Here is a 115343-nt window from a genome sequence, read left to right on the forward strand (position 1 = left end):
TTTGTAAAAGGCTGGGTATTGAAGAAAGCATTGATGTAACGCCACTGCTTAACCCTCTAAAAATAATCAAAGACCCTTGGGAAATAGACTGTATCAGGGGAGCGGCGGCCTTAGTCGACAGGGGAGTGGAACGTACTATAGAAGCCCTTGATCAGGGACTTTCCGAAGCGGAAGCCTGTACAGAAGGCCAGTATAGCATGAGGAAACTTTGGAGCAGTAAATATTCCGACAGAGAAGTTTCAGGTTTTGGCACCTCCGAAGGAGGGATGATAGACAGTCTTTTTGCTTGGTCCCTCACTAATGAACATATTGCATATGGCACGGATTGTCCCAGAAAAATAGTTCCTGAATCAGGCGATATTTCATTATCCATGGCTTGGGCAAGTCTGGGCGGATATCATGCTGAAAATGAACGCAGTTTACAAGTCGGAATTCTGATAGAAACAAGAGAGAACGCTTACGAAGCTATGCTTGCGGCCAGAAAGTCAATATTTGACAGATTGAAACCCGGCGTAATTTTTGAGGACCTCTATGCAGCGGCAATAGAGGAATTCAAATCACGGGGGTTTGAAGATATAATTCCGGGACGTGTAGGCCATGGGGTAGGGCTTTCCGCTCATGAATTCCCTTCAGTAGCTCCCGGAAACAAATTGGCGCTGGAAAAGAACATGATATTCACGGTCGAACCGGGTATAATGGATTTAAAATGGGGAGGCGCACGACATTCCGACACCGTACTTATCACCGATGACGGCTATGAATCTCTTACGCAGTTACCAAATGGAAAAATTTCAATAAAAGCCGGGTAATGAATTACTTGTTGTCCGTATACTTATATCATTGGTTTGCGCTTTTTTTTGATTCCTTTCCGGAATGGCTGAAAACAGTCAAACCCCAGGGAATCTTGGGAGATCTCGTCCGCCACATCGAAGGGACGGATGAGGCAGCCCTCCGCTTGGAATATGATGCCCTTTTTAAGGGAACTAATGCCCATATAAGGATTCCCCTTTGGGCTTCGGCAATCCAGGGACAGACACTCATGGATAAGACCACTGCCGGTCTTATTGCGCGGTACCGCCAAAACGGGTATACCTCGGTTGCCATGGACGGAAACCCGCCGGACTATATCGGCCAGCAGCTTCGGTTTATGGAATACCTTTCGGCCTGCGCAATCACTGATCCGGAGGCGACTGGGGCTGAAGCGGAACAGATCCGCTCCGTCTACCTTGCCGGGACTGTTCGGGCGGTGCGGGAGGGTGTTGAGACCTATGCCCGGCATGCGCTTTTTCCGGCGGTACTACAGGCCCTTGATACGTTTGTCACATCGCCCCAGGTTTTTGAGGATATTGAAATCCAGGGTCTGGAAGAACAGCTCTCTCGGCTTTGGTGCTACGGGAATATTCAAACCGGAAAGAATGTGTCCCTACCCCCGGAACCGTCCCGGATTATTCTTACTGCGGGGATCAACAACTGCGGCGGGAAGTGCGTGATCCGTGCGGAAACCCAATATGGTTGTATTCTGCGGATCATGGGCAGTTTCGATCCCCAGGACCCCCAACTCCGCCCCTGTGTACGTATCCGGGGCTACCAGGGAACCTTCCTCCACCGTGAACGACTGCGCTATCCTCTTAGACGGGTCGGCAAGCGCGGGGAGGGAAAATTCCGGCGGATAAGTTGGCAAGAAGCGGTGGAAGAGATTTCCCGGGAATGGGTCCGTATCCGAGATACCTACGGCGCCGCTTCACGGTATGTTAATTATTCTGTCGGGGTTGCTTCTGTCATGCGCCCCGACAAGCTTGCTATGCGGCTCTTAAATGCCGATGGCGGTTTTTTATCCTATTACAATTCTTATAGTAGCGCCTGTACCCGGTGGATAACACCGTACATCTACGGGGATAACTTGAGTGGCAACAGCCTGGATGATGTCCTCAATGCCAAACTTATCATCCTCTGGGGGCACAATCCAGTGGAAACCATCTTTGGAAACCATCGCAATTATTACCTTGCCCAGGCCAAAGCCCAAGGCATCAAAATCATAGTTATCGATCCCCGGTTCAGCGATTCCGCAGCCCACTATGCCGACCAATGGATAGGTATCCGCCCCTCCACGGACAGCGCCCTTGCGGATGGTATGGCCTTTGAAATATGGAGCCTGGGCTTGCAGGATCAGGCCTTTATGGACCAGCGCTGCCTGGGCTTTGATGAGGCCCACATGCCTGACGATGTCCCCAAAAATGAATGTTATCGGGCCTATCTTTTTGGAGAAAAGGACGGCATCCCCAAAACCCCGGAATGGGCGGAATCAATTACCGCAGTTCCTGCGGACACCATCCGCACCCTGGCCCAGGAATATGTCGCCGCTAAACCCGCCTGTCTGCTTCCCGGATTTGGTATCCAGCGCACCGGGAACGGCGAACAGACGGTACGCAGCCTGGCCTTGCTTGCCTGTCTGACAGGAAATGTGGGGATATCCGGAGGCGGGGCGGCCGGAACAGGGGACATCGCCAAACACCAGAACCCGGCGCTTCCCCTGTTGGATTTTCCTTACCAAGGAAAAATACCCTGCTTTCTTTGGACCCAGGCGGTAGAGAGGGGCCCTTCCATGGGAGCGGAAGATGGGGTCCTTGGGGTGGACCGGCTTCACACAAATATTAAAATGATCCTGAACCTAGCGGGAAATACCCTGGTTAACCAACATTCGGATATTAACGCTACCAAAAAAATTCTTGAGGATGAAACCAAGTGTGAGTTCATCCTTTGCTCAGATCTCTTCATGACCTCCAGCGCCATGTTTGCAGATATTCTGCTTCCCGGGGCTAGCGTTTTTGAGACTGACAATATTACTGCTCCTTGGGGAGGATTTGGGGATTATCTTTTAAGGAACAACCAAGTGATAGACCCCCTCTTTGAAGGCCGGTTTGAATATGAATGGCTTCGGGAGGTGGCGGAGAAAATTGGCTGCCGGGAAGCTTTTGATGGGGGGTATCGTTCTATGGGGGAATGGCTCCAGGGGCTCTACGAAGATACCAGAAAAACCGAACCGGAATTGCCGAATTTTGAAACCTTTAAAAAAACAGGTATCTATCGCTATAAAAATAACCCGGTTTATATTGCCTATGCAAAACAGCGAGCAGACCCGGCTACGGCGCTATTTGAGACCCCTTCGGGGAGGATCGAAATTTTCTCCCCCCGGCTCTACGGTCTGCATAAAAAAGACGTTCCAGGGATACCGGCCTATGTGCCCTGCCCTGAAGGTCCCGGGGATCCCCTGCGGGAACAGTACCCGCTTCAACTTATCGGGTGGCACACCAAGCGGCGCACCCATACGATCCATGATAATAATGAAGGCATGGAAGGTATGGAGCCCCAGCGTCTCTGGATACATCCCCAGGATGCGGACGTTCGGGGCCTTTCCGAAGGCGATCTGGCGGATATTTTTAATGCCCGGGGGAAGATCTGTATCCCGGTCCATGTCACCGATAGGATCATGGCCGGGGTTATTGCTCTCTCCCAGGGCGCCTGGTACCAGCCCGACTCGGAGGGCGTTGACCGCCGAGGCAGCATTAACGTCCTCACCTCAGCGGACCATCCCACTCCCTTGGCAAAGGGAAACCCCCAACACACAAACCTGGTGGAAGTGGTTAAATCCCAGGCTTAAATCCGATAAGGACCCCTTATGTTCCTTTTCCTTTTTTTATATCCCGATCAACAACCTCGCCCTAAAGGGACGAGGTATGTTGTTCTTCGACACCTACGTTATTACCAATGAAGTATACGAACATATCGTGTATACGCCGCGGAAGAAGCTGCTAAGAAGACAACCGGGACACCGCCTCCTTGTCGCAAATAACGGTAAAGTTGGGATGTAGTTTCAAAATACTAGCGGGAAACGCCGTATCTACCGGGCTCTCAAAAAAATGCTTTACTGTTTCTGCCTTATTTAGTCCGTTTACAATCATCACTAACTGGCGAACCTTCATAAGACTTGCCGCCCCCATGGTTACAAACCATTCAGGGACCGGATCATTTCCGCACAATGCGGTTAACGAGCTATACCAGGAATATTCCCGGGTTATGGGGATACGGTAGATCTTCTCCTCAAATTTGACCGCATAGGGCATATTCCCGCAAAAATGACCATCGGCGCCCAGGCCGATAAGCATGAAATCAAGTCCGCCGGCGTCATCAATGGCCTGATCCTGGGTAGTATAATTTTCACAGGTCAGGGGATGAATTTGACTTTCGGCTATCCCGGCGGGTTGAAAATACAACTGGTCTAATTCCCGCAGTGTATACCCCTTGGACTCGCCGGCAATGGGGACTTCATCAAAATTATAATAATGGACGTTGCGGTAATTATCCGGGGCCGCGTTGATGTGCCGGGTAACGATGCTATAGGTTTCCCTGGGGGAATTCCCTGCGGTAATCGCTATGTTTACCCGCCGGTCCCGGGCCATGGCCGCCAAAAGCAAAGCTGCCGCCCGTTGGGATAATGCTTCATAGGAATTTTCAAAGTACAGTTTCATTGTTTATTTCCTTAATCGGTCAAATTTCGGCCCTGGGTGGCGATAACATTCTGATACCAGTAAAAGGAATCCTTTTTCTTCCGTTCCAGTGTGCCGGTTCCGTCATCCTGTTTGTCCACATAGATAAACCCGTAGCGCTTACGGTATTCCCCGGTGGAAGCGCTTACCAGATCGATACATCCCCAACTGGTATAGCCGATTAAATCGACCCCATCGTCCAGTGCATCCCGGGCGGCGGCAAGGTGATCCCGCAAATAGGCGATCCGGTAGTCATCGTGGATGCTGCCATCGCCGACTACGGTATCCTGGGCGCCCAGGCCGTTTTCTACGATAAATAGGGGAACACGGTAGCGGTCATAGAGGCGGTTCAGGAGTATCCGCAGACCCAGGGGATCAATTTCCCAGCCCCACTCGCTGTGGGCAAGATGGGGGTTTTTTACCCCGCCGATGATATTACCCGTGACGGCTGATACATCTCCCTGATCCGCCTTTTCGGTCCGGGACATGTAATAACTAAAACTAAGATAATCTACGGGATACTTTGCCATGGTTTCCAGATCGGCGCTTTCGGTTTTCGGTTCCACCCCACGTTCCGCCATGTAGCGGAGTCCATAAGAAGGGTAGGCGCCCCGGACCTGGACATCGGCGCAGAAATAATTCATAAGCCGTTCCTCCTGGTGGGCTTTCCACACATCCTGGGGATCGCAGGAATAGGGGTATACCGGGGCGCAGAGGATCATGCAGCCCACTTGGGAACCGGGGATAATTTCGTGGCAGCGTTTAACTGCCCGGCTGCTGGCTACAAATTGGTGATGCAGCCCTTGGAAAAGAACCTTGTCCCGGTCTTCGGGAGTGGGGATAAAACAACCCAGGCTCATATAGGGAATCATAAAGGCGCTGTTAATTTCATTAAAAGTGATCCAGTATTTAACTTGCTTCCGGTAACGATGGAAAAGCACTTCACAGTATCTGCCAAAAAAATCAATCAATTGCCGGTTTTTCCAGCCCCCGTATTCTTTAGCCAGATGCAGGGGCATTTCATAATGAGAAATGGTGAGTACAGGTTCAATGTGATATTCCAGTAAAGTCTCAATTACCTTATCGTAGAAGGCCAGGCCCGCTTCGTTGGGTTCGATTTCGTCTCCCCGGGGAAATATCCGGCTCCAGTTTACGGAAAAACGCAGGCACTTAAAGCCCATTTCGGCAAAGAGCTTGATATCCTCCGGGTAGCGGTGATAAAAATCAATACCCTCATGGTTGGGATACCGATACTTTTCGGTATCGATTTCCGGGATACCCTTTCCCTTGGTCAACAATTCCAGGCGGTCCTTGCCCGATGGCAGGACATCGGCAATCGAAAGACCCTTGCCCCCTTCTTGATAAGCCCCTTCGCATTGGTTCGCCGCAATGGCGCCCCCCCAAAGAAAATTTTCCGGAAATTCTTTCTTCATTTTGTTCCTTCGTTTTATGTTTCTCTTATACGATATATTTGGCTTGGAGCGCTGACAAGTCCTGAGGACTTACCTGAAGATACGTTTGCAGATATTCCTGGGGATTCTTTGCCACCCTGTCCATTTCGGCAAAGGCGGCGTCGATGTAGACTTCCCGTACATCCATAAGGCTGTAAAGATATTCCAGCACCAGGGGGTGATCCGTATATTGACGGTACTCATCCATACGGCGCTGATTCCGCTCCCGGTTCATTTCCCGGGTCAAAAGGTAATCGGACCTGGCGCATTCCCGGCTGAACCCCAGGGCCAGCAGAAACAATACCGCAGCCCAGCCGGTCCGGTCCTTGCCCCCTTGGCAGTGGAAAAGCAGGGGCAGCGGGGCCTCCAGGAGGCGGCGGAAAAAAAGGCCGTAGGCGGTTAATGCGCTCTGGCCGGTAACCAGAAGCCGCATTTGATCCGCCATGGCATTTGCGTTTTTCTTGAAAAATTCCCGGCCTTCAGGTGTTTCAGTCAGCGCAAGAAGTTTCTTTATCTTCTCTTCATCATTGTCCCGGACTGCGCTGGCCGCCTGCGCCAAATTTGCATGGGGGTTCAGGATTTCATGGGATGCCCCCGCAGGTAGGATGTCCTTCTGTTTTTCCGCCTCCCCGGGACTGCGGAAGTCGATAACGGTCCGCAGCCCCAGGCTTTCAAAGTATTGCTTATCACGGGGGCTTAGGCGGTGGAGGGCATCGGAGCGGAAGATCCGGCCCCAGGCAATGCTTCGGGAATCCTCCCGTACATAGCCCCCCATATCCCGGCAGTTGAAGCACCCATCAAGGGGGAGACGGCGTTCCTGCCGTCCCCCGCACGGTATATCCGCCATTTCAGGCAGCCGCCGCGCCCTGTTTCTCTGCGGCTAAATCATCGTGATCAACCTTTCGCAGGAAAGGAATATACATAAGAATTATCACCACTAACTGGATAATCTGTATCAGTGCGCCACGCCAGCCGGCGACCATAAAGCCCTGGACAACCGGGGGAATCATGCGGGAAACGTTCAGGCTGATAATGGGCAGGAAGCCGATAAGGGTGGCAAAGTACGCAATAAGAATGGAGACCACCGCGGAAAAGGTCATGGGGATAAGGAGCCAGGGATTCATCACCATGGGTATCCCGAACTTCATGGGTTCGGTGATGCCGAAGAAACTGGGGAATATGGCGATCTTTCCGATAGTCTTAAGGCGGCCGCTCCGGCAAGAGAACAGGAGGAGTAGCGCCAGGGCCAGGGCACGGGGTCCCTTAAAAGAATCCATGAAGAACTGGTTCAGAATGAATTCCGGCTTAAGCCCGGCGGCAACAGCTTCCATATTGGCGTAAGCCTGGGTGGCGAACAGGGCGGTCAGGATGCTGGAGGTAACCAGGCTTCCGTGGATACCAAAGAACCAGAGCAATTCTGCCAGCATCATCAGAAGTACCGCCGACCAGATGGAACTGCCCAGGCTTTGTAAAGGCCGTTGAAGGAAGGTATAGACAATGTCGTGCATATTCCCGTAGGGGGTCAGCTTGAACAGGACATTGAGGACCAGGGCAGTAACCAGCAGAATAAAGGCTGGCACAATATCCTCAAAGGATTTGGCGACTGCACGGGGGACCGCTTCGGGCATACGGAAAAAGATCCGCTTTTCTATTAAAAAGGCATAGAGCCGGGCGGAAAACATGGCGACGATGATCCCGACGAACATACCTTTGGAACCAAGATAAGAAACCTCAATGGCCTGAATTTTTTCAAAGGAACGAATCGGGGTAAGAATAAAGAAACAGGCCATGGCCATGATCACCGAGGTAATCACGTCCTGTTTACATTCCTTTGCCATTACCGCCGCCAGGGCGATAACGGTATACACCGTTATCAGGTTACTGGCGATCTGGGTACCCAGAAGGCAGACCGCGCGGACCGATGCCGGAACAAAGGGAAGGCCGGCGAAAATCGTCGCAAAACTACCCACCAAACTGATGGGCATAATGGCCATCATCCCATAACAAATAACCTTGACATACCGGTTTTCAGAAAATTTACCGACACCCATGGTCAGTTTCGGCAGTACTGAATCCTTAAAACCCATAATCGTTCCTCCTCTAAAATGAATTATTTTATGGCCTGAAGAACATCCTTCAGTACCTTTTCTCCGTTCATCATGCCGTAATCCTGCATATTGATAACATTCACATAAATAGCGGGATATGCTGCGGCAACCTTGTCTTTCATGTAACTAACCTGGGGGCCCAGCAGAATCGCGCTGCACCCTTCGCTATGGGAACCGAGTTCACTTACCGGATGGGCGGCGATTTCAATGTCCATGGACTGAACCGCAGCGGCCTTCTTCATCCGTTCCACCAGCATACTGGTGGACATACCCACCGCGCAGGCTAAAATTATTTTCATACCCTTCCTCCTAAACCCTGTTTATGGATAAGCGCATAGAGATCACAAAATTCCCGTGCCATATCCAGAATCGTAACCGCCGCCATTAAATGATCCTGAGCGTGGACCATGATCATCCCCATGCCCTGATCCGGATCGTCCAGGGTCATCTGGAGTATTTCGGTTTGGTGCCTGTGGGCAATGGTCATGGCCTCATCACTTTCCTGTAACTCCTGTTGAGCCTGATCCGGCTTCCCTTCCTTTGCCCGGGATATGGCAGTCATGGCATGGCTTTTTGCGTTACCCGCATTGACAATGAGTTGCATTGCTTCTTCTTCAAAACCCATATCACCGTACCTCCTACCCTATCTATAAGCAAAATGTGTGCCAAAACACACCCCATTTTAGTCGAAAATTCCCCTATATGTGTTTTATTTTTGGTAGAATCTTTAAAACACATAATCTTAAAATAAAACAGTTTCCCTTGACAACCGAGGAATCCAGTTTTATGCTAAACCAACTATGAAACGAAAGGATACGGTTCTCCAGGCTCTACGCTCCCTGGGGGAAGGTGAAACCATAACTGCCTCGAAGCTGGGGGAACAGCTGGGGCTTTCCCGGGCCAATGTTTCAAGCGATCTCAACCGGCTCTGCGATGTAGCCTTGGCAATGAAGCGGGGCAGGAAGCCGGTGGAATATATGGCCGCCACAGTACCGGTGGCGGGGGGACCTGGGGCGGCGGCGAAAAATCCCGCAGCCCTGGACCATGATTTTGACGCCTTTGTCCGGGAAAATCCCAGCCTGTCCCCTTCTGTGGAACTGGCAAAGGCTGCGGTACTCTATCCCCCTGCGGGGATGCACATACTTCTTTTTGGCGAAACCGGGGTGGGGAAAAGCATGTTCGCCTCGCATATCTACCATTTTGCCCTTAGCCAACGCCGCATTGCCGAATCTGCTTCCTTTGTAACCTTTAATTGCGCCGACTACGCAAACAATGCCCAGCTCCTGATAAGCCAACTCTTTGGGGCCAGTAAGGGCGCCTATACCGGAGCGGACCGGGATCGGCTGGGGCTTATTGAACAAGCCGATGGGGGCATTTTGTTCCTGGATGAAATCCACCGGCTACCCCCGGAGGGGCAGGAAATGCTCTTTACCTATATCGACCGGGGGGTATTCCGTCGCCTGGGAGAGACCGCCGGGGAGCGGAAAGTATCGGTACTCCTGATCTGCGCCACCTCGGAAAACCCTCAGTCCACCCTGCTGCGGACCTTTGTGCGGCGTATCCCTATGTTCATCCAAATCCCCAACCTTTTTGACCGTTCCCTGGACGAACGGGCCGCCCTGATCGACCTGTTCTTCGCCGGGGAGTCCTGCCGTTTTGGCCAAAAAATCCGGGTATCGGTAAACAGCATGAGGGCCCTCCTGGGTTATACCTGTCCGGGCAATGTGGGGCAGTTGAAAAGCGATATCCAGCTTCTCTGCGCCATGGCTTATGCCCAGTATATTTCCCGGGAGAAGGATTTTATCGGTATTAACAGCTTTTCCCTGCCTCCCCATATCCGGAACGGATTTTTTACCGAGCATAACCGGAAGGAAATCTGGAACCGGGTTCTGGGTATCGGCGGCCGGTACCTTGAATTCACTCCCCAGGGACAGGACAAGCCCCGGGAGGGGGCGGAGGAACCCTCGGATATCTACCGGATGCTGGAACAGCAGACCCTGGATATGCGGCGGGTCGGGATGGCCGAGGAGGATATCCGGGCGGGACAAAATACCGTGGTAGACCGGTACTATACCAATCTTAAGGATTCCGCCGCGGACCTGGTTACCCTGAATGAAATTGAGCGGCTTATCGGCCCGGAAATACTTGCCACGGTGGATAGGATGCTCCGCCTGGGGGTGGATTTATTCGGCGCCCCCTTTGGAGCGAATATCCGCTGGGCCCTGGGTATGCACCTGCACAATGCAATTAAGCGGGTCCAGGCGCATCAGGATATTATCAATCCCCGTCTTGAGGATATCCAACAGAATTATCCCCAACAATTCGCCATCGCCCGTGCCTGTTTGGATATTATCTACCAGGACTTCGGCATAAGCTTCCCTGAAGACGAAGCGGGTTTTATCGCCCTCTTTTTTGATCCCCACCAGGAGGAGGCGCAGAAGAAGTCTTCTCTCCAGATTATCGTGACCGCCCATGGAACGGGAACTGCTACCGGCATGGCCCAAACGGCGAACCAGCTTATTGGGACCGATCTGGCGGTGGGCTTTGATATGTCCCTCCAGGAAAATCCCAATACCACCTACCAGAAAATCAAGGAATTTTTGATCCGCAAACCGGAGATTCGGGAGCTGTTTCTACTGGTTGATATGGGTTCCCCCACAGATTTTGCCCGGCAGCTTGCCAAGGAGTTGGGGCTGAGGGCCGAGCATTGTGTCCTGGCAAGTACCATGCATGTTATGGAAGCCTGCCGTAAAGCCCTGCTGGGTTATCCCCTCCACCGGGTGGCGGAAGATACCCGAAAAATTACCCGGCTTGCCCTGGCGGAGGGCGAACACCCTATCATTGTACCGGCGGTAATCCCCTCGGCCCTGCCGCCGGATGCGGAGCAGCTCTTTTTTATTACCGCCTGTACCACCGGTACGGGAAACGCTGCCATGCTTAAACAGATTTTAGATTCCCGGCTGGATTTAAAAGAAGGAACCTGCAAAATCATCTCCCTGCCCATCACCCATCGGGACCGTTTTACCGCAGCCATCCGGGAACTTGCGGACCAGGGCCGGATTATCGGCGCCGCCAGCGTGCTGGATACAGGGCTGCGGATACCCCATTTTCCCCTGGAGGGAATACTGGACGGTTCCGCTTTGGGAGATATCCAGGCCCTTATCAATATTGAATCCCTCTTTGCCCATATGATCCCCACAATTATCCCCATGCTGGACCATATTGACGGGGCCGTTGTAAGCGCCGATATCCGTACCGCCCTGGAACAGATGAGCGCTGAATTACAGATGCTTTTTAATGGGGAAACCCTGGTGGGGACCTTCTGCCATATTGCCTTTATGATGAACCGGCTCAAAAAAGAGGAATCCGTTGCGCCCTTCCCGGGGAAGGAGGGATTCCTGAAAAAATTCCCCCAGGTGATTTCCGCAGTGGGAAGGGAATGCCGGTTTCTGGGAACAAAGTACGGGGTAACCATTCCCCTGGATGAAATATGCTATATTGCCGCTTTTTTTACCAAGGAAGATATTTTTTCCCCGGCGGCCCCGGGGGTATAGCGTGTTTTGGCATGAATTTTGCATAGTATTAGAGAGAACAAAACACTCGAGGAGGCTTTTTGATGGTAAGCGCAGATATAGAGGTTACCAATCGTATCGGGTTCCATGCCCGTCCGGTATCCCTACTTATTGATACGGCGCGGAAATTTTCCAGTACCGTAAAAGTAAGCAAGGGAGACAAAACGGCGGGGACAGACTCCATGGTAGCCATGCTCAAACTCCAGGTTAAACAGGGAGATATGATAAGCATTTCTGCGGAGGGGGACGATGAAGAAGCGGCCCTTGAGAGTCTTTCGGAATTAGTAAAATCAAAGTTTGGTGAAGATTAAATTGATACTAACGGGTATTGGGGTAACAGAAAAAATTATCATAGGGACCGCCTGTGTACTCAGGGAGATTCCTAAAACCGCCGCTGTTCCTGTTTTGGGGATAGAGGAATTCCGGACCGCCCTGGAAACAAGCAGAAAACAAATAGAGGCCCTGATCAGCTCCGTCCCGGCGGATCAGGGGGCTATCTTTGCAAGCCACCTGAATTTTCTTGAGGACCCCGAATTTACCCAGGAGATGGCAAAGCTTATTGAACAGGAGGGCTGGGATGCAGTCCGGGCGGTGGAAAAGGTAAGCGGGGATTTACAGCAAAGCTTTCGGGAATTTGAGGAACCCTACCTTCAGGAACGGGCTGCGGATGTTCGGGATCTGGGGGAGCGGATTTTACGGAACCTATTGGGCAAAGAAGAGACGGATTTATCCCGTCTACAAGAACAGACGATTCTGGTGGCTGCGGATTTGAGTCCCAGCCAGACCGCCCGGATAGACGGCGCCCATGTGACAGGGCTGGTAACCGAGCAGGGGGGAAGTACCAGCCATACGGTAATCCTGGCAAAAGCCCGGGATCTTGCGGCAGTGGTGGGATGCACGAATATTCTTGCCTCTGTGCAAACCGGAGATTCCCTGATTGTGGACGCTTTAAGTGGTACGGTCATTATCAATGCGGATCCTGAGCAGATACAGATATACCGGGATAAGATACAGAAGCTGGAAGCGGAACAGGAAAGCCGACAGAATATGATCCCGGTACAGCTCTTCCGGACCGATGGACGACAGGTTGTGGTAGCCGCCAATATCGGCAGCGAGGAAGACGCCCGGCAGGCCCTGGAAAAGGGCGCCAATGGGGTGGGGCTTTTTCGCACCGAGTTCCTCTTTTTGGACCGGGATCGTATGCCCAGTGAAGAAGAACAATACCAGGTATACCGGCGGGTAACGGAACTGTTTGCCGGTAAAAGCGTGGTGATCCGTACTCTGGATATCGGCGGGGATAAACAGATTCCCTATCTTCTTATGCCTGCAGAGGAAAATCCCTTTCTTGGGGTACGGGCCATACGGCTCTGCCTTAAGCATGAGGAATTGTTCTGTACCCAGCTTAAAGCCCTGCTCCGCGCGGCTCTGGCGGGGGATCTTAAAATTATGTTTCCCATGATAGGTTCACTGGGGGAACTGCACCAGGCCCAGGAACTGCTCCGGCGCTGCAAGGCTGAACTTTCCGGGGCAGGTATCCCCTTTAGGGAAAACCTTGAAATCGGCATGATGATTGAAATTCCTGCAGCGGCGATCCAGGCGGATGAATTTGCCCGGGAAGTGGATTTTTTCAGTATCGGTACCAACGATCTTACCCAGTATACCTTGGCGGTGGATCGGGGCAACCCGGAATTGAACCGGCTCTACGATTTTATGCACCCCGCAGTTACCACCCTCATCAAGCATACCATCGAAGCAGCTCACCGGCAGGGGATTCCTTGCTTTATGTGCGGGGAGATGGCGTCCTCCCCGGAGGCCATTCCCCTCCTAGCCGGATACGGACTTGATGAATTTTCCGTGAATCTGTCCGATATTTCCCGAACCAAGATGATCCTTCTAAAACAGGAAGGCATTCGCCATTTCAGGTAAAAAGCCCTTACAACGTAAGTTTTATGGTAGAAGGAAATATCATGCTTTAGGGACCCCCGCATTAGGGGTTATCCCTGTTCCGTAATGCAAATTGTAAGACAATATGCTATATTATAACCATGAGATTCTTATGGAATCTTTAAATTATTTAATATCGGAATTATCAGATCTTTCCATTTTTCATATCCAGCTTCGATTAAATGGATACCATCGCCTGAAACATAGTCTTCATTTAATTCACCGCTGCTTGATAATACTTTATTTATATCTACAAATATCAAATTATTCTCTTCAGAAAATTTAATTAAATACTCATTTAATTTATCAATTTCATTATTTATTTTTTTCCAGTCATTGTGATTTTTTGATATTTTTAATGTAGATTGAATTATCACTTTTATATCGTGATCTTCAAGATTTTTTACAATGGTTTTATAATTTTCTAATATTGTTTCAACATCTATTCCACCAAATATATCATTAGTTCCGCCCATAATAAAACACAATTTTGGTTTTAGTAAATATATATCGTCCAACCGAGATAGAAATCTTTTTGTTACATCCCCTGGAATTCCTAAATTTACTACATCATTTCTATTGAGTAATTTATTCCATTCACCACCATATGTATGAGAGTCCCCGAACATTACTATATGATATTCCTCAGGCTGCCGGACCAATGTTTTTATATTTATATTACTATAACCAGGGGACCATGGCTCATAAGGTTTTTCCATATTATGAATTTTAACCAATCCTATTTTTATTAATAATCTTTCAGGGATTTTATAATATATTGAAATAATTATAATAAATGCTAAGGATATTATGTTTGTAATAATAAGTTTGGTGTTTGGTGTTTGGTGTTTGGTGTTTGGTGTTTGGTGTTTGGTGTTTGGTGTTTGGTGTTTGGTGTTTGGTGTTTGGTGTTTCATTCTATCAGAAAATATCCTTCTTGTCAAGTATACAAATATAAAGTAGTTCTCCTTTTATTTATAATAATCAGAAAACCACAGCCTAAGTTCCGCCTTCATATAAGAATTAGCCTACGCGCTTTATCATTCAGCCAAATCCTTCCCCTTCCGGTAGTATTTCTGCATTTCCGCCGGGGGAACCATGCCGCCCCCGGTCGCCCACACCAGATGGGTTGCCTGCCCCGGACCGGCGGATTTGCCGAACTGCTCCCTGAGCCAGGCCTGGCCATTTTTGCTGCCGTAGAGATCCGTGGGGCCCATAAACCCTGCGGTTGCTGAAGGCTCCAGCCAAAGGTCCTCCAACTCCGCGAGCCGGTATACCAGGTAGTACATCTGTTCGTCGCTGACCGTACATTCGCCGCTCAGCAGGGTGTCCATCACGGTTCCCACAAAGCTGGAGGGGCGGCCCACGGCCAGGCCGTCGGCGCAGGTTTTGTTGTCAATGCCGAAGTCGCCGACACTGACCTTGTCCTGGAGGCCCGTGACCAGGCCCAGGAGCATACAGGGCGCATGGGTCGGCTCCGCGAAAAAGCAGTGGGCTGCAGCGCCGAATACCCGCTTGATGCCGTAGGCTACGCCGCCGGGGCCGCCGCCTACGCCGCAGGGCAGGTATACAAAGAGGGGGTGATCCGGGTCAACCGGGATGCCCTGTTCATCAAGCTGTTTTTTCAGGCGCAGGGCTGCTACAGAATATCCCAGAAAAAGGGTCTTTGAATTTTCGTCGTCCACAAAATGACAGTTCGGCCCGGCCAGTTTGCGGCCTTCTTCCACAGCTTTACTGTAGTCTGCCTGGTACTCCACCACGGCAACACCTTTGCTGCGGAGCAGGTCTTTCTTCCATTGACGGGCATCGGCGGACATGTGCACGGTGGTCTTGAAACCCAGCCGGGCGCCCATGATGCCGATGGAAAGCCCCAGGTTGCCCGTGGATCCTACCGCCAGTTCGCGGGTGCCGAAATAGTCCCGGAAACGGTCTTCCAGAAGTATGTCATAGGAATCGGTTTCCTTGAGCATTCCCTTTTCCAGGGCCAGTTTTTCTGCGTGGGCCAGCACTTCGTAGATGCCGCCCCGGGCTTTGATGGACCCCGATATGGGCAGTTGGCTGTCGCACTTTAAAAACAGCTTGCCGCCTATTTTTACCTTGCTCTCTTTTTTGATGAAGTCCAGCATTTTGGGGATTTTCCGCAGGGGGGATTCGATAATGCCGCCATCCTTTGCGGTTTCAGAGAAGGCCTTGGCGATAAAGGGGGCGAACCGGGTAAGCCGATCCGAGGCGTCGTCCATGTCTGCGGGGCTTACACCCCAGCCGCTTAAGCCGGCATCTTTTTTGTAGCGGGGGTTGATCCAGAACACTTGCTCCAGGTCTGACGCCATCCGGAGGACCGGGAATTCTTTTTTCCACTGGTCAACAGTTTTATTGCCGATTAATTTTCTGCCCATGATCAACAAACCTTATTTGCAGTGTTAATTCTTCTTTAAAGTTTATACCGCCCCTTCTTTGGTCCGCCGCAGCCTGACATTTTCAATATCATAGCTGAACAATTCCCGCAGATCGTTGAGCCCCAGGGCCATCAGGGCCATGCGGTCTATGCCTATGCCCCAGGCGGCTACGGGCACATCCACCCCAAGGCTGGCAGTTACTTCGGGCCGGAAGATGCCGGAACCGCCCAGCTCAAACCAGCCCAGGACCGGATGCTTGATGTGCACCTCCACGGAAGGCTCGGTAAAGGGGAAATAGCCGGGGACGTATTTCACTTCCTTGGCGCCGGCTACTTCACGGGCAAACATGTCCAGCATGCCCAGCAGGGTTTTCAGGTTCACATCCTCGCCCAGGACTATGCCTTCGGTCTGGTAGAAGTCCGAAAGGTGGGTGGCGTCCACCTGGTCGTAACGGAAGCAGCGCACTATACCAAAGTACTTGCCAGGAATCTTGGCCTTGGGCAGGGTTTTGGCGGAAAGCACCGTACCCTGGCTGCGGAGTATAAGCCGCTTGGTAAACTCCCGATCAAAGTTATAGCTCCAGCCCCGGCTGCCCGTGGCGCCGCCGTTTTCATGGGCCGCAGCAACATTGGAAAGCCAGGGCTCCTCAATGGACTTGGTATGGGCGAAGCCTTCGGGGCTTGCGGGCCTTGAGGGGTCCGGGGTTTCTGCAACATGGTAGACATCGTGGATGTCCCGGGCGGAGTGGAACTGGGGCATGAACAGGGCGTCGGAATTCCAGAATTCGGTTTCCACCAGGGGGCCGTCGAATTCCTCAAAGCCCAGGGAGGAAAGTTTATCCTTCACATCTTCCAAAAATTTTGCGTAGGGATTGGTCCGCCCGGGGATGAGCCGGGTGGGAGGAACCTTCACGTTGTAGGAACGAAAAGCCTTGCCCTTCCATGAACCGGTTTCCAGCATCTCCGGGGTAAGGGTCCCGATTTCGTCCCCCGTGATCCCCGTCGCTTTCAGGGCCGCTGCAAGCTGCTCCGCCGCCACGGCGCCATCAGTATCCGTGGCAAAGCCGTAGATCACGGTTTCCCGGTCCGCCTGGCGGAAGGGCGCATCCGCAGCGCCCCGCTTTTTGGCGATACCCCCCATGGCGGCTTTTTCGGCGGGGGACAGATCAGCCTCCGCCAGGAGGCCGCCTTCGGCGGAGGCGGCTTTGTTCAGCAGGCCCCGGACAAGGGCGAAGTGCCCGGCAATGCCTTCAGTGGGCTGATCCCCTGAGGCCGCGCCGTGGGAGTGCGCCGTGCCGGGCTGCGGGGCGTTGCCGGCGGGCCGGCCATTGACCAACTGGTCCGGGGGCAAGGCGACTATCACCCGCTTTTCGCCATCCAGGGCTAGAACCCCCAGCTTGGACAGCGCCCCAAAGGCGCTCCCCACGTCCTTATTGTCAAGCCCCAGGGTTTGGGCAATCTCAGGCAGCCGCAGCCCCTGTTTAATCCGAATCAGCTCAATGATCCGCTCTTCCGGGGTCCCCTTTTCCTTCCACTGGCGGCCCAAATCGGTTAATTCATAAAAAATACTGGTTTCCCGGCGGATTTCGCTGACAATGCCCTTGCCCGTAAGCCAGGACAGTGCCTGATTGCCGTTTCCGGGCTTAAAATCCAGGTCCTTTTCAACCTTTTCCACTGAAAGTTCATCGCCCTTCTTATAAAAGAGGATGATCCGCACTTCCAGGGGGTGCAAATTCTTTACCGTACTCTGAATATCGATACCCATAAAAACTCCAGCGCGGGATAATTATAGCGATAACGCCGGAATCAGAATAACAAGTTCAGGGGGGTTTGAGAAGGGTTTGCGAGGCTTGTTTTATATTCCGGACCTTACCGTGGAAAATTGGGTTTAAGGGGCAGTGCGCTAATACGCCGCGAAGGGAATGACCTCTTCGACCTTTACCCGGAACCTGCCCGAGGCGGCCCACTGACCGGCGTCCCTCCAAAAAACAGGGAACTCCGCCAGGCTGATGAAGCCCTCAGCGGCTTTTGGGCGCTGCCGTTCGCTGCCCCGGAGCATGGTGCGGATAGCGGCCCGGGCGGCGTCTTCCAGGGCGGCCTGCTTGATGGTGACCCAGTCGGCTAACAGTACCGGGCCGCCCAGGGGGCCGTGGCCTACAGCCTGGGCACTCCGGTACATGCCCGAGGTCCAGGTGCTTAATCGACGGCGCTGGGCGGCGCTGGGACGGAAGTCGGCCCACATATAGAGCCGGTTATCCCGGACTTCGGTATCGGTAGCGAAAAGCCCCGGGTCTCCCCATGGGATGACTCCCTGGGGTTCCAATTCCAACTGCTCTGGGATGTTCCGGGCCTGTTCGCCTATGTCATAATGAAAAGCCCAGCCGTATACCATGGCGGAAAAAAACAGGGACGCCTCCTCCAGGGCCCGGCGGCGCAGGGCTTCCGCATCAGGAGGGGCGGGATCCTCAATAAATTGTCCGGGCATGGGCTCCAGTTCAACCCAGACCTGCCCCCGGAGTACTTCCTGGGCGGGAAGTACAAAGAGGGGGATACTAAAAAGCAGCAGGCCCAGAGCGCAGAACCGTAACATATCCCCATTATCGGAACAGGGGGGAATAAATTAAGCCGGCTATTGACAATGTATCATAAATATGATACATATAGATCATGGATAAGGATAACTGTACAATATATATAGAGCCCTTTTATTCCATTGAGTGGTATTATGATCAAAAAGGTAATAGTCAGGCTTATGATTATTTTTTATCAACTACACAAGAGCAAAAAAGAAAGTTTTTAATTTTGGTAAAAAAAATTGGGGATTTTGGAAAAATATATAACAAAACAAAATTTACCTATGAAGGAGATAAAATATATGCCTTTAAACCACAGCCAGATAGATATTTATCCTTTTTTACAACGGAAAAGAAAATAATTGTTACAAACGCCTTTTGGAAAAAAACTCAAAAAATGCCAACGAATGAAAAAAATTTGGCTATAAAATATTTGAATGAATATAATTCAAGAAACCCTGGAGGTAAATAATTATGGAAACAACCTTTGATAAATTTATTAACAAGGATCCCAAGGAAAAGGAAATATTTGAAAAAGAATATAATGATTTTTTGGTATCAGAATTTGTATTACAAAAAATGGAAGAAGAAAATATTTCTGTAAGAACGCTCGCCAAAAGAGCGGGTGTGTCTCCAACAATAATACAAAAGATGAGAAGCAAAGAGTCTGAAAAAATAAATTATAGGACGTTTTCCAATGTATTACATTCATTGGGATACAAAATCAGTATAGAAAAAATGTAAAATGGAAATTATAAACAAGAGCCTCGGAGCGGGGTTCTTCTAGGAAGGCCTGAAAAAAAGGCGCCCGCTTCCGAAACCGATCCGGAAACAGGCGCCCCCTCTTTTCTAACTCCTCACTTATTCTGCGGTATATCCGGCAAACTTGCAAAACCCTTCGCCAGATCCTCGTCAGTGGGGATCGAGTCGGTCATGGTTTTGGCGTTGTAGGACATATAGGCGGTCATGTCAAAGTAGCCGGTCCCGGTAAGGCCGAAGAGGATCACCTTCTTTTCACCGGTCCGCTTACATTCCAGGGCTTCGTCGATGGCAGCCTTAATGGCGTGGGAGGATTCCGGCGCGGGAAGTATGCCTTCGATTTTGGCGAACTGCACGGCGGCATCGAAAACATCGGTCTGCACCTGGGAACGGGCTTCCAGGTATCCGTCCTGGTAGAGCTTTGACAGGATGGGGTTCATGCCGTGGTAGCGCAGGCCCCCGGCGTGGTTGGAGGAGGGGATGAAGCCGTTCCCCAGGGTACACATCCGTAAAAGCGGGGTGGTCTTGGCAGTGTCCCCAAAGTCGTAGGCATAGCGGCCCCGGGTAAAGGAGGGACAGGAAGCGGGCTCCACGGCTATGAACCGGGTATCGGACTTGCCATTGATCTTATCCGCCATGAAGGGGGCAATGAGGCCCCCCAGGTTGGAGCCGCCGCCTGCGCAGCCGATGATGATGTCCGGCTTAATGCCGTATTTGTCCAGGGCGGCCTTGGCCTCCTGGCCGATGATGGACTGGTGAAGCAGCACATGGTTCATGACACTCCCCAGCACATAGCGGCACTTATCGGTTTTTATCGCAGTCTCCACGGCTTCGGAAATAGCGCAGCCCAGGGAGCCGCCGGTGTTGGGGTTCCTTGCCAAGATGCCCCTGCCCGCTTCGGTGGTGTTTGACGGTGAGGGAATCAGCTCGGCGCCGTAGGTCTCGATCAGGGCTTTTCGGTAGGGTTTCTGCTCGGAACTGACCTTCACCATATAAACCGTGAGCTTAATATCGTAATAAGCGCAGGCCATGGCCATGGCGCTTCCCCATTGGCCCGCCCCGGTTTCGGTGGTCAGGGATGTGAGCCCCTCTTCCTTGGCGTAATAGGTCTGGGCGGCGGCGGAATTCAGCTTGTGGGAGCCGGAAGTGTTGGTGCCCTCGTGCTTGTAATAGATCTCCGCCGGGGTTCCCAGGGCCTTTTCCAGAAAGTAGGCCCGGATCAACGGGGCGGGACGGTAGGCCTGGTAAAATTCCCGAAGCCCCTCGGGGATGGGAATAAGCCGGGTGGTTTCGTCCAATTCCTGCTTTACTGACTCCTTGCAAAACACCGCTTCCAAATCTGCCGCTGTGGCGGGCTGCAGGGTCCCGGGGTGCAGGATGGGGTCCGGTTTATCCTTCATATCCGCCCGGAGGTTGTACCAGTTCCTGGGGATCTCGTCCTCAGAAAGGTACAAGCGGGTAGGGATTCTCTTTGCCATAATAGGTCTCCTTAAAAATAAGTTGTTTCTACGTATAGAAACATAGCATATTAAAAATCTTCTGTCAAGAAAAAGCCCGAAATTTTATTTATTTTTTTGGGTCAGATACTTCCAGGGGTTAGCGTTAAAGCGGACAAGAAAATACAGCCACCCAAAGGCAAAGCCCGCCAAATGGGTCAGATGGGCCACCCCGCTGCGGAAGCCGAATACCGAGGAGAAAAGTTCCAAGGCGGTAAAGCCCAGGACCATAACCGGCGCCCGGAGGGGCAGTATGCCCCAGAGGTAGACCATTGAATCGGGGAAAAAGGTCGCATAGGCCAGCTGCACTGCAAAAAGAGCCCCGGAAGCGCCCATGAGCTGGACCATGTAAGCCCCGGTAAACCAGTAGATGCAAAAGGACAGCACCCCGGCCAGAACACCAGTTACAAGATAATAGAGAAGGAATTCTTTGCTCCCCATTCGCCGCTCCACCTGGGCGCCGAAAAAAAACAGGGCCAGCATGTTAAAGAGGATGTGGGTTATGCTCCCGTGGGCAAACATGTAGGTTAAAAACTGCCAGTAAAATCCGTTCCGGATTAGAATGGGATTCAGGGCCAGATAATAGGTAATCCGGGGATTTATCATCTGCATGACAAAAATCAAAACATTGATGCCGACTATAAAGAGCATGGTATTATCATAACGGTAACGGAAGGGCCGTTGTATCAAATTCATAAAAACTCACTTTTAGGATAAGGTAATTCTGTTTCTGCCGTTTTGCTTTGACTGGTATAGGGCCTGATCCGCCCGCTCGATCATGGCTTCGCCGGAAACATCCCGGTCTTTATCATAGCAGGCAATGCCGCAGGAGATGGTTACCCCCAGGATGACATCTTTATATTTAAATTTGGTTGTTTCAATGGTCTTCCGGATACGCTCGGCTATTTTCAGGGCCATACTTTTCCCCGGATGGGAGATGAGGACCACAAATTCTTCCCCACCGTACCGGGCTGCAACATCCGAGCTCCGGGTATTGTCTATGATGATCTGGGCAACGTTCCTGAGTACATCATCACCGCAGGAATGGCCGTAGGTATCGTTGACCTTTTTGAAAAAATCAATATCAAACATGAGCAGGCTAAAACATTCTCCGGTCTTCGCATTGTCCAGCCATTCGTTCAGTACAGAAAAGAGATAGTGTTTCAACTTGAGTTTGGTCATCATATCCGTGGTAGCCATCTCAAATAGCACAGCATTATTGATGGCGATGGAAGCCAGGGTCGCCACATTGAGGATATACTTCTTTTCGTAGCTGTCAAAATCACCCTCGTCTATACGCTCCCCCATCATGATAATGCCGTTTATCCGGCCCTGGGCCTGCAGGGGGATCAATAGAGAAGGGTTAAGTTCCAGAATAGGATCTAGCCCTTCCAGGGAAACCCCGTTGTCCCGAATCTCATCTATGGTGTAGCAGCCATACTGCTTATTGAAGAACCGTATCAGATCATGCTTTTCCGGTATTGTGTAGGCAAGGGTATGGTCGATCTCAAAGCCCGTATAATTCCGGTGAAGGCTGAATTCCTCCGAATCCAGGTGTTTGCGGACCAGGAGACCCACCTTGAGTACCTTGAGCTGGGCCATGCAAATAAGCAACAGGGAATCAATGAGAATGGTAAAATCCAGGGTTGAATTCAAACTTTTCGATATCTCAAAGAGTTCCTTCAGATCGAAAACCTGCTTTTCAAGCTGTTCGATAGCTGAGAATTCCTGTGTCCCGGATTTGATTAAAAGCGCATCGTCTCCCATCGTACCTTTCCGTAAAAGAATTAGGTAAGTATACCCCTTTAGGCGGTGCTTCGCAAGCTGTCATTTATAAACCCAGAATTGCCCGGTATTCTTCAATAGTACCGGCGTGTACCAGCCGATTCCGCAGGGCGGAGCCACCACTGATTCCCCTGGTATAGGCGCAGAACTGTTTCCGCATTTCCATACAGGCCGATCCTTCTCCCCTATCCCGGCTTAATAGCCGCAACTGCCTGAGGGCGGTTTCCAGCCTTTCCCGGGGTTCCGGGGGCTGCCAGGAACCTGTGGTAAGGAGGGAACGGGCGGCGGCAAAAACAAAGGGGTTCCCCAGGGCGCCCCGGGCAAACATCACCGCAGCGCAGCCCGTTTCCCGCAGCATCCTCTCAGCATCCTCCGCCGTAAAAAGGTCCCCGGAACCGGCCACAGGAACCGGTAGGCAGGCGGCCAAGTCGGCGATAAGGGACCAGTCGCTTTGACCGGAATAGCCCTGGGCCCGGGTCCTGGGATGGAGCCCCACCAGAGCCGCCCCGGCCTCCACGGCTATCCGGGCGCATTCCCGGTAATTGAGGGAAGCCCCGTCCCAGCCGGCGCGGAGCTTCACCGTTACCGGGACCCCTCCCAGGGCTTCCCGAGAAGCCCGGACCACCGCCTCCACAATACGGCCCAGGATATCCGGGTTCTTCATCAGGGCGGAACCGGAGCCGGTTTTTATTATCTTTGGAACCGGGCAGCCGCAGTTGATGTCCACCGCCTCGGGACGCCAGGGCGCCAACAGCAGAGCCGCCGAGTACATCACATCCGGGTTGGCGCCGAAAAGCTGTATGGCATAACGGGTCTCATTTTCCGCCCTGGGCAAAAGCAACTCAGTCCGCACCCCGTCCCGGGTCAGAGCCTCTGAGGAAACCATTTCGGTGCAGGTAAAATCGGCGCCTTGCTCGATACACACCGACCGGAAGGCCCGATCCGAGTATCCCGCCACAGGCGCGAGAAAGAGATTGCCCGGAACTATCAGCTTGCCAATGGCAAGGGGATGATAGAGGCTCACCTATTCAGTGGGCAGCCCAAAGAACCGGTTGGAGTTTTCCCAGAGCGCGGCGGAAAGTTCTTCATCCCCGATTTCCAGCATATCCGCCAGGAAACGGGCAGTCAGGGGCAGGTACTTGGGCATATTCCGCTTGCCCCGGAAATCCGCGGGAACCATGAAGGGACTCTCGGACTCAATGAGGATCCGATCCAGGGGCAGAACCCCGATAGTATCATGGAGGTTCCGGGCATTACGGTAGGTCAAATTCCCCGCAAAGGAGAAATAAAGGTTCAGGTCCAGGGCCCGTTTGGCGTATTCCGCGTCCTCGGAGTAGCAGTGGAGTACCCCACCCTTAGGGGGCAGCCGATCCCGGAGTATGTCCAGCACATCCTTACCAGCATCCCGGTTATGAATGATCACCGGCAGGTTGAGCTTTGCCGCCATATCCAATTGGGTGATAAAAAGCTCAATCTGAGACTTTTTATCACCGAATTTGCGGTAATAGTCCAGACCGATCTCCCCTATCGCCACAACCCTGGGAAGCTGGACGCTCTGCTCAATTATTTGAGCCCAGTCCTTACCGGGGTTCTGCACCTCCGAAGGGGAGACCCCAACGGCATGAAAAACATTTGAGGCGGATTTAAGGTTATCATAGATCTTCACAAAATCGTGAAGGCTGTTGCAGATTGAAACAAGCCGGGTCACAGAGGCCTGGCGGGCTTCCTGAATAACAATGAGCTGCTCGATAGGGTCATCACAAATGAGCCCTACGTGGGCGTGAGTTTCAAAATACTGCATGGCTTTGTCCAAAGAAATGAAATCGGAACTTTCCAAACTGGATATAACTGAGTATAACACACAATCCCCGTATGGTCAATGAAATGTAGCATTTTCTTAAGGTACCCATCCAATGGTTAACCAGCCATCTTATGGCGCATGATCCCCATAATTTTCTAAATTTTTTTCTTGCGGTATATAACTAAAATACTCATAATATAACCATGTGGCTACTCTATAAAAGGCAGAAATACTACCATGATAAGAATCGTTATTATCGATGGCCAGGATTCAGACAGGAGTAAGGTAGAATTTATTTTATCGGAACACCAAGACTTTAGGGTCGTCGGGGTGGGGAAAAACGGCTATGATGCCCTCAGTTTGCCCAATCATTGCAGACCGGATGTCGTTTTATTGGATATCAATTTATCCGATATAGACGGGGTACGGGCGATCTCCATCCTGAAATGCCGTTCCCCCAAGATCGGCATCATCATCTTCACCTCAATAGAGGATGATGAAAGTGTTTTTAAAGCCATTTGCAATGGCGCTTCGGGGTATCTCCTGAAAAACACGGACCCGGAAGAATTAGTCGAAGGGATACGGATGGTCAACTCAGGGGGCTGCTTCATGGCGCCCCAGCTGACCCCGGGTGTTTTCCGCATGGTTTCTAGACTTGCCCGGAACCCTTCCGGTGCGGTTTCCAAAACCAATAGCCCGACTCCGGACGCGGCGGCCTTTCCCCCCAATCTGTCCAGGACCGACTTACAGATCATCCATTATGTCGGACAGGGACTGGAAAACCGGGAAATCGCAGCGAATCTCCGCCTCTGTATTGGCACGGTACGAAACCGTATGTCCGTGATACTGCAAAAAATATCCCTCAGGGACCGGACCCAGTTGGCAATATTTGCCCGGCAGTACGGCCTTTAGGAGGTTTTCAGTTTACCTGATCTGCACCAGCTCCATCTCAAAAACCAGGAAGGAGTTGCCGGGAATAGCCCCGTTCCCGGCGCCCCGTTCACCATAGGCCAGTTCCGGAGGAATGACCACCAACCGCTTTTCCCCGAGCTTCATGTCCAGCAGGGTCTCATCCCAGCCCTGGATAACCCGGCCCGCCCCAACAGGAAACTGCAAGGGTTCGCCGCGGAGCTCCGAATTGTCAAAAACCTCGCCGTTCAGGAACATCCCCTTGTAGTTTACCGAGACGGTCTTACCCTTTTCAGGTTTGGCCCCGGTTCCCGCTTTCTGGATAATATAGTAGATACCCGAGGGCGTTACATTCGCGTCCGGGTACCTGGTCTTAATCTGGGCAATGTCCGCGTCCCGGCCGGCCCGAGCCTTGGCGGCTTCCGCGGCAGCGGAGTTCTGCCTGAGGGTATCAAAGGCGGCCTGATCGGCCTTGAAGTCATTGGCAGCCTGGCCGTTGCGGATGATGGTTACTGATTCTATCTTGTCGCCTTGCTTAATGGCGTTCACCACATCCTGGCCTTGCACCACCCGGCCGAAAATCGTGTGCTTTCCGTCCAGCCAAGGGGTCGCCACATGGGTAATGAAGAACTGGCTCCCATTGGTGCCCGGCCCGGCGTTTGCCATGGAAAGAACCCCCGGTCCGTCATGCTTCAGGGACGAATCAAACTCATCGGGGAACCGGTAGCCCGGACCGCCTGACCCGTTCCCCACCGGGTCGCCACCCTGGATCATAAAGTCCGCAATAACCCGGTGAAAGGTAAGGCCGTCATAAAAGGGCTTACCCCCGGCGGCGTTCATCTTTCCTTCCGCCAGGGCAACAAAATTACAGACCGTCATGGGAGTCTTCTGATACTCCAGGCGGAGAACTATATCCCCCCTGCCGGTATGGATCCGGGCGAAAAGCCCGTCACCCAAAGCAGCATTAGCGGAATTCCGCGGAGCAGCCGGGCTGGTTGAAGAGGAGCCCCCTGGGGCACAGGAAGCGGTACCGGCCATCAGCGCCAAAAGGACGCTGCCGATACTTAGTTTTGTTAATATACGCATAAGTAATTATAGCATAAGGGGAAGATGCGGGGCAACTGTGGAGGACCGGACTCCTACAACTTCACCCGGCCTCGGAAGCTCCGGGAAAGGGTGAGCCGGTCGGCGTATTCCAGGTCCCCCCCCACGGGAAGCCCGGACGCCAAGCGGGTTACATCGGCGCCTGAATCCTTCAGGAGTTTCTGCAGATAGAGGGCCGTAGTGTCCCCTTCCAGGGTGGGGTTCATGGCCAGGATAAGCTCCCTGGTCCCTTCGGCCCGGACCCGGCTGAGGAGCTTGCCTATGGAAAGGTCCTCCGGGCCCACCCCTTCCAGGGGCGCGATAAGCCCCCCCAGGACATGGAAGCGCCCGTGAAATTCCCGGGATTCCTCAATGACCCGCACATCCTGGGCCCGCTCCACCACACAGATAATGGAACCGTCCCTGCCGGTATCGGAACAAATGGGGCAAGGGTCACTCTCGGTAAAGCCCCCGCACACCGAACAATGCCGGATAGCCTGGTGCAACCCTGCCAGTTCCTCAGCCAAATCCTTGGCATAGCCGGGGCTGGTATCCAGGATATGGTAGGCCATGCGGCCGGCGCTTTTTTTGCCCACCCCGGGGAGCTTTGAGAGCAGGGCTACCAGCCGATCCAGGGCATTCAGGTCGCCGGAACGGTCCTGGTTCACGAGGCCCCCGGAGCCCCGAAGCCGGGAAACCCGCCCGGAAAGCCCGGCGGCATACCCTGTAAACCGTTCATCCCCATCAGGGAACCCATTTCCCGGTTCAGGGCCTCCTTCATCTTGTCCGTGGCGCTCACAAAGGCCGCCGCCACCAGGTCCTGGAGCATTTCCATGTCACCCTGCCCTTCAACAGCCTCCGGGCGTATACGCACCCCCAGGACCTCCATGCGACCGTTCATGTCAATCTCCACCATACCGCCCCCGGCGGACCCGGTAACCGTGATGTCTCCCAGTTTTCCCTGGATAGACCCCATCTGCTCCTGGATCTTTTGGGCATTCTTCAGTATGTCAAAGGGATTAATGTCCATCGTTTTTCTCCATTCCGTTTGTTTTAACCACCGTACCCCGAAACATACGGCGGACCATTTCCGCCTGGGGGCTCAAGGGCTTCTCCGGCTCCACTCCGCCCGGGGCCCCGGCCGGGACTTGAACCGCTTCGGGCAACACGGGCTTCCCCCACAATTTTCCCAGCAACTGCCTGATAAGGGCAGAATCCTTCTTTATCAGCTCTGCCGTCAGGGGATCCTGTACCGGGATACGGAGCTTTCCTTCGCCGGGGGAATCGCCGGAACCGTTCGTTTCAACAGTGTTAGCGCCGTTGCCATCGTCGCCGATGCTGTTAGCGCCCGCCCACTCCCAGGGCAGGGACTTATCCAGCCCTGAAGCAAGAAGCCCCCGATCCTGCCGCAGGCTCTTGATAAGGGCCTCCCTCAGTTCCGGCAGATCCTTACAGGGCACAGCCGCTTCTACGGGGGACTCTCCGGGGAGAGCACCGGCTTCAGCCGAAACGCCGGGACCAGAGCCGGACAATCCGGCCCCCGCCGCCAGTCCCGCACCCGGGGCCGACGGTTCCCCCATCTGAGACACAGCCGCCCGATCCGACGCCACTTGCAACGCAGTTCCCCGCGCAACAAGCTCCGCCTGAGCCGCCGCATCGGCAGCTTCCCGGGCAGCCAGAACCCGCTTAAAACCTTCGACAAAGGCCCCGGGCCGGCTAAGGTCGGTCTTGTCCTGAACCGCCGGGGCTACCGACCCCGGCCCGGCTAAAGGGCCGGCTATCCCTCCCCCATCACCCTTGTCCAGAATGTTCCGGGCCCCCGCAATAGCCGCCCGTAGTTCCAAGGGGGACACCCAGCGGTCCAGCCAGCAGAGTTTAGAAACCGCCGTCTCCAGCTCAAACCGGGGGGACACCGAGTACCGTATATCCCGGTAAAGGTCCAGCAGCAGGGACAAAGCCTGTTCAAGCCGGGGCGAATCCAGCTTTTCCTGGACCAGGGCAGAGAAGCGGTCCGGCCCGAACCCCAGGAGGGACTCCCTGGTCACCCCGTTTTTCAAAAGCAGCAGACTCCGGTAATACCCCGCCAGGTCAATGACGAATTGTTCTATCGCAATCCCCGCGTCCAGGATCTCGTCAATCTGGGCGAACGCCCCGGCAGTATCGTTGGCCGCGCAGCTTTCCGCCAGGGCGTTGAGCTTATCCAGTCCCACCAGTCCCAGCTTGTCCCGGATAAGCTGGGACCGGATATGCCCCTCGGAAAAAGAAGCCACCTGGTCAAACAGGGTATAGGCATCCCGCAGGCTGCCCGTAGACTCCTTGGCAATCCAGAACAGGGCCTCGTCCTCAGCCTCTATCCCCATCTCCGCGCAGGTATCCTTCAAAATACCCTGAATCGTTTCGATAGGGATAAGCCTAAAGTTGAACTGCTGGCAACGGCTCCTGATAGTAGCCGGCACCTTATGCACTTCCGTGGTGGCAAAAATAAAGACGATATACTCAGGCGGCTCCTCAATGGTCTTGAGGAGGGCGTTAAAGGCGCTTTGGGAGAGCATGTGGACTTCATCGATAATATAGATCTTCTTCCGCCCACCCTGGGGTGGGAAGATGACCTCATCCTTAATCTGACGCACATCGTTGACCGAGTTATTGGAAGCCCCGTCAATTTCGATGATATCCAGACTGGCCCCCCGGGTAATTTCCCGGCAACTGGGACATTCCCCGCAGGGCGTCACCGTGGGCCCCTTTTCGCAGTTCAGGGACCGGGCCAAAATCCGGGCGGCGCTGGTCTTGCCGCAGCCCCTGGGGCCGGAAAACAGGTAGGCATGGGCAATACGTCCGGTTTCTATGGAGCTTTTCAGGGTGGCAGCCACAAAATCCTGGCCCGCCAATTCATCAAAAGTCTTGGGACGCCGCTTGGTAGCGGTTACTTCATAAGCCATGCTGCCAGTATAGCCGGAAAAGCGGCAGAAAAAAAGGGGGCCCAACCCCGGTAACACTTATAACTTAATTAGAAGCCCCCGCCCAACAACAGCCCGCGAACCAGTGAGCGGGTCGTTTTCTACCAGGCAACACGGCGTGGGGGCCATCTCCGGTAACACTTAGTAAAAAGTAAAAAGCCCCCGCCCAACAACAGCCCGCGAACCAGTGAGCGGGTCGTTTTCTACCAGGCAACACGGCGTGGGGGCCATCTCCGGTAACACTTAGTAAAAAGTAAAAAGCCCCCGCCCAACAACAGCCCGCGAACCAGTGAGCGGGTCGTTTTCTACCAGGCAACACGGCGTGGGGGCCATCTCCGGTAACACTTAGTAAAAAGTAAAAAGCCCCCGCCCAACAACAGCCCGCGAACCAGTGAGCGGGTCGTTTTCTACCAGGCAACACGGCGTGGGGGCCATCTACGGTAACACTTAGTAAAAAGTAAAAAGCCCCCGCCCAACAACAGCCCGCGAACCAGTGAGCGGGTCGTTTTATACCAGGCAACACGGCGTGGGGGCCATCTACGGTAACACTTAGTAAAAAGTAAAAAGCCCCCGCCAGGATTGACCACGGCGCAACAAACATCCGCTTGCCGTTGCTTCCTTCCGGACCTGGCGGGGTTGGGCGGCGTTCATTCGCATGGGTCCTGGCTAAGGGGCAGTTCTAAGGTACTAAATGGAGACGCTTAAGTCAAGGAATACAGCCCCTGTTTCAGGGGCCGATCATTTTAACCTCATGGTTTACCGCGATCCTTTTAGGGGGACCACGGCAAGCTATGGGGTTTATATTTAAAGCGCTATCTAGTACCCATGAGTTCCTGCAACTTCGAATCGTTAAAAGGAACAAAGCGGCTGTTCGCATCAAAGATCATGGTGCCGGTTCTGGCGATAGGATCGTAGGGCTTCCAGTCCAGGCCGGGCTGGCTCGGGTTGCCGTTGGTGGCAAAGTTGACCCAAGCCTGGGCCATAATATCCTGCATCTTATAAACATCAGCCGTTCCACCAGTAGCTTTGGTAATTTCCCTGAGCCCCACATTGTGGAACACATAGATTAGTTCCGAACAATGGAAGGCGGTTATGCCGCCGTTTGCAGGAGCTTCAAATACGAACAAGTAGGTGTATACCGGAGCGGTCGCGGTCTTTGCCTTATCCGCCAAGTGATCCTGAGAGGGACGCCGGAAGCGGCCAATATCGTAGAAAAAAACATCCTGGGGTTTCTTCTCGGGGAAGAGCTTGGTAAATTCATCCTTTATTGCTGCGGCATCGGAGCCAAAGCGCTTGGTAAGATAGCTGTCTGTTTCCGCAGTAGTCCAATCATTCTTGTAAATACCCTGATCAATCAAGGGTAGATTGTGGTTGGTGATTTCGCTGAACACGGAGCCTTGCATAAAGGGCATTGTATTAGCCCAGTCGGGATAATTGTCCTGAACCACATTGTTATCGGCTACCGCACGCCACGAGAGGCTTACATTTAGTTCTTTACCTGCATCAGCAAGGGCCGCTACGCCGGCGGCCAGAAGGGTGTTATAGTCAATGGTCTTAATTTGGTCAATGGTGGCCTGAGTAAGACCGAGCTTCTGTACCGTAAGCTGACCAACCCGGTCAGCTTGTTGTTTGGTCAAGATGGTATAGGCGCCGCTGTGTCCAATTGCCCTAACAAAGAGACCCTTTGCCGCGGGCATATGCATCAAAACCTGCACCTTCTGGGAGCCGCCGGACTGCCCAAAGATGGTCACGTTATTGGGGTTCCCACCGAACTGGGCAATATTATCCTTAACCCACTGGAGGGCCGCCACCAAGTCCAACTGACCGAGGTTGGCGGTTTCCTTATAGGCATCGCCAAAACCGGAAAGATCCAGATACCCCAGGACGTTGAGCCGATGATTTACGGTCACTACAACCACATCGCCGAACTTGCTCAGGTTTCCACCTTCATAGGCTACCGCTTCAATAGCAGAACCATTGTTGAATCCGCCACCATGGATAAAGACCATGACCGGTTTATCCGCGCTGGAAGAAAGAGATTGGGTCCATATATTGAGATACTGACAGTCTTCACTCTCAATATAATACCGATGGGGCCAAGCAAATTCATCGCCGCCTACAGCGGTCTGTACCGGAATCTTAGCATTAGGTCCGTACACCTGTGCAGGTTTAATCCCCTGCCAAGCCGGTACGGGCTGGGGTTTGCCAAAGCGCTCGGCCACCGCATACCGGATACCGGTGAAGGCCAAAGTCCCGTCCCCTTCAACAAATCCCTTGAGTTGTCCGCCCGCTACCTTGACGATAGGCATCTCAGGGGCCGCTGTGGGGATACTTTTCCCCTGCTCTGCACTGCCCTTGGCGAACACAAAAGAGCCCACAGTGACAAGAATTACACACGCTGTTAACAATTTCTTTTTCATCACATTCCTCCAAAATAAAATAATGTACTATAAAAGTAACAATATATTATAAATCCTATATTCCTACCTGTCAACAAATTTTTTTGACAGATAAATGTACAACAACCGCGTAAATTTTACGCGTTTCATCAATAATGTTACCTGATTTCTCCGGAACTTCCAGCGAAGCTTCCCCCGGAAACAATCTCCAGAACCTTCCGCTTATTGCCATTCTGCACCTCAAAGAGATATACCGGCTTATTCCGGGGATAGCCCCGGGAATTGCTCCAGGTATACTGGATGCCCTCAAAATTCTGAATCTCGTTGCAGTAATCCCGAATAAGTATCCGTTCCTCCGCCAGCTTTTTCGGATCCCCGGTGATCCCTGTCGCCTCAATCGCCCGTTTGATCATGTAGACCGCATCATAGTAGTTGGGTGAAAGGCTGAAAGGCTCAGCGCCGTTGTAGTCTGCCTTAAAGGCATCCCGGAACGCGTCCCAGCGGGGGTTGCTCAGGCCGGGGTCCGCGAAGTTGTAAATCATAACGCCGTTAATGTTACTGCCCCCCACGGTGTATAGGGACGCATCATCCCCGGAAGAGAAGACCAGGAGCCGGTTCATATCGGTCCAGCCCCGGGACTTGAGTTCAGCAATAATGCCTGGGATCTTTTGGGCATTGCAGGCAAAGATGATAGAGTCAGGATTCTGCGACAGGGCATTAACCACCAGGGGGCCGAAGCTCACCGCATCGCCCGGGACATCCACCTGGTTAAGCAGGACGGCGCCTGCATCGGCAATGCCCTTTTCGTGGGCCTGGGCCATCCCGGCCCATACGCTGTAGTTCTCCACAAACTGGACCACCCGTTTCCCCCTGGTATGGGTAAGCCATGCGGCAACAATGGGAGGCAGCGGTTCCTGAGTGGGGGGGAACCAGCTGATAGCCCAGGGGTAGAAATCCGCCACATATTCCCAGGAGGTAGTTGCCGTAAAAGAATAAATCCCCTCCTCGGCGGCAAGAGGCACCGCAGCCAGAATTACCGGCTCGGGAACCGGACCCATGACGGTCAAGGCGGTATCCAGAAGCTTGGACATTTCGGTAATGCCCGTGGCAGGCTCCATACCGGTATCGATCCGAAGTATACGCACAGGCTTCCCCGCAATGCCCCCTGCGGCGTTTATCTCAGCGGCGGCCCGGTCAGCCCCCCACTGGAGGTAAGCGCCTATGCTGGCAATAGGGCCTGTAAGCACATTGAGAAAAGGAATCTCCCATTCCTCCGCTGCGGCAACAGATTTTTTTGCGCCCTTCGATCCGGAACATCCGGCAAGTACCAGGGCAAGCAATACAATCCAGGCAGCACGGAATTTCCTGTTCATCTTTTCCTCCAAACACTAGTACTAATCCAAGGCAAAATTTTCCGCAAAGCCGGACGGGTTATTACCCCCTCGGGCCTTACCATCAATATAACAATAAGAATAAGCGCGTAAAAAACATTCTTCCAGCCCTGGAGCGCCTCGGGCATGATTAGGGGGATACCCCACAGTATTGGTGTTACCAAAAGTATGCCCCACTGGGTAGTATAGCCCCCCACAAAGAGCATGGTCACAAAAAGCCCCAGGTTCTGAAAGGTAATAAAGGCCGGCGAAATGGACCGGGTCACATAAAGGTACAGCACCCCCGCCAGCCCCCCCATTGCGCTGGATGCGGTCTGGAGCAGCATCCCCATGGTTTTGATGTTTATCCCCAGGGAAAGCGCCATGTCCCGATCCGCGAAAATACAGGAAGCCGCCCTGCCCAAAGGGGAGCGGTCAAACCGGTAAACAAGAAACCCGACCAGCAGCAGGATAAGGTAGATCAGGATCACCAGAAAAAGCCGGTTCCCCTGGGTTGAATCGATGATCCGGGGAACCCCGTACATACCCAGGGTCCTGCCCAGGAAGGGGGTGTTTTCGGCAATAGTCCTGACCAGAAACATAAAGGTTAACCCAACGATCGCCACGGAGAAACAAGGGGCGTCTCCAATGCAGAGGGAAACTAGGAAGCCGATAAGGGCGCTCAGTATTACTGCGCCAAGGAGCACCGCGAAAAACGGCCAATGGGCCGCGCCCTGGGCGCCTGAGACAGCGGCCCCGGACACCAAGGCGCCGAAATAGGCGGAGATAACCATATTGGGGATCACCAGAAAGTGAAGCTGCCCCATGCGGTAGGGCAGGTACAAGGCCCAGGATGCGAGAATAAAAATAGCGGTAAAGCTCAGGAAAAAAAACACCGGACCGGACACGAACCCCCCTACAGCTTTGTTCCAAAGACGCCCTTGGGCTTTGCCAGGACAACAACCAGCATAATAACAAACACCGCCGCATTAGACCAGGACCCGGAAAAGTAGCCCTGGATAAGCGCCTCTACTATACCCAGAAGCAGGGCAAAAACCAGCCCCCCCGCAAGGTTCCCCAGCCCGGCGATGATGGAAATCCCCAGGACCTTATGCCCCAGCTGATCCCCCAGGTCCGCCGAAGCGAAACCCAGCAGCATAGCCATCAGCGCCGCAGTGATCCCCCCCAAAAGGCCCGTAAGAAAATAACTCTGGAGCCCGGTCCTGAAAACCGGAATCCCCGCCAGCTTTGCCCCGCCGGGATTTTCGGCCATGGCCCTGAAAGCCCGGCCCACTCTGGTCCGGTAGATGATGCGGAACAGCACCGCTACTGCGATAATCCCCACCGCCAAGCTCAGCGCCTGTCCGTAACTAACACTGATAAGGCCGTGCTGCCAGAGGGGCTCCCGGGTCAGAGCTATCCACCCGGAAGGGTCGGCATCTTCGGTGAGAAAGGAAACCGGGAAACCCTTATTGATACTGTGGGAACAGAATTCGGTGATGATCACCCCCATTCCCATGGAGATAACCATGGTAGCGTTAATATCAACCGTCCCCCGTTTGCGCGACTTGCAACGAAGTTCCCCGCGCATAATATGCTGAAACACCGGGGCTGAAACCATGTTAAGGATAATCGCAGAAACAATGCTTGCGCCAATACCCGCAATAATACTGCCCGTTGCCTGCAAGGCAAACCAGGCCATATACATTGAAAACACGATGATTGCCGGGAAAGAAAAGTGAATGACCCTGGCAACCAGGAGGAGCAGATTAAAGGCCGTTACCAGGAGCACATAAATACTCCCCAGGGACAAGCCGTTGATAATCTGGGCTATCAGTATTTCCATGTTACGCCCCAAGGTAAGCCTCGCGGATCGCCGGATCATTCAAAAGATCCTCCGCCCTGCCCTGGGCAACAACCCTGCCGGCTTCCAGCACATAAGCCCGGTGGGCGCATTTCAGGGCCTTATACACATTCTGCTCCGCCAGAAAAATTGCGTACCCTTCTTTATTTAGATTAACCAGTATCTTAAAAATAGTGTTGACCACCATGGGCGCCAATCCCATAGAAGGCTCATCCACCATAATTATCCGTGGGGTAGACATGAGAGCCCGGGCAATGGACAGCATCTGCCGTTCCCCACCGGACAGAGTTCCTGCGTTCTGGTTTTTCCGCTCCCCCAGAACCGGAAAGGCATCAAAAACAAATCCAAGCTTTTTGTCCGCGCCCTTAGTCTCATGGTGAGCCCCCAAGAGAAGGTTGTCCAGAACCGACATGGAGGCAAAGACCCCCCGGCCTTCAGGCGCCAGGGTCATGCCATTGCGCACATTTTTATCCACCGGAAGGCCGGTACAATCCCTGCCTTCAAAAACAACCGACCCCGTATCGGGGGTATTAACCCCCAGAACAGTTTCCATAACCGTGGTCTTCCCCGCGCCGTTGGGGCCAATGAGCGCCACTATTTCCCCCCGGCGCAGCTCCAGGCTTACCCCCTGGAGTGCCTTGATAGAGCCGTAGGAAACAGAAAGATCCCGGACCGACAGAATCGGCTCATTCCTCTGTTCCAAGATAAGCCTCCATCACCAGGGGATCGCGGCGGATCTGATCCGGCCTTCCCTCCGCAATTTTTTCGCCAAAGTTCAGCACCGTAACCCAGTCCGCAGTATCCATGAGCATCCTGATATCGTGGCTTACCATTACCACGCTTATACCCATGACCTTGATCTTCCGTATCAGGTCCGTCACCAATGCTGTTTCTTTAGCGGACATCCCGGAAACCGGTTCGTCCAGCAGGAGCAGCTTAGGCTTGCCGAGCAGGGCCCGAACAATCTGCACCAGTTGCCGTTCCGCCCAGACCAGGTCCGCCCCCCAGCGGTCCCGGGCGTCCCCCATGCCCACCGAGTCCAGCAGTTCCAGGGCTTCCTGTTCCAGAACCTTTTGCTTTTTGGGCGCCGTAAAAAAGAGGGAGCCGGAAACCCCGCAGAGTACATTTTCCAAGACCGTCAGGGAAGGCGCCAGATTGCCCGCCTGAAAGGTCCGGCCAATGCCGAGCCGGGCGATAGCATCCGCCCCCAGGCCGGAGATTTCGGTTTCGCCGAAACAGATCCTCCCCGAATTCAAGGGGAGCAGGCCGGAGATGCAGTTGAAAAGAGTGGTCTTACCCGAACCATTGGGGCCGATGATCCCGTGGATCCGGCCTTCCTCAATGGTAAAACTGAGATCCCTCAGCGCCTGAAGGCCCCCAAAGGATTTGCTTACCCCCGCAATTTCCAGCATTGTCCCGCTTCCATGGGCCTAGTATAGCAGAAAAGGGGGAGCTTGATTATACCCCCTATCGAAAAAGCACCTGACATCTTTTGACCCAAAAATACCGGCTTACTGTTTTTAATAACAATATTGTATATTTAATTTTTTACATATTTTAGCTAAATCGCCATCATTAGTTACTACTATACCATCGTTTCTGCGGGCTATTACCGCATAGAACATATCATAAACCGGATGTTTATTTTTCACACTTTCCCCAAATGCCTCTTTCCAAATGTCCTTTGAATCAATGTATTCATCAATATAATTTAGCCCATCGTCAATAAACTGGGAACATTCTTCTGTTGTGTATAGTCCTTTGATACAATATTTCCACAAAGTATTGGATAACTCCGATACATATAAATCAGGAGCCAGGACCGACGTTGCTTCCTGCAAAAGGGTTTCAAATTTTTCTTTTTTTGATGTCTGAAATAATATTTGAGCAACACCACTTACATCAACAACAGCTATCATCTTTCCCGGTCCTCTCTAACGAGTTTAGCAACATTCAGTAATTTTACTTCATCGGGTATGATTCTTGCGTTGCATTTTTTTACAAGTTGTCTCCGCCGTTCTTTGTTGGATTCTTCCAGCCCAAGGCTTTTTTTTAATAACACAATTGTTTGTTGGGCAATAGTCCTATGCTCTTTTTCCGCTACTATACTAATTTTCCGATAAATATCTTCCGGAAAATCTCTCACTTGTAATAAGGGCATATTATCACCTCCGTCTGCATACATTTTACATATATTTTTATATTTTGTCAAGTATTTTCAGAAGTTGAACACGGCCTCAGCCTAGGCCGATACTTGACATACAAATCCCCTAAATAATACTCACACAAATCGTACAATATCTTCAAAGGCCTTGCGCTTTTTAGAGCGAATAGTATCATTTGCAGAATATCCCAGGGCAATTACAGACCCGAATTGTTTTTCCACAGGAATATTCAACAATTCGCAAATCTTCTTACGATCGTAAAGACCAGTAATGCAGCTCCCGAGTCCCTGTGAAGCGGCTTCCAAACAGACGTATGCGGCGGCGGCGCCCAAATCGCCTTTTGCATAGTATTGGCTGTCAAGAAAGCAACTGATAATGGGGCTTAAAACTGCGTGTTCTTCCAGGATAATGATAAATGCCTTTGCGGTACCCAACCAAACGTTTTGCTTTAGCTGTTGGCCGCACAGTGCAATTTGACTAACCATGTCTTCGCTTTCTACAACAACAAAACTCCAGGGCTGGGCATTACAGCCGGAGTGGGTTAAGCGGCCTGCTTCAACGCATTGTACCAGCTTGTCATGCTCCACAGCTTGTTCTGAAAAGCCCCGGCAGCTTTGGCGTTTTTTACAAAGATCCAGAAAATCGCTCATTTGATACATCCCCCATATCTGAGGAATCATACTATAATACATTTTTTCAGGCAATGACGCATACTGTGAAAGGGCAATAGGTATTTCGGCTACATTGTTACAATAATCCTACCCGCCCAGATACGCCTTCTTCACATCCGGGTTTGCCATCAGCTCTGCTGAAGTGCCGCTGGCGATGATCTCCCCGGTTTTAAGAACATAGCCCCGGCTCGCAAATTCCAGGGCAACCTTGGCATTCTGTTCCACCACCAGAATAGTGATGTGTTTCACAAAGTTAAGCTGCTTCAGAGCACGGAACATTTCATACATCAGTTTCGGGGCAAGCCCCATAGAAGGCTCATCCAGCATGATGAACTCACTGCCGGTCATCAGGGCCCGGCCTACCGCCAGCATCTGCTGTTCACCCCCGGAGAGCAGTTCCCCCCGCTGTTTCCGCCGCTCATAGAGCCGGGGGAACAGGCCGTATACCTGGTCCAGGATTTCCCCGGTTATAATAGCTCGGTTAATATCCTTACGATGGGGGTAGGTAGCGATTTGAAGATTTTCTTGCACCGAGAGGTTACCGAAAATATGCCGCCCTTCCGGAACCAAGGCCAGCATTTTTTTCTGGATCAGGATGTGGGGTTCTGTTTTAAGGAGACTCTGCCCGTCGTACAGTATGTCCCCCCCGGTAACTACCGGGGCCTCGGGCCGGGGCAGCCGGGCAAGGCTCATAAGAGTTGATGTCTTTCCTGCACCATTAGCGCCGATGAGGGTAAGTATCTCCCCCTTATCAATAGAAAAAGAAATACCGTGCAGGGCTTCGATATTCCCGTAGGAAACTTTCAGGTTCTTTACTTCTAACAGCATGATAACTCCGTTTTTGGTGTCTCCGTTAAATTGCGTCGTCCCCAAGATAGGCTTTAATAACCTCGGGGTTCCTCTGAATCTCCTCCGGAACACCCTGGGCAATCTCCTTTCCAAAGTCAATCACTGAAATTTGATCGCAGAGGGTCATGATGACTTCCATCTGGTGTTCGATCATCCAGATAGTAAGGTTGAACTTTTCGTGTATCCAGCGGATGTACTCAATAAGGCTTGCAACATCTGCGGTGCTCAGCCCTGCGGCAGGTTCGTCCAGCATGAGCAAATCCGGCTGCAAAGACAGTGCTCGGGCTATTTCTACCCGGCGCTGTACTCCGTAGGGAAGGTTTTTCGGGTACTCCTCCGCAAGGTCAGAGAGGTTAAATATCTCCAGCAATTCCCGTGCCCGTTCAACGATATCCGCCTCCCGTTCCCGGTAGCGCCGGGTAGAAAACAAGGCGTCCGCAGCATTGTACCCCAGCCGGTAGTGCTGGGCGATGCGGATATTGTCCAGCACGGTCATCTCACTCCAGAGCCGTATGTTCTGAAAGGTGCGGCCTATTTTCATGGACGCAATCTCGTGGGGTTTCTTGGCATTGATCCTGACCCCGCCTACCACAATGTCCCCTTCGGTGGGAACATAAAACCCGCTCACCAGATTGAACACTGTGGTCTTGCCCGCGCCGTTGGGCCCGATAAGGCCGGCAATTTCCCCTTTCTTCAAATTGATATTGACATTCGTCAAAGCCTGGAGCCCGCCGAAACGGTGGGTCAGGTTCTTAATTTCCAGATGATATTCCATTACCCTTGCCTCCTCTGAAAGACAGTTTCAGTTTTGCCCATACTTCTGGCAGTTCCCGGTTACCCATAAGCCCCTCGGGCCGGAACTGCATGAGCAGAATCAGTAACAGTGGAATAAACACCCACTTGAGGATCTGAAGGGGCCGCAGCAGTTCCAGTAGGAAGGTGAAGAGCACTGCCGAAAGCACGGAGCCCGAAAGGGAACCCATGCCGCCCAGGTACACCATGACCATCCCTTCAGTGGACTTCATGATGTTGAAGGAACTAGGATTAACAAAGCCCAGCATGTGGGCAAAGAGCCCCCCGGCCACTCCTGCCAGTCCCGATGAAAACATAAAAGCCAAAAGCTTCATCTGGTTGGTATTGACGCTCATAATCTCTGCGGAAATCTCATCGTACCGTATGGCGGAGATACCTTTCCCCAATACAGAACCCATGAGCCGCTTAATAGCGACCACGCAGACCACCACAAACACCATGATCCAGATCAGCATCCAGGGCAGGGGGATCAGGTCCGACATGGCAAAAACTGTGCCCTTCATCCCCATGAGCCCCCGGCTGGCCCCTACAGCAGGGATGTTATTAATGGCGGTCATAATGATGTAGTTGGCAGCAATGGTAATGATCGCCAGATAATCGTCCCGGGTTTTGAAAGACGGAATTGCCACCAGGAGGCCCGCCAAGGCCGCCGCAAAGCCGCCTATGATGATAACCACCGGGAAGAGGAATAATGCGGTTTGGGGCGGCAGCAGGGGATGACCGATAAACTTATTCTCGGTAAATAGAAGCAGGGACAGTACCGATGAGACATAGGCCCCCACGGCCATAAACCCCCCGTGTCCGCAGGAAAATTCGCCCATATAGCCGTTTACAATATTGAGGCTTGATGCAAAAATAATATTGATGCCGATGGACATGATCACTGTTTGAATGTACTGGTTGAGAACACCAATTGCGGCCAGGAATACTACCACCGCCATGCCTATGACGATAGCCAGGATGATCTGCAGTTGAGTTTTTTGCTTGGTTTTTATATCCGGTGACAGCGCCATGGTATACTCCTAAATCTTTGTGCTTCGGGCCACACCGAAGAACCCTGTGGGTTTAAGCACCAGGATGATCAGCAATATGACAAAGGAAATAAGGTCTTTAAAACTGGAGGGGAAAACTGCGGTGATGAATATTTCGATGAACCCCAGGATAAAGCCGCCGATAAAGGCGCCCTTAATGTCCCCGATACCGCCGACCACTGCGGCGATAAAAGCCTTCCAGCCGATGATCATCCCCATATAGGGGTCCAGCACCGGATAGGACATACCGAAAAGAATTCCCGCCACTGCGGCGAGCCCTGAGCCCAGGGCGAAAGTAAACGTAATAACCCTGTTCACCGGAATCCCCATCAGGGGAATAGCGAACTTATCGTAGGATATGGCCCGCATGGACATACCCAGCACGGTTTTTTGCACAATAAATTGGAGCAGCCCGAACACTGCAAAGGCCGCCAGGATAACCAGGACCTTCAGGTTGGTAAGAACCACCGGGCCGAACTGCCAGATATGTTTTTCGATAACGTCCGGGAAGCGCCGGGCACTGGCGCCCAAAAACGCAAGGTTTCCGTTTTCAAGAATAAAGCCCACCATCAGGGCGGTGATAACCACATAAAGCCGATTCACCCCCTTCATCCGCAAGGGCCGGTAGGCAATCCGCTCAATGGTAATGCCCACCAGCGCAGTTGCCCCCATGGTCAGCAGCAGGGTAAGGGCAAACACAAACACGCCCCCGCCGGAAAAAGCCCCCAACAAAGCGGTGGCAATAAAAAAAGCGATGTAACAGGCGGTCATAAAAATATCGCCGTGGGCAAAGTTAATCAGCCGGAGCACCCCATATACCAGACAGTATCCCAGGGCAATCATGGAATAGAAACTGCCCCACTGCAGGGCGTTGAAGACATTCTGTAAAAATGTAGTCAGCACAGGCATCTCCTTTAATAAGGAGGAATGAGAAGTGAGGAATTAGGAATGAAAGATAAGCATGGTGTTGCTATCCCTCATTCTTCATTATTCCTCACTACTCCTTCCTCATTCCTCATTCTTTTACGGTTGCAAGCTCGTTACGTAGACAAATTCTCCGGCTTCACTGATCCGGACCACTACGGCGTCTTTTTCAGGATCCCCCTGGACATTAAAGTTCATCTTACCGGTAATACCATCGTAGTTCCTCAGGGCAGCCATTGCGTCTTTTATGGCGTTCCGGTCTTTCTGGAGATCCCCGGAAAGGCCGGCGTTCTGGATCGCCTGAAGAACAATATTGACCGCGTCATAGGTCAGGGCCGCCACATCGTCGGGAATATAGCCGTAGCTGGCGTTGTATTCGTCGATAAATTCTTTGGTCTTGCCAACCGCGCCGGCGGCGGCATAGTGGGTGGTAAAGTAGTACCCCGCCACGGAACCCTTGCTCAGGGGTACCAAGTCTGCGGAACCCCAGGCATCGGCGCCCATGATGGGCTTATTCCAGCCCAGGTCCTTGGCTTGGGGAACGATCAGGGCGACAAAGTTGTAATACACCGGGAGGTACAGCATTTCTGCGCCGGAATTGACGATCCGGGTAAGCTGGGCAGAAAAATCCTGGTCCCGCTGGCCAAAGCTGTCAAAGACTACCACCGAGCCGGGACCGTTGGCCGCTTGCCAGCTATCCCGGTACAGCTCCGCCAAGGTCTTGGAATAGTCGTCTTCCAAATTGTAGAGGATAGCGGTCTTAGTTACATTAAACTGCTCCTTGGCAAACTTCGCCGCCACCGGGGCCTGGAAGGGGTCCAGGAAACAGGCGCGGAAAACGTAGGGCCGGTTCAGGGTGGTGTCCGGGTTGGTGGACCAGGCGGAAATCATGGGAGTGCGGTTGTCGTTGTTGACCTGTCCTGCGGGAATAGCCCGGCCGGAACCCTGGGGGCCCACCACTGCCAGGACCTTGTCCTGCTCAATTAAGCGCAGGGCTGCCTGAACCGCAGATTCCGCTTTAAGCTCGTTATCAACATAGATAAATTCCACCGGATACTTCTGACCTTTGACAGTAAGGCCGCCCTGGGCTTTAAGCGCTTTCAGCACAATATCCCCGGCATTTTTTGAACCTTCCCCAACCATGGGATTATCCCCAGTCAATGGAATGTTAAAACCGATTTTGATGGTCTGCTCCTTCTTGGAACAGCCGATGAACAGCGCCGTCGCTGCCAGGGCGATTAACAGAGCCCCTAAGAAACCTTTTCTTCTCATTTTTTCCTCCATTTCTGCAACATTCACGTTTTATTCGTACTTGCAAGTAACTATATTCATGTATGGGAAAATGATCAAGTATTTTTATGCATCACTTGGCCAAAAAGCCATATTTTATGCATTTTTTTGCCAAATATCCAAAAAAGCTACATAAATGTATTAAATATTTTGCTTTTTCTTTGAAATTTGACTATTTAGACCTTGCATATAATCAGACTTTATATGTAAACTTTATTGAAATTGAATATATATACATATAAGGTCTATATCCTTGAATAAAATTCCATCTATACAATAGGGGAGGAAAAGTATGGAACAGGGACAAACCCCGTTTTGGCAGCTGGATGATCCGATTGAAATCTCTTTCAAAAACATCGGAATGACCTACCATGCCGCCGGGGGGCTGGATGTAAACGCCCTGGAGAGCTTTTCCCTTAAAATTAAAAAGGGGGAATTTGTATCCCTCCTGGGGCCCAGCGGCTGCGGAAAAACCACCCTCCTCAGAATTATCGCCGACCTGATCAAGCCTACGGTTGGAACGATCTATGTGGGGGGAGAACTGCCGGCGGATGCCCGGCTCAAGCAGAAGTACGGCATCATATTTCAAAACGCAGTGCTCTACGATTGGCGTACGGTCCGGAAAAACGTCAGGCTGCCCCTGGAAATTTTACGGGTCCCCAAAAAGGAACGGGAAGAGCGGGTGGACGAAATGCTGGACCTGGTGGGACTTTCCGATTTCAGAAACCACTACCCCCACCAGCTTTCTGGGGGAATGCAGCAGCGGGTGTCCATAGCCCGGGCCTTCGCGGTAAACCCGGAGATTCTGTTAATGGATGAACCTTTTTCAGCCCTGGACGAATTTACCCGGGAAAAACTCCACGAGGACCTCCTTTCTATATGGAGGAAAACCAATAAAACCGTGGTTTTCGTTACCCACAATATCGCAGAATCGGTGTTCCTCTCTGACCGGGTATGCGTGTTAAGCCCCCACCCGGGACGGCTCAGCGCGGTGATAGACATCGACCTTCCCCGGCCCCGGACAGCGGTGCTGCGGAACAGCCCGGGATTTAACAAGCTGATGGTAAAAATCAGAAACAGTTTCGAGGGCATATAAATGAAGGATAAGCTGTCGAAGTTTTTTGTAACCCTTACCTGGGTGATACTCATCTTTTTTGTCTGGGAATTTGCAGCCTTTATCCTTGATGAGATACTCCACGACCGGATGGCCTCCCGCATCCTGCCTTATCCTGACAAAATCGTTTCCCAGATATTTGAGCGTTCAGCCCTGCTCACCCAGCACGCCTCCCTGACCCTTTCCCGGGCCTTCCTGGGCTTTATCATCGGCGCCGCAGTGGGGTTCTGTCTTGCCCTGATCATGAGCCTGGCAGGGCTGGTGGAACGGATGCTCTTCCCCTATCTCCTGGTCTCCCAGATGATCCCCATCCTGGGACTCGCCCCCATCCTGATCGGCATCATCGGCGATATCAGCAATACCCGGATTTTTATCGCCGCCTTTATCACCTTCTTCCCCGTGGCAACCAATACCCTGGCGGGATTTAAAACCCCGGACCGTGAAAAAACAGATCTGATGTTTTCCTATGCGGCAAATAAATTTACCCTCTACACAAAACTGATGATCCCCGCCGCGATCCCCTACTTTTTTTCCGGGCTAAAGATCGCCGCGCCCATGGCTATTACCGCAGCAATACTGGTGGATACCCTGGGCGGCGCCACCGGGCTTGGCTACCTCATCACCTATTCCCTTTACGGCGGGTTCCCCATCATGGTGTTCTGGTCCAGCGTATTGGTAAGCGCCGCCCTGGGGATACTCAGCTACTACGCCATTGTATTAATAGAAAAGATATGTATGCCCTATAAGTACCTGGAAAGCGCAGGGGCCCTGGGGCTTCTAAAGCAGATACAAAAAATCTTCCGGCCCGTAGGGCAAGGGGGATATACCGCAAAATGAAACTGATCATGCCGGAAAACAAACTGTCGTTCCGTTTTGTACATTCCGTATTGCCCCCGGTTTTGTTCGGGGCCCTTATCATCATCCTGGGGGAGACCAGAATTTTACACGCCCTGCTTTCGGTGACCGAAGTGCAGCTTCCCAAAACGAGCAGCATACTGCGGGTTATCTTCGAAAACGGCCCTAAAATTGTCCACGACTCCTGGGTAACCCTCCAAGTGTTTCTGGCGGGCATCGTCATTGGCTGTTTCGCAGGATTTCTGGTGGCCCTCTTCGCCGCCTTTTTCCCCAAATGGGGGGTCGGGGGGCTCACGGTGATTTCCGCGTTCAACGCTATTCCCATTGTCGCCCTTTCGCCAATCATGCGGCTCTGGTTTTCCAATTCCCCCTTTGCCGCAAAAACTGCGGTAGTAGCGATTGTGAGCATGGTAGCCATGAGCGTAAACGCCTACCGGGGCCTTACGGACCTCAAGCCCTTTTCCCTGGATCTTATGGAATCCTACGCCGCTTCCAAAGCGGTCATCTTTTTTAAGCTGCGGCTACCCAACTGCGTCCCCTACATTTTTATCGCCCTGAAAATCAATGTCGCCGCCGCCATGATCGGGGTCATTATCAGCGAATATTTTGCCGCCTCCGTGGAGGGGCTTGGTTTTGTTATCAGGAACAGCCTGCGGACCACCCAGCTTACTACCGGCTGGGCCTATATTTTAGTCGCTTCTATTATAGGAATTTTGTTTTTTACGCTCATAAGTTTTCTGGAAAAGAAACTTATGAGAAATAGGTAACGGGAAAATACTACAGATTTCCCAAAAGGAAGCTGTGTATAAATATTTTCAAAGAGGAGAAAAAGAGATGAACATTGGCATGAAAAAAACAGGAGGGATACTGTTTGCGGCAGTATTTCTATTTACACTAGCTGGGACAAACGCCGCCGCCGGCGGACAGCAGGCTAAGGATTCGGGGACAAAACTCGACGAAATCACCATCCAGCTAAAATGGCTGCCCCAGGCCCAGTTCATGGGCTACTATGTGGCGGCCGCCAAGGGCTACTACGAAGCGGAGGGGCTCAAGGTCAACATAGTCCCCGGAGGCGGGGACATTACCGAAACCGCCGCAGTCTACTCCGGCCAGGTTGACGTGGGGGTTACCTGGGTCGCCAACCTCATCGTAGCCCGGGCCAACGGCCTGGACCTGATCGATGTGGCCCAGACCTACCAGCGTTCAGGCCTGGTACTAGTGGCAAAAAAGGAATCCGGCGTCGCTTCGGGCAAGGATATTACCAACGCCACCAAGGTGGGCAACTGGATGGGGGGCAATGAATACGAAATTAAAGCCCTCTTCAGCGTCCTCCCCGGCGTTGATGACAACAAATCCCTGATTCAGCAGGGCTTTGACATGAACGACTTTGACAACGGCAACATTACTGCGGCTTCCGCCATGACCTACAACGAACTGGGCCTGGTGGTTAATTCTTACGAGGGCGCCCTGGGTTACGGCGACAAGGTTAATGTCATCGACATGAACACCGAAGGTGTGGCCATGCTGGAAGACTGTATGTTCGTCAAGGAATCCTGGGCAAAAGCCAACAAGGACAAGCTGGTCCGGTTTATCCGGGCTTCCCTCAAGGGCTGGAAGGACGCCTGCGCCAATACAAACGAGGCGGCGGAGATTGTCTTCCGGGCGGGGTCCAGCGTATCCCAGCCCCACCAGCAGTACATGGCCCAAGAAGTAGCAAAACTGGTTACCATCGACACCAAGGGCGCCACGGTTCCCCTGACCAACCTGGGGGGCTTTGACGTGAGCGCCTTAGAAAGCACCCTTACCAAAACCAAGTCCTATGCGGGTCTTACGGACAGCAGCAAGAACACGGTATTGCAGGGGCTTACGGTAAATCAAATTTACGACCCGTCGTATTGGGAAGAAGCGGTTAAATAAGGACCCCCACGGGTCTTGCCGCCGGGAGCGCCCCAGTGTGCGTTCCCGGCGCTTAATAAGGAGAACGCCATGGATTTAATCATTAAAAACGGAACAGTGGTAACTGCTTCGGGAATATTCGCTGCCGACATAGGGGTTGAGCAGGGGAAGATAAAAACTATTGCGGAAAAAATCGAAGGTGCCGCTGCCAAGGTGGTGGATGCCAAGGGTCTTTATGTACTTCCCGGCGCCGTTGACGTGCATACCCACTTGCAGATGCCCTTTGGCGGCACTGTTTCTGCAGATGGTTACCAGTCAGGCACCAGGGCGGCGGTCTGTGGCGGAGTTACCACGGTGTTCGACTACGCGATCCAGCGCAAGGGCAAGGGTATCCTGGAAACCGTCAAAGAACGGCAGGCCCTGGCCGAAGGCGGGGCTTGCAGCGACTACGCATTCCACTGCGCCATCACCAACCTGGGGGAGAACGCAGAATTACTGGACGAATTTCCCGCAGCCGCCGACTACGGGGTCAGCAGCTTCAAGTGTTTTATGGTTTACCGGAAAGAAGGGATGATGATCGACGATGGCCAGCTCATGCGTATTCTGGAAAAGGCCAAAGATGTGGGGATACTCACCAATGTACACGCCGAAAACCCCGATGTGATCGACGCCAGAATCGCTGCTTTTCTCAAAGAGGGCAAGACAAGCGCCTGGTACCACTACCAAAGCCGCCCGGAATTTGTGGAAGCCGAGGCGGTGAAGCGGGCCATCCATTGGGCGGTATCGGCAAACGCTCCTTTGTACATTGTACACCTTGCCTGCAAAGAAGGCCTTGAGGCGGTGGCTGAAGCCCGGTCCCAGGGCTATCCCATCTTTGCCGAAACCTGTCCCCAGTACCTGGAATTCACCTCCGATGTGTACAAGCGGGAGGACGGCAGAAACTTTGTCTGCTCTCCCCCCATGAAAGGGCCGGAAAGCCAGGCCGCCCTCTGGAAAGGGATTCAGCTCGGGGTTATCGACACGGTAGCCACCGACCACTGCCCCTTCAAGCAGGCGGAAAAGGACTGGGGCAAGGATAACTTTACCAAAATTCCCAACGGCTGTGCGGGTATAGAGAACCTCTACCCCTATATGCTTTCTGCGGCCAATTCCGGCAAAATCAGTTTTTCCCGGGCAGTGGAGCTCTGCGCTGAAACCCCGGCGGCCCTCTTCGGCTGTACTGCTAAAGGCAGTATTACTGTGGGAAAAGACGCGGATTTGGTACTCTACGATCCCAAGAAAAATTTTGAGATCAGCGTCAAAAATATGCACTCCGATTATGACAACACCATCTGGGAAGGGAAAAAACTCAAGGGCTACCCGGTCCAAACCTATCTCCGGGGAACCCTGGTCTACGACAACGGAAGCTATGTGGGCGTACCGGGCAGCGGACGGTACATAAAACGCGGAGCATCCGGAAGGAAATAAGATGGCAGCAAAACTGCGCTTCCTTAACCCCCTGGAGGAAAGCTCCCGGTGTATGATGTGCCATGACGCCCCCTGCACCGCAGCCTGCGGCGGGAAAAGCGATCCCGCAGCCTTCATCCGCAACGTGCGTTTCGGCATGGGGGAAGAAGCCCTGTCCGCCATGGCGGCTTGTACTTCCTGTACGGAAAAGCGCTGCGAACGGGCCTGTATCCACTACGATTTTCCCATCCGCATCAGCCAGATTAGGGCTGCCGTCACCCCATCGGCAGTCTCCACAAGATCACCGCTCAAACCGGATCTGTCCATCGATTTTTGCGGGATACCCTGCGAGAATCCCTTCTTTTTATCCTCCTCCATAGTGGCGGGAAACTACGAAATGTGCGCCCGTGCCCTGGACAGGGGCTGGGGAGGGATTGTGTATAAAACCATAGGGATGGGCACGATCCGGGAACTTTCCCCCCGCTTCGATGTGCTGAACAAGGAACGCACCTCCTTTGTGGGGTTCAGAAACCTGGAACAGATCTCCGACCGGCCCCTGAAGGACAACTTAGCGGACCTGAAGCGGCTCAAAGAGAACTATCCCTCCAAGGTCATCGTGGCCTCCATTATGGGAGAGAACGAGGATGAGTGGACCAGCCTAGCAGCGGACTGTGAGAAAGCGGGAGTTGATATTATTGAATGTAACTTCTCCTGCCCCCACATGAGCGCCAACGGCCTGGGTTCCGATGTGGGACAAAACCCCGATCTGGTGGCCGCTTTTACCGCTGCGGTAAGACGGGGAACCCGCCTACCGATTCTGGCGAAGATGACCCCGAACCTGGGCTCCATGGTTCCCCCCGCAAAAGCGGCCCTGCAAAACGGCGCAGACGGCATCGCGGCGATCAACACGGTCAAAAGTTTCACCGGCTTCAACCACCAAACCCTCAAAGCCCTGCTGGACGTGACGGGGAAGTCTGCGGTTTCAGGCTATTCCGGAAAAGCCATAAAGCCCATTGCCCTGCGTTTCATCTCGGAATTAAAAACCTACCCTTCCACCGCCGCAGCTCCCCTCAGCGGCATGGGGGGCATAGAAAACTGGCAAGATGCTTTGGACTTCCTCCTCATGGGATGCGGCAATCTCCAGATCACCACCGCAGTTATGCAGTACGGGTACCGGATCATCGATCCCCTCAAGGCAGGACTCGCGGCGTTCATGAACCGGAATGGATTTAAAAAAGTAAGCGAAATTGTGGGCCGGGGAATCGGGGTATTTGCCCCCGCCGGGGAATTGGACCGGGAGACCACGGTCCGCCCCAAAATAGACGGGGAACGGTGTGTCTCCTGCGGCAGGTGCTTTGTGTCCTGCAATGACGGGGGACATCAGGCGGTTTTATGGGACACCAAAAAGAGGATGCCCAAAATCGACACATCAAAATGTGTGGGCTGCCACCTCTGTCTCTACGTATGCCCCTCGTCAGCCATATCCGCAGGCGAGCGGGTCCAAAAGGTAACTGACAAAGTATAGGAGAAATGATATGTTTACATGTGGAAAAGATCGGGTAAAGGATAAGATAGAAAGTTTTGCCAAATTCGGCGACACCGGGAAGGGGGGGATAACCCGTTTTTCTCTGTCCCCGGAGGCCATAGCGGCGCGAAAGGAGTTTATCAAACGGATGGAAGCCCTGGGGATACAAACCGTCACCGACGATATGGCCAATATGTACGCCACTGCGCCAGGCACCGACAGCAGCCTGCCCCGGATCGTCCTGGCATCCCACCTGGACTCGGTGCGGAACGGCGGCAACTACGACGGCATTCTGGGGGTCATCACCGCCCTGGAAGTGGTGGAAACCATAGTCCGGGATAAAATACCCCACCGCCACCCCATCACCGCCATGGTCTGGACCAACGAAGAAGGCTCCCTCTACCCCCCGGCCATGATGTCCTCCGGGGTAATCTGCAAAAAATTCGAGAAAGCAACGGTACTCAAATCCAAAAGCGTTGAGGGAAAGACCTTTGGGGAAGCCCTGGAGGCAAGCGGCTTTGCAGGAAGCGAATCAAATCGGCTTAACCCGCAGGATTACTGCGCCATGCTGGAACTCCACATCGAGCAGGGCCCCATCATGGAAGCGGAAAAGAAACAAATCGGCGTGGTAGACGGGGTCCTGGGGATGTTCAACTACCGGATCAGCGCCTATGGGCAATCGGATCACGCGGGGACCACCCCCATGTCCTTCCGCCGGGATGCGCTCCTGGCAGCGGCGGACGCCATAAAATACATCCACACCGAACTGGATAAACTTGCCAAAGACATAGTCTACACCACCGGGGAAATCGTCCTCCATCCCAACGTCCATACGGTTATCCCCGACTTTGTAGAATTCTCCCTGGACGTCCGCCATTGGGACCCGGCAATCCTGGAAAAAGCCCTTGAGGTGGTGAAAAACATTCCAAAGGAGATTGATAAGTGCGAGATAAAGTACAAAGAAGCCTGGTCCCGGAAGCGGGTCAGCTTTAAACCGGAACTGGTGGATCTGGTGGAAAAAAACGCCAAGGAACTGGGCTACTCCTATATGCGTATCCACAGCGGCCCCGGGCACGATGCCCAGTATGTGGCGGACCTACTCCCCACCACCATGATCTTCGTCCCCAGCAAGGACGGACACAGTCACTGCGAAGAAGAATTTACTTCCGTGGAAGAAGCATGGCAGGGCATCAACGTGGCCCTGAACACAATCATTGATATTGACAAACAATAATTTTCAAAGGAGAAAATCATGTCAGAACAGTCAGTAAAAGCGAATCACAGGGATTACAATTTGCAATCCTGGTCAAAACAAAAGGGGCTGGACCCCATTGTGATGGACAAAGCCGAGGGGATTTACATCTGGGACCCCTCGGGCAAACGGTACAGCGATATGTCCAGCCAGCTGGTCAATATGAACCTGGGCCACGGAAACAGGGCGATTATCGATGCAATAAAGGCCCAGGCGGAAAAGTACTGCTACATAGGCCCCTCCTACGGGAGCGAACCCCGTGGCGAGCTGGCCAAACTGCTGACAAGCCTCATGCCCGATACCTTCGGCAAAATCCTCTTCACCAACGCCGGCGCGGATGCCAACGAAAACGCCATCAAGATCGCCAAACAGTTTACCGGCCGGTACAAGGTTTTTTCCCGGTACCGCAGTTACCACGGCTCCAGTTTCGGCGCAGGAAACCTCACCGGCGAACCCCGGCGCTACCCCCTGGAACCGGGTATTCCGGGTTTTGTCAAATTTTTCGATCCCTACATTTACCGGGAACCCATCAATTTTGAATCCGAAAAAGCTGCTGCTGATTATTATGTAGCAAAACTGCGGGAACAGGTAATCTACGAAAACCCCACCACCATTGCCGCAATAATCCTGGAAACCGTAACCGGCTCCAACGGGGTCATCATCCCCCCGGACGGCTACCTCCAGGGAGTCCGCAAAATCTGCGACGAATTCGGCATACTCCTGATCGTCGACGAAGTCATGATGGGCTACGGCCGTACCGGAAAGATGTTTGCCTTTGAAAACTGGGGCATCAAACCGGACATCATCACCTTTGCCAAGGGAACTACCTGCGGCTACATCCAACTGGGAGGCGTAGCGGTTACTAAAACTATCGCCGCCTATTTCGATGACAACCTGCTTTCCTGCGGCCTCACCTATTCGGGCCATCCTTTAGCCTGTGCTGCCGGCCTGGCCTGCGTCAACTATTATATAGAAAACAAAATCCTGGACAACGTAAATGCCCGGGGCGTTGAACTCAAGGCAAGCCTCAACTCCTTTAAGGAAAAACACAAAAGTGTTGGGGATGTGCGGGCCATCGGCCTCATGAGCGCCGTGGAACTGGTGAAGGACAAAAAGACCAAAGAAGCCCTGGTCCCCTACGGAAAGGATCCCCAGGGAACCATGAAGAAGGTCAATGGCGAACTGGCAAAGCGGGGCTTCATGACCTATACCCACGAAAACATGATCCTGGTTGCCCCGCCCCTTATCATCACTGCAGATCAGCTCAAGGAAGAGTTGGCCAAGCTTGATGAGGTACTCGGCATTGTGGACGGAATGATCTAAAATAAAACCAGGAGATGTATCATGAACATTAATTTCTTTATGCCCACCAGGATCATCATGGGGGAGGATTGTATTTACAATAACCGGGCGGTCCTTCAAAGTCTGGGAAAGAAAGCCCTGATTATGTGCGGTAAAAACTCCGCCAAGAACAACGGTTCCCTGGCGGACATCGTAAAAGCCCTGGAAGCAAACGGGCAACAGTACTTTTTGCACGATAAGGTAATGAGCAACCCCACCCTGGACTGTGTCTATGAGGCGGCGGAGGCCATCAAGCGGGAAGGCTGCGACTTTGTGGCGGCCTTGGGCGGCGGTTCTCCTATGGACGCCTCCAAGGCTGCCGCCTGTCTTGCCCTGAACTGGGTGGACAAGTCCGCCTTCTTCGGGACCAGCTTTAACACCGCCCTGCCCATAGTGGCGGTTCCCACCACCGCCGGTACGGGCTCGGAAGTAACTCCCTATGCCATCATCACCAACGACCAGGCTCAAACCAAAACCAACATCGGCAGCCCGGCCCTATTTCCCCGCTATGCCTTCCTGGATGCAAAATACATGCTCGGCCTCAGCAGGGAGATCACCATCAATACCGCCGTGGACGCCCTCTCTCATGCGGTGGAGGGAATACTTTCTGTAAAAGCCTCACCCATCACCGACACCCTGGCAAGAGAGAGCATTGCTGTCGTCTCCGGCAGCTTCCCGACCCTATTGGGCAACGGGGAAATCAGCCTGGAGCTGCGACAAAAACTCCTCTACGGCGCCACCCTTGGGGGCATGGTTATCGCCCACACCGGGACCACTGCGGTGCACTCCATAGGCTACTCCCTCACCTATTACAACCACATTGACCATGGCAGGGCCAACGGCCTTGTCTTTGCCGAATTCCTCAGGGTCATTGAAGCAAAGGAGAAAAGTAGCCCCATCCGGCGTATTCCGGGCATCCTCTCCGCCATGGGCTTGAAATCCATCGATGAATTCGATAAAACATTAAGCAGCCTGATAGGTAAAAAGGAAAAGTTTGGGCTCCCTGAATTGGAAAAGTACGCAGAACAAGCAATGCAGGCGAAAAATATCGCTAATTGTATTATCAAGCTTGATAAGGGAGAACTTCTGGAAATATTAAAGAAATCCATCGGGTAAAACTGTTTTTTGCGGGGAATTGTATGCGCTATTACAGCACCAGGAGCCGGTCCGATCCGGTTAACTTTGCTACTGCGGCCTTAACGGGCCTGGCTCCGGATGGGGGGCTCTTCATACCCGAAGAAATCCCCGTGTATTCAGAAAAGGTAAAGCGTTCCCTGGGGACCATGGATTTCCACGACATAGCCTTTGAAACCATCACCCCTTATGTACACCCGGAAATACCCGCCTCGGTGCTGGAAGACCTTGTCCACTCCGCCTACCCCTTTCCTGCCCCCCTGGTTCCTGTAGGTGACCGGCTAGTGCTGGAACTTTTCCACGGCCCCACCGCCGCCTTTAAGGACTTCGGCGCCCGCTTCATGGCCCGCGCTTTTTCCTACCTTCGTCGCGGCGAAGATAAGCCGCTACGGATACTGGTTGCCACCTCCGGCGATACCGGGGGCGCAGTGGCCGACGGCTTCTACGGAGTAGAGGGCATCTCAGTAACCGTGCTCTACCCCAAAGGCCGGGTAACCCCTTTGCAGGAACGGCAGATCGCCGGCCTTGGAGGGAACATCAGCGCCCTGGCAGTGGAAGGCAGCTTCGACGACTGTCAGGGCTTGGTCAAAGCCGCCCTGAGCGACGAAGGCCTGAAAAAACGGCTAACCCTTTCCTCAGCCAACTCAATCAACGTAGCCCGGCTCATACCCCAGGCAGTCTACTACAGCGCCGCCGCCGGAAAAGCCCTGGCCGGTAAAACCGACCCCGATGGTGAAGCCACCCCCCGGCTGCCCGGCAAAAGCGCCTCCCCCGGCGCGGCCCATGGCGTCAAAGCCGGGACGCCCCTCACCATTTGTGTCCCCAGCGGCAACTTCGGGAACCTCACCGCAGGCCTCTACGCCCTGAAAATGGGCGCCCCCATCGCCGGCTTCATTGCCGCCACCAACATCAATAAAGCTGTCCCCGATTACCTTGACACCGGCGAGTACAATGCCCGTCAATCCCAAGCCACCATTTCCAACGCCATGGACGTAGGCGCCCCCAGCAACTTTGAGCGCATGAAAAGCCACTGGCCCCTGGAAGAACTGCGGCGCATGATCCGCGGCGTCCATATAAACGATGAGGACACCCGGAAAACCATAGTTGCCGTCCACGAAGCAAACGGCTACTTTCTCGATCCCCACGGCGCCGTAGGCTGGCGGGCCGCAGATATCCTGGACAAAGGCTCGGAGCCAGTCAAAGGCCCACTAGCGGTACTCGCTACCGCCCACCCGGCGAAATTCGCAGAAACCGTGGAACCCCTGACCGGCCCCGTTCCTGCGCCGGCGTCCATACAGAGCGCCCTGGGTCGCACCGTTTCTGCGCGGGTAATACCGGCAGAGCTTTCGGCGTTTATGGACAGCTTGTAGATTAGTCTATCATTGGATGATAGAGAAGAAGCCATGAAAAAATATGCCCTAATACTATTGTGCCTGTTATGCTCACATTATTATTCATTTTCTGAAAGCATTTACACCTGGGACCTAAAAAAAGACATCATCATCGGAAGTTTTTCCTTAAGCGTATTTCTTCCGCCACTCTTTATAGATGCATCACCGGGTAATACAATACAAAAAGATGATATCAATGCAGTGGATAAAAGCTTAATGTTTAAATATAACAAAAATTTAGATACTATAAGCACATGGGCTGCCTATGGAACACTTGTCATACCCGGATTATCCCTGCTTGGAAATATAAAAGACTATAATGCATGGCTTAGTTATGGCACCATGTATGCAGAAGCATTTTTACTGACCTATGGTACAAAAGACATACTAAAAACCGCAATAGCAAGAAACCGGCCATATACCTATTTTGGGGGAATCCCTAAGGGGGAAGAAGAGGATTATTATAACAGTTTCCCATCAGGCCATACCTCTTTCGCATTTCTTGGGGCAACTTTTCTGAGTACCACATTTTATCATGAATACCCCGACTCAAAATGGAAGGTGCCCGTGATAATAGGGAGCTATGCCGCAGCAACGGGAATTGCAAGCATGCGAATACTATCAGGGAATCATTTTATTACTGATGTAATCGCAGGAGCTGTTATTGGTTCATTATACGGATGGTTAATACCAACCCTCCACTTACGGGCCAGGGAAGGGTTAAATACTAATGTAGAAATTATTCCGATTGGTAACGGAATAATTGCAACGATGTCATTTTAGAAGGAATTTTTGAAGCCTATAATCAATAAAATAGCATTGGTTCTCTTTTTCTCTATCTCAAGCGAGATATTTCCGTTTGAGGCATCCGGTTTAGACGACGCCTGGGTGCGGATCAACGGCGGGACCTTTATGATGGGGAGCCCCTCATCCGATGCGGATAGGGATAGCGATGAGGTGCAGCATCAGGTGACGGTGAGTTCGTTTTATATGGCCCAGTACGAAGTAACCCAACAAGAATATGAGGAAGTGATGGGGACGAACCCCAGCACTTTAAAAGGGCGGAGGCTGCCGGTGGAGAGCGTGAGTTGGTTTGATGCCGTGGAGTACTGCAACAAGCGGAGCCAGCGGGAGGGATTGACTCTGGCTTACACTATAAACGGGAGCGGGGACAGCCGGACGGTAACATGGAACCGGAACGCCAATGGGTATCGCTTGCCGACGGAGGCGGAATGGGAATATGCCTGCCGAGCGGGGACGACGACACCCTATTCCAGCGGAAGTTCTATAGACAATACTGCATGGTATTCCAGCAATAGCGAAAGAAAGCCCCACCCGATAGGGGAGAAGGGGGCGAACCCTTGGGGTCTGTATGACATGCATGGGAACGTATGGGAGTGGTGCTGGGACTGGTACGGAACATACCCCAGCGGGTCCCAGACAGATCCTGCCGGCGCGTCCTCGGGCTCTTACCGCGTTAGGCGCGGCGGGGGCTGGAGCATTGTTGCTCAGTTCGTCCGGTCAGCCTTCCGTCGCAGCAACGTTCCATCGTTCCGGTACCGCACTCTGGGCTTCCGCCTCGTACGTTCCTAATTTACCAAAACTGTGGCCAATTAAAGTAAATACTTAAAATATTTTCATTGAAGTATAATAATGAAAACGTATCAGCTTAATAATTTGCCTATAGACAGAGAAAATATTTCTTATTAATATGTCCCAATAAGGATGACACCCAATGAAAAATTTATTTGATAAAACCCAATTAGGCAAAATGACCCTGGAAAACAGGTTCATCCGAGCAGCAATTGGTGAAAAACCGACTCTGGGCCAAGTAAACGAATCTATATTGGATTTGTACCAGGGACTTGCAAAAGGCGGCGTTGGAACCATGATTACCGGCTTTACCTTAGTTGATGAAAATGAGAAGAATTTCCCTATGATGGCATTTTATAATGATACATTTTCTGAAGGCCATAAAATATTGACCGGCCTGGTACATTCATATAACAGAAATATTATTTTGCAATTGGTGTATATTGGCTCATATATTATGGGAGATGCAAGCGGGATGACAATTCTTGCACCGAGCGCTGTGGAAAACCTGAATACCAAGGTTGTGCCCCAGGAAATAACCGTTGAACAAATAAAAAGAATACAGCAAAAATTTGCCGATGCCGCATTACGGGCAAAAAATGCCGGTTATGACGGCATTGAAATACATGCGGCCCATGGGTTTCTGCTTAGCCAGTTTATGACGCCCCATTATAACCGCAGAAAAGATGCATACGGTGGAACTGCCCAAAACAGGGCAAGAATGGCAATAGAAACCTATGAAGCCATACGAAAGGCTGTCGGCGCCGATTTTTCTGTGTGGATAAAAATAAATGTTACCGATGGTTTTGAAGATGAAGTTTCCTTTGACGATGTTTTATATTTGTGCAAGGAATTAACAGAAAAAGGAATAAATGCCATTGAAATCAGCGGTGCTTTTAGCAAGTTCACAAAGGACGCGACATGTTTTTTTAGAAAAGAAGCTGAAAAAATAGCAATGGAAAATAATACTGCGATAATTTTAACGGGCGGGAATACGGATATTAAAGAAATGACAGAAATTTTAAACACTACTAAAATAAGGTATTTTGGAATGGCAAGAGCGCTTATGAAAGAGCCTGATTTGATTAATAAAATTAAAGAAGAACAATGAATTCCATTTTATTCTGCGAACACCCTCTTGAACCCGGTAAGGTCGATATTGATTTTATTAGTGAATATAAAAGTGTACAACAAAATAATACGAAAGGCGATTGAAAATCTTATTGCTCTTAGGGACAGATACTTGAATGAAGGTATAGTTATCCGGGAATATATCAAGTTGAAAAATCTAATCGTACATTCAAAAAGTGGGATGCCTTTAAGCGAAGAATACCGTCTTTTCTTTCTAAATCATACATGTATCGGCGTTTATGATTATTGGGAGGAAGGCGACTATGACTGCGCGAAACCTGAATTGAAGCAATTTGAAGAAATAGCCAATACTGTTCAGAGTAATTTCTTTACTATGGATATTGCTCGGAAAGAAGATGGCAGTTTGATAATTATTGAATTGGGGGATGGGCAGGTATCGGGATTGCCGCAAAGGGCTGATAAAATAGAGTTTTATAGCGAGATAAAAAAGGTAATGGCGGATGTTTGTTAAGTGTTTAACTTTATCAAGTAGCTCTTTCGCGATAATAATCATCAATAATAAATTCAGCGCTTTCTTGCCATAATAAAGAATTAGTATTTTGTAAGGCTCTATAGGTTTTTGAATCAAGAAAATTGAGATAAACCTCATCGAATTGTTTTGATTCCTTTTGAGCTATCTTATTAACCACGTCTTCAATTTTCATTAATACATCAATAGTTATATCCTGATCCTTGTATACATATTTATTTTCCATGGTTGTCCTTCTTTGTCAGACATAAGCAGGAGAGCGCCTGTTGTGTATGGATAGACACCTGATCGTTTACCTTAAAGAATTGCAGCTGCCGTAAAGCCATATCGGCGGTATAAATACCGGCTACGTATAAAGCTATAGTCCGCATGGTGTTGTCATTGGCGACCGGTCCTTGAACAATATCGTATTGATGCTGCAGGCCACCCTTAATCCGGTTTGTTTTAACCAACTCGAGCCATTCCTCTGTGAGGCCATCAAAATGTTTTATTTTCAGATTATCAGAAATGGATAATTCAAATTCATAGACAAATATTCCGGCTCCACCATAGCGGATAACCATATTTTCAGCCCAGCTCCCGGCCTGCTCCCTGATGGTGGTCATGTAAAAGCCTCTGCCAAAGTCGCGCTTGTCCCTTGATTTTGATAAATCAACCGTGTCAAAATCCTGATTGGAACCATGAAACAATTTCATGCTTGAATCCTTGTCAAAATATCCTCTGCGAAGGAGACGCTTTCGTCAAGATCCTGGGTATGCAAGGCTTCATATTGGGAACGTATCAAGTCGTTTATGTTGTGTCTAAGAAAAAGAGTAAAGACATCTCCGGCTTCCATGTTGTGCCGTTGGGCGTATCCTTCGACGGCGGCTACGACCATTAGGTTTTGGTCACGGGACTTAGGGGTCATGGGTTAGGGCTCCTGATAATATCATTGTATGACATAAGATGTGTCTCCTTTAATCAACTCTATTTCGAGTGGAGCGATATTCATAAAATTCAGCAATTTCATTTACCAATAAACAAAATGTTATATATCCTATATTTTCAATATCGGCTGCCCTTTTTCTCCACATTATTGCAGTCTCTGTTTCATCATTTTCAGAGAGATCAATAGTATGTACTCTTTTGGGATTATAGGATTCACTAACATATCCCTGCCGCAAATTACTATTTTTATCAAGTAATTCTGCAATATATTCATTGATCCATAATCCATTCGTATCTGATGGAGTATAAAATAATACTCCCCCTATCTGTACCATTGCTTCCTGATAGTAGCCCAGTTCATTACTTTTCCTTTCTACATCGGCAAACCATTTTTTAAAATTATCTAGGGAAAAAGAACCATCAGAGATAATACCGGGAACTTGAATCCAGTTTCGAAATAAATGCCATACTTTCTCTCTATTATTTATAATATTTATATTCTCTGTCGCTTCTTTTTTTGTGTTTATGTCGGAAATAAAGCTAAATTTTATCATTTCTAAAAAATAATCAGGATTAGCCGACATTTTTTTATAAATATGTTTTGGCATAATATTCTGATCGTATTCATTGAAGAATTGTAAATATTTCCATTCTATTTTTATCATATCATCTTCTTTTATACTGTTATCTTTTTGAAGTAATTCAATGATTTTTTTTAATTTATATACTCTATTATCATTACGTTGTAATCCATTATCTGAAGCGGTAAGAAGCGCTTTCAGAGCCTGATCTGCTAAAAAACATTCATTATTAAAATGATGGGCATAAATGCATTCAAGTGCAAGCCAAGGACGATTAACTTTTAAAAAATTATTGACAGCAATGGTTAAATCGCTTATGGTTGAAAAAATATAGCAATTAACTTCTAACCAATAATCCCTAGCAGAAACCCCCATCCATTTTTCAACTAATGCCCAAGTTTTTTCATTAAATGGTAAACTGATAAATATTTTGCAAATGTTTTTGATATTCCACGATAAAATATCCATATCCTCAAACCACAGCTCACCATATTTATAGTATTTTCCATTAATAAGTCCTTTTAAAAATTCTTGAAATTCCTTTTCCGGATGATTAAATGATGCTGGTAAAATCGCTTGCTGTGTTTCATTTGAAATAATAGCACTAAAAGAAAAACCAACAAAATATGGATTGGCGATGGATTTTGCAAAATTTTCAATCGCTTTTAATCCACCGTAATTAAATATTTCTCCTATTGCTTTTACTTTAAGCGAATCAATTTTTTTATCTTTATCATCGAATTCTATATCTTCATCAAAATAACTATAGACATTATCGCTAAATAAATATCGATATGAATATAATGGATTGTGAGGTGAAATCTTATCGGTAATTATGTCTATTTTATCAATAATTTCGGATTTCAGAGCCCAATGGGATTTAGAAAATTTTCGGTGTTTAATTACAAGTAATCGTAGGGTATCGCAAATTGGCTGCTTAAATTCATCTGGCTTGGAGATTATTTCATCTGATAACAAATAATCAAGATAAGCGTTTAATGCATCCCCAGGCAATTTAATACTATTGTCTAATAATTCAGCAATAACCATTATTCTTTTATCATCTTGTTTTACCAGTTCTAATAGCATTATTCCAAATTCATTAATTTGTTTACTGTATTCTTCTTTCGATACATTGTTTTCAAAATTTTCAGGGATATGTTTTCTGTACACAGGCTTTCTGCTATTATTTCCTATTTGTCCAAAAGAAGGCAATAGCCTTAATAAAACAGCAAATGCGACTTCAGGGCAACGTTTCAGAATTCCCTTCATAGCATTCATTCTTTTAGCCATATCGGCTGTTGTTTGCGGTCTCCAGGGATTTAAAATCGTTTCTATTGATTTTAATGGTGTATTGGGCCAATCACCGCCAGGATCAATATTTGCAAGATACGCAAGAATTAAAATGGCTTGGGTGATATACTCACCACTCCACGAAAGGGCTTCCAGTGCCCAATATAAATCTGATAAATAATTAGGCCCTAGGATGATTTTATCTTTTCGAGGAAAAAGTCCAATAAATGGACATGGCAATTGATTAATGGCGTTTTCTATAACTTCCATAAAAACCCTAGGAGACGCTTCCGCAAGCACGGGTAATAAATTACGCAGGCTTGCCCATGTTTTCCAATCTTTCTTATCAAAAAGTTCTTTTATTATTGAATTTACTGTTTTTTTCGAATTGTATGGTGTGCAATGTTCTAATTTATCAGCATTTAGATTTAAATATACAAGGGTTTCAGCAATACCTATACGCAACTCGTCTGAATATTTAGGCATTGCACCATAATAAAAATAAGATATCCTTTTTTCAGGGGCTAAATCAAACATAGGGTGTCTTTCTGACAATACTATATCTGCAATATTTTTTATTTTTTCAATATGTTTATCAAAAAATGATAAAGCATACTTTTCAAATAATAACGACCGATTTAGAACTTTCCAACGCCCATTGTTAACTTTTAAAATATCGCTTGTATAATTAATAACTTCATGTATATCACTCTCCCATTCTGTAAAATTTTCTCCAGTCATCTCCTTTATTATATTTATATCATCAGCATTAGTGTCATCCCAGGAGCCTATAATAGTCGCAATGAAAATAGATTTATCATGCTGTGGCTTTATTGTATTTAATTTTGAGTATATGTTCTGTACTTTTTTATCACCTTGCGAATATATTGCCAATAGAGAATATTCTATTTTTTTTGATAAATCTTTAACATCTGAATAGAAAACTGTTGTGCAAAAATCTTGAAGATATTTTATGTAAGCTGTTGCTTCAATACTTCGATTTTTATTAATTCGAATAAATGGAAATATAAAAATATTGTTCTTCCTTGCCTCTTCAATCTCTTTTTTTACAGCATCCCTGACTATAGAATCAAGTAGTAATATTACATATTCCGATTGTCTTATGTTTCTAATATATTGTGCTTCAACAGTTATTCCAGCAGCCTGTTGTTCAATCTCCCACAATTCAAATATTGACCTTAATGGTTCCTTGTCAAACAATATTGGTAATAATTGCCGTTCAACTATAAATTCATCATTGTATTGACAGGAACTTATAAATACTTTAGGCTTGAACATTTCCGCGATATCTCCTTAAAGCAACAGTGAATCTTTTTTTTGTTTACTTCTCCTCCCCCATCATCCCCTGTATCTCCAGCGTCCGCAAGCTCACCGTCGCCAACCTTCGTATCAAGTCAATAACCTTCTCCCTATAATCGGCAAACTTGAAGGTATTAAACTTATCCCGCAAAACCTTCTCGTCCTCCCGGATTTTCCGCTTCCCCGATGCAAGTTCCGCATCCGTAGGCCAGGAGGGGGCAACATACTGGTCAAGCACCCACTCAATGGCGCTCTTATTTCCCAGCTTATAGTCAAAAGCCCGTGGCGGGATACCCTTTAACCCGGAACCATCGCAGAAGGTCAGGGACCCGGAAAAAACCTTTTCCCCTTGCTCATCCTTAGTATAATCCAGGCGGTGGGTCTTTGTCGCCCTATAGTCTGCCGGCGCAGTTATCACGGTAATTCCTTTATGGGGAGCTGTTTTTTCAAAGCCGATATGAAGGTCCATAAGCTCCTTGCCCCAGGCCGCCCATTTTTTGAATTCCCGGTAAAGGGGAATCCGTGGATAATCCTGTTTCAAGTCAATAGCGTATTTTTCACGATATAGGGGATTATGTAATACAGCGTAAACATAGTGAAAAATATCTTCTTTGGTGATATTCTTGTCTTTGTAGTGATTTTGGAATTCGGCTAAAGCCCAAACTGTGATGTTATCGAGTTTTTTATTCTTTTCATAGCGATAGAGAGGAAGGCATTGGGTCTTTTCTAGCAAATCCAAACAATAAACAATCGAAGCTGCTAATGTTGAAAAAGATTTTGTTCCTGGGACACCTGATATGGTTATCACTAAATTATCAGGAAATATCTTTGGTAATTGATAACGCATTTCATTTAATTCTTTTGAATAATAAAGAAATGCGTTTATAAATGGGCGGTACAATGATTTAATAATAAACATTTGCGAAAATTTGTATTTTTTACCCTTCGTAAAGTCATTTAATACGGCTCTTGTCCATTTTATGCTCATATTGTTTTTATCGTTTGAAACAGAATCATTAAAAGCATTTATAAAATACTTTATTTTCCCTATAAGATTTTTTTCATCAAAATCATAAACCCAATCATCTCTATTCGTAACAACTCCAAGTGAAAAAAGTTCAAATACAGTTTTCCCTTCACCTTTCCCACTTTTCGCTTCCTTACTACACAAAGGCAAAAGACTCTGAAAATCACTATCGCTTTGGTTTACCCAATTTTCTTTCCCATCCGGCGTAATTGTATCAAAAATCATATCGGTTTTATCATACCCAGCAAGAAATTCTATCTTCTCACCCCTCGTCGCTTCTTCTTCAGTAACGGTATAGCGTAGATTAAACGCATTCGTATCATTCATCTTTGGCTGATAAAAACTAATCGCCACCCCGGCCTGTATACCAAAAATACTGTTTACCGGTCCTGAAAGTTTTTGATTAGACCGTACATCACCGCCAAGATTGACCACACGCAGGGAACCAAAATTCTCTCGCACATCCCGCCTGAACCCATCATAAGTCCGGGCGCCAATAAAGGCATAGTTCGTAATAAACGCAATAATAGACTTTTTCTCGGCCTTCAAAGAAAAATCCATAGCCAGCCGGAAGAAACAGGCAAACAGATCATACACCTTGGTTTTCTGGGCCGTCGATTTTGCTACAAAAGTTTCCTTAATTCGGCTGTAGATATGGGGGTAAACCTTGTTCTTTGCCTGGTCGTTTTCATTCTCCTGGTTCGCCCGGTATGGCGGATTCCCAATGATAATATCAAAGCCTCCGGTATCAAACACATCCTTGAAAAACAGATGCCACAGGAAAAAGGGGGAATTCCGTTTTAACATAGCTTCAAGATTATCAAGCTTAACCGGTTTGTTCTCTTCCTCCATCCTCTCCCGGATGAACCCAACTACGGTTGCGCGGATGCTCTCTTCCAATTCCAACTTTTTCTGATGATCCGTGGTTGAATAAAATTCATTCACCGCCTTAATTAGGGTTTCTCTGGTAAGGGCTTTGCCGGAAAAATCCATGGAGTATTGTTTCTTTTTCTTTGTATCATGGATATTTTCGCTTTCCATAGAGAGGTCTACCCCTTCGTACTCCTCGGCGAGGCTATCGCCCTGCATCAGCTTAAAGTCAAGGTTCGGCAGCGGTTCCGGTTCTTTTGAGTCCACCACCAGGGAAAGGAAAAACCGGAGCCGGGCGATATCCACCGCCCCGTGATCTATATCAACTCCGTAAATGGAATTGCGGATAATTTCCCGCTTAAGGGTTTCCCGATCTGCTGTGTCCCCTTCTAAGGCAATGCGGGCCGCAAGAATTTCCTTGAGCATTCCCATGGGGAAGGCGCCGGATCCTACTGCGGGATCCAGTACCTTTACTGTTTTGATGGCCGTATCCAGAGTGGCCTGCTCTTTTTTGGTAAGCCCTTCGATTTCTCCCCGGACTATCAGAGCTTTTACGGCCTGGGCTTTTTTGGAATCCCGGTCACAATCCAAGATACGGCATAAATGAAGGACCAGGGATTCCCGGCACATGAACCGCACCACCTCAAAGGGAGTGTAGATCGTACCGTTCATGTCTTTTTCATTGTCTTCGATAAGCTGTTCAAAAATTCTGCCCAGCATATCTGGGTCTACCCCGATGTCGGCGTCTCCGGGATCATTTTCATCAATAGTAAAATTATAGGATGAAAGAAATTCAAGGAGTTCCTTAAAAAGATTGGCGGGAAAGGACAAGGCCCGGTTGGTGTCCAGGGGGTAATCGTTTTCGAAAAGACCGCCGTTGAGGAAGGGGATTTTTGTTCCGGTCAGGCTGAACAGGTCTCCTTTCCGCTTGGTATTGAGGGTCTCAAAAAAGAGGGGAACCAGGGCGGAGGTGTAGAAATTTCCTGAGGAGTCCCCATGGTCCCGATACAGATGGTTGAGGAATTCCGTATCCCCATCAGCGGCGGCATAATCCTTGGCCCCCAGCCAGCCTTTCTTTTCAAGAAATTTGAGGAAGACTAAACGGCCTAACAATTTCTTTGCAAAATCCCGAAAGGGCTTATCAGCAGATTCCTGAGCTTTAGCATCGGGAAACGCCGAAATATTGAACAGGCTGCGATACTTCTTTTTTTCCGAAAGGGCCTCGGTAAAACGGCGGTAGAAAGAACGGTAGGTTTCAAAAAACTCTTTGGAAACCGCTTCCATGGAAAAGGCTTCCGTCAGGTGCTTTGAATTACCGTAGGGCATCACAGAACGGATTGAAAGCAGACGAACCGCGGCGGTACCCGTTGCTGCTGACGGCCCCAGAACATAGGTATACCGCTTTGTTCCGGTGCGATTGATCAGTTCTTTGCCGGTCTTTTTATCAAAGGAAAAACTTTTAGCCGCATAGGTCAAACGCCAGGCTTTTTCCTGTGGATTATGAAAGAACGCCAGTATCCCCCGGACACCAATGCCATCGAAATAATCTTTGGTACCCATGTTTAAGCTTACCCGGTTATGTTCAATATGTATCTTGGGATCCGTTTCTATATCCAGAACTTCATAGGCTTCCGCTTTATCCGTATCTTTATTAAGAAGAATCCTTCCCAAGCGGCGGACTGTTCCGATTTTTTTTATTGCCTCACCGGCGCCTATATTGGAGACGGGTATAAAACTGTCAAGAAAAATTTCCCGGAGTAAGGTACGGGAAAGATCTGCGGAATAGGATTGTTTCAGTAGTTCCATACATTCGCTTTTAGTCATACATCATCCTATAAACCATTCGCCCAGAATAAAATCCGGCTCTTCTCCATGATACAATTCCCCGGTGCCGGGACTTTTTCCTGTATCCCCTTCAGGCAAGTCGATATATTGTGGCAAAATCTTCCCCAGGTGTTCGGCCTGGGTATGTACCGCCACATTTCCTGTGGCAGCATTCTTGCGTATCTCCCCTATTAACCGGATAAGCCGTCCCGATGCGGCGCCCCGTTGAATCATCTCCGACGCTGTTTTTATTGTTTTGCGAATTTCCGGAGCTAATCCGAATTCTTCGAAGCTATCAAGAAAAGTCTGTAAATATTTCAATACCGCTGCTTCATTGCCGCTGCGCTTTTTGGCCCCAGTCCGTTCAAGGGCATCTTCTTCCTCAGCAGCCATAAAAGCGGTGCGAGAGAGATCTACTGAGGCTAGACCGTTATAATCTCCCGGAGGGCTTTTTGCTTCTCCGGCGGCTTTGAGCAAAGTGCAGGCCTCTGTAAAGCTCAACTGCCGTATTGTTTCCTTTTCCACGAGATAAAAAACATCCCGCAGGGAAGCTTCATTTGAGGAACGGAGATACACAAAATCCTGGGGTGATTGCTCCCCCTTCACTAGTCTCCGGCAATGACATTTAGGCGGCAGATCTACTATCTTTTGATACAGTTCCGGTTCCTGTTCCTTTACCGAGCGGATTTCCATGAGGGCAGTCAGCCGGGGATTAACCGCTTCGGCGCCTAATATGTCATCGGCATTGAACATACCGAAATGTTCTACCGATTCATCACTGGAATAAATAGGGGCGTCCTCGCCAAAGGCGCTGTGGAAGGCTTGCAGTTTCATTTTTGCTTTCTTTTCCAATTCTATGTGGTCTTCCACATGGCTTACGGGGAAAAAGTTATAGATGAATATTTTGTCGGCGGTGCTTCCTACCCGATTCACCCGGCCTATGCGCTGGAAAAGTCGCACTGAATTCCAGGGAGTATCGTAATTAACAATCGTATTTGCCCGGTGGAGGTTAACCCCTTCCGCCAGGACATCGGTACAAAGCAGAATGCGGTATTCATCCCGCATGGTCCCTCGGAAGTTGGCATCGAAATTCGCCCGTATATCTTCCTCAACCTCGTCCCGGTTACGGGCGGAAACAACGATAAAATCATCCCGCTTGTTTTTTCGTAAGCCCTCGGCAATATAATTAATGGTCTCCTCAGACTCAGAAAATGCCACCAGCTTACCCGCAGGATTTTTGTCTCGTTTGAGGAGATTATCCAGTTGAAGGATAAATTGATCCAGTTTCGGATCCTCCGATACAGTTTTCCACCCCCCGAGGAGTTTATCCAGGGCGGCAAGATCGGAGCGGAGATGTTCGATAAACGAAGGATCAAAATCCGATGCAGTACATTCGGTGATTGCCGGATCGGCGGCTTCGTTTGCGGACAAGGCGAGTTCCAGCCCTTCAATATCATCGTTATTCACAAAGGCCGCTACATCAACGGTGGTGGAAATAAATATCCTGTTGGCTTCATACATTTTAATAAAAGCGAAGGTGGATTCCCTGAACCTTTCCAGGGATGCGGTAAAGGCATGAAAACTGGAATCGAGCCGTTTCAGGAAAAAACGTTTCATCAAGCCGGAAAGCTGTTCAAAGGTATGGGGGGTAACATTAAAACGCTCCGCCTTGACCCCCCGGAGGTAACTCAAATAGCGGTGCAATGAATAATAAATTTCACTGGTCAGGGCAAGGATGGTTGATTCATATAAACTATCTAAATCGGTATCAAGATAGTATTGCAAAACCCTGGGCTTCTGAATGACCGGAAAGCGTATGCCTTGAGCATCAAGGTCTTTTTTATACTCATCATGCTCTAGAAGATCGCTCCGGGTCCGCCGGATTACCGCCTCTGATAGAATCCGTTCGCGGATATCCCGGTAGATGAGCTTCATCAGTTCCACTGCTTCGGCGGCAGGGACTCCTTCCCGGCGTGCGGCATCGTAGTCCCGCTGTTTTTCGTTAAAATATTTAACCAGGTCCCCGGTTCCCAGGGTAGAATTACGGGTTTCTTGAAACAAGGCTAAAAGGTTGAGTAATTCCCGGGGCTGGTTGTTCAGGGGGGTTGCGGAAATGAGCATGACCTTTCGGGAGCTGTACTGTGAAGGCGCCTTGGCAATGTACTGCAATTCCTGATACCGATCGGTGCCGGCATTACGGAAGTTATGGGCCTCGTCTACCACCATGAGGGCGTAATTTTCGGGGTTACCCAGCTTCTTTAAATTCCCTGAAGAAAGGAGGGTATAGTGATTGGGGTTTATCCCAAAATCAATCAGGGTACGCTCCCAGTTGGGAAGTATGGCCGGGGGAGCTACCACCAGCACTTTAGCGCGCCGGTCCTGACGGGTAAGGAAGCTGCGGATAATGAGGGTGGCCACAATGGTTTTCCCGAGCCCTACCACATCGGCCAGGATAAAGCCGTTATGCCGTTCCAGGAGGCTCAAGCCTTCATTAACCGCATCAATCTGATAGGTAAGGCGCTTAAAACCCATGGGGAAATCATACTCCACCCGGTGTTCATCATACTCAATATTTTCTTTCAGACTTTCATAGAGAAAACGGAGGTACAATTCCCGGGGGCTGATGTCCTGACGGAGGAAACTCTTTTTTGTAAAGGTCTGTTCGATCTCGAAAGGGATGAGATCAATCCCTTCATTCCAAAGGGCTTTAAATTCTCTGTTTGCATAGTCAATTTTTCCGCTGTCACGAAGCTCCACATTGAGTTCGTAATTGGCCTTATTGTAATCCGGGTTTGTACCTAAGCCGGGGGCGGTAAAATTGGACGATCCGGTTATCAGGGTTCCAAGGGCGAGATCCGGCGTCCAGCCTTCGGGAATAAAAAGATAAAATTTGGCGTGAACAATTTTCTGCGAATAAGCTTTCATTTCAAGTCTGCCGTCCAGTACATCCGCCACAAAGAGCCGGAGGCTTTCCGCCGTTTCCTCGCTGTACCGGGCCTGCGCTATATCCGCGCATAGCTCCCGGTAGGCCTGTTCCCGGACCAGCTTGTCCCGTTTTTCCTTGCTTAGATTATACCACTTGCCCGTAAGGGCATCGGCCTGGATCCCCACCAAAATCTTCATTCCCTTGGCTTTGCTCAAGGAAGATCGGAGCTTGAAATAGGCGGAGGACCGGAAATAGCCTGAAACCGCGTAAAGGTAGAAATCCTTATGCTCCGGGCGGTCCAGAATGGCCCGAAACCGGTCGTAAAGGCTGTATTCGGTATTAGTATATATCCCTTCGTTGGCAGTTCCGGTCATATTAAGTGAGTATATCCTTTTTCCAGGAAAATATAAAGACGGATGAGAGCTTGAACAGCATACAGACAGTATTGTACAGTCTTTAGATGTGTAAAATAGACTCAAATAGGAGAAACAAATGAAAGCTTGCCCCTGCGGCTCCGGCCGCCCATACGCCGAATGCTGCGAACCCTACATCAAAGGGACCCAAAAGCCGCCTACTGCGGAAGCCCTGATGCGCAGCCGCTACTCCGCCTATGTGGAACACGCCGTTGACTATATCGTGGAAACCTGTGTCCAGGACGGAAAAGAGAACATCGACGTAAAGGAAACCCGGGCCTGGAGTGAACGATCCCGCTGGCTGGGGCTGAAGATACTCGCGCTTACCAAGGGCGGCCCCGGGGATACCGAAGGAACCGTGGAGTTTGAAGCGGACTATGAACGGGACGGCCTCAAGGACGTACACCACGAAAAAGCAAAGTTTGTAAAAACTGACGGGCAGTGGTTTTACGACGAAGGGGATATTGTCCCCAAGACGGTGGTTCGGTCTTCCCCGAAGGTGGGGCGGAATGATCCCTGTCCCTGCGGGAGCGGGAAAAAATACAAACACTGCCATGGAGGGAATCAGCAGGCCCCAGGGTCTGCATACTAATGGAATTAACCCTTCACCTGGCTATCATCGTTTTCCTAGTCGAATTCGCCTGCTTCTTTATCAAGGGCCTTGCGTGATGAAAAATAGTTAAAACCCCTCTCCAAAAAAAAGAGCTGTCCAAGCAGCTTAACTCCGCCTGGACAGCTCGCACCATTACTGTGATAAAATCAGAACCTGATCAATTCCCCTGTTTCAAAGGCATTTTTACAGGTATAGGCAATTTCAGAAACCCTGGTCCCGTCATAGACGGTCACCGCAGGCTTGCGCTTGTTGAAAATACAGTTCACAAATTCCTGCACCTCGTTGACATAGGCTGTATCGAAACGTTCAAGGAAATTCTCGCTGCATTCTTTCCTTACCCCGTGGCTGTCCAGGACTTCTACCAGGTTTTTCTGGGGCACCGAAGCGATCCTGAGGGTTCCCTTGGTACCGATGATCTCGGTTTCCACATTGTACCCATGGGGAGCGGTGCGGCCTGCAAAGAGGAAGACCATACAGTCGTTTTTGAATTTCATCAGGCAGGACACATTATCCCCGTCCTTGGAGGCGGCGAATTCCGGGTGGGCATAGCAACCGCCTATGGCGTACACCGTCTCAGGCTCGGAGCCGGTAAACCAGCGGGCCAGGTCGATATCGTGGACCGCCATGTCCAGGAACTGCCCGCCTGAATGGGGGGCAAAGGCTATGGCGCCCTGGATAAACTTTTCAGGGTCCTGGCTGTAGGAGCGAAACAGAACCGGCTTCCCGATTTCACCGGCAGCAACCTTGTCGTGGGCGTATTTGTAGGACTCGTCGAAACGGCGCATAAAGCCCAGCATGAACACCTTGTCAGGGTGGGCTTCCACGGCCTTTTCAGCTTCCTTGCATTCCGCCACATTTACCCCCAGAGGCTTTTCGCTGAACACGTGCTTCCCCGCGTTGAGAGCTGCGGCAATCTGCTTGGTGTGCAGGGCGGAGGGTGACACCAACACTACTGCGTCCACATCCTTGCAGGCTATCAATTCCTCAAAGGAAGTAAACTGGTGCCGCACTGCAAGCCGCTTGGCGGTCTCTTCCAGTTTCGGCTTATCCACATCGCAAAGAGCCACAAGCTCGGCGTTCTGTATTCTTCCGGCTATGTTTTCTGCGTGCTGAAGTCCCAAGCGGCCTAATCCGACCGATCCGATACGTACCTTATCCATTAGTAACTCCTCTATTCGTGTTGAGGGGTTTAATACCCCGCCTTTAGGGCGGGGTATTAAACCCCGAATACAAATACCTTATGAGAACAACATACCTCACCCTTTAGGGCGAGGTTGTTGATTTCAACAGTTCCCGTGCTTTTTTTGCCAGACTTTCCGCATCCAAACCGAAACGCTTGGTAAGATAATCCTGGGTTCCCACTTCTCCAAACTCATCACGAATTCCGATCCGGCCGAATTTGCCCTTGAACCCGTTTTCCGACAGAACTTCTGCCACGGCGCTGCCAAGGCCGTTGTTGATCTGGTGATTCTCGGCGCTGATCACGGCCTTAACTTTGTTGGCTTCCGCCAGTATGGTTTCAGCATCGATGGGTTTCAGAGAAAGAACATCGATCACCCCGGCGTCTATCCCTTCCCCGGCCAGGATTTCCCGGGCCTTCAGGGATTCGTTCACCATAAGGCTCCCCAGGGCAACAAAACAGATATCCTTTCCTGATTTGAAAACCTTGGCTTTCCCAAACCGGAAGGTATCATTTGCGGTGTACAACACCGGAACCGGCTTGCGGGGGAAGCGGATGTATACACAGCCGTAGACTTCCGCCGCTTCCTTTACCAGGGCCGCTGCGCTAAAGGCGTCCGAAGGCTCAACAATGGTAAGATGGGGAATTGCCCGCATCAGGGCAAGGTCTTCAAAAGGCATGTGGGTGCCGCCGTTAAAGGCTGCGGTAACCCCCGGGTCTGTACCAATCAGCTTCACGTTGAGCTTGGCATAGTTGGCGGAGATGAAAAACTGATCGTAGGCCCGCCGGGTAGCAAAACAGGCAAAGGTAGCGGCAAAGGGTATCTTTCCCACCGCAGAAAGCCCTGCGGCAACACCAATCATGTTTGCTTCGGCGATGCCCATATTGTAGAATCGGTCCGGGTAGGCTTTCTTAAAATTTCCCGTATTGGTACAGGACATAAGGTCTGCTTCCAACACAACAATATTACTGTTTTTTGCCGCCAATTCAAATACGGTATCCACGTATGCGGCACGAATTTCTTTGGTTTCCATGGTTTACTCCTTTGCGTACAGGGCGCTTATGGCTTCTTGGGCTTTGGCAAGGTCAAAGGCCATACTGTGGTTTTTCTCAACCCCTTCGGCAAAGTTACAGCCCTTACCCTTGATGGTGTTCATGATGATCATCGAAGGCTTGTCCTTCTCTGCCAGGGTTTTTTCAACCGCCTCATCCAGGGCCTGTATATCATGACCGTCCACCTCCAGGGTGTACCAGCCGAAGCTTGTCCATTTTGCAACAAGATCACCCAGATCAAGGACGTCCTTGGTATACCCGTCAAGCTGCTGCTTGTTGTAATCCGTAAAGGCCGTAACATTTGAAAGATGGTGTGCCGCTCCGAAAAGCGCAGCTTCCCAGATCTGGCCTTCGTCGGACTCACCATCCCCGATGATCGTATACACCCGGGCAGGGCTTTTGTCGATCCTGAGCCCCAGAGCTATGCCCAAGGCTGCGGAAAATCCCTGCCCCAAGGAACCGGCGGTCATGTCAATTCCGGGAGTCAGGTTCCGGTCACAGTGGCTGGGCAGCTTGGTCCCCCCCTGATTGAGGGTTTTAAGCCAATCCAGGGGGAAATACCCCTTCAGGGCCAGGGCGGAGTAAACCGCCGGGCCTGCGTGGCCCTTGGAAACCACCAGCTGATCCCGGTCCTTCAACCGGGGCTGGGCGGGATCAATTTTCATACGGTGAAAATACAGCAGGGCCAGCACGTCCGCAATGGACATGGCCCCCCCGATATGACCGGAGCCCAGGGTTCCGATTTCTTCAATTGTCAATTTCCGAATTTCCTTGGCCTGGGTCTTTAAATGGGCCAATTTTTCTTTATCCATACCAGAATCCTCCTTCATATATAATAACGTTTGCAAGGTAAATGTAATTCAATATTACCCATCTGTCAATGCAATATTTAACGAAATATCACCGGACAGATTAAAAAAGGGCAAATGCGATTGGGGTAACGTTTGCATATTTCAAACTTCTTTCTCAAAGATCTTGCCTGTCCCCGGCGGATGTATCATCACTAACCGCAGCTGTCGACTCACGGATTATCAGTTTATGGGGAAGTACCACATTGGATATCAGGGTACTATCCCCGTTTATATAATGGTGTATGAGCTGGGCCGTTTGTTTTCCCATTTCACTTATGGGCTGTTGTATCGTGGTAAGCCGGGGGACCACATAACTTGCCATACTGATATCATCAAACCCCATCACCGAAATATCCTCGGGAACCCGGAGGCCCGCATCCCGTAAAACCCGGACAGCGCCTATGGCTATTTCGTCGGTAACTGCGAAAACAGCGGAAAAATCCCTGCCCCGGTTCAGCAGTTCCCGCATACCCTCCATGCCGAAATCGGCAGTCTGGTGGCGGACCTGTATCATCCGTTTTTCATCCCCCACAACTCCTGCCGCAGCAAGGGCCTGACAGTAACCATCCATACGATCGGAGCTGAAATAAAAATCCGGACCATCAATTAAAGCTATCCTGCGGTGCCCCAGGCTGACTAAATGACATACCCCTTCAAAGGCAGCCTGTTTATCATTGACCATTACCGAGGGGATTCCGTTATAACAACAGGTAGCGGCGATGGCTGGAAGTTTTTCCCGTTCAATAAACTCGTAAATTTCCTGTTTTTTAATTCGCCCGAACAGGATCACCCCATCCAGTTTTTCCTTCCGCAGACGGCTGAGACATTCTTCTTCGCTGGCCTCATCGTCCTTTATCAAAAAAAACAGGGTATGATACCCGAGGGATTCCAAGTGGCGTTCAATCATTGAAAAAAGCTGCTGCTGAAACAGGTTAAAAATATCGGGGATCATTAACCCAACGGTAAAACTCCGCTGCAGCACCATACTCCTGGCCGCTTTATTAGGGGCATACCCGGTTTCTTCAATTATTTTGAGGATCAGTTCCCGCTTTTTCGGGTGCACATGGCTTTTTTCATTTACCACCCGGGAAACGGTAGAAACGGAGGTTCCGGACTGCCTCGCGATATCCTTGATACTGATCATCCTTGTCCTCCGGATAAAATAATGCTGCCGAAATTAAAATTCCGGCAGCTACAAAAACTCTCGTCGATTATACGAAGCTGCTATCAGCCGCCAATCTTATCAAGGAATGCAATCTGATTCTGAGCATTGTCCTTGGTCAGTTTGATCGTACCGCTATCAATGCCCTTCTCAATCGTCTCGCCGTTAACCAGTTTGATCGCATTTTCGATAGCCAGGGTACCCATGCCATAGGAATTCTGTCCCATGGAACCATACAGCTGATCCGCAAGTATCGCATTCAGCGCATCTCGGGTGCCGTCCACGCCGATAACAACCACGCTGCCTTTGCCGGCCTGATTCAGGGCCCGCCAGGCGCCAAGGGCCTGATCATCGTTGGCGGAGAATACTGCGGCCACATCCGGGGTGGTCTGGAGTATGTTCTGCATAACCGTGAAGGCCCGTTCCTTGTCGGAATACGCGGGCTGACGGGAAGCAATCACATAACCGGCATCGGTAAAGGTCTTTTCCGCACCGTCACAGCGCTGGGTCATGGACGGGTTACCGGGAGCCCCTTCGAGCAGGACGATTTTAGCGCCCTTGGCGACCTTACCGGAAGCGATGATCATGTTCGCCGCATCCACACCGGCGGTGTAGTTGGTGGTACCGATAAAGGTTGCATAATCATTGAAGCCCTCAGGCATGGGAGTATCCACAAGGATAACCTTAATACCCGCATCCCTCGCCTGCTGCAACACCCTGATAGTAGCCGGGGGCTGGGACGGAGAAACCACCAGCACATCCGGTTTCTGGGAAATAACGCTCTGGATCATGTTGATCTGTTCCTCAACCGCATCTTCCGTGGGCGGCCCGAGGGGACCGATCAGGTTCACATTGTGTTCTTTGGCGCCGTCTTTCAGACCAGAAACAACAGTCTGCCAATAGGGAGACACTGTCGTCTTGAGCACCGCCGCTACGGTTATCTGTCCGCTTTTGGCAGCAGTAGTACCACCCTGCTGGCCTCCTGCGAACACGCCGGATACGCTTACTGCGAACAGTAAACACACCATTACTCCAACTAATTTGTTGGTCTTCATTTCCTTACCTCCAAGTAAGTTCAATATTTAAAAGCCTTATCTGGCTTTCATAACCCGTTGACGAAGCACATCGACAAATACCGCCACGATAATAACTGCGCCGATAGTAAAAGTTTGCAATGCCGAATTTACGTTAAGCAAATTGAGTCCGTTCCGCAACACCGCGATAATAAGAACGCCTACAATAGTATTACCGATCTTGCCGATACCACCAAAGAAACTGGCGCCGCCTATAATAACCGCAGCGATGGCATCGGATTCGTAATCCATTCCCGCCAGGGGGTAGGCGGAATCCACCCGACCGACCAGGACTATACCGGCCAGGGCCGCCATGAAACCGCTGATGGTAAACACCAGGTTGAGAATACCGTTCACATTGATACCCGAAAGTCGGCTTGCTTCCTTATTACCCCCAACGGCGTAGATATAACGCCCCGTGGCGGTGCGGGTTAAAAAAAGGTACATAACAATGTATAAAAACGCTACCAGGAAAAGGGATACAGGAACCGGCCCCACCCGGTTGCTCCCGAGGAAGTCAATGGAAGGATGAAAACCGCTTATGGGCTGGGCGGCGGTAATGGCCAGGGCTATTCCCCGGGCCATCTGCTTCATGCCCATGGTGGATATAAAGGGGTGGGGAAGGCGCAGCTTGGTAAGCATTAACCCGTTTATATACCCCAACAGGGTACCGAAAAGGAGACACATGAACAGAGAAAAAATCGGGTTCAGCCCCAACTTAACCGCCAATATGCCCATGCCCATGGTGGAAAGGGCGAGGATGGAACCCACCGACAGGTCAATGCCGGATGTCAAAATCGCCAGGAACAAACCGATGGAAACAATAGCGTTTACCGATGCCTGGGACGCGACATTCATTAAATTGTCAACGGTCAGGAAACGGGGGGACAGGATTGTCAGAATAATACAAAGCAAAACAAGGCTTAATACGATTCCGAAACTGTACAGGTTTTCCTTCAGCCCGCCCACAAACGATTTCTTTCCCACTCCCGCCTTAACCGCCTCTTGATTTTCAGCCATTTCTTCTTCCTTAAATCTTGTTATAAACCGACCGACCGGCCGGCTATGCGCTTCCCTTTTCCTGTTCTGCAATACCGGAAGCTGCGTACATTACATTTTCCTGGGTAACCTTGTCGCCGCTCAGCTCTGCGGTAACATGCCCTTCGTGCATAACAACGATTCTATCGGACATACCGATACATTCATCCATCTCGGAACTTATCATAAGAACCGCGGCTCCGTCTTTTACCAGCTGGTTGATAAGGTTATAGACTTCAACCTTGGCACCCACATCAATACCCCGGGTCGGCTCATCGATGATGAATATCTTAGCCTTGGAAAGCAGCCATTTGGCGATAACCACCTTCTGCTGATTCCCGCCGCTCAGGTTTCCTGCGGGCATGGTAACAGTGGGGGTACGGGTACGGAGTTCCTGCACCATTTTTTCGGCGTCCGCTTTGGCTGCCTTGAGGTTCAGGAAGATATGCTTGACATACTTCCGCAGATTCACAATGGTTGAATTGAATTCAATATCCTGAATAAGAATGAGCCCCTGGGCTTTGCGATCTTCAGTGAGGAAGGCAATACCCGCCTGGATTGAATCCCGGGGATTGCGGATATGGACTTCCTTTCCATCCACAAAAACCTTACCACTGTCCAGGGGATCCGCGCCGGTAAGGGCCCGCACCGTTTCTGTCCGTCCTGCGCCAACCAGCCCTGCAAACCCGACCACCTCGCCTGAGTGGATCACGAAAGAGACATCTTCAAAAACGCCCTTCCGTGTAAGATGTTCCGCCCGGAGCAATTCTTTGCCTAACGGCACCTTAAGCTTGGGATACTTCTGGGCAATATCACGGCCCACCATGCCTTTGACCATCTCATCAATGGTGATGTCGGCGTTATTAACCGTGGTAACCGTTTTCCCATCCCGCAGAATCGTTATGCGATCACAGATCGCCTTAACTTCGTCCAAGCGGTGGGAGATATAGATAACGGAAACACCCTTCTCTTTAAGAAAACGGGTGATCCGCAGCAGTTCTTCTGATTCACGGGCGCTCAGACTGGCAGTGGGTTCATCCATGATGATCAGCCTGGCTTCCGCCTGAACCGCCCGGGCGATTTCCACCATCTGCTGCCTGCCGACCCCCAGGGCCCCCACATTCAGGGCCGGATCAATATCAAGCCCTAGGGAAGAGAGCACTTCCCGGGAACGCTTTTTCATTTCATCACGGTTAATGATACTTAAAAATTTGGTCCTGAGTTTTTCCCGGCCCAGGTAAATATTTTCCGCCACCGTCATGTGGGGTATCTGGTTCAATTCCTGGTAAATACAGGCTATGCCCAGAGACATTGAATAATGGGGGTTGATGCTTCCAAGTTTCTGTCCGTTAAAAAAAATATCCCCTTCATCCGGCGCGTGGGCTCCCGTAATTATTTTGATCAGGGTTGATTTTCCGGCGCCATTCTCACCTACCAAGCCGTGAACTTCCCCTGCCTTAATTTCCAGATCCACCGAATCCAAAGCTATGACCCCGGGAAATCTTTTTGAAATTCCGGCAAGCTTAAATATCGTGTTATCCGCCAAAATTAGCCCCCTAGTTCTATTTCAAGTGTAAGTCTTGCAAACGTTACCAAATTATAAGAGGCACTTTACCCATTTGTCAAGCTTTTTTTTACAAATTTAATGATTATTAATGAATTTTCACTGTAAATTGACTTATAACTGATAACGTTTTCAATTTATCCGCGCCGTTGACTCACGGATTATCAATTTATAGGGAAGAACCAGTTCCTGTTTCAATCCATTATTTCCGAGTATTGCCCGGTGCAAGGCTAAGGCGGTTTGTTCTCCCAATTCCCCCAAGGGCTGACGTACGGTAGTTAAGCGGGGGATCATATATGCCGCAATTTCAATATCATCAAATCCCACTACCGAAACATCCTCGGGAACCCGGAGGCCCTCATCCTTCAAAACCCGCATGACCCCTATGGCTAAATCATCGGTTCCGGCAAAAATAGCGGAAAAATCCCTGTTCCGGAGCAGCAGCTCCCGCATTCCATACATACCAAATTCTGCAGTATAGTACTGGGCAGTAACCACCCGGCTCTCGTCCAGCTCTATTCCCGCCGCTTCCAGGGCTTTATAATACCCGTCCACCCGCTGTTTGCCAAAAGTAAAACCACTGCCGCTTATCATATTGATTTTATGATGACCAAGGCCAATAAGATGATTCACTGCGTCCATTGCCGCCTGTTCCTCATCAACATGTATGGAAGGAATACCGGAAAAGCTAAAGGTTGCGGTAACCAGGGGAAGCTGTAGGTGTCTGAGGGTTTCATAAAAAGTACTATCCCTAATCTCCTGAAGCAGGATGATCCCGTCTAGCTTTTCTGACTTTAACCGGTTCAGGCATTCTTTTTCACTGGCGCCGTCAAATTTTATATAAAAAAACAGGGTATGATATCCAAAGGATTCCAGATGCCGCTCTATAATTGAAAAAAGCTGCCGCTGAAACATATTAAAGGTATCGGGAATCACAATTCCCACGGTAAAACTGCGCTGCAGAACCATGCTTCTGGCAGCCTTATTCGGCACATACCCGGTTTCTTCTATTAACTTCAGGATTTGTTCCCGCTTTTCGGTATTTACATACTTTTTTCCGTTTACCACCCGTGAAACTGTTGAGGGAGACATTCCAACTTTTTTTGCTATATCTTTAATACCTATCATCTGCTTATTTATTTAACCCCTAGGTATTCAAAACTGGCTTTCAAGGCTGCGGATAATTGATCCGGAGACAATTTCTGTACCGCCGGGCCAAAGGGTTCGTAAGAGAAGGTTCCCAAATATCCCAAAGCATCCAGTCTTTGTATCAGTTCTTTATTGTGCATTTTATCCCCGGGGCCCACAAGAACACGGTTACTGTCCAGGTATTTTTCTACGGGAATATCGTCTTCAACCCCGGAAATATGTACTAACCCTGTATAGAGCAGCTCATAGGAAGCGCCCAGCCCGTCCATGCCGAATATATGCTCATCATCCGGACCTATATAATGGTGAAAGGTATCCAAGAGCACCCGATAACAACCATAGCCCGATGCTTTGATAGCGCGGACAATAGCCGGCAGGGACGCCAGGGAAGAGATTCCAAACCCCAGGGCTTCAACATAAGCGGCTATACCGTATTTGACAAAAAGGGGGCCATACTCTTGCAGAGCCTCTACAGTATCCAAGTACTTTTGCTTCGGAGATCGGGTATCCCCCTTATCATTATTGGGGCAAAGCACCAGGGCCGGACATTCAATGGCCGCCGCCAGATCCAAAAGTTGTTCCAGTTCCCCAAGACAGGCGGACCGCTTAGCGGGAAGGTTGAATTTCTGCAGGGCATTAATCGTAATGAACCTAACCCCTTCTCCCCGGCTTATCCTCAGGGCTTCAGTAGGGCTTAACCCATCAATAATATCCCCTATGTTTGATTTCCCCGGCAGATCATTACGAAGCTCTATCTGAGAAAGTCCCAACCCGGCGCTAAATTTTACAAACCCTTCCAGTCCTTGGGAGGGAGAAATAATTCGGTTTAAGGCAATACGTTTCCTGGTCAACATTAACTCAGCACTCCTTTAAGTTATTTCCGACAGCCTGAAACAAAGTATCGGCATAATAACGTTTTCACATAAGTATCACATTACTATTCAAGCCTGTCAATAAAAATTACGGAATTGCCGCAAAAATCACAGAATCATACATACAACGGATTATTAGCTTAATTTATTATATAACAACGAGTTAAGTAACCATAAGCCCCTTTATCGGTAATTATTTAAGAAATGTAGATCGATATTATGAGAAAAGACTTTACAAATTTTAATTATGAATATATAATTATAATAACGTTTTCATATAATAGCCATACGGATTATATGGCTATCCAAACAAGGAGCAATACCATGGCTGATAGATTAAAGATTGGAATTGTCGGAGCCGGACGGATCGGCAAGATACACATTGAGAACATTGCCCGTTTTATACCCCAGGCCAAGCTGGAAGGGTTAGCGGATATCATGCTCACCCCGGAACAGGAAGCCTGGGCCAAAGGGCTCGGCGCCCGGATCGTCTCTAAGAATCCCCAGGATCTGTTTAAGGACCCGGAAATAAACGCGGTGATCATCTGTAGTTCTACCGATACTCATGCGGACCTTACGGTTGCCGCAGCCCAGGCGGGAAAGCATATTTTCTGCGAAAAACCTATAGATTTGACCGTAAGCAAGGTTCGGGCCGCCCTGGACGCGGCAAAAAAGGCGGGGGTTAAGCTCCAGATCGGGTTTAACCGCCGGTTCGACCATAACTTTGCCCGTGTCCGGAAATACACCCTGGATGGCGCAATCGGCGATGTCCAACTGGTTAAGATCACTTCCCGGGACCCCGCACCGCCCCCCATTGCCTATGTTAAGGTCTCCGGGGGAATATTCATGGATATGATGATCCACGATTTCGACATGGCCCGATTCCAAGCGGGCAGTGAGATCACCGAAGTGTACGCCGCAGGGGCGGTCCTGGTTGATCCGGAAATCGGCAAGGCCGGAGACATAGACACCGCCATCGTTACCCTGAAATTTGCCAACGGCGCCATCGGGGTTATCGACAATTCCCGGAAGGCCGCCTATGGCTATGACCAGCGGGTGGAAGTTTTTGGATCTAAGGGGGCTGCCCAGGCTGAAAATGACCTGCCGAATACGGTAAAGCTGTCCAACGAAACCAGCGTCTCCGCAGAGAAACCTCTCTACTTTTTCCTAGAACGGTACAAGCAGGCCTTTGTGGACGAGATGATTTCCTTTACTGACTCCATCCTGAACAACAAGCCTATTGCCGTAACCGGCGAAGACGGGCTGGCGAATATGTACGCTGCCCTGGCGGCGCTTAAATCGGTTAAGGAAAAACGGCCTGTTTCAATAGAAGAAATTAAGGCCCAATAATAGTATTTATAAGGAAGGCACAGAATGCAAATACCGCACAAACCGCCGTTTAACCGGGGCTACACCCCCCTTTCACCCCGGGGCGGGGCTACCGCGAACATGCTCATGGATTTTGGGGTCATCAAGCTCCTGCCCGGGGACAGCTACCAGAGCAACTCGGACACCGATGAGCGGGTCTGGCTCCTGTCGGAAGGAAGCGCAAAGATCAGCTGGGAAGGCGGAGAAAAAGAAATTTCCCGGCCCAACCTCTTTGATTATTCTCCCTGGTGCCTTTCAGTTCCTGCAAAAAACCAGGTGACCATCAAGGCCGGCAGCGAGGGGGCTGAATTTTACTACACCGCAACGGACAACCCCAAGCCCATCAAGCCAAAGCTCTTCACCCCCGAGGAATGTAAAAGCGAATTCCGGGGTGAAGGCACCATGCGGGAAACCTCTACCCGGGTGGTCAGAACCGTCTTTGATGACACCAACCGGCCTGAATCAAACCTGGTTATCGGAGAAGTTATCGGAGTTCCCGGAAAGTGGTCTAGCTACCCGCCCCATCACCACCCCCAGCCGGAGATTTACCATTACCGGTTCCTCCCGGCCCATGGGTTCGGCCTGACCGCTATCGGGGACACTCCCTATATCATCAAAGACAAGGACACTATCCTCATACGGGAAGGGGAGATACATCCCCAGGTTACCGCCCCGGGCTATGCCATGTGGTACCTTTGGGTAATACGCCACATAGAGGGCGCCCACTACGGCCCTGCCACCAATACGCCTATATTTATAGAAGAACACAAGTGGGTAATGGGACCGCAAGACAAGATCTGGCAGCCCAAAAAATAATATTTGCTAACCTGAAGGAGAACAATATGAAAACAGTTCGGCTTACCATGGCTCAGGCCTTGTTGCGCTTTCTGGACAATCAGTACATTGAAGTGGACGGCGAAGAAATCAAATACGTCCACGGGGTATTCGGCATATTCGGCCACGGCGTGGTAGTCGGCCTGGGGGAAGCCCTGGCTGCTAAAGATCACGGCCTCCGATTTTACCAGGGCAAAAACGAACAGGGCGCGGGACACGCCGCCATGGGCTTTGCCAAGCAGAACAACCGCCGCCGGATCATGGCGGTATGCAGTTCCATCGGGCCCGGCGCCCTGAACATGGTGACCGCCGCGGGAACCGCCACAGTAAACCGCATACCGGTACTGTTCCTGCCCGGCGATGCCTTTGCCTGCCGCCAGCCCGATCCGGTGCTCCAGCAGGTAGAAAGCCCCTACGATTACACCAATACTGCCAGCGACGCATTCCGCGCGGTAAGCCGCTACTGGGACCGGGTCCAGCGGCCTGAACAGCTTATGACCGCCATGATCAACGCCTTCCGGGTACTCACGGACCCTGCGGACACCGGGGCGGTGACCGTCGCCCTTCCGCAAGACGTCCAGGGGGAAGCCTACGACTATCCCGAAGAATTCCTCGCCAAGCGGGTCCACCACATTGAACGGCGCATCCCCACCAAAGGCCAAATCGACCGGGCCTCGGCCCTGCTCAAGGCTGCAAAAAAGCCCATGGTTATCTGCGGCGGCGGGGTGCGTTTTTCCGGCGCAGGAAAGGAGCTGGAAAATTTCTGCAAAACCTACCACATTCCCTTTGGGGAAACCCAGGCCGGAAAGGGAACCATACTCTGGGACAACCCCTACAACCTTTCGGGGATCGGCAATACCGGCGCCCTTTCAGCGAACAGAATCGCCAAGGAAGCGGACCTGATCATCGCCGTGGGGACCCGGCTGGGGGACTTTACCACCTGCTCCAAATGGCTGTTCCAGCATCCCGATGCCCGCATCATGGGCATCAATGTTGCGTCCTTCGACGCCTATAAGATGAACGGCGAACCCATCATCGCCGATGCCAAGCTCACTTTGGAAGCCCTGACTAAGGCGGCCCCGGGCTACAAATCGACCTGGGGCGACAGGATACAGCAGGTCCGTGATGAGTGGAAGGCAGAAGTTGACCGGCTCTACAGCGAAGACGCCGAACCCGCCCCGGATGGCTCTCCCCTGCTTTCACAGGCCCGGGTGCTCGGGGAACTGAACGATCGGCTCCTCCCTAAAGACACCATCGTCGTATCCGGCTCCGGGTCCATACCCAGCGATATGCAGCGGGTCTGGCGCGCCCGGACTGAAGATACCTACCACATGGAATATGGCTTCTCCTGTATGGGCTACGAAGTGGCCGCCGCCCTGGGGGCGAAGATCGCCTTCCCGGATAAAGAGATTGTTGCCCTTGTTGGTGACGGCGCCTACACCATGCTCCACACAGAACTATTGACTGCGGTCCAAGAAGGTAGGAAAATTATAGTAGTGGTTTTGGATAACGCCGGGTTCCACTGCATCGATAACCTCCAGCACAGCCAGGGGATAGTCCACTTCGGCAACGAATGGAAGACCCGTGACGATAAAAGTGGCCGCCTGGAGGGGGCATCGGTACAGGTGGATTACGCCAAAAACGGCGAAAGTTGGGGCGCCCTGGGCCTGCGTGCCAGAACCCCGGCGGAACTGGAGAAGGCGGTAAAGGAAGCCTTAGCTTCCAAAAAATCCGTGGTGATCGACGTGAAGACCAGTGCGAAGACCATGACCCACGGGTATGAATCCTGGTGGCGGGTAGGTACCGCCCAGGTTTCTACCAACCCTGAAGTTGAAAAGGCGGCCAAGGAAATGGCTGCAGAAGTAACTAAGGCAAGGAAATATTAGGAGGACAATATGGCAAAGGAAAAGATTGTAAAAGCAAAGTCAACAAAAGCGAAGGCTCCGGCGAAAACCGCCAAGGCCGCACCAAAAGCAAAAAAAGCGGCGCCCAAGGCGAAAGCAGCACCGAAAAAAGCAGCAAAACCCAAGGTGGCCGTAAAAGCGAAATCCGCAGTGAAGGCGAAGGCCGGGGTTAAAAAAGCGGCGCTAAAAGCGAAGGCTGTTCCGAAAAAAACAGTAAAGGTAGCAAAACCCAAAACCGTGAAAGCTAAGACGGCTGTGAAAAAAACATCCGCCAAATCCGCAGTAAAAGCTAAAGCTGTGGTGAAAGCAGCAAAACCCAAGACAACCGCAAAAGCAAAACCTACAGCGAAGGCTAAAGCCGCGGTGAAAAAAACGGTGAAAGCGGCAAAACCCAAAACAACCGCAAAAGCAAAACCCGCAGTGAAGGCTAAGGCTGTGGTGAAAAAAACGGCCGCCAAATCCGCAGTAAAAGCTAAGACCGGGGTTAAAAAAGCCCTTGCCGTCAAACCGGCCAAGGCCGTAAAGGCCACCCCGAAACTTGCAGCAGCCAAGGCGAAGGCACCGGTAACAGCAAGGGCCGTTAAGCCGAAGATCAAACTGGCCATCGCCCCCATAGGCTGGACCAACGACGACCTTCCCGAATTGGGCGGGGATATCCCCTTTGAGCAATGCATCAGTGAAATGGCCCTGGCGGGATTCGCCGGCAGTGAAGTGGGTAACAAATACCCCAAGGACCCCAAGGTACTCAAACAAGCTCTGAAGCCCAAGAAGCTTACCATTTGTAACGCATGGTTCAGTTCCTACCTTACCACTGCGCCCTACGAAGAAGTGGAAGCAGCGTTCATCAAACACCGGGACTTCCTCCATGCAGTGGGCGCCAAGATCATAGGCGCCGCCGAGCAGGGCCATTCCATCCAGGGCCAGGAAGCACCGATTTTCGATGCAAAACCGGTGTACACCGACGAAGAATGGAAACGCCTGACCGAAGGGCTGAACAAGCTGGGGAAACTGGCCGCGGAAAAAGGAATGAAGCTGACCTACCATCACCACATGGGAACCGGGGTCCAGACCGCCGCCGAGATTGATCGGCTTATGGAAAACACCGACCCGAATCTGGTGGGGCTCCTCTACGATACAGGCCACCTGGTATTCTCCGGGGAGGATCACCTGAGGGTCTTGAAAAAGTGGATCAAGCGCATACGCCATGTGCATCTAAAAGACATGCGCCCGGCGATTCGGGAAAAGGCGGTCCAGGAAAAATGGTCCTTCCTCTATTCGGTTAAGTCCGGGGTCTTCACAGTGCCCGGAGACGGCTGCATAGACTTTGAGCCCATCTTCAAGATTCTGAAGGATGCAAAGTACGAAGGCTGGTGGGTTGTGGAAGCCGAACAGGACCCTGCCAAGGCTAATCCCTTGGAATACGCCATCAAAGCCCGGAAATATATCAAGAAAGCGGGCGGAATTTAAGGATGCGCTTCGGAATAAACACCCTGGATGATATTGATGTAAAGGATAAGACCGTCCTCTGCCGGGTGGATATCAATCAGCCTGTAGACCGGGCAACCGGAACCCTGAAGGATACCACCCGTATAGAGGCCTGTATCCCCACCCTCAAAGAACTAAACAGCAAGGGCGCCAAGCTGGTGCTCCTGGCCCACCAGGGCAGCGATATTGAGTACAAAAACTTCTACACCACCGAACCCCATGCCAAAGCCCTGTCCAAATTCCTGGGGAAGGAAGTGAAATTCATCGACGATGTTTGCGGCCCCGCGGCCCGGGAAGCCATCAAGGCCCTCAAGTCCGGGGACATACTCCTTCTGGACAATGTACGTTTCGTATCCGAGGAACAAACCCTCTTTGAAACCAAGCTGCTCCTTTCCCACGAGGAACAGGCAAAAACACTATTAGTGCGAAAGCTGGCACCCCTGGGGGATGTCTATGTCTGCGACGCCTTTGCTGCGGCCCACCGGGATCAGCCCAGCCTCTGCGGCTTTGAACAGCTTCTGCCCAGTGCCATGGGCCGCCTCTTTGAAGAGGAATTCTGCGTTGTCTCGGGGCTCATGGAAAAGCCGGAACGGCCCTGCGTGTTTGTCCTGGGGGGCGCCAAGATCAGTGACGCCTTCCTGATGATGAACGCGGTCCTGGGCGGCGGTTCGGCGGACAAGGTGCTAAGCGGCGGCCTGGTAGGGGAAGTACTCCTCTGGGCCGACGGCAAAGACATCGGCGAACCTGCCCGGGCTTTCATCAAAAAAGAGGGCTACGAAAACCTGGTAGAAACCGCCAAGGAACTGCTGGCAAAGTACCGGGATAAAATTGTAATGCCCACTGACTTCGCCTCAGTGGAAGCCGGAAAGCGGGTGGAATACCCCCCGGGGAAAATCCCGACGGCGGCGCTTATCCTGGACATAGGCGCAGAAACCGCCAAAAAATACCAGGAAGCCATCCGGTCCGCCAAAACCGTTTTCGTCAACGGCCCCATGGGGGTTTTTGAAGAAGCGGCTACCGAAGCTGGAACCCGCCTGGTGTGGGACGCCCTGGGGGATACGGCGGCTTATACGGTCATAGGTGGTGGCGACAGTATTACTGCCACAAAAAAATACGGCAAGACTGCGGATATTAACTATATCTGCACCGGAGGAGGGGCGCTAATCCGTTTCCTTACCGGAGATGAATTGCCCGTGGTTAAGGCTCTGCGGCACGGATCGGGGATCAAACAGAAGAAGTAACGGGATCATCCCCTGAAAAAGGCGGTGATTGTATAGTACCAACTAATTTTTAAGGAGACAGAAATGGTAAAAGTCGGAGTAGCGGGATACGGAGTAATCGGGCAGCGCCTGGCGGACGGCGTGGCACTGCAAAAGGATATGGAACTGGTAGGCATCGCGGACTTGGCCCCTACCCTTTCTATTAAAGCACTTCGTGAAAAGGGTATGCCCTACGATCTGTACCTGGTCGAAGGCGCGGATAAATCCAAATTTGACGCCGCAGGGATCCCCTACAAGGGAAGCTTCCAGGATCTGATCGGCAAGGTTGATATCATGCTGGACTCTTCCCCCGGCGGCGTGGGCGCCAAGAACAAAGAACTCTATGCAAAAGCCGGGGTCAAAGCCATTTTCCAGGGAGGCGAGAAAAACTCTGTGGCAGATGTGTTCTTCCACGGCTACGCTAACTACGAAAAGGGCTTGGGGGTCAATTATCTCAAACTCACCAGCTGTAATACTACCGGGCTCATCCGCTCAGTGGACTGCCTGGACCGGAAGTACGGCATTGACCGGGTGGCCATCACCATCATACGCCGGGTAGCTGATCCCGGGGACTATCATCGCGGCTTAACCAACGCCCTGCAAATGGACAAGGCCCCTTCCCACCAGGCCCTGGACCTGATGACCATCATGCCCCACATTGAAGCAACTGGTATACTAGTACACACCCCGGTTACCCACGGGCACATCATTACTGTGGTTGCCCACGCCAAAAAAGGAAAGATAACCAAGGACATGGCTCTGGAGGCTTTTAAGACCCACAACCGCATCCGGGTAGTGACCATCGACGAAGGGTTCCTGGGGAACGCCTCCTTCTTCCGCTACGCCCGTGACCTGGGAAACCCCCGGGGTGATATGTACGAAATCGGACTCTGGGAAGACAGCATTGTTGAAAGCGGTGACAACATCATGTACGCCATCAACATTCCCCAGGAATCGGTAACCATTCCGGAAACCATGGACGGTATCAGGGCATCCCTGAAAATGCAGCCTGACTCGGCTACTGGTACCGCTGAAACCAACAAGTATCTCGGCTTAGGCAAGTGGAAAAAGTAAAAAAACTGCGCGTTCGGAGAACGCATAAGCGTTCTCCACAGTATAGGAGCTGAAATGAACATCGACCCGTCTTTAAAAGACCTTGACTCCCTGTTCCCGGCGGAATTCACCGAGGACCAGAAAGCTCAGGCAAAAACACTGTTTCTGAAAAACCTTTCCCTGGAAGCGCATCGTTTCTACGGCGGGAAGATGCAGACCGTACCCAAGTGTGGGCTCTACGGCCTTAACTGGTTCAATGTCTGGTACACCCCCGGTGTATCAAAGGTTTCTACCAGTGTCCGGGATGACAACGACCTTTCCTTTTCCCTCTCCAACCGGGGAAACCTGGTAGCGGTGGTATCCGACTCCACCCGGGTTCTGGGAGACGGAGACTGTACCCCCCCGGGAGGGCTGGGTGTCATGGAAGGCAAAGCCATGATTATGAAGTACCTGGGCGGTGTGGACGCGGTACCACTCTGCATTGATTCCAAAGGGGATGACGGCAAGCATGACCCGGACAAGATCATCAGCTTTGTGAAGATGGTCCAACATTCCTTCGGGGCCATAAACCTAGAAGACATCAGCCAGCCCAACTGTTTCAAGGTTCTGGACGAACTGCGGGAAGCCTGCGATATTCCGGTATGGCACGACGATGCCCAGGGAACAGCCTGTATTACTCTGGCAGGGTTACTCAACGCACTAAAACTGGCGGGAAAAAAACTTTCCGACGCAAAGATAGTGCTCCTGGGCGCCGGGGCTGCCAATACCACTATTGCCCGGCTCATCCTGGCCGACGGCGGGGACCCCGCAAAGATGACCGTCTTTGACTCCAAGGGCTCCCTGCACTTGGGCCGGGAAGACATCAAAAAAGACAAACGGAACTACCGGAAATGGGAAATCTGCGAAAAGACCAACCCCGGTAGGGCAGCCAATGAAGCGGAAGCCCTCAAGGGCGCAGACGTGCTCATTGCCCTGTCCACCCCCGGACCGGACACGGTCAAGCGAGAGTGGATCAGCTCCATGGCGAAAAAAGCCATAGTGTTTGTGTGCGCCAACCCGGTGCCGGAGATTTGGCCCTACGCGGCCAAGGAAGCCGGGGCCTTCATCGTTGCTACCGGTCGTGGTGACTTTCCCAACCAAGTGAACAACTCAGTCTGCTTCCCGGGCATCCTCAAGGGCGCACTTCTGGTGCGGGCAAAGAAGATCACCGACGGCATGGCCATACGCTGCGCCCACTCCATTGCGGACTTCTCTGAAAAGCGGGGCATTACCCCGGACAGCATCATTGCCACCATGGAGGACACGGATGTCTTCGCCCAGGAAGCGGCGGATGTTGCCCAGCAGGCTATCAAGGAAGGGGTTGCCCGTTTGCAGCTGTCCTGGGAAGAGGTCTACAACCAGGCAAAGGCGGACATCGCTGCCGCCCGGGCCCTGGTGGATGACATGAAGAAGCTGGGGCACATCAAAGAGCCGCCAAAAGAAATGCTGGAAGCCGCCCTGGCGAAAGCCCTGGAAGCGGTAAAGAAATAGATCGAAATCCTGGGGGATCATCCCCACCCAGGCGTACCGCCCCAGGGAACTTCCGGCGAAGATCCCTGAGCGTACGCCTGCTTCGTTTTTGTTCAGTAATACTGAAAGGAGTAAAACTATGAGTGATCCAAATTGCCGGTACTGTACCCGTACCACTGATATCGTAGAAATAGTGGCGGATCTGGAAGTGTCCACCCTGTATATCACCAAGGACCAGGCCTACAGGGGCCGCTGCATCCTTGCCCTAAAGGAACATAAAACCGAGGTCTTCCAACTGAGCACCGCGGAAGTTGAGGCATTCGGGCGGGATATGGCAAAGGCCTCAAAGGCCATCTACGATGCCTTCTCCCCGGACAAGATCAACTATGCCGCCTACGGTGACGGCTATCCCCATGTGCACTTTCACCTGGTCCCCAAATACAAGGGGGGCAAATCCTGGGGAAGCCCCTTTGATCTCAGTGCCGATCCTGCCGGAGCGGTGTCCCCGGAGGAGCTTAAGGGGCTTATTGAACAGATAAAGAGCAAACTTTAAACAAAGGAACCCATGAAGATCAAAATCCCCTACCTTAAAAAAACTTTCCCTTTGGAATTTCCCGATGAAAATCTCCTGGCCCTGGCAGAACCGAATGAATTCAAAAGCTCAGGCGCCCCGGAACAGATTCTGGAAAACGCCCTGAAAGCCCCCTACGGGCCGGATAGTTTTACTAAGAGTGGCCCCAATCCTGGGGGGCAAAAGGGACAAGGTCTTGAGGATTTTATCCGGGGGGGAAAGCGGGTGCTCGTCATTATCAACGACGCCACCCGGCCCACCCCCACGGAGGCGATTCTCAGGGGATTACTGCCGGTTTTTGAAAAGGCCGGCCTCAAGGCAGAAAACCTCACCCTCCTGGTAGCCACCGGCGCTCACCGGGGCCCCACCGACGGGGAGTACCGGCAGATACTGGGGGCATTTCACGACCAGCTCCGCAGCCGCTGTTTCCATCACGATTCCCGGAAGGACGAAGACATGGTCGACCTAGGAAGCACCCGGAACGGCACCCCCATACTGCTCAACAAGCGGCTCTTTGAAGCGGACCGGATCATTGCCACAGGAAGCGTGGAACCCCATTATTTTGCCGGCTTTACCGGGGGCCGCAAGGCTTTCCTCCCGGGGATCGCCGCCTACAAAACCATCCAGGCCAACCACAAGCAGGCCCTCTCCGATGCGGCCTGTTCCCTGGCCCTGGAAGGAAACCCGGTCCACGAGGACATGATGGACGCCCTGCCCCTGATAAAGGCGCCGATTTTCTCTTTTATGACAGTCCTGGATAAGGAACAACAGGTAGCCGCCGCAACCACCGGGGACCTGATGGCCTCCTTTTACGCTGCCGTTGAAATCGCCCGGAAAATCTTCTGCGTGGTCGTTCCCGCAAAGGCAGACATCGTAGTTTCGGTGGCGAAATTTCCCATGGATATAGACCTCTACCAGTCCCAGAAAGCCATAGACAACGGCGCGGCAGCCCTGAAAGACGGGGGAACCCTGATCCTGGTTTCCTCCTGCCGGGACGGCATCGGGGACGAAGCCTACGCCAATCTCCTGGCCTCCGCCTCAAACCCCGCAGACGCCCTGGAAAAGATCCGCGCCGGCTATAAGCTGGGCTACCACAAGGCTGCAAAAATGGCTGCCGTATCCGCCCGTGCCACAGTCAAGGCCGTCACTGAGCTTCCCCCGGAGCGACTGAAAAGCATGTTTATCGAAAGCGCCCCCTCCCCCCAGGCAGCCCTGGATGAGGCCCTGGCAAAGGCAAGAGCCGGGGGGGTAAAGTCGCCGAAAATCCTGGTACTTCCCGATGGGTGCGTGACCGTGCCCGATCCTGGCCTGCTGTAATGGATAACGGGTCTATCCCTTTTTCCTTTTATTCAGTTTCCCGATTTCAATACACGCCCTCTGGCTAGAGAGCTATCCCTCGCTCTCCTCGGCAATCTTCTTAAGCTGGTTAGTCGCTGTTTTTGGGTTGGCGTACACCATGGGACCCGCAACGCAGCCCCCGGGGCAGGCCATCACTTCCAGGATATTGCCGGTGTTGCGCCCCTCGGACCATGCCTTCATAAGGGCAATCCCCTCTTTATTAAGGCCATTGACGTACTCGGGGTGGAAATTGGCATCCCCCGGCAAGTTCCGCCGGACCGCCTCGGCTACCCCGCCGGATAAGGGGAAGCCCCGGCCGCCGGCTTTTGCGGGCCGGAGAACCGGGGCCTCCTCAGCCTGGGCAACGTCGATCCCCAGGGCAAGGAAGAGGGCGCCCAATTCTTCTGCGGTAAGAACATAATCCACCAGGGGATCATCCAGCCCCTCCTTCCGCTTCGCCAGACAGGGGCCGATAAAGACCCGGAGATGATCCGGGTGCTCCCGGGCAGCGATCTCCGCAGTATAGTGTATGGGGGTCCTGGTTTCAGAGACCCGACTTTTCAAATCCGGAATATGCTTCTGCACGGTCTCGATATAGGCAGGGCAGCAGGAAGTGGTCATGAAGGGTTCTCCTTTCTCCATGCGTTCGGTAAATTCCAGGGCTTCGTTTTTGGCGGTGATGTCTGCACCCAAGGCAACTTCATATACCTCGTCAAACCCCGCCTGCTTCAGAGCTCCCAGAAGTTTTCCGATGGACGCCCGGAACTGTCCCGCCACCGCCGGGGCAAAGAGGGCGGAGATTTTCTTTCCCCTCTTTTTTGCCATGAGCACATCCAGGATCTGGGACTTGTCCATCATTGCTCCAAAGGGGCATTCCCGCATACAATTGCCGCAGAAGATGCATTTATTGTAATCGATCCGTTCCTTACCGGCTTCGTTCTTGGAAATGGCCCCTACTGGGCAGGCTTCCTCGCAGGGGACGGGGATTTTTATGATCGCGTGGTAGGGACAAACCTGCTGACAAATACCGCAGTTGATACATTTGGTTTTATCGATCCCTGCGTGGCCTTCGTTCATAGAAACCGCTTTTTTAGGGCAGTTGAGGAGGCAAGGCCGGGCAAGGCAGCCCTGGCAGGCATTGGTGATCAGAAACTGGGCCTTGACACAGGCGTTGCAGGCTTCATCCAGTACCGTGAGGACCGGCCCTGAAATGGCGGTCCGTTCCAGGGCCTTTTTTGCGTGAAGGGCAAGGGCAGTACCGTCATCCTCATAGTCTTCCACGGAAAAACCCAGCCGCGCCAAGATACGGATCTTGAGGATCACCCGGTCATGAAACACGCAGCAGCGTATGGGCTGGTAGTTTGGATCCGATGTCATTTGATAGGGGATCCGGTCTATACCATCCTCAAGCTTATCCTCAAAAAAGAGCTTTATCAGGGATACCAGCAGGTTGCGCTTTATCAATAAGGCATTGTTATTATAATGCACCTTTTTCTCCTAGATCATTAACAATAAAAAAGGAATGGTTAGCAAGTTTATTCGTGGGGAGGGGGTTAATTCCTTTTTAACCCCCGAGTCCAATTCCTTAAGAGAACAACATACCCTGCGACTGCGGGGTATGTTGATTATTTTTTTATTAATTTAAGTTTGATATAAAAAGCATACTTCGTCAAGGATATTTTTCTCCGGAAAAATATCCTCCCTCATTCCCCGGCAACGGCGATTTTCATCCTCCTCACGTACTCGTAGACATGGTTACCCGCATCGGCGCCATGTTCCGCGATAATCTTAACAATAGCGCTCCCCACGATAACCCCATCGGCGATCTTCCCAATCTCAGCAGCCTGGGCAGGAGTGTGGATGCCAAAGCCCACTGCGACCGGTATCTTCGTGGTCTCCCGGAGCGCAGCAATAATGGAACCCAGGTCGGTCTTAATTTCACTCCGTACCCCGGTGACTCCCATGGACGACACCAGGTAGATATAACCTGTTGCCGCTTTGGCAATTTCCTTAATCCTCGCCTCAGAAGTAGGAGCGATAAGGGAGATGATATCCACACCGTATTTAGAGGCGGATTCCCGGACCTCAGGCTGTTCCTCAAAGGGCAGGTCAGGAATGATGATGCCGTCCAGGCCGGCGTCCCGGGCCCGCTTAAAGAAAGGGTCATAGCCATAATGGAATACCGGGTTCAGGTAAGTGAGAAAAACCAAGGGGACATCAGTTTTTGAGCGCAGGCTTTTTACCAGGCCGAATAGTTTTTCTACGGTAGCCCCGGCGGACAGGGCGCGGATATTGGCTTCCTGGATAACCGGACCTTCGGCAATGGGGTCCGAAAAGGGGACGCCGATTTCCACCAGGTCCGCCCCGGCCCGGATCATTTCCAGGACGAACTCTTCTGATTTTTCCATGCTTGGATCCCCGCCGGTTAAAAAACCGATAAAGGCAGACCGGGGCTTCCCTGAAGGGTCCTTCTGCTGAAAAGCCTTGTTAATATTACTCATTGATAGTCTCCCCGCGATATTTTGCTATTGCCGAAACGTCCTTGTCCCCCCGGCCAGAGAGGCAGATGATGATGTTCTCGTCCTTACCGATTTGGGGCGCCAATATCCTTGCGTGGGCCAGGGCGTGGGCGCTCTCTATGGCGCAGATGATCCCTTCAGTACGGGCCAGGTACTCAAAGGCGGACACAGCCGCTTCGTCGCTGACCGGCACGTACTGGGCACGGCCTGTGTCGTGAAGATGGGCGTGTTCCGGGCCTATCCCCGGATAGTCCAGCCCTGCGGAAATCGAATAGACCGGGGCTATCTGCCCCTCATCATTCTGGCAGAAGTAGGACTTCATGCCGTGGAATATTCCTACACTCCCCTTGGCTATGGTGGCCGCGTGTTTTGGGGTATCCACCCCATGTCCTGCAGCTTCGCAACCTATTAGTTTTACTGTTGCATCGGGAATAAAGTTATAGAACATACCGATAGCGTTACTCCCGCCACCCACACAGGCAACAACCGCTGCGGGAAGCTTTCCTTCTCGTTCAAGAATCTGCGACCGGGCTTCTTTGCTGATAACGCTTTGGAAGTCCCGCACTATAGTAGGAAAGGGATGGGGCCCCATGACGGAGCCCAGCACATAGTGGGTGTCCTGTACCCTGCCGACCCATTCACGCATGGTTTCGTTCACCGCATCCTTCAGGGTTTGTGTACCCGAGGTGACGGCATTTACCTTGGCGCCCAGAAGTTCCATGCGGTACACATTAAGCCGCTGCCTATCGGTGTCTTCCTTGCCCATGAAAATTTCACACTCCAGGCCCAGGAGGGCGGCCGCAGTAGCAGCAGCAACCCCATGCTGACCCGCACCGGTTTCGGCGATGATCCGGGTTTTGCCCATACGCTTTGCCAACAAGGCCTGGCCCAGAACGTTGTTAATCTTGTGGGAGCCGGTGTGGTTCATATCTTCCCGTTTCAGGTAGATCTTTGCTCCCCCCAGATCGGCGCTCATCTTTTCTGCGTAGTAAAGCATGGACGGTCGCCCTGCATAGTTTTTCAACAGGCCATCCAGTTCCGCTACAAAGTCGGGATCGTCTTTGTAGTGATTGTAGGCCTTTTCCAGGTTGATGATCTCGTTCATCAGGGTTTCCGGAATGTACTGCCCGCCGTATTCGCCGAATCTGCCTTTGCGCTGGAAACTTCGTTGCACATTGCTCATATATGGTTCCTCACAATTTTTACCAACCGGATCATCTTGTCCCGGTCCTTCACCCCATCGGTTTCCGCGCCGCTGGAAACATCGATCCCAAACGGCCCATACCTGACGGCTTCTTCTATATTATACTCATTAATGCCCCCCGCAAGGAAGAAGGGCGCGCCCAGGCTCTCCCGGAAAGCACCGTCACCAAGCACGGTCCAGTCAAAGGCCGTGCCGGTGCCCCCAGAACCCTGGTCCAGGAGTAGGTAGTCTGCGCTGCCAGCACCGGGATTCACGGCTGCGTCTTGCCTAGATCCGCCATCCGTGGCGAGCCTCGGGACCCTGCCGTCCGTAGCAGGATTACCCGCCGACTGGGTAAAAGCCGCAGCGCCGTCTATTCGCAGGGCTTTAATCACCGGGATTGGCCCAAAACCGGCCCTGACACCGGCAGTCTGCTTCCGCGACTTGCAACGGAGTTCCCCGCGCAGCGCTGCGATGTACTCCCGATCCTCGCCCCCATGGAGCTGGACGATATCGATCACCCCGGCCTGGTACAGGGCGGCAATTTCCTCAACCGGAGCATTCACAAACACCCCAACTGGTACAATATCGTCCCTCAATCGTGCCCTCAGTTGTGAAGCCTGTTCCAGGGAAACCTGGCGTTTACTTTTGGCAAACACAAAACCTATGTAATCGGGCCGAGCCTCATTGGCAAAATCAATGTCAGCTTCCCGAAAAAGGCCGCATATTTTTATCTTCATTGCCTATCCTTTGAAACCGGTTTCGTCTCCGCAGCAGCATCCCGGAGTTCCTTTAGATACCCCTTTTTGTCCGCTGCACGCATCAGGGTTTCCCCGATGAGTACCGCGTCGATTTGCTGTTCCTTTGTCAGGGTCCGTATATCCTCAGGTCCCCGGATACCGCTTTCAGAAACCGTGAGTATATCCTTGGGGATGAGTTTGCAGAGACGGCCGGTGACGGAAAGATCCACCTGGAAGGTTTTAAGGTCCCGGTTGTTTATCCCGACGATCCGGGCCCCAGCATCCAGGGCGGATCTTAGTTCATCTTCAGCATGGGTCTCTATCAGAGCGGAAAGGCCCACTGTATCTGCTATGGCAATATACTCACCGAGAGTTTTCGTGTCCAGGAGAGCACAGATTAGCAATACTGCGGAAGCTCCCAGAAGTTTTGCCTCGTATATCTGATAAGGATCAATGACAAAATCTTTCCGCAAAGCAGGAATCTGTACTGCGGTGGCTATCTCCCGGAGGTATTCATCCCTGCCTAAAAAATATTCCGGCTCGGTGAGCACCGAAACTGCTGCAGCTCCGGCGGCCTCGTAATCCCGAGCGATTTCCAGGTAGGGAAACTCTCCGGCGATAAGTCCCTTGGAGGGGGAGGCCTTTTTGACCTCACAGATAAATGAAAGCCCCGGTACAGACAGGGCCTGCTCAAAGGCGGGGTTCGCGGAAGGAGACAGCGCAGAAACCGCAGCGGACCGGGCGGAACTTTCCGGACCGGCGCCGGTAGCAGATGTTCGGAAGATCGCCGTCCGGGTCAGAGCCGCATCCCGCACCTGTTCGAGGGAACGCGCGACCTTGGCCTTTTCCACCCGAAGCCGGGTATGGGCGGCGATTTCGTCGAGGATCATACAAGCGCCTTGGCGGCATTTCCAGCGCCGGAAGGAGATGGAAAACTCCCCGCAGACAATGCTATGAACTGGTCCAATTGTTTCAGCGCCTTCCCACTGTCGATAATATTATTAGCGATACTAACCGCATCGGCTATGGAGACCTTGGGTCTGGCGATGTGGATCGCTGCCGCAGAGTTGAGCAGCACCGCATCCCGCTTGGGACCCGTTTCCCCGGACAGGATGGCCCGGGTAATTATGGCGTTATCGGCAGGAGTGCCGCCGACCAAATCTTCTTTTTTGCAGCGCTTAAACCCGAACTGTTCCGGCTCAATCACATAGGATTTAAATTCCCCATTCCGGACTTCACAAACACTGGTGGGGGCGCTCATGGAAATTTCGTCCAGCCCGTCCTGGCCGTAAACCACCAGGGCGCTCTTTACCCCCAGATTGGCCAGGACCCGGGCCATGGGCTCCGTAAGTTCTTCTTCATAAACCCCGAGCAATTCCATATTGGCCCCCGCTGGATTTACCAGGGGACCGAGGATATTGAAAATAGTTCTGATGCCCAACTCTTTCCGTACCGGAGCTACGTATTTCATGGAGAGGTGGTAGTTCTGGGCAAAGAGAAAACAGAGGCCGATGGTTTTTAAAAGGTGAAGGCTCTGTTCCGGGGGGACCGTGATATCCACCCCCAGGGCTTCCAGCACATCCGCAGCCCCGGATTTGCTGGAAGCCGCACGGTTGCCGTGTTTGGCCACCGGTATCCCCGCAGCGGAGATCACCAGGGCAGAGGTTGTCGAAATATTGAAGGAATTGGATTTATCACCCCCGGTTCCCACAATCTCAAGCACATCCATGTCGTGGAGTATCCTGATGCAGTGCTTCCGCATACCCGCGGCAGAGGCGGTGATCTCATCAATGGTTTCGCCCTTCACCGCCATGGCGGTAAGGAAGGCGGCCATCTGGATATCGCTGGCCTTGCCCCCCATGATCTCGTCCATCACCACCTCGGCCATTTCGTAATTGAGATTTTCCCGGTTCGCGGCTTTTATGATCGCCTCTTTAATCATTGCGTACTCCTAAAAAATTGCTTAGTATCTTTTTCCCCTGGGGGGTCAAAATAGATTCAGGGTGAAACTGCACGCCGTACACCGGGTATTCCCGGTGCTGTACCGCCATGACTTCTCCATCATCAGTGGAGGCAATAACCCGGAGTTCCGCAGGAATAGTGTTTATATCCGCGGCCAGGGAATGGTAACGGGCCCCCTGGATGGTCTTGTCCAGACCTGCAAAAAGGGGGCTATCTGTGTCCACGGTGATCATCGAAGACTTGCCGTGCATCAGGGTTTTTGCATAGCCCACCACCGCGCCGAAGACCTCGCAGATGGCCTGATGACCCAGGCATACCCCCAGGATGGGAATTTGCACCCCAAGGGCGGATATAACCTTTTCACAGATTCCGGCGTCTACAGGCCGACCTGGTCCGGGAGAAATCACGATATGGCTGGGCCTGAGAACTATGATGTCCGCTACGGCCATTTCATCGTTTCGGATCACCCGGATATCGGGATTGATGGTCCCGATAAGCTGGTAGAGATTATAGGAAAAACTATCGTAATTATCAATAAGTAAAATCATAATCTGTGCCCGCCTTTGGAAGGATGAACATCCTCTGTGGTCAGTGATTGTGCTTCTTCCAAAGCGTTCAGCACCCCCTGCATCTTGTTCCCGCATTCCTGATATTCATTTTCAGGGATGCTGTCCGCCACGATACCTGCGCCAGACCGGACAAAGACCTTGCCATTTTTCTTAAAGGCGATGCGGATGGCTATGCAGGTGTCCATATCCCCGTTAAAAGCGAGGTAACCGATGGCCCCGCCGTAGATACCCCGCTTGTTGTTTTCCAGTTCATTAATGATCTCGCAGGCCCGGATCTTGGGCGCCCCCGATAGGGTCCCAGCGGGAAGCACCGCCTCCACTGCGTCTATCCCGGTTTTGCCCTCCTGAATAGAACTTCTCACCGTGGACCCCAGGTGCATCACATGGGAAAATCGTTCTACCGAAAGGTAGCGTTCCAGCATCACGGACCCGAAGCGGCTGATCTTCCCCAGATCATTCCGTCCCAGGTCCACCAGCATATTGTGTTCCGCCAGTTCCTTGGGATCCGTGAGGAGCTCCCGTTCCAGGCTTATGTCTTCGTCTTCCGTAGCGCCCCGGGGCCGGGTCCCGGCCAGAGGAAAGGTGAGGAGTTCTCCCTTTTGCAGTTTTACTAAGGTCTCCGGAGAAGCCCCGGCGATCTCAAAGCCCGCATCGTCACTGGAAAAGTAGAACATATAGGGCGAAGGGTTCCGCTCCCGGAGTATACGGTAGGTGTCAAAGAGGCTGCCCTCAACATCCGCCTCCAGCCGGTTGGATAACACCACCTGAAAAATGTCCCCTTCACGGATATACTCCTTGGCCCGCCGGACCATGGCACAGTACTGTACCTTATCAAAGAGGGGCCGGAAAGGGGAGAGGATTTTGAGGGGCTTTATTTCAGCAGGCTTCCCGACATCTATGATCCGGGCCAGGTTTTCCAGTTCCGTCACCGCCCGGTTGTAGTTTTCCTCCGCGCCGGTTTTCATGTTCACCATGAGGATGATGGTGTTTTCCAGGTGATCGTAGGCGATTATTTTATCGAAGAGCATCAGGTCTACATCCTTAAAATGCTCTTGATCCGCGACGTCGAGTTTCAGTCCCGGCTCGCTGTACTTGATATAATCGTAAGAAAAGTACCCCACCAGCCCGCCGGTAAAGGGGGGAAGGTAGGGGAACCGAGGGCTCCGGTTTTCTTCTATGATTTGATTAATATTGGCCCCGGGGTTTTTTACGGTCATGGTAATGTGGGTTCCGTTTTTTATGCTCAGGTTCCCGTTGGTACAGGTGATCTCCAGCTTGGGATCGTAGCCCAGGAAGGTGTACCGGCCATGCCGGTTTGGATCTTCCAGGCTTTCCAGGATAAAGCACTGGCGGCTCAGGTTCTTGATGATCCTGAAGGTTTCCACCGGGGTGCGTTCCCCTGCGGGCAAGGTCAGGGATACCGGGATGGTCCTGAATTCTTTGGTGAGGTTTTTTACTTCCTCCGGGCTTGGCCGGCAGTTCATGTTTTCCTTCCTTTTTACGTTTCTTTATATAGAAACGATAATGTTACTTTATATAGAAACATGAGGCATGTCAAGAGGATTTTGGGAAATTTATCTTAAAATTTGATTTTATTTAGGGGCTACAGTAAAATAGCTACCTCCAGGTGGCAGTACCTGGACACTGAGGTAGCGGATATCCCATTTATCAGCCTTAGGCAATGAGGAGAGAGGGAGGAGAAAGTTCTCCATCCCTCTCATTCCTTCACCGCCATTTGGCAAATATCCCCTTCGCCTTTACCAGAAAATCTTTTGAAATAGTAATTTTTTCGCTGTCCACGGTCTTGTACTGGGGGAAAATCGGGACCGGATTGCAGCCCCCGGAGGACACCTCAACACGGCCCATGGTGAACCGGTTGCCACAGTTCTGGCAAACCAGGGCATTCCCCGACTGCTTGTAGTAGCCCCGGCCAGAGGCGTAGCAAACCTGGCAGGTATTAAAAGCGGTGCGGAAGGTACCGTCCGGCGCCTTTACCGCCAGGACCTCCATCTGCACCCCCTCAATCACCACGGGGTAAAACTGGGCGGTTGCGGAAAGGTCCCCCAAGGGAATAACCAGATCCTGATCCACCACCGCACTGTGGGCCTGAACGCCGCTGCTGCTCTGGGCACCCCCGGCACGCTGGGCTGAAACCTGAACCTGCGCCACCAGTAAAAACGCGGTGACAAACAGGGCCGACAGTATCCATAAGGACTTACGATTATTCATTTTTTTCTCCATCTTCTTTTTCATAGTAGCATCTCCATAATAATTATTTATTAGCATTCTTGTTTTTTCCCCGGTTCATAAAAACCGAGGCTATCACAATTACCAGTACCGGCAATAAACAGTGCCAATGGCTCAATAGAAATTCCATCCATTCCTCCTTTTACTCAGTTTCCCGATTCCCCGTCCGGGGCTTCCCCGGAATTTTCGCTGAAAAACTCTGCCTCAAACAGGGCCCAGAAATCTTCATCGTCCATGTCTTCAAAATCTCCAAATCCCTCAAGTTCCGATTCGTCAAAGTAAAACTCATCCTCAGCCGCTTCAGCAGCAAGCGCCGCAGCCTTGGCAGCATCTGCATCTACCCCGCTTTCCAGCACCGTAATACTGCTGCGTATCATCCCCATCCAGCAACTGTACCGGAACACCCCGGCCTTCTCCGGCGTAAATTCCACCACATTATCCCCCGCAGTAAACCTGTGCTCAATGCCGTATTCGGGGACGATCATCCGGTTATTGCAGCCGTTGATGCTCCCCGGGGGGGCGTCGATGGTCCACTTCACCGGAACTCCCGCCTGCACCACGATGGGCTTGTAGCGCCCGCTCTCCAGGGTGGTATTCACCAGCTGGAAACCATTCTCCATACGGATATCCGGTCCCCCCACAGTTGGCGCAGCATTCCTATCGGCTATCAAGTCAAAGGGGCTGGTAAAGCCCGAAAGGCTCCAGCCGTTGGAAAACATGATCAGCCCAAGCACCGCCACCAGCACTGCCCCCAGGGTCATCACGGTTTTGGTAAACTTTTTGCTCAGCAGGGAACTCAGGGCACCCAGGCCGAACATCAGGGGCACGGTCCCCAGGCAGAAGATCAGCATGGAAAGCCCGCCCTGCACCGGGCTCCCGGTGGAGAGGGCGTAAAGCTGCATGGCCTGCAGGGGACCGCAGGGCATGAGCCCGTTCAAAAGCCCCACATAGAAAGGGCTGTTATTTCGCCCCTTTTCCGCATCAATACGGCGGGCAAACACCTTCGGCATCCGGGGGGTAAATTTCCGCAGCCACGGGAAGATATCCAGCATGGTTATCCCCATGATAAGCATGAAAACACCTGCGGCGATCTGCACCAGCCCCTTCATGGCCCCGGAAAAACTGATCACCGACCCCAGGGCGCCCACTATGATCCCCACGACGGTATAGGAAATTACCCTGCCCAGGTTGTACAAAAGCCCGGGCCGTAATGCAGCGCCCCCAGCAGCACGGGAAGCTTTGCCGGAAGCACTCCCCGCGCCTGATTCAGTCGGAGAAGGGGTTCCCGGAATACACTGGGAAAGGTTGATCCCCCCGCACATGGCAATGCAATGAACCGAGGTAATAAGCCCGATGACAAAAAGCGCTCCGTAGCCCATCCCGGCCTCAGCCAAGGGGAAGGCGTTAACCAGGGCTGTAAACCCCAGGTTCCGGATCACAAAAAAGAGGGCGGCAATGATGATGAGAAACCCAACAGCGCGGTTCAGGTTACGGTTCGCCGGCCCGTTACCGGCACGCACCTGGTAATCGAGCTTTTCAATGATAGCCGTAATTTCCTGGATGGTGATGGTTTCCGTATGGTAGCTAACCACCGCAGCACCGGCATTGTAATCCACCTCGGCTTTCACAATCCCCGGCGAACCCCGGAGGGTTTTTTCAATCTTGTTCTGGCAATGCACGCAGGTCATCCCGTCAATGCGCAGCCGTTGGGTTTTAACGCCGGTCTCCATGAGGATAAGGATATACCGAAACTATGTGGAAATTATGAAGGATCTTTGAAAAATACTTCTTTTACTTAACCAACAACCCCGCCAGGGAGGGGATGGAGATAAAATTCCCCGCCATTCCCCCCAGGGAAGAAAGGAGAAACACCAGAAGGGCCCGGGTTATCCGATTCCGGTAAATACCCTTCAGACTGGAAACATCTTCAGAAATGGTTTCGGCATCACTGACCCGGGGTTTCCGCATGGTAGCCTCGGTAATACCAGAGAAAAGTCCCACCCCAATAAAGGGGTTGATGGTGGCAATGGGGGCGCCCACAAAGGACACCAGTATTGACAGTGGGTGGCCCAGGGCGAGGAGAGTCCCCACTGCGGCCAGAGACCCGTTCCAGAGCACCCAGCGGATCAGCATGGCAAGGCTGACCCCGGCGCCGGCCCGGAAAAATCCCAGGGCGATAATGGCAACAATAATGAGAGGGATGATCCACCCAGCAGCTTTGGAAAGGATGGACGGCGCCGGAATACTGTCCAGTTCCGCCACATCGGCGCTTTCCCCACCGGCGGCTATCCGTTCCAGGTGGGCCTTGATCCCCATCAGGTGCCCTGCCCCAACCACGGCGACCTGCTTGGCCGACCCGCCAGCCCAGATTTTCGCCGCCAGGTACTGGTCCCGCTCATCAATGAGGGTCTCCTTTACCCCGGGCAGATAGTCCGCCAGTTCGGCCATCATGCCGTCCAGCTCGCTGCGGTTTTTCAGGCCCTCGATTTCCGCTTCGCTCATTTTTTCCGTGGTAAAGGCACTGGAAACCAGGGAGGCCAGGAGTTTGCTTTTGCTCCAGAAACCGCAGTGCGCCCAAGCCCGACGGAGGGTGAGCTGCACCTCCCGGTCGCAGAAAATATAAGGGATACCTAATTCTTCAGCAGTATCAATGGCGGCTTTCATCTCATCTCCGGGCTTTACCCCCAGTTCCTGCCCCATACGGCGCTGGAAACCCGAGAGCACCAGGTTTGCCATCAATAGAAACCCCTTGCCCTCCCGGAACACCTTGGCTACGTTCAGCTTTTCCCAGGAATCCTTCTCGGTCATGGCGGTATAGCGGCCCGAGTCCAGCTCAACGCAAACCTGATCCGGTTTTTCTTCCCGGATGACCCCGGCCACTTCATCAATGCTGTCTTTGGAAACATGGGCGGTGCCGATTAATATAATTTCTCTGCCCGGAAGATTCACCGTGATGTTAGTATCCTTCATGAAGGCTCCTTTATTGCGTTAAGAAAGCGCTCGAACAATTCGTCGTCGCTTATTTCAGTGGAAGCGGACAGGAGGCCCCCGGCCATATAGTCATGGCCGCCCCCTTCGCCGATATCCTTGAGGGCGGTGCGGATCACCCGGGCAGCGGAAACCTCCGGCAGCTGGCTCCGCACCGACACGGGCCGTATCTCTCCCTTGTTCTCCACCAGCACGGTGATGGAAATTTCCCGAAGCCGCAGAAAAAAATCCGCCAGGATGGAAATCACCTCCTGGGTGGTATCCTCAGAAATTACCGTAAAGAAAAGCCCTTCCTGTATCCGGGCATTGGCGATGGCCAGTTGCAGGGAATTCAGGTCTTTCTTGGAAAGGGCGGTCTTTACCACCCGGGACCCGTACTCCCAGTCGGCGGTAAAAAAGATCCGGTGCAGGGCGTCCAGGTCGGCCGGGTGTACCCGGCGGGAAAGGAAATCCGTATCCATCTGGATTCCCATGAGCAGGGCAGTGGCAGTAACCCGGTCGGGACTCAGGCCCAGTTCATGCCAGTAGCTTTCGATAATTGAAGAACAGGAACCACTATCCGTGCGGATGTCCACAAAGGGGCAGTCCGGGGTTTCAGAATTACCATGATGGTCAATTACCCCGAACAGTTTTTCTGTTATCTGCCGGGCATTGGTGTTGGTGGGGTTCCCGTCCACTAAAACGCAGGGAACCTGGCGCCATTCTTCGCTGACTTTGCCAGTAACCTGGGTAATGGGAACCGCCAGTTGAGAAATCATAGACCAGAGTGAATAGCTACGAATAATGCCCCGGTACAGAAGCTTGGGGGTAAAACCATAACGCTCCAGAAGCTGACTGAGGGCAAAGGCAGAGGCCACCGCGTCATGATCCGGAAAATCATGGGTTTGAATCACCACCCGCCTTTGGGGGGTCTCCGCAGAATCGCCGCTCCCCGCAGAAAAGCGGTCCGAAAGGCGGCAGGATTCCTCCAAAAGACTGAGGAACCTGGTAAAACTGGCCCCGGAACTCAATTCCGGCGGCTCCACTGATTTATCCATATCAATTGACCTTCAGGTTCCGTTCATCTACGATCCACTCGTTAAGCCGCCACTCGATAATGGAACGCTGCTCTAACTCATAGACCTGGGCGTAATACCGGTTTGCCAAACTTGTATTGCCCCGGACATCGTAAAAACCTGCCAGATAGTACAACATCCGGGCCTTTGCAACCGGATCTTTTTCCCGGTCAATCCGCGCCGCAACATCACTGTCCCCGCTCAGATCGTGGTAAAGCCTGAGCATATACCACTCCAGGCTTTCCCGCTCCACCTTGCGCAGGGCCTGTTCCAAAAACTGCTTGGGATCCGTTACCCGGCCCGCCCGCATCCAGCACAAGGAAGCCAACAGGGCGTAGGAAGTTTCCGGCGTCTGCTTATAGGCTTCCATGAAAGCATCCCGAGCTTCCGCCCAGAGGCCCCGACGCATTTTCTGAACCCCAAGTCCCTCATAGGCAAAGTAGTACTCCGGCTTAAGCTTGACCAGGACCCCGTAATCCCGCTCCGCCCCCTCGTAGTCCCCTAGTTCGTCCTTAATGCCGGCACTGTACACATAGGCAATGAATACCTCCGGGTCCATGGCAATGGCCCGGTTAAATTCCGGAAGGGCTTCCTGCTTGCGGTCCAAATCCACCAGGGTCATCCCCCGGTCCACGGCGATCCAGTAATCCTGCCCATTAAGCCGCTTTGCCCGATCCAGATCCTTCAAGGCATCGTCATAAAACCCTGCACCCCGATACAGCCGGGCCCGCTCGCTGAAGGGGACAGACCACCGGGGGTAGAGGGTAATAGCCTTGTTCAGCAGGGACTCGGACTCCTTGGGTTTCCGCTGGGACCGGTAGACCCCGGCCCGGCCGACCAGGGCGTCCCCATTATTGGGTTCCGCCGCCAAGGCCCGGTCAAAGTAGGACGCCGCATTTGTCAGGGAATTGCCCTGGAAAGCTATCGTTCCAAGAGCACAAAGGGCCTGCACGTGCTTGGGATCTATTGTAAGTATCTTCTCCAAAAGCGCCCTCTGTTCCCGTGCCTTACCCTGGGCGCTTTCCAGGGTGGCAAGCACAAAAAGGGCCTCCGTATTAGTGGGCTCTTTAAGGAGTATTTCATCCGCAATAGCCCGGGCGTCCCCCATACGGCCTGCGGAACTTAAAACCGAAGCCCTTAAAAGGCGGATCCCCGTAGAAGCGGCGTCTTCAGGTTCAAGCCGGTCAAAACAGGCCAATGCGCCGTCATAGTCCCCCTGGCTGAGAAATTCCGCCACCGCAGACAGTATGGCCTGAAGGCTCCCCTCAGGCGCCGCCAATGGCGCCAATGGCGCCGGCGGCGCAGGTGGCGCTTCCGGGACAGGTTCCCCGGAAGGTACCGGAGCTTCCGGGGCAGGCGCCACCGGTATAGCACCGGGTTCCGAGCGGGAAGCACAAGAGAATATAAACGGAATAGTGATTAACAGCAAGAAAAAAAACCGCAATCTGGTATTCATCCATCATATAGTATACAATCCTCTTAAAAGCAACAAGTTGCAATTTGAACACCTATAGGATATCTTAGAACAGAATGAAAAAACCCATATTTCCCCGGATTGTCAGCCTCATCTTGATCTACTTGGGTGTCTTTATCCTTTTGGTAATGATCCAATTCACCAGAAAGGGAAGTTTTACCCGGCAGATCGGTTCTTTTGTGGTCTCCGGCTACTATGGAAACTCTAATGGAAATACCGCCGAAATTGCCGGGGAACCGGATTCATCCCGGGATGACCAAAAGGCGGCTCCCCAGGTCGGCGAGTACCCTCTGGACGGAGAGGTGAGCATTTTTTTTGGAGGCATGGAATTCCTGCTGACCGTTGATGATGACCATGACAGCCTGGGTATGGTAGGGGCGGACGGAAAAAAAGAAAACTCCAGACCTCTATCCATGTCTGTTTCAGGTGAAAGCGCTCGCTTCCTCCTGGCAGGCGGGGTGGAACTCAGTTTCGATACCCAGTATGCCGGCAGCAGCCAGGAACTGAGAATTTACGCCCTACTGCCTGAAGGCTTAAAACGGCTGGAACTCCCCTACCGGCCCCTGCGAAGTTCCCGGATCAGGCACAGCGGCGACGGGGAATACCAAATCATCGCCGATGGGAAAAGCTACCGTTTTAACAATTCTACGGTTGATCCCGCCAGGCGGCTTGTCCTCATGGATAGCGCTGAACCGGTTATTTCTTACGGCGCCGTTCCCGGGGGAGAGGTTTTTGATCCCTCCAACTTAATTATTTCCTCCGCCAAGGATAAACAAAGTTATGATGAAGCCCTTAACCGGTTTCTGGATCGATCCTTTCCCCTCTGGCATCGGGAAATCGAAAACAACCCAACCGATGATGCCGTCATAGCCTATATCACCGAATCAATACAGCGGAATGACTATTCGACTGCGGTGGCCGAAATACCCGAATCATTTCTGGGAAATTCCCGGCGGAACTATGAATCCTCAGCCTTTTTAGGGCGTATGGACCAGGGACTGCGTTCCATTGCCGCTTTTGAGCGAGATTCTGTCAACCGCCTCTCCCGGCTCATCCGTGATAAGTCTCCGGATTTCCTCAAGGACACCCATATCGTTGAATTTCTTGCCATCCGGGACCACAATGAGCTCCTTGACGAAACGCCGGGGATAATCGAAGCCATCGATCCCGCAGCCCTGGACCCGGCTCTGATCCCGGGTATCCTGGAAGGGTACACAGACTGGGAACTCTTCCGCAAGAATAAGGGAAACCCCTTTGAAGGGCTTACCGGCCAAGCCTGTTTTTCAATAACCGAAGATATCAAAGCGGATAAACAGGGAGAGCGTATCTTTGTATTTCACCAGGGGGAAGCCAACACGGAATTCAACCTCCGTCTGGGCGCCGCCCTGGTGGCCTTTGGGGAAAACCCCGGCCAGGAAATATGGGGGGGCATAGGCCGTTCACTGATACTCTCGGCCCTCTCCCTGGCCGACACTGCCGGGATGATTCCCCAAACCCTGGGCCTGGCCGAAAACGGTTCCTTCACCCCGGCGGGCCTTCTCAGCAGCGCTCGCATTTACCGGGTCCTCCGACTTGGCGAAAATATTCCCCGGGCGTTAAACATAGACGCCATGGCAAGTAATATCTGGACCTGGACTGCGGCTACGGCGGTGCTGGCAAATTTCAACCAGGAAAACAAGGTACTGGATATTTCCGTGTCCTTCCCCAGCGGAGAAACCCATTACATGCTCATCCGGGGTATACAGTCCTTCCAGCAGATACAGCTTTACAATATCCCCTTCCGTACTGATCCCCAGTTTGAACGTTACGATTCCTCAGGTTGGTCCTACTCTCCTTCGGAACAGACCCTGATGATCAAGATGAAGCACCGGCTGACTACGGAGCATATACAGATTTTTTATTAAGGCTTAAATGGGCTTTAAAATTCCGCAGCCTTGATAGTACCGCCGCCAACTACCACATCACCGTCATAGAGCACCACTGCCTGCCCCGGAGTAATGGCCCGCTGGGGCGCATCAAATTCAATACTCAGGGTATCCTCCCCAATCTGTTCCGCTATGGCCGGCTGTTCCGCCTGGAGGTAGCGGGTCTTCACGCTTAAGCGCAGGGGCCTTTCCAGCCGGGAATATGCAATAAGGTTAAGGTCAGAGGCGGTCAGAGATTTTGTGTAAAGGGATTCCTCAGGGCCTAGGGTAACCGTATTGTCGGCGACAGATTTGGCCTTCACATACACCGGCTCGTTCATGGCGACCCCCAGCCCCCTGCGTTGGCCTATGGTGTACCGGACCAGCCCCTTATGCCGCCCCAGAATGCGCCCCTCTTCGTCAATGATATTCCCCTGATCAAAAGTCTTCCCGCTATACTGCTCAATAAAGCTACCGTAGTCCCGGTCAGGAACAAAGCAGATATCCTGGCTGTCATGTTTCCTGGCATTCACAAAGCCCCGGGCTTCCGCAATGTCCCGGACCTGGGGCTTAGTCAATTCCCCCAGGGGAAATTGGGTATTTGCAAGCTGATCCTGGGTCATGGCATAGAGGACATAGCTCTGGTCTTTCTTTGCATCCAGGGCCTTCTTTAACAGAAACCGGCCTTCAGGGCCATCCTGTTCTATCCGGGCATAGTGGCCGGTAACAATAGTGTCAAACTCAAGCTGCCTGGCCCGTTCCAGGAGCCTGGAAAATTTGATAAACCGGTTACAGTCAATACAAGGATTGGGGGTGGCCCCCTGTTCGTAGGTTTCGATAAAACGGCGTATCACCTTGTCCCGGAATTCCCCGGCAAAGTTAAGCACATAGTGGGGCATACCCAAACGGTCCGCCACTGCCCGGGCATCGTTCACGTCATCAAGGGAACAGCAGCCTTTATGCGTGGCTCTACCATTGGCAGAGGGTTCAATATCATCATTGGTAAAGAGCTTCAGGGTGATGCCAATGCACTGGTACCCCCGCTCCAACATAAGCCAGGCCGCAACGGAGCTATCCACCCCGCCGGACATGGCGATTACGGCTTTATCCTTCATCCCTTCCCGGTAAGCCCTTCCATGAAAGCGTTGATATCACCCTCACAGGAACGCATGGCCAGGATGGTTTTTTCGATAAGCGTATCCAACTCCCAGCCCAGCATAGCCGCCCCTTTTTCGATAACCGGCCGGGAACAACCCGCCGCAAAAGCCGGGGTCTTGTACTTCTTCTTCACCGACTTCACTTCCATATCCTGAACGCTTTTTGAAGGCCGGATAATAGCCACTGCCCAGATAAGCCCGGTTAGTTCGTCGGAAGCGTAGAGTACCTTCTCCATCTCGTGTTCCGGCTTCACGTCCACGGTCAGCTCATAGCCGTGGCTGCAAACCCCGTGGATAATGTCCTCCCCAACCCCGCCCTGGCGCAGCAGCTCCGGCGCCTTGATACAGTGCTCGGTAGGAAATTGCTCAAAGTCGATATCGTGGAGCAGCCCCACGATACCCCAAAAATCCTCTTCCGCCCCATAGCCCAGGTCCCGGGCAAACCATCGCAGAACCCCCTCCACCGTAAGGGCGTGTTGCAAATGAAAGGGGTCTTTATTGTAGGTCTTTAAAAGTTCCCAGGCCTGGTCCCGGGTTATCGTTTTTGAATCAGCCATAGGGTATTTTATCCCACCCCCCGGGTAACAGACAAGGCGTTCACCAAAAAAGAGGGCGGCAGAGGGAGGAGACCTCTACCGCCCATTTCACCTCTTTTTTTTAAATGCCGGATCGGAAATACGCGGGATCCATCCGGTAAGTTTTTAATAAATGTATATTCATATAAAACATATGAATATACTAGGAATATAGCCAAAATAAAAATTTCTGTCAAGGGGATTTTGCAAAAATTTTAAAAAAAGTGACTGTCACCTTTTCCCTAAAGCTCCCCCAAGTCAAAAGGCGTCTCCTGGTACACATAGTTCAGCCAGTTCCGGAAAAATAAGTGGGCGTGGGCCCGCCAGCGAACCACCGGCTCCTTTGAAGGGTCGTCCCCGGGGTAGTAGTTCTTAGGCACGTTGATAAGAAGCCCCTTGTCCAAGTCCCGGCGATATTCCCTGTCCAGGGTCAGGGGGTCGTATTCCAGGTGGCCGGTCACGTAGAGCTCCCGACCCTCCCGGGCGGTGACGATGAAAACACCCACTTCGTCGGTTTCAGACTCAATGGTCAACTCCGGTCTAGCGGCAATGGCCTTGCGGTCGCTTTCAGTATGCCGGGACTGGGGGGCAAGGAATTCATCATCAAAGCCCCGAAAAATGGTGGTATGCCGTTCATTAACCCCATGGGGAAAGATGCCGAAAAGCTTGCGGGGCAGTTCCAGTTTCGGCACTCCATAGCGGTGATAGAGCCCTGCCTGGGCGCCCCAGCAGATGTGCAGGGTGGACCACACGTTTTTCGCCGAATAGTCCAAAACCGCCGCCAGTTCCTTCCAATAATCCACTTCCTCAAAGGGCAAGGTCTCCACCGGGGCGCCGGTAATAATAAGCCCGTCATAACGGTAATCATTCCGGATGATTTCATCAGAACTGACATAAAAACGGTCCAGGTGCCCCGGAGGGGCGTTCCGGGACTCATGGCTCCCCATACGCAGGAAACTGATATCCACCTGAAGGGGGCTATTCCCCAAAAGCCGCAAAAGCTGTATCTCCGTGTCCACCGTGGTGGGCATGAGGTTGAGTATCCCCACCTTGAGGGGACGTATATCCTGGTGTTCAGCCCGGTCATCGGTTATAACAAAGACATTTTCTTTGGTCAGGGCATTATAAGCGGGCAATGTTTTTGGAATTTTTATAGGCATGGTAAAATATAGTATAAAAAAAACGGGGAAAAAACAAGGGAGTCGATTTTCAACTCTGCCGTCTAAAACAATCCACCAGATGATCGTTCACCAACCCCGCGGACTGCATATAAGCATACACAATAGTAGACCCCACAAAGGAAAACCCCTTCTTTTTCATTTCCTTGGCAATCCGGTCCGAAAGCTCTGTGGTGGCAGGGACTTCCTTCATGGTTTTGTAATGATGGATAATGGGCTCCCCATCCACCCAGTTCCAGAGCCATTTTGAAAAAGAAACTGGGCCTTCCATCATTTCAAGAAACACCTTGGAGTTTTCAATGGCCGACTGTATCTTCCGCCGGTTCCGAATAATCCGGGCGTCCCCCATGCAGCGTTCTATATCCTTATCCCCATACCGGGCGATTTTTTCAGGGTCCATCCCGTCAAAGACTTCCCGGTACCCGTTCCGGCGCTTAAGAATAGTCAGCCAGGAAAGCCCGGCCTGAGCCCCCTCCAGGACCAGCAGCTCAAAGAGCTTCCGGTTGTTTTTCAAGGGCCGCCCCCATTCCTTGTCATGGTAATGGGTATAATCGTCATCCCCAAGACACCAGGGGCAACGGATAAGATCCTCGCTGTGGGCTTCTGCCATAAAAAGGTTATACAACTTCTAAGCAGCCCTTGCAAAGGCCGGGGCGTGCAAATTGTACAAACCCGGCAAATCACTATAATAGGAATATGTATACTTTTAAGAACCTGTCAAAAATCCCCGGCCTCATGGCCCTCACCCTGAGTCTTACCCTTTTCTCCTGCGCCACATCAGGCGCCTACAAGCCGGCCCTTTATGGAAACCTGGGGGCGCCAAAAGACGCCGTGCCCTTCATGCCCGCCGCCCGGACCGGAACCCTTCCCAACGGCCTGAAGTACTATATCCTTGAAAATGCCATGCCCGAAGGCCGGGCCTATTTGACCATGGCGGTACACGCCGGCTCCCTCCAGGAAGAGGACGACCAGCAGGGGCTGGCCCACTTTGTGGAACACATGGCTTTCAACGGGACTGAACGTTTCCCTAAGTCGGAGCTAATCGAATACCTCCGCTCCCTGGGTATGCGCTGGGGCCCGGAGGTAAACGCCTATACCTCCTACGACCAGACCGTCTACGGCATTGAAGTCCCGGTGGAGGCCGATGGAGAAGGCCGCAAAATCGTCCCTGACCAGGCCCTTGCGGTTATTGATGACTGGACCCGGGCTGTCACCTTTGCACCGGAGGAAGTGGACAGCGAACGGGGGGTTGTATTGGAAGAATACCGGACCCGGCTGGGGGCCTGGGAACGGATATGGCGAAAAATGGCGGCGGTCATCTTCAAGGGAACCCCCTACGTTGACCGCTTCCCCATCGGGGTTCCGGAAATTATCGGGAGCGCCCCCAGGGAACGGCTGGTCGATTACTACCGGACCTGGTACCGGGCGGACAACATGGCCTTAGTTTTTGTAGGCGACTTTGATGGTGAAAAACTTGAGACAGAACTGGCCTCCCATTTTTCAGCTTCTGCCCCGGCAAGTTCCCTGGAACGGCCCAGCCTTATCCCCTCCAATCCGAAAAAGGGAAACCTCGCCGTGGAGATCAACACGGATCCTGAACTGCCCCACACCCGAATCGACCTTTTCTACAAACTTCCTGTCAATAAACTTACCAATGAAACTGATCTGGCTTCTTACCGGCAGGGGATAATCAACAACCTCATCGATCGTATGTTATCCATGCGCTTTGACGAAGCCGCCCATAAACCGGACACCCCCTATACCGCCGCAGGAGCCGGGCTCAGTGAATATGCCGGGGCTGTCAATAATTATATGTTCATAGCAATTGCAAAAACCGGCAGCGCCGAAGCAGCCCTGAGCGCCCTACTTTTGGAAAAAGAAAAGATGGCCCGCTACGGCTTTACAGATTCAGAAATTGATCAGGCAAAACGGTCCCTCTTGGCGGATATGGAACGAATAGTCTCGGAAAAAGACCGGCAACATTCGTCGGGTTACCTCGACAGTTTTGTTAACCATTTTATTAACGGCGACACGCCCACCGACACGTCCTGGGATTTGAACGCCCTGACCGTACTACTCCCGGGCATCAGTACACGGGAAATTGCCGGCGCTGCAAAAAACTACTTTGCCTATAAGGACCTCACAGTATTCATCTCCGCCCCGGATGCAGATGCGGCTTCCCTGCCAAACCCCGACACGGTACGCAGGCTGGTCAAACAGAGCGAACGGGCCAGTGTCCCACGGCCAGTAAACGAAAACCTGGACGCCACACTCCTGGACCGGCGCCCAACGCCGGGAAGTATCAGCTCCGAAACCAAAGATGAATCCAGCGGCACAATACAATGGGAACTCAGCAATGGTGCAAAGGTTATCCTTAAAGAAACGAAAAACAAAAACAACCAGATCGTCCTCTACGCCATGGCTCGGGGAGGGCTTACCTCGGTACCGGAAAACCAAATAGTTTCTGCGGACCTCAGCGCAGAAATGATGAGCGCCTCCGGGGTCGGCCCATATTCCCGGTCTGATTTGGCAAAAAAACTTGCGGACAAGCAGGTTTCCATTTCTTTTGGCGTTTCGGGGATGCTGAGAAATGTCCAGGGTTCCTCCACCACCGGGGACCTCCAAACCCTCTTTGAGCTGCTCTACCTGCACTTTACCCAGCCCCGGATCGACCCCGAGCCGGTTGCTTCCCTGATCGATGACTACCGTACCGAGCTGGCCCAGCGCAACGAAAATCCGGAAGCGCTTTTCTATGACGAAGTAACCCGTACCCTCTACAATAATAATATCTACTATAAGCCCATGGCCATGGAAGATCTGGAAAAGATCAACATCGATGACGCCCTGGCTTTCCTGAAGCAGGCCAGCAACCCCGGGGATTACACCTTTGTCTTCACCGGCAACCTGGACATCCCAGCCCTGCGCAGCTTTACTGAAGCCTACCTGGCCTCCATACCCCCAGGTGAAACCTGGAACACCTGGACGGATCCCCAAATAGTCAGGCCGGAAAATGTCGAACGGGAAGTCCGAAAGGGATTGGAAGAAAAGAGCCTGGTATACCTAAGCTGGATGCTGCCCAAGACAGAATATACGGCGGCCGGGTCAGCCGCAGCGGATGTGCTGTCCGAATACCTGGACAATAAGCTGATGGAAAGAATCCGGAAACAAATGGGAGGCGCCTATTCTATCTCCGGTAACGTTTCCCTGTCGCCCCTGCCCTCGCCGGGAGAAACCACCATGAGCGTGTACTTTCCCTGCGATCCCCAGCGAGTACAGGAACTGCGCACCGCAGTTATGGAGGAACTTGAATTAGTCGCCAAGGGAACCATCGATAAAGATGCCTTTAATAAATCTGTGGAGGGGCTGAAAAAATCCTTTGACCTCAAGATGCAGGACAATGGCTATATCGGCCGGAGCCTGGCCTATTTGACCACGCTTTACAATTTGCCCCTGTCCCACCTGGAACAGCCGCCTGAGTTGTACCAAGCTGTTACGGTGCAGGATCTACAGGGGATGATGGGGAAACTTTTGGCAAGGGGGGTTGTGTCGGTGATACTCTATCCGGCTAATTAGAAAGAACACGTGAATTCTGTGCTATTGAATAGGAATTTGATGAAAGATATACTCCATTGAAAAGGAAGGACCCTATGAAAAAGATCGCTTTTTTAACCAGTTTCGCTCTTGCCGTTTTGATCTTCCAGCAGCCGAACCTTTTTGCGGCGGACGTGGATGCCCGGGCTATCGGGGTCATCACCGGCCACTACGCCCCCCGGAATTTTGCCGCCGGTTCGGTAAGCCGCACCGACCTGGACAAGATCCTCTCGGCGGCGGTCCGTGCCCCCAGCGCCAGTAACCGCCAGCCATGGCATTTCACGGTGGTCCAGGACCAGAACCTGACCAAGCAAATCGTTTCTAACATCACCGACGGCAACATCCTCATCGTCATCTCAGGCCCCGGGGACAGCAAAACCAACGGCGCGGTTATGCTGGACTGTGGCCTGGCAACCCAGAGCATCTATCTAGCAGCCCAATCCCTGGGTCTGGGCTCCCGGATCTACACCGGCCCCATAGACGCCCTCAACTCCAAGCTCAAGGCGGATCTCGGCCTCCCCAGCGGCTACAGCGCCGTTGCCCTGGTCCGTATAGGCCGCCTCCCCGCCGGAGCTGACGCCGTAAGCGGCGCCTCCACCCGGAAAGCCCTGAATGACCTGGTAACATACAAGTAACAGTACGTGTTTTCTTGACACCCCTGCCCTCCACGGGTACAATTCCTGTACAAATGGATGTCAAAGGTATCGGAGTACATTATTTCAACCAAGGCCAAGGGGATACGGTGCTGTTCCTCCACGGGTGGGGCTCAGAATTTGGGTCGTTTAAGCAATTCCTGGACAACATTGCCCCCTACTATCGGGTCTGCGCCCTGGACCTGCCGGGCTTCGGGGAAACCGGGGAACCCCCGGAAGGCTGGTCGGTGGATGATTACGCGGATTTTGTCCTCGCCTTCATGGAACAACTGGACATCGAAAAGGCAATACTCATTGGCCATTCCTTCGGGGGCAGGATCATCATAAAACTGGCAAGCAGGAAGGTTCTGCCGATAAAAATCGAAAAGATCATCCTGATAGATTCCGCAGGAATACGACGAAAAAGAACCGCCAAGCAAAAAATCAAACAGTGTTTTTATAAGGCCGTAAAGCAGCTCATTTCCCTGGAATACCTACGCCGGAAATTCCCTGAAGCCCTGGATCAATGGCGGCGAAAAAACAGTTCCCCTGACTACCTCAACGCAAGCCCGAGGATGCGGGAATGTTTTG

General features: G+C 51.8%; 102 protein-coding genes and 1 other RNA gene (2 of these 103 running past the window's edge). 36 read left to right on the forward strand and 67 right to left on the reverse strand.

What is annotated here, in order from left to right; translation table 11 throughout:
- Together TREPR_RS16785 and TREPR_RS16790 are read left to right on the forward strand one after the other, a co-directional pair.
- Positions 1-809 carry the 3' portion of a M24 family metallopeptidase gene (locus tag TREPR_RS16785; protein ID WP_015709542.1) on the forward strand. The gene continues 382 nt to the left of window position 1, outside the view, so 809 of the gene's 1191 nt are visible here — the last part of the coding sequence; the start codon falls outside the window, past its left edge; it ends in the stop codon at positions 807-809.
- A 95-nt stretch (positions 810-904) separates the two neighbouring features.
- On the forward strand, positions 905-3658 hold the full coding sequence (locus TREPR_RS16790; protein ID WP_245534756.1) for a DMSO/selenate family reductase complex A subunit: 2754 nt from the start codon (positions 905-907) through the stop codon (positions 3656-3658).
- Between the two features lie 151 nt (positions 3659-3809).
- On the opposite strand, the gene TREPR_RS16795 is transcribed toward TREPR_RS16790, so the two are convergent.
- From TREPR_RS16795 to TREPR_RS16820, 6 genes are read right to left on the reverse strand one after another with little or no spacing between them, the layout of a single operon-like run.
- Positions 3810-4526: a glucosamine-6-phosphate deaminase gene (locus TREPR_RS16795; RefSeq protein WP_015709544.1), complete on the reverse strand. Its 717-nt coding sequence runs from the start codon at positions 4524-4526 to the stop codon at positions 3810-3812.
- Positions 4527-4537: 11 nt separating this feature from the next.
- Positions 4538-5977, reverse strand: a complete 1440-nt coding sequence (locus TREPR_RS16800; protein WP_015709545.1) for a glycoside hydrolase family 1 protein — start codon at positions 5975-5977, stop codon at positions 4538-4540.
- Between the two features lie 25 nt (positions 5978-6002).
- Positions 6003-6842, reverse strand: coding sequence for a tyrosine-protein phosphatase (locus TREPR_RS16805; protein WP_015709546.1), 840 nt, complete (start codon positions 6840-6842; stop codon positions 6003-6005).
- 1 nt (position 6843) lies between these two features.
- Positions 6844-8082, reverse strand: coding sequence for a PTS sugar transporter subunit IIC (locus tag TREPR_RS16810; RefSeq protein WP_015709547.1), 1239 nt, complete (start codon positions 8080-8082; stop codon positions 6844-6846).
- 23 nt (positions 8083-8105) lie between these two features.
- Complete coding sequence (locus tag TREPR_RS16815; RefSeq protein ID WP_015709548.1) at positions 8106-8402, reverse strand: PTS sugar transporter subunit IIB; 297 nt, start codon at positions 8400-8402, stop codon at positions 8106-8108.
- Positions 8399-8728 (reverse strand): PTS sugar transporter subunit IIA, encoded by a 330-nt coding sequence (locus tag TREPR_RS16820; RefSeq protein ID WP_015709549.1) that lies wholly within the window; start codon positions 8726-8728, stop codon positions 8399-8401. The genes TREPR_RS16815 and TREPR_RS16820 overlap by 4 nt, the downstream gene beginning before the upstream one ends.
- Positions 8729-8903: 175 nt before the next feature.
- Between TREPR_RS16820 and TREPR_RS16825 the strand changes: the two genes are divergently transcribed.
- The 3 genes from TREPR_RS16825 (at position 8904) to ptsP (ending at position 13601) form a co-directional block, all read left to right on the forward strand.
- Complete coding sequence (locus tag TREPR_RS16825; RefSeq protein ID WP_015709550.1) at positions 8904-11657, forward strand: sigma-54-dependent transcriptional regulator; 2754 nt, start codon at positions 8904-8906, stop codon at positions 11655-11657.
- Positions 11658-11719: 62 nt separating this feature from the next.
- Complete coding sequence (locus TREPR_RS16830; protein WP_015709551.1) at positions 11720-11986, forward strand: HPr family phosphocarrier protein; 267 nt, start codon at positions 11720-11722, stop codon at positions 11984-11986.
- A 1-nt stretch (position 11987) separates the two neighbouring features.
- Positions 11988-13601, forward strand: coding sequence for a phosphoenolpyruvate--protein phosphotransferase (ptsP, locus tag TREPR_RS16835; RefSeq protein WP_015709552.1), 1614 nt, complete (start codon positions 11988-11990; stop codon positions 13599-13601).
- A gap of 128 nt (positions 13602-13729) precedes the next feature.
- Here the strand turns inward: ptsP and TREPR_RS18835 are convergent, their stop codons facing one another.
- From TREPR_RS18835 to TREPR_RS16855, 4 genes are all read right to left on the reverse strand, one after another.
- On the reverse strand, positions 13730-14536 hold the full coding sequence (locus TREPR_RS18835; protein WP_015709553.1) for a GDSL-type esterase/lipase family protein: 807 nt from the start codon (positions 14534-14536) through the stop codon (positions 13730-13732).
- A 123-nt stretch (positions 14537-14659) separates the two neighbouring features.
- The gene (locus TREPR_RS16845) at positions 14660-16015 is read right to left on the reverse strand and encodes a D-serine ammonia-lyase (RefSeq protein ID WP_015709554.1); all 1356 of its coding nucleotides are present in this window, start codon (positions 16013-16015) and stop codon (positions 14660-14662) included.
- A gap of 42 nt (positions 16016-16057) precedes the next feature.
- Positions 16058-17773: a phenylalanine--tRNA ligase subunit alpha gene (pheS, locus tag TREPR_RS16850; RefSeq protein WP_041611806.1), complete on the reverse strand. Its 1716-nt coding sequence runs from the start codon at positions 17771-17773 to the stop codon at positions 16058-16060.
- A gap of 144 nt (positions 17774-17917) precedes the next feature.
- Positions 17918-18604: a hypothetical protein gene (locus TREPR_RS16855; RefSeq protein ID WP_015709556.1), complete on the reverse strand. Its 687-nt coding sequence runs from the start codon at positions 18602-18604 to the stop codon at positions 17918-17920.
- Positions 18605-18681: 77 nt separating this feature from the next.
- On the opposite strand from TREPR_RS16855, the gene TREPR_RS16860 reads away from it, so the two are divergent.
- Both TREPR_RS16860 and TREPR_RS16865 read left to right on the forward strand, forming a co-directional pair.
- Positions 18682-19059, forward strand: coding sequence for a type II toxin-antitoxin system RelE/ParE family toxin (locus TREPR_RS16860; RefSeq protein WP_015709557.1), 378 nt, complete (start codon positions 18682-18684; stop codon positions 19057-19059).
- A gap of 2 nt (positions 19060-19061) precedes the next feature.
- The gene (locus TREPR_RS16865; protein WP_015709558.1) at positions 19062-19331 is read left to right on the forward strand and encodes a hypothetical protein; all 270 of its coding nucleotides are present in this window, start codon (positions 19062-19064) and stop codon (positions 19329-19331) included.
- A 113-nt stretch (positions 19332-19444) separates the two neighbouring features.
- On the opposite strand, the gene TREPR_RS16870 is transcribed toward TREPR_RS16865, so the two are convergent.
- The 5 genes from TREPR_RS16870 to TREPR_RS16890 form a co-directional block, all read right to left on the reverse strand.
- The gene (locus TREPR_RS16870; protein WP_015709559.1) at positions 19445-20824 is read right to left on the reverse strand and encodes a TrpB-like pyridoxal phosphate-dependent enzyme; all 1380 of its coding nucleotides are present in this window, start codon (positions 20822-20824) and stop codon (positions 19445-19447) included.
- Positions 20825-20908: 84 nt separating this feature from the next.
- Positions 20909-21538, reverse strand: a complete 630-nt coding sequence (locus TREPR_RS16875) for a rhomboid family intramembrane serine protease (protein ID WP_015709560.1) — start codon at positions 21536-21538, stop codon at positions 20909-20911.
- Positions 21539-21550: 12 nt separating this feature from the next.
- Positions 21551-22609, reverse strand: coding sequence for a diguanylate cyclase DgcA (dgcA, locus tag TREPR_RS16880; RefSeq protein ID WP_015709561.1), 1059 nt, complete (start codon positions 22607-22609; stop codon positions 21551-21553).
- Positions 22610-22673: 64 nt separating this feature from the next.
- On the reverse strand, positions 22674-23651 hold the full coding sequence (gene dusB / locus TREPR_RS16885; protein WP_015709562.1) for a tRNA dihydrouridine synthase DusB: 978 nt from the start codon (positions 23649-23651) through the stop codon (positions 22674-22676).
- On the reverse strand, positions 23652-24428 hold the full coding sequence (locus tag TREPR_RS16890; protein WP_041611808.1) for a TatD family hydrolase: 777 nt from the start codon (positions 24426-24428) through the stop codon (positions 23652-23654).
- 237 nt (positions 24429-24665) lie between these two features.
- Between TREPR_RS16890 and TREPR_RS16895 the strand changes: the two genes are divergently transcribed.
- A complete protein-coding gene (locus TREPR_RS16895) occupies positions 24666-25340 on the forward strand; it encodes a response regulator (protein WP_015709564.1) in 675 nt (224 codons plus the stop codon).
- Positions 25341-25352: 12 nt separating this feature from the next.
- Here the strand turns inward: TREPR_RS16895 and TREPR_RS16900 are convergent, their stop codons facing one another.
- The 19 genes from TREPR_RS16900 to TREPR_RS16985 all read right to left on the reverse strand — a co-directional run bounded on the left by TREPR_RS16900 (position 25353) and on the right by TREPR_RS16985 (position 42735).
- Positions 25353-26423, reverse strand: coding sequence for a peptidylprolyl isomerase (locus TREPR_RS16900; RefSeq protein WP_015709565.1), 1071 nt, complete (start codon positions 26421-26423; stop codon positions 25353-25355).
- Between the two features lie 53 nt (positions 26424-26476).
- The gene (gene recR / locus TREPR_RS16905; protein ID WP_041611809.1) at positions 26477-27064 is read right to left on the reverse strand and encodes a recombination mediator RecR; all 588 of its coding nucleotides are present in this window, start codon (positions 27062-27064) and stop codon (positions 26477-26479) included.
- Between the two features lie 20 nt (positions 27065-27084).
- On the reverse strand, positions 27085-27450 hold the full coding sequence (locus TREPR_RS16910; protein ID WP_015709567.1) for a YbaB/EbfC family nucleoid-associated protein: 366 nt from the start codon (positions 27448-27450) through the stop codon (positions 27085-27087).
- The gene (gene dnaX, locus TREPR_RS16915) at positions 27440-29359 is read right to left on the reverse strand and encodes a DNA polymerase III subunit gamma/tau (RefSeq protein ID WP_041611811.1); all 1920 of its coding nucleotides are present in this window, start codon (positions 29357-29359) and stop codon (positions 27440-27442) included. Before dnaX ends, TREPR_RS16910 begins: the two co-directional genes overlap by 11 nt.
- A 586-nt stretch (positions 29360-29945) precedes the next feature.
- Positions 29946-30045, reverse strand: an RNA gene (gene ffs / locus TREPR_RS18285) — signal recognition particle sRNA small type.
- Between the two features lie 144 nt (positions 30046-30189).
- Positions 30190-31797: a carboxylesterase/lipase family protein gene (locus TREPR_RS16920; RefSeq protein WP_052299746.1), complete on the reverse strand. Its 1608-nt coding sequence runs from the start codon at positions 31795-31797 to the stop codon at positions 30190-30192.
- Between the two features lie 137 nt (positions 31798-31934).
- Positions 31935-33149: an ABC transporter substrate-binding protein gene (locus TREPR_RS16925; RefSeq protein WP_015709570.1), complete on the reverse strand. Its 1215-nt coding sequence runs from the start codon at positions 33147-33149 to the stop codon at positions 31935-31937.
- Complete coding sequence (locus TREPR_RS16930; protein ID WP_015709571.1) at positions 33146-34054, reverse strand: branched-chain amino acid ABC transporter permease; 909 nt, start codon at positions 34052-34054, stop codon at positions 33146-33148. The genes TREPR_RS16925 and TREPR_RS16930 overlap by 4 nt, the downstream gene beginning before the upstream one ends.
- 8 nt (positions 34055-34062) lie before the next feature.
- Positions 34063-34992, reverse strand: coding sequence for a branched-chain amino acid ABC transporter permease (locus TREPR_RS16935; RefSeq protein ID WP_015709572.1), 930 nt, complete (start codon positions 34990-34992; stop codon positions 34063-34065).
- A gap of 1 nt (position 34993) precedes the next feature.
- On the reverse strand, positions 34994-35713 hold the full coding sequence (locus TREPR_RS16940) for an ABC transporter ATP-binding protein (protein ID WP_015709573.1): 720 nt from the start codon (positions 35711-35713) through the stop codon (positions 34994-34996).
- Complete coding sequence (locus TREPR_RS16945; RefSeq protein ID WP_015709574.1) at positions 35697-36422, reverse strand: ABC transporter ATP-binding protein; 726 nt, start codon at positions 36420-36422, stop codon at positions 35697-35699. Before TREPR_RS16945 ends, TREPR_RS16940 begins: the two co-directional genes overlap by 17 nt.
- A gap of 108 nt (positions 36423-36530) precedes the next feature.
- A complete protein-coding gene (locus TREPR_RS16950; protein ID WP_015709575.1) occupies positions 36531-36929 on the reverse strand; it encodes a type II toxin-antitoxin system VapC family toxin in 399 nt (132 codons plus the stop codon).
- Positions 36926-37171, reverse strand: coding sequence for a hypothetical protein (locus TREPR_RS16955; protein ID WP_041611278.1), 246 nt, complete (start codon positions 37169-37171; stop codon positions 36926-36928). Before TREPR_RS16955 ends, TREPR_RS16950 begins: the two co-directional genes overlap by 4 nt.
- Before the next feature lie 120 nt (positions 37172-37291).
- Entirely contained in the window at positions 37292-37825 is a 534-nt protein-coding gene (locus TREPR_RS16960; protein WP_015709577.1) for a nitroreductase family protein, read from the reverse strand.
- 108 nt (positions 37826-37933) lie between these two features.
- Positions 37934-38674: an ABC transporter ATP-binding protein gene (locus TREPR_RS16965; RefSeq protein WP_015709578.1), complete on the reverse strand. Its 741-nt coding sequence runs from the start codon at positions 38672-38674 to the stop codon at positions 37934-37936.
- A gap of 25 nt (positions 38675-38699) precedes the next feature.
- Entirely contained in the window at positions 38700-39470 is a 771-nt protein-coding gene (locus TREPR_RS16970; protein WP_015709579.1) for an ABC transporter ATP-binding protein, read from the reverse strand.
- Positions 39448-40521 carry a branched-chain amino acid ABC transporter permease gene (locus tag TREPR_RS16975; RefSeq protein ID WP_015709580.1) on the reverse strand — a complete coding sequence of 358 codons (1074 nt, stop codon included), beginning with the start codon at positions 40519-40521 and terminating at the stop codon, positions 39448-39450. Before TREPR_RS16975 ends, TREPR_RS16970 begins: the two co-directional genes overlap by 23 nt.
- A gap of 9 nt (positions 40522-40530) precedes the next feature.
- Complete coding sequence (locus tag TREPR_RS16980; RefSeq protein WP_015709581.1) at positions 40531-41442, reverse strand: branched-chain amino acid ABC transporter permease; 912 nt, start codon at positions 41440-41442, stop codon at positions 40531-40533.
- A 120-nt stretch (positions 41443-41562) separates the two neighbouring features.
- The gene (locus tag TREPR_RS16985; protein ID WP_041611280.1) at positions 41563-42735 is read right to left on the reverse strand and encodes an ABC transporter substrate-binding protein; all 1173 of its coding nucleotides are present in this window, start codon (positions 42733-42735) and stop codon (positions 41563-41565) included.
- A gap of 310 nt (positions 42736-43045) precedes the next feature.
- Between TREPR_RS16985 and TREPR_RS16990 the strand changes: the two genes are divergently transcribed.
- From TREPR_RS16990 to TREPR_RS17055, 14 genes are all read left to right on the forward strand, one after another.
- Positions 43046-43849 carry an ABC transporter ATP-binding protein gene (locus TREPR_RS16990; protein WP_015709583.1) on the forward strand — a complete coding sequence of 268 codons (804 nt, stop codon included), beginning with the start codon at positions 43046-43048 and terminating at the stop codon, positions 43847-43849.
- Entirely contained in the window at positions 43850-44704 is an 855-nt protein-coding gene (locus TREPR_RS16995) for an ABC transporter permease (RefSeq protein WP_015709584.1), read from the forward strand.
- Positions 44701-45489, forward strand: coding sequence for an ABC transporter permease (locus TREPR_RS17000; protein WP_015709585.1), 789 nt, complete (start codon positions 44701-44703; stop codon positions 45487-45489). The genes TREPR_RS16995 and TREPR_RS17000 overlap by 4 nt, the downstream gene beginning before the upstream one ends.
- 67 nt (positions 45490-45556) lie before the next feature.
- Positions 45557-46639 carry an ABC transporter substrate-binding protein gene (locus TREPR_RS17005; RefSeq protein WP_015709586.1) on the forward strand — a complete coding sequence of 361 codons (1083 nt, stop codon included), beginning with the start codon at positions 45557-45559 and terminating at the stop codon, positions 46637-46639.
- 15 nt (positions 46640-46654) lie between these two features.
- The gene (gene hydA, locus TREPR_RS17010) at positions 46655-48085 is read left to right on the forward strand and encodes a dihydropyrimidinase (RefSeq protein WP_281054601.1); all 1431 of its coding nucleotides are present in this window, start codon (positions 46655-46657) and stop codon (positions 48083-48085) included.
- Between the two features lies 1 nt (position 48086).
- The gene (preA, locus tag TREPR_RS17015) at positions 48087-49589 is read left to right on the forward strand and encodes an NAD-dependent dihydropyrimidine dehydrogenase subunit PreA (RefSeq protein ID WP_015709588.1); all 1503 of its coding nucleotides are present in this window, start codon (positions 48087-48089) and stop codon (positions 49587-49589) included.
- 10 nt (positions 49590-49599) lie between these two features.
- The gene (locus TREPR_RS17020) at positions 49600-50823 is read left to right on the forward strand and encodes a Zn-dependent hydrolase (protein WP_015709589.1); all 1224 of its coding nucleotides are present in this window, start codon (positions 49600-49602) and stop codon (positions 50821-50823) included.
- A gap of 18 nt (positions 50824-50841) precedes the next feature.
- Positions 50842-52164 carry an aminotransferase class III-fold pyridoxal phosphate-dependent enzyme gene (locus TREPR_RS17025; protein WP_015709590.1) on the forward strand — a complete coding sequence of 441 codons (1323 nt, stop codon included), beginning with the start codon at positions 50842-50844 and terminating at the stop codon, positions 52162-52164.
- A gap of 21 nt (positions 52165-52185) precedes the next feature.
- Positions 52186-53298: an iron-containing alcohol dehydrogenase family protein gene (locus tag TREPR_RS17030; RefSeq protein ID WP_015709591.1), complete on the forward strand. Its 1113-nt coding sequence runs from the start codon at positions 52186-52188 to the stop codon at positions 53296-53298.
- Positions 53299-53321: 23 nt separating this feature from the next.
- Positions 53322-54686, forward strand: a complete 1365-nt coding sequence (locus TREPR_RS17035; protein WP_015709592.1) for a pyridoxal-phosphate dependent enzyme — start codon at positions 53322-53324, stop codon at positions 54684-54686.
- A gap of 33 nt (positions 54687-54719) precedes the next feature.
- The gene (locus TREPR_RS17040; protein ID WP_052299747.1) at positions 54720-55490 is read left to right on the forward strand and encodes a phosphatase PAP2 family protein; all 771 of its coding nucleotides are present in this window, start codon (positions 54720-54722) and stop codon (positions 55488-55490) included.
- Positions 55491-55499: 9 nt separating this feature from the next.
- Positions 55500-56300: a formylglycine-generating enzyme family protein gene (locus TREPR_RS17045; protein WP_015709594.1), complete on the forward strand. Its 801-nt coding sequence runs from the start codon at positions 55500-55502 to the stop codon at positions 56298-56300.
- A gap of 142 nt (positions 56301-56442) precedes the next feature.
- The gene (locus TREPR_RS17050) at positions 56443-57411 is read left to right on the forward strand and encodes an NADH:flavin oxidoreductase (protein WP_015709595.1); all 969 of its coding nucleotides are present in this window, start codon (positions 56443-56445) and stop codon (positions 57409-57411) included.
- A gap of 72 nt (positions 57412-57483) precedes the next feature.
- Entirely contained in the window at positions 57484-57903 is a 420-nt protein-coding gene (locus TREPR_RS17055; RefSeq protein WP_281054614.1) for an ATP-grasp domain-containing protein, read from the forward strand.
- A gap of 13 nt (positions 57904-57916) precedes the next feature.
- Here the strand turns inward: TREPR_RS17055 and TREPR_RS17060 are convergent, their stop codons facing one another.
- The 6 genes from TREPR_RS17060 to TREPR_RS17085 are packed head-to-tail and all read right to left on the reverse strand — an operon-like array spanning position 57917 to position 69063.
- Positions 57917-58147 (reverse strand): hypothetical protein, encoded by a 231-nt coding sequence (locus TREPR_RS17060; RefSeq protein ID WP_015709596.1) that lies wholly within the window; start codon positions 58145-58147, stop codon positions 57917-57919.
- Positions 58137-58616 (reverse strand): DUF3990 domain-containing protein, encoded by a 480-nt coding sequence (locus TREPR_RS17065; protein ID WP_015709597.1) that lies wholly within the window; start codon positions 58614-58616, stop codon positions 58137-58139. The genes TREPR_RS17060 and TREPR_RS17065 overlap by 11 nt, the downstream gene beginning before the upstream one ends.
- Positions 58613-58828 (reverse strand): DUF3791 domain-containing protein, encoded by a 216-nt coding sequence (locus TREPR_RS17070; RefSeq protein ID WP_041611281.1) that lies wholly within the window; start codon positions 58826-58828, stop codon positions 58613-58615. Before TREPR_RS17070 ends, TREPR_RS17065 begins: the two co-directional genes overlap by 4 nt.
- 49 nt (positions 58829-58877) lie before the next feature.
- On the reverse strand, positions 58878-62021 hold the full coding sequence (locus TREPR_RS17075) for a hypothetical protein (protein ID WP_015709599.1): 3144 nt from the start codon (positions 62019-62021) through the stop codon (positions 58878-58880).
- 43 nt (positions 62022-62064) lie between these two features.
- Positions 62065-65763, reverse strand: a complete 3699-nt coding sequence (locus tag TREPR_RS18020) for a type ISP restriction/modification enzyme (protein WP_015709600.1) — start codon at positions 65761-65763, stop codon at positions 62065-62067.
- 3 nt (positions 65764-65766) lie between these two features.
- Positions 65767-69063 carry an SNF2-related protein gene (locus tag TREPR_RS17085; RefSeq protein ID WP_015709601.1) on the reverse strand — a complete coding sequence of 1099 codons (3297 nt, stop codon included), beginning with the start codon at positions 69061-69063 and terminating at the stop codon, positions 65767-65769.
- A 118-nt stretch (positions 69064-69181) separates the two neighbouring features.
- On the opposite strand from TREPR_RS17085, the gene TREPR_RS17090 reads away from it, so the two are divergent.
- On the forward strand, positions 69182-69694 hold the full coding sequence (locus TREPR_RS17090; RefSeq protein WP_015709602.1) for a YchJ family protein: 513 nt from the start codon (positions 69182-69184) through the stop codon (positions 69692-69694).
- Between the two features lie 167 nt (positions 69695-69861).
- Here TREPR_RS17090 and iolG (TREPR_RS17095) read toward each other — a convergent pair whose 3' ends face one another.
- The 9 genes from iolG (TREPR_RS17095) to TREPR_RS17135 all read right to left on the reverse strand — a co-directional run bounded on the left by iolG (TREPR_RS17095) (position 69862) and on the right by TREPR_RS17135 (position 79639).
- A complete protein-coding gene (iolG, locus tag TREPR_RS17095; RefSeq protein WP_015709603.1) occupies positions 69862-70875 on the reverse strand; it encodes an inositol 2-dehydrogenase in 1014 nt (337 codons plus the stop codon).
- Between the two features lie 103 nt (positions 70876-70978).
- Complete coding sequence (locus TREPR_RS17100; protein WP_015709604.1) at positions 70979-71929, reverse strand: transketolase family protein; 951 nt, start codon at positions 71927-71929, stop codon at positions 70979-70981.
- 3 nt (positions 71930-71932) lie between these two features.
- The gene (locus TREPR_RS17105) at positions 71933-72760 is read right to left on the reverse strand and encodes a transketolase (protein ID WP_015709605.1); all 828 of its coding nucleotides are present in this window, start codon (positions 72758-72760) and stop codon (positions 71933-71935) included.
- A gap of 154 nt (positions 72761-72914) precedes the next feature.
- Positions 72915-73943, reverse strand: coding sequence for a LacI family DNA-binding transcriptional regulator (locus tag TREPR_RS17110; protein WP_015709606.1), 1029 nt, complete (start codon positions 73941-73943; stop codon positions 72915-72917).
- 83 nt (positions 73944-74026) lie between these two features.
- Complete coding sequence (locus TREPR_RS17115; protein WP_015709607.1) at positions 74027-75016, reverse strand: sugar ABC transporter substrate-binding protein; 990 nt, start codon at positions 75014-75016, stop codon at positions 74027-74029.
- A gap of 36 nt (positions 75017-75052) precedes the next feature.
- Positions 75053-76054: an ABC transporter permease gene (locus tag TREPR_RS17120; protein WP_015709608.1), complete on the reverse strand. Its 1002-nt coding sequence runs from the start codon at positions 76052-76054 to the stop codon at positions 75053-75055.
- Between the two features lie 43 nt (positions 76055-76097).
- Positions 76098-77618 (reverse strand): sugar ABC transporter ATP-binding protein, encoded by a 1521-nt coding sequence (locus tag TREPR_RS17125; protein WP_015709609.1) that lies wholly within the window; start codon positions 77616-77618, stop codon positions 76098-76100.
- A 150-nt stretch (positions 77619-77768) separates the two neighbouring features.
- The gene (locus TREPR_RS17130) at positions 77769-78764 is read right to left on the reverse strand and encodes a LacI family DNA-binding transcriptional regulator (RefSeq protein ID WP_015709610.1); all 996 of its coding nucleotides are present in this window, start codon (positions 78762-78764) and stop codon (positions 77769-77771) included.
- A gap of 8 nt (positions 78765-78772) precedes the next feature.
- Complete coding sequence (locus TREPR_RS17135) at positions 78773-79639, reverse strand: TIM barrel protein (protein WP_015709611.1); 867 nt, start codon at positions 79637-79639, stop codon at positions 78773-78775.
- A 342-nt stretch (positions 79640-79981) separates the two neighbouring features.
- On the opposite strand from TREPR_RS17135, the gene iolG (TREPR_RS17140) reads away from it, so the two are divergent.
- The 3 genes from iolG (TREPR_RS17140) to iolD are packed head-to-tail and all read left to right on the forward strand — an operon-like array spanning position 79982 to position 83745.
- Positions 79982-81007, forward strand: a complete 1026-nt coding sequence (iolG, locus tag TREPR_RS17140; RefSeq protein WP_041611283.1) for an inositol 2-dehydrogenase — start codon at positions 79982-79984, stop codon at positions 81005-81007.
- A 24-nt stretch (positions 81008-81031) separates the two neighbouring features.
- Complete coding sequence (locus TREPR_RS17145) at positions 81032-81841, forward strand: 5-deoxy-glucuronate isomerase (RefSeq protein WP_015709613.1); 810 nt, start codon at positions 81032-81034, stop codon at positions 81839-81841.
- Between the two features lie 26 nt (positions 81842-81867).
- Positions 81868-83745: a 3D-(3,5/4)-trihydroxycyclohexane-1,2-dione acylhydrolase (decyclizing) gene (gene iolD, locus TREPR_RS17150; protein WP_015709614.1), complete on the forward strand. Its 1878-nt coding sequence runs from the start codon at positions 81868-81870 to the stop codon at positions 83743-83745.
- On the opposite strand, the gene TREPR_RS18530 is transcribed toward iolD, so the two are convergent.
- Complete coding sequence (locus TREPR_RS18530; protein ID WP_148257370.1) at positions 83742-84221, reverse strand: hypothetical protein; 480 nt, start codon at positions 84219-84221, stop codon at positions 83742-83744. The genes iolD and TREPR_RS18530 overlap by 4 nt on opposite strands.
- 133 nt (positions 84222-84354) lie before the next feature.
- On the opposite strand from TREPR_RS18530, the gene iolE reads away from it, so the two are divergent.
- The 6 genes from iolE (at position 84355) to TREPR_RS17185 (ending at position 90957) form a co-directional block, all read left to right on the forward strand.
- Positions 84355-85230, forward strand: coding sequence for a myo-inosose-2 dehydratase (gene iolE / locus TREPR_RS17160; RefSeq protein WP_041611822.1), 876 nt, complete (start codon positions 84355-84357; stop codon positions 85228-85230).
- A 2-nt stretch (positions 85231-85232) separates the two neighbouring features.
- A complete protein-coding gene (locus tag TREPR_RS17165) occupies positions 85233-86489 on the forward strand; it encodes a phosphoglycerate kinase (RefSeq protein ID WP_015709616.1) in 1257 nt (418 codons plus the stop codon).
- Positions 86490-86552: 63 nt separating this feature from the next.
- Positions 86553-87581, forward strand: coding sequence for a type II glyceraldehyde-3-phosphate dehydrogenase (locus TREPR_RS17170; protein WP_015709617.1), 1029 nt, complete (start codon positions 86553-86555; stop codon positions 87579-87581).
- Positions 87582-87635: 54 nt separating this feature from the next.
- Positions 87636-89090 (forward strand): NAD(P)-dependent malic enzyme, encoded by a 1455-nt coding sequence (locus TREPR_RS17175; protein ID WP_015709618.1) that lies wholly within the window; start codon positions 87636-87638, stop codon positions 89088-89090.
- A gap of 118 nt (positions 89091-89208) precedes the next feature.
- Positions 89209-89622 (forward strand): HIT family protein, encoded by a 414-nt coding sequence (locus TREPR_RS17180; protein ID WP_015709619.1) that lies wholly within the window; start codon positions 89209-89211, stop codon positions 89620-89622.
- A gap of 12 nt (positions 89623-89634) precedes the next feature.
- The gene (locus TREPR_RS17185; protein WP_015709620.1) at positions 89635-90957 is read left to right on the forward strand and encodes a nickel-dependent lactate racemase family protein; all 1323 of its coding nucleotides are present in this window, start codon (positions 89635-89637) and stop codon (positions 90955-90957) included.
- Positions 90958-91029: 72 nt separating this feature from the next.
- Here TREPR_RS17185 and TREPR_RS17190 read toward each other — a convergent pair whose 3' ends face one another.
- From TREPR_RS17190 to TREPR_RS17250, 13 genes are all read right to left on the reverse strand, one after another.
- The gene (locus TREPR_RS17190) at positions 91030-92466 is read right to left on the reverse strand and encodes a monomeric [FeFe] hydrogenase (RefSeq protein ID WP_015709621.1); all 1437 of its coding nucleotides are present in this window, start codon (positions 92464-92466) and stop codon (positions 91030-91032) included.
- A gap of 215 nt (positions 92467-92681) precedes the next feature.
- Positions 92682-93479 carry a tryptophan synthase subunit alpha gene (gene trpA, locus TREPR_RS17195; RefSeq protein WP_015709622.1) on the reverse strand — a complete coding sequence of 266 codons (798 nt, stop codon included), beginning with the start codon at positions 93477-93479 and terminating at the stop codon, positions 92682-92684.
- Positions 93472-94680 carry a tryptophan synthase subunit beta gene (trpB, locus tag TREPR_RS17200; protein ID WP_015709623.1) on the reverse strand — a complete coding sequence of 403 codons (1209 nt, stop codon included), beginning with the start codon at positions 94678-94680 and terminating at the stop codon, positions 93472-93474. The genes trpA and trpB overlap by 8 nt, the downstream gene beginning before the upstream one ends.
- Entirely contained in the window at positions 94677-95420 is a 744-nt protein-coding gene (locus TREPR_RS17205; protein WP_041611284.1) for a phosphoribosylanthranilate isomerase, read from the reverse strand. The genes trpB and TREPR_RS17205 overlap by 4 nt, the downstream gene beginning before the upstream one ends.
- Positions 95417-96310: an indole-3-glycerol phosphate synthase TrpC gene (trpC, locus tag TREPR_RS17210; RefSeq protein WP_015709624.1), complete on the reverse strand. Its 894-nt coding sequence runs from the start codon at positions 96308-96310 to the stop codon at positions 95417-95419. Before trpC ends, TREPR_RS17205 begins: the two co-directional genes overlap by 4 nt.
- Positions 96307-97362, reverse strand: a complete 1056-nt coding sequence (trpD, locus tag TREPR_RS17215; RefSeq protein ID WP_015709625.1) for an anthranilate phosphoribosyltransferase — start codon at positions 97360-97362, stop codon at positions 96307-96309. The genes trpC and trpD overlap by 4 nt, the downstream gene beginning before the upstream one ends.
- Entirely contained in the window at positions 97355-97930 is a 576-nt protein-coding gene (locus TREPR_RS17220; protein WP_015709626.1) for an anthranilate synthase component II, read from the reverse strand. The genes trpD and TREPR_RS17220 overlap by 8 nt, the downstream gene beginning before the upstream one ends.
- Positions 97927-99435, reverse strand: coding sequence for an anthranilate synthase component I family protein (locus TREPR_RS17225; protein ID WP_015709627.1), 1509 nt, complete (start codon positions 99433-99435; stop codon positions 97927-97929). The genes TREPR_RS17220 and TREPR_RS17225 overlap by 4 nt, the downstream gene beginning before the upstream one ends.
- A gap of 241 nt (positions 99436-99676) precedes the next feature.
- Entirely contained in the window at positions 99677-100180 is a 504-nt protein-coding gene (locus TREPR_RS17230; protein ID WP_201765749.1) for a DUF2318 domain-containing protein, read from the reverse strand.
- 164 nt (positions 100181-100344) lie between these two features.
- Positions 100345-101928, reverse strand: a complete 1584-nt coding sequence (locus tag TREPR_RS17235; RefSeq protein ID WP_015709629.1) for an urease accessory protein UreH domain-containing protein — start codon at positions 101926-101928, stop codon at positions 100345-100347.
- Between the two features lie 61 nt (positions 101929-101989).
- Complete coding sequence (locus TREPR_RS17240) at positions 101990-103168, reverse strand: TraB/GumN family protein (RefSeq protein ID WP_015709630.1); 1179 nt, start codon at positions 103166-103168, stop codon at positions 101990-101992.
- Positions 103165-104223 (reverse strand): DHH family phosphoesterase, encoded by a 1059-nt coding sequence (locus TREPR_RS17245; protein WP_015709631.1) that lies wholly within the window; start codon positions 104221-104223, stop codon positions 103165-103167. The genes TREPR_RS17240 and TREPR_RS17245 overlap by 4 nt, the downstream gene beginning before the upstream one ends.
- Before the next feature lies 1 nt (position 104224).
- Complete coding sequence (locus TREPR_RS17250) at positions 104225-105604, reverse strand: tetratricopeptide repeat protein (protein ID WP_245534758.1); 1380 nt, start codon at positions 105602-105604, stop codon at positions 104225-104227.
- A gap of 167 nt (positions 105605-105771) precedes the next feature.
- Here TREPR_RS17250 and TREPR_RS17255 point away from each other — a divergent pair, with 167 nt between their 5' ends.
- On the forward strand, positions 105772-107619 hold the full coding sequence (locus TREPR_RS17255; RefSeq protein ID WP_041611287.1) for a hypothetical protein: 1848 nt from the start codon (positions 105772-105774) through the stop codon (positions 107617-107619).
- Positions 107620-107633: 14 nt separating this feature from the next.
- Here the strand turns inward: TREPR_RS17255 and mnmA are convergent, their stop codons facing one another.
- The 4 genes from mnmA to TREPR_RS17275 form a co-directional block, all read right to left on the reverse strand.
- On the reverse strand, positions 107634-108734 hold the full coding sequence (mnmA, locus tag TREPR_RS17260; protein WP_015709633.1) for a tRNA 2-thiouridine(34) synthase MnmA: 1101 nt from the start codon (positions 108732-108734) through the stop codon (positions 107634-107636).
- Positions 108731-109333 carry a hydrolase gene (locus tag TREPR_RS17265; protein WP_015709634.1) on the reverse strand — a complete coding sequence of 201 codons (603 nt, stop codon included), beginning with the start codon at positions 109331-109333 and terminating at the stop codon, positions 108731-108733. Before TREPR_RS17265 ends, mnmA begins: the two co-directional genes overlap by 4 nt.
- Positions 109334-109593: 260 nt before the next feature.
- Positions 109594-110511, reverse strand: a complete 918-nt coding sequence (locus TREPR_RS17270) for a homoserine O-succinyltransferase (protein WP_015709635.1) — start codon at positions 110509-110511, stop codon at positions 109594-109596.
- A 49-nt stretch (positions 110512-110560) separates the two neighbouring features.
- Entirely contained in the window at positions 110561-111139 is a 579-nt protein-coding gene (locus TREPR_RS17275) for a DNA-3-methyladenine glycosylase I (protein WP_041611827.1), read from the reverse strand.
- Between the two features lie 86 nt (positions 111140-111225).
- Between TREPR_RS17275 and TREPR_RS17280 the strand changes: the two genes are divergently transcribed.
- The 3 genes from TREPR_RS17280 to TREPR_RS17290 form a co-directional block, all read left to right on the forward strand.
- On the forward strand, positions 111226-114102 hold the full coding sequence (locus tag TREPR_RS17280; RefSeq protein ID WP_015709637.1) for a M16 family metallopeptidase: 2877 nt from the start codon (positions 111226-111228) through the stop codon (positions 114100-114102).
- Positions 114103-114176: 74 nt separating this feature from the next.
- The gene (locus TREPR_RS17285; protein WP_015709638.1) at positions 114177-114755 is read left to right on the forward strand and encodes a nitroreductase family protein; all 579 of its coding nucleotides are present in this window, start codon (positions 114177-114179) and stop codon (positions 114753-114755) included.
- A gap of 53 nt (positions 114756-114808) precedes the next feature.
- On the forward strand, positions 114809-115343 hold the 5' portion of the coding sequence (locus TREPR_RS17290) for an alpha/beta fold hydrolase (protein ID WP_015709639.1). It continues 239 nt past the right edge of the window; only the first 535 of its 774 coding nucleotides appear in the window; the start codon lies at positions 114809-114811; its stop codon lies beyond the right edge, outside the window.

The organism is Treponema primitia ZAS-2, from assembly GCF_000214375.1.
GTDB classification, from domain to species: Bacteria; Spirochaetota; Spirochaetia; order Treponematales; family Breznakiellaceae; genus Termitinema; species Termitinema primitia.

Excerpts from the sequence above, each read along its gene's own strand:
- TREPR_RS17020 (WP_015709589.1), top strand. The coding sequence starts at position 49,600 with ATGTTTACATGTGGAAAAGATCGGGTAAAGGATAAGATAGAAAGTTTT.
- TREPR_RS17060 (WP_015709596.1), bottom strand. The coding sequence starts at position 58,147 with ATGGAAAATAAATATGTATACAAGGATCAGGATATAACTATTGATGTA.
- TREPR_RS17235 (WP_015709629.1), bottom strand. The coding sequence starts at position 101,928 with ATGGAGACCGGCGTTAAAACCCAACGGCTGCGCATTGACGGGATGACC.
- TREPR_RS16935 (WP_015709572.1), bottom strand. The coding sequence starts at position 34,992 with ATGGAAATACTGATAGCCCAGATTATCAACGGCTTGTCCCTGGGGAGT.
- TREPR_RS17265 (WP_015709634.1), bottom strand. The coding sequence starts at position 109,333 with ATGGCTGATTCAAAAACGATAACCCGGGACCAGGCCTGGGAACTTTTA.
- TREPR_RS17180 (WP_015709619.1), top strand. The coding sequence starts at position 89,209 with ATGAGTGATCCAAATTGCCGGTACTGTACCCGTACCACTGATATCGTA.
- TREPR_RS16795 (WP_015709544.1), bottom strand. The coding sequence starts at position 4,526 with ATGAAACTGTACTTTGAAAATTCCTATGAAGCATTATCCCAACGGGCG.
- TREPR_RS17120 (WP_015709608.1), bottom strand. The coding sequence starts at position 76,054 with ATGGCTGAAAATCAAGAGGCGGTTAAGGCGGGAGTGGGAAAGAAATCG.
- TREPR_RS17000 (WP_015709585.1), top strand. The coding sequence starts at position 44,701 with ATGAAACTGATCATGCCGGAAAACAAACTGTCGTTCCGTTTTGTACAT.
- TREPR_RS16845 (WP_015709554.1), bottom strand. The coding sequence starts at position 16,015 with ATGGGCAGAAAATTAATCGGCAATAAAACTGTTGACCAGTGGAAAAAA.
- TREPR_RS16895 (WP_015709564.1), top strand. The coding sequence starts at position 24,666 with ATGATAAGAATCGTTATTATCGATGGCCAGGATTCAGACAGGAGTAAG.
- TREPR_RS17225 (WP_015709627.1), bottom strand. The coding sequence starts at position 99,435 with ATGAACTGCCGGCCAAGCCCGGAGGAAGTAAAAAACCTCACCAAAGAA.
- TREPR_RS16945 (WP_015709574.1), bottom strand. The coding sequence starts at position 36,422 with ATGCTGGAAATTGCGGGGGTAAGCAAATCCTTTGGGGGCCTTCAGGCG.
- TREPR_RS16975 (WP_015709580.1), bottom strand. The coding sequence starts at position 40,521 with ATGGCGCTGTCACCGGATATAAAAACCAAGCAAAAAACTCAACTGCAG.
- TREPR_RS16900 (WP_015709565.1), bottom strand. The coding sequence starts at position 26,423 with ATGCGTATATTAACAAAACTAAGTATCGGCAGCGTCCTTTTGGCGCTG.
- TREPR_RS16955 (WP_041611278.1), bottom strand. The coding sequence starts at position 37,171 with ATGCCCTTATTACAAGTGAGAGATTTTCCGGAAGATATTTATCGGAAA.
- TREPR_RS16910 (WP_015709567.1), bottom strand. The coding sequence starts at position 27,450 with ATGGACATTAATCCCTTTGACATACTGAAGAATGCCCAAAAGATCCAG.
- TREPR_RS16825 (WP_015709550.1), top strand. The coding sequence starts at position 8,904 with ATGAAACGAAAGGATACGGTTCTCCAGGCTCTACGCTCCCTGGGGGAA.
- TREPR_RS17205 (WP_041611284.1), bottom strand. The coding sequence starts at position 95,420 with ATGAAGATAAAAATATGCGGCCTTTTTCGGGAAGCTGACATTGATTTT.
- TREPR_RS17170 (WP_015709617.1), top strand. The coding sequence starts at position 86,553 with ATGGTAAAAGTCGGAGTAGCGGGATACGGAGTAATCGGGCAGCGCCTG.
- TREPR_RS17025 (WP_015709590.1), top strand. The coding sequence starts at position 50,842 with ATGTCAGAACAGTCAGTAAAAGCGAATCACAGGGATTACAATTTGCAA.
- TREPR_RS18835 (WP_015709553.1), bottom strand. The coding sequence starts at position 14,536 with ATGAAACACCAAACACCAAACACCAAACACCAAACACCAAACACCAAA.
- dnaX (WP_041611811.1), bottom strand. The coding sequence starts at position 29,359 with ATGGCTTATGAAGTAACCGCTACCAAGCGGCGTCCCAAGACTTTTGAT.
- TREPR_RS16960 (WP_015709577.1), bottom strand. The coding sequence starts at position 37,825 with ATGAGCGATTTTCTGGATCTTTGTAAAAAACGCCAAAGCTGCCGGGGC.
- trpA (WP_015709622.1), bottom strand. The coding sequence starts at position 93,479 with ATGAGTAATATTAACAAGGCTTTTCAGCAGAAGGACCCTTCAGGGAAG.
- TREPR_RS17130 (WP_015709610.1), bottom strand. The coding sequence starts at position 78,764 with ATGATAGGTATTAAAGATATAGCAAAAAAAGTTGGAATGTCTCCCTCA.
- TREPR_RS17040 (WP_052299747.1), top strand. The coding sequence starts at position 54,720 with ATGAAAAAATATGCCCTAATACTATTGTGCCTGTTATGCTCACATTAT.
- TREPR_RS17185 (WP_015709620.1), top strand. The coding sequence starts at position 89,635 with ATGAAGATCAAAATCCCCTACCTTAAAAAAACTTTCCCTTTGGAATTT.
- TREPR_RS17270 (WP_015709635.1), bottom strand. The coding sequence starts at position 110,511 with ATGCCTATAAAAATTCCAAAAACATTGCCCGCTTATAATGCCCTGACC.
- trpC (WP_015709624.1), bottom strand. The coding sequence starts at position 96,310 with ATGATCCTCGACGAAATCGCCGCCCATACCCGGCTTCGGGTGGAAAAG.
- TREPR_RS16950 (WP_015709575.1), bottom strand. The coding sequence starts at position 36,929 with ATGATAGCTGTTGTTGATGTAAGTGGTGTTGCTCAAATATTATTTCAG.
- TREPR_RS17030 (WP_015709591.1), top strand. The coding sequence starts at position 52,186 with ATGAACATTAATTTCTTTATGCCCACCAGGATCATCATGGGGGAGGAT.
- TREPR_RS16855 (WP_015709556.1), bottom strand. The coding sequence starts at position 18,604 with ATGTTACGGTTCTGCGCTCTGGGCCTGCTGCTTTTTAGTATCCCCCTC.
- TREPR_RS16875 (WP_015709560.1), bottom strand. The coding sequence starts at position 21,538 with ATGAATTTGATACAACGGCCCTTCCGTTACCGTTATGATAATACCATG.
- TREPR_RS17280 (WP_015709637.1), top strand. The coding sequence starts at position 111,226 with ATGTATACTTTTAAGAACCTGTCAAAAATCCCCGGCCTCATGGCCCTC.
- TREPR_RS16965 (WP_015709578.1), bottom strand. The coding sequence starts at position 38,674 with ATGCTGTTAGAAGTAAAGAACCTGAAAGTTTCCTACGGGAATATCGAA.
- TREPR_RS17220 (WP_015709626.1), bottom strand. The coding sequence starts at position 97,930 with ATGATTTTACTTATTGATAATTACGATAGTTTTTCCTATAATCTCTAC.
- mnmA (WP_015709633.1), bottom strand. The coding sequence starts at position 108,734 with ATGAAGGATAAAGCCGTAATCGCCATGTCCGGCGGGGTGGATAGCTCC.
- trpB (WP_015709623.1), bottom strand. The coding sequence starts at position 94,680 with ATGAGCAATGTGCAACGAAGTTTCCAGCGCAAAGGCAGATTCGGCGAA.
- TREPR_RS16830 (WP_015709551.1), top strand. The coding sequence starts at position 11,720 with ATGGTAAGCGCAGATATAGAGGTTACCAATCGTATCGGGTTCCATGCC.
- TREPR_RS16995 (WP_015709584.1), top strand. The coding sequence starts at position 43,850 with ATGAAGGATAAGCTGTCGAAGTTTTTTGTAACCCTTACCTGGGTGATA.
- TREPR_RS16990 (WP_015709583.1), top strand. The coding sequence starts at position 43,046 with ATGGAACAGGGACAAACCCCGTTTTGGCAGCTGGATGATCCGATTGAA.
- preA (WP_015709588.1), top strand. The coding sequence starts at position 48,087 with ATGGCAGCAAAACTGCGCTTCCTTAACCCCCTGGAGGAAAGCTCCCGG.
- TREPR_RS17285 (WP_015709638.1), top strand. The coding sequence starts at position 114,177 with ATGAAAAAGATCGCTTTTTTAACCAGTTTCGCTCTTGCCGTTTTGATC.
- TREPR_RS17255 (WP_041611287.1), top strand. The coding sequence starts at position 105,772 with ATGAAAAAACCCATATTTCCCCGGATTGTCAGCCTCATCTTGATCTAC.
- TREPR_RS16810 (WP_015709547.1), bottom strand. The coding sequence starts at position 8,082 with ATGGGTTTTAAGGATTCAGTACTGCCGAAACTGACCATGGGTGTCGGT.
- TREPR_RS17005 (WP_015709586.1), top strand. The coding sequence starts at position 45,557 with ATGAACATTGGCATGAAAAAAACAGGAGGGATACTGTTTGCGGCAGTA.
- TREPR_RS18020 (WP_015709600.1), bottom strand. The coding sequence starts at position 65,763 with ATGACTAAAAGCGAATGTATGGAACTACTGAAACAATCCTATTCCGCA.
- TREPR_RS17275 (WP_041611827.1), bottom strand. The coding sequence starts at position 111,139 with ATGGCAGAAGCCCACAGCGAGGATCTTATCCGTTGCCCCTGGTGTCTT.
- TREPR_RS16820 (WP_015709549.1), bottom strand. The coding sequence starts at position 8,728 with ATGGGTTTTGAAGAAGAAGCAATGCAACTCATTGTCAATGCGGGTAAC.
- iolG (WP_041611283.1), top strand. The coding sequence starts at position 79,982 with ATGGCTGATAGATTAAAGATTGGAATTGTCGGAGCCGGACGGATCGGC.
- TREPR_RS17035 (WP_015709592.1), top strand. The coding sequence starts at position 53,322 with ATGCGCTATTACAGCACCAGGAGCCGGTCCGATCCGGTTAACTTTGCT.
- TREPR_RS17070 (WP_041611281.1), bottom strand. The coding sequence starts at position 58,828 with ATGACCCCTAAGTCCCGTGACCAAAACCTAATGGTCGTAGCCGCCGTC.
- TREPR_RS17085 (WP_015709601.1), bottom strand. The coding sequence starts at position 69,063 with ATGACCGGAACTGCCAACGAAGGGATATATACTAATACCGAATACAGC.
- TREPR_RS16985 (WP_041611280.1), bottom strand. The coding sequence starts at position 42,735 with ATGAGAAGAAAAGGTTTCTTAGGGGCTCTGTTAATCGCCCTGGCAGCG.
- TREPR_RS16815 (WP_015709548.1), bottom strand. The coding sequence starts at position 8,402 with ATGAAAATAATTTTAGCCTGCGCGGTGGGTATGTCCACCAGTATGCTG.
- TREPR_RS16920 (WP_052299746.1), bottom strand. The coding sequence starts at position 31,797 with ATGAAAAAGAAATTGTTAACAGCGTGTGTAATTCTTGTCACTGTGGGC.
- TREPR_RS16805 (WP_015709546.1), bottom strand. The coding sequence starts at position 6,842 with ATGGCGGATATACCGTGCGGGGGACGGCAGGAACGCCGTCTCCCCCTT.
- TREPR_RS17175 (WP_015709618.1), top strand. The coding sequence starts at position 87,636 with ATGAACATCGACCCGTCTTTAAAAGACCTTGACTCCCTGTTCCCGGCG.
- TREPR_RS17135 (WP_015709611.1), bottom strand. The coding sequence starts at position 79,639 with ATGTTGACCAGGAAACGTATTGCCTTAAACCGAATTATTTCTCCCTCC.
- TREPR_RS17100 (WP_015709604.1), bottom strand. The coding sequence starts at position 71,929 with ATGGAAACCAAAGAAATTCGTGCCGCATACGTGGATACCGTATTTGAA.
- TREPR_RS16860 (WP_015709557.1), top strand. The coding sequence starts at position 18,682 with ATGGATAAGGATAACTGTACAATATATATAGAGCCCTTTTATTCCATT.
- iolD (WP_015709614.1), top strand. The coding sequence starts at position 81,868 with ATGAAAACAGTTCGGCTTACCATGGCTCAGGCCTTGTTGCGCTTTCTG.
- TREPR_RS17050 (WP_015709595.1), top strand. The coding sequence starts at position 56,443 with ATGAAAAATTTATTTGATAAAACCCAATTAGGCAAAATGACCCTGGAA.
- TREPR_RS16970 (WP_015709579.1), bottom strand. The coding sequence starts at position 39,470 with ATGGAATATCATCTGGAAATTAAGAACCTGACCCACCGTTTCGGCGGG.
- trpD (WP_015709625.1), bottom strand. The coding sequence starts at position 97,362 with ATGATTAAAGAGGCGATCATAAAAGCCGCGAACCGGGAAAATCTCAAT.
- TREPR_RS17230 (WP_201765749.1), bottom strand. The coding sequence starts at position 100,180 with ATGAATAATCGTAAGTCCTTATGGATACTGTCGGCCCTGTTTGTCACC.
- TREPR_RS17105 (WP_015709605.1), bottom strand. The coding sequence starts at position 72,760 with ATGGATAAAGAAAAATTGGCCCATTTAAAGACCCAGGCCAAGGAAATT.
- TREPR_RS16870 (WP_015709559.1), bottom strand. The coding sequence starts at position 20,824 with ATGGCAAAGAGAATCCCTACCCGCTTGTACCTTTCTGAGGACGAGATC.
- TREPR_RS17110 (WP_015709606.1), bottom strand. The coding sequence starts at position 73,943 with ATGATCAGTATCAAGGATATCGCGAGGCAGTCCGGAACCTCCGTTTCT.
- TREPR_RS16890 (WP_041611808.1), bottom strand. The coding sequence starts at position 24,428 with ATGCAGTATTTTGAAACTCACGCCCACGTAGGGCTCATTTGTGATGAC.
- TREPR_RS17145 (WP_015709613.1), top strand. The coding sequence starts at position 81,032 with ATGCAAATACCGCACAAACCGCCGTTTAACCGGGGCTACACCCCCCTT.
- TREPR_RS16800 (WP_015709545.1), bottom strand. The coding sequence starts at position 5,977 with ATGAAGAAAGAATTTCCGGAAAATTTTCTTTGGGGGGGCGCCATTGCG.
- TREPR_RS16865 (WP_015709558.1), top strand. The coding sequence starts at position 19,062 with ATGGAAACAACCTTTGATAAATTTATTAACAAGGATCCCAAGGAAAAG.
- TREPR_RS17165 (WP_015709616.1), top strand. The coding sequence starts at position 85,233 with ATGCGCTTCGGAATAAACACCCTGGATGATATTGATGTAAAGGATAAG.
- TREPR_RS16925 (WP_015709570.1), bottom strand. The coding sequence starts at position 33,149 with ATGAACAGGAAATTCCGTGCTGCCTGGATTGTATTGCTTGCCCTGGTA.
- TREPR_RS17065 (WP_015709597.1), bottom strand. The coding sequence starts at position 58,616 with ATGAAATTGTTTCATGGTTCCAATCAGGATTTTGACACGGTTGATTTA.
- TREPR_RS17245 (WP_015709631.1), bottom strand. The coding sequence starts at position 104,223 with ATGGATAAATCAGTGGAGCCGCCGGAATTGAGTTCCGGGGCCAGTTTT.
- TREPR_RS17115 (WP_015709607.1), bottom strand. The coding sequence starts at position 75,016 with ATGAAGACCAACAAATTAGTTGGAGTAATGGTGTGTTTACTGTTCGCA.
- iolG (WP_015709603.1), bottom strand. The coding sequence starts at position 70,875 with ATGGATAAGGTACGTATCGGATCGGTCGGATTAGGCCGCTTGGGACTT.
- TREPR_RS17240 (WP_015709630.1), bottom strand. The coding sequence starts at position 103,168 with ATGAAGGATACTAACATCACGGTGAATCTTCCGGGCAGAGAAATTATA.
- TREPR_RS17090 (WP_015709602.1), top strand. The coding sequence starts at position 69,182 with ATGAAAGCTTGCCCCTGCGGCTCCGGCCGCCCATACGCCGAATGCTGC.
- TREPR_RS17075 (WP_015709599.1), bottom strand. The coding sequence starts at position 62,021 with ATGTTCAAGCCTAAAGTATTTATAAGTTCCTGTCAATACAATGATGAA.
- dgcA (WP_015709561.1), bottom strand. The coding sequence starts at position 22,609 with ATGGGAGACGATGCGCTTTTAATCAAATCCGGGACACAGGAATTCTCA.